This is a genomic window from Legionella longbeachae (assembly GCF_004283175.1).
In the GTDB taxonomy this organism is placed as follows: domain Bacteria; phylum Pseudomonadota; class Gammaproteobacteria; order Legionellales; family Legionellaceae; genus Legionella; species Legionella longbeachae.
In genome coordinates this window covers 57,672-173,014 of the sequence record NZ_RXNW01000003.1, presented here as the reverse complement: position 1 = coordinate 173,014, position 115,343 = coordinate 57,672, and the positions used below count along the sequence as shown (strand labels likewise).

The following is a 115,343-nucleotide window of genomic DNA, read 5'->3' as shown; positions in this document are numbered from 1 at the left end:
GATCCTTGATACAAATTGGTCTCGTAATATTCTTAAATGAAACAAACGCTATTTAAAACGATAGACTATGTATCGACATTTTGCGAATCTCCTTTAATTTATTCTACGGTTTATAAAGCAGGATTTTTTTGCCCATGATAAGTTAAAAAACGATAGGCTTTTTAATGATTGACCTCAACCCCTACTTTTTTTACAGTACGCTCACAAGCAACAACACAAAGTATGATTAAGAGTGAAGAAACAAAAACTACATGAGCAATTTAGCAAACCATTACTTCTTTGGTTTGATCTTCATGGCCGTAAAAATCTACCCTGGCAACATCCAAGAACTCCTTATAGAGTATGGGTTTCCGAGATCATGCTGCAACAAACCCAAGTCCAAACAGTAATCCCCTATTTTGAGCGTTTTATGCAGCGCTTTCCCAATATTAGTGACCTGGCACATGCTCAAGAAGATGATGTGCTTTCTTTATGGTCAGGGCTAGGATACTACAGCCGGGCAAGGAATCTTCATCAAACAGCAAAACTCATTTTGCAACATCATCAGGGAATATTCCCAAATGATTCTAAATTATTAAATGAATTACCAGGAATTGGCCCTTCTACTTCAGCCGCTATCTTATCGCAAGCATTTAACAAACCAGCAGCTATTTTAGATGGCAATGTAAAAAGAGTTTTAACCCGGTTTTTTAGGATCACAGGCTATCCAGAGCAATCTCAAGTCAAAAAAAAATTATGGGAACTGGCTGACTTATGCATGCCTCAAGAAAACTGTGCTGATTATACCCAAGCAATTATGGATTTGGGAGCTACCTGTTGTATCACTAAAAACCCTCACTGCTCTAGTTGCCCCTTGCACATAAACTGCTTAGCCTTTAAACATAAAGAGCAACATTTATTTCCTACAAAAAAAATTAAAAAATCAATACCGATTCAATATCAGCAATTATTGGTATTACACAATGAGCAAGGATATATCTATTTGGAAAAACGTCCTTCTCCGGGATTATGGGGCGGTTTATGGTGTCTGCCGAACATTAGTACCGATAAATGCCCCTTGGATTTTATTCGAGTAAACTATGATTTATCGGGTGAACACCCCCAGCCATTACTTGCCTTTAAACACCGTTTTAGTCATTTCCATTTAGAAATTAACGCACTAAGTATAAAAACTACCTTTTTTGGTAGACAATTGTCCGAAAATCAAGGCCAATGGTTTGCAAAAGAGCAATTAAACTCCTTAGGGTTAGCTCAACCCACCCGTAAAATACTTTCTTACCACTACGATACATCTCTGAATTTATGAAGCATTATTTTACAGGCAGTTGGCAATTCAAGTTCCGACATCTCGCTCAAGTCGCGGGACGTCGATGTTTGATAAGCTCAATTGTCAACACATCCTGGCGTGACACGAAAAAGAGAAACTTTAAATGTGGGGGACGGAAGCAAATTACCTTCCATTTATTGAAGGTCAAGAAGCTGTCTCAGTTTAACTTAAAGAACCTCCGCGGGCGAGAATTCCAATAGCTTCTTTTGCATCAGGCTGCCCTAAATTTGCTGCTGCATTGATCCAAAACCAAGCTTTTTTACGATCCTCTACAACGCCTTTACCATAATAATACATATAGCCTACTGCATATTGGGCATCAGGTTGGCCTTTTTCAGCCTCTGGTTTTAACCGGATAAATGCTTTGCGGTAATCTTCAACTCTAAAACTATCGATGCCCTCTCGCAAATTAACGGTGCTGGATATAACACAAGCCCCAAGAGAAAAAACAAAAATTACAACAGTTAACAATTCCAATAAACGTCTCATAAATCCTTATCCTCTGTCAAAGGCTTTGCTGCTGGTTCAAAGATTAGTTCATTTTTAGGTAAACTCAAGCTCTCTAAAGTACCACGGCGATCCACTAAAATTCCAGTGGCCATTATACGCTTAATCACCGCCCCTCCAGGTACTGTATCACCAATTTTATAGGTTCTTTCCTCTCCGTTAGCGGAGCGTATAATTACTTGGGAGTCATTTATTTTATTAGCAAATAAGATTCCAACCAATGATACATTCAACATTGATTTTTTAATAGTTGATAAATTATTAGAAACATAAACCCCAAATAAGGAGGTATGTAGAATAGCGTCAAAAGAATTCTGTACCTTTGTGACCGGCACTTCATTTATTGTTTCAGGAGGAGATTTAACCTTTGAAGAAAATAATAAAGTAGACCATTCACTGATGATCAATAGAGAAAAAAGAGAAATTAAAGCAATAATAACCCATTGTGCGTATTTTGCTGTTAACAACGCAAGAAAATCAAATTTCATTGTCAAACGCCCTGATTAATAAAAAAAGCCTAAGTCTAAATAAACCACAACAAAAAACACACCCATTATACCCATGAGACAGGTAAACTTTTCTGTACATATAAGCCTCACTAGAATATCCTACAACAACCAGTCTGAAAAGATCGCCCATCAATACACGAAAAAAATTCAAGTTACCTAAAAAGGATAGATCTCAATGAAAAATAAACATTTTGATACCCGTGCGATACATGCCGGCCAAGAACCCTGTCCAAGTACAGGTGCGGTGATGACTCCTATTTATGCTACATCCACATACAAACAAAGTGCACCAGGTGAACATCTAGGCTATGAATATTCCCGGACCCATAATCCCACCCGAGGAGCTTATGAAGGATGTATTGCCAGTTTGGAGTCAGGTATACGTGGTTTCGCATTTGGATCAGGAATGGCTGCAATTAATACAGTCATTGACTTATTAGATGCAGGAGATCATGTGGTAGCTATGGATGACTTATATGGAGGAACTTTCCGCTTATTCGATAAAGTGAAAACACGCACCTCCCACTTATCTTTTTCGTTCGTCGATATGTCGGACCCCCAAAAAATAGAAGCAGCGATTACCCCAAAAACCCGCATGCTTTGGATTGAAACCCCATCGAATCCTATGTTAAAACTCGCTAATTTACGAGAAATAGCATCAATCGCAAAACGATATAATTTAATCGCTGTTGCAGATAACACCTTTGCAACCCCCTGGATTCAACGCCCTCTAGAACTGGGATTTGATATAGTCCTTCATTCCGCTACCAAGTACCTTAATGGTCATTCTGATGTAGTCAGCGGGGTTGTAGTTGTCGGGGATAATCAAAATTTAGCAGACAAACTTGCTTTTCTCCAAAACTCATGTGGAGGAATTGCTGGTCCATTTGATAGTTTTCTTGTTTTAAGAAGTTTAAAAACTTTATCCTTGCGAATGCAAAAACATTGCGAAAATGCGCATCAGCTGGCAAATTGGCTGGAAAACCAGGCGAAGGTTATTAAAGTCATCTATCCAGGGCTTGAAAGCCACCCCCAACATAACCTGGCGAAAGAACAAATGCATGGCTTTGGGGGTATGATTTCTATGGTCATTGACGGCGGTCTTAATGCCGCTAAACGATTTTTATCACGCTGTGAATTATTTACCCTCGCTGAAAGCCTTGGAGGTGTAGAAAGCTTGATTGAACATCCTGCGATTATGACCCATGCTTCAATCCCTCCAGAGCAACGAAAAGCATTAGGTATTGAAGATGGCTTTATCCGCCTTTCAGTAGGCATAGAGCATATAGATGATTTAAAAGCTGATTTGAAATATGCATTTGAAAATTAAAGCATATACACATAACTGAAATGGGTTTAGAGAGCTTGATATCGTTCTTATGGAAACGGAATCCATAATGGATTCTCGTTTTCGCGAAAATGACGAATTTTTTAAGTAATGGCCGTAAAGCCAACTTCAAATAATACTAAACACAGGAAAATGAAATGCACACGTTACAAACTCTAATTGAACAGGCATTTGAGCAACGCCAAACTTTATCTATTGATACAGCAACGCCTGAACTCATCGCAGCAATTAATGAAGTACTGTCTTGTCTCGACAGTGGCCAACTTCGTGTTGCAGAAAAAATAAATAACGACTGGTTTGTTCATCAGTGGATAAAAAAAGCGGTTCTCCTTTCGTTTAAACTCAATCCAAATCAAATCATTGACTCGGGTTTTTGCCAGTTTTACGATAAAGTACCGCTCAAATACACTAATTATTCTGAAGAACAATTCAAACAAACCGGAGTAAGGGTGGTTCCGCATGCCATAGTCCGCAAAGGTGCCTATATTGCAAAAAACTGTGTATTGATGCCTTCTTATGTGAATATAGGGGCTTATATTGACGAAGGAGTCATGGTAGATACCTGGGCTACTGTGGGTTCATGTGCTCAAATCGGTAAAAATGTCCATCTTTCAGGAGGGGTAGGCATTGGAGGTGTTCTTGAGCCTTTGCAAGCTAATCCTACAATAATTGAAGATAATTGTTTTATCGGAGCACGCTCAGAAGTAGTTGAAGGAGTTATCGTGGAACGCAATTCAGTTTTATCTATGGGGGTATACTTAGGACAAAGCACTAAAATATATAACCGACTCACCGGTGAAATCACTTATGGACGAATACCAGAAGGATCAGTAGTAGTTGCCGGAAGTTTACCAAGTGAAGATAAAAGTTATAGTTTATATTGTGCTGTCATCGTAAAGCAGGTAGATGAAAAAACTAGAGCGAAAGTGAGCATCAATGAATTACTGAGAGCAAATTAATATGATCCAATACTCAGGCATCGTTTCTTCTCATCGTCTCGAAGCGTTACAAAAAATTTTAGACACGCTTATTAGTTTTCCCTCGATTACCCCAGAAGATGCTGGATGTCAGGAGTTTATGATTCAATTTTTAGAACAAGCAGGGTTTACTTGCCAACGAATGAATCAAGGCCCTGTATCTAATTTTTTTGCATCCTATGGCGAAACGGGGCCTCTTTTAGTCTTTGCAGGCCATACAGATGTAGTTCCAATTGGTGAACTCTCAAAATGGTCGACTGATCCTTTTGTGCTCGAGAATCGAGAAGGATTCCTCTATGGACGCGGGGTAGCTGATATGAAGGGCAGTCTCGCGTGTATGCTCTTGATGGCGCAACGTTTTATTAAAGCGTATCCCCAATTTCACGGAAGATTAGGCTTTCTGATAACAAGTGCAGAAGAAGGTGAGGATTATGATATGGGTACACCTTACGTGATGCAGCTTTTAGCAACTCAAGGTATTCATATTGATTACTGTATTGTAGGTGAACCTTCAAGTACTCACACCGTAGGCGATGTCATTAAAATTGGCAGGCGAGGGTCACTGAATGCAAAAATCAATATTCAGGGAAAACAAGGTCATGTCGCCTACCCTCATTTGGCAGATAACCCCATACATAAAATGAGTCCTGTATTAACCAGACTTACTACTACAGTCTGGGATCAAGGCAATACCCATTTTCCACCGACTTCGATGCAAATTACCCACATGCATTCTGGCGGCCATGCTGCAAATATCATCCCGGGTGAACTGGTATTACATCTTAATTTTAGATATTCAACAGAACAGACCCATCATGCATTAAAAGAAAAAGTAGTTTCTGCCTTCCAAGAATTTAACCTTAATCCAGTCATCGAATGGCGTCTGAGCGGTGAACCATTTCTAACAGCCCATGGTTGCTTGCTCGAAAGTTGCAAGGAGGCAATCATCGAGCTCACAGGAAACGCACCCGAATTATCTACAAGTGGAGGTACGTCAGATGGTCGTTTTATAGCCCCCTATGGTGTTGAGGTTATTGAGCTTGGGCCTGTAAATGCAACAATCCATCAAGTTAATGAATGTATTTCCTTAAACCAATTAGATGAATTGGAAACGTTATATTTTTTAATTTGTGAAAAAATATTCATTAAGTAATTCTTTAGCCTATACTTTCTGATAGATGAAGGAGTACAAGACAAACACTGGAGCAACTGCTCTAATTGAAACATTTTAATCCCACTTTGACAGGATAATCATCATTTAGCGCCAATAGTATCTACTTGCCTTTTGATGAAAGGGTGGATTTAAGCTTGGGTTAAACGAAAATGATTCTGACAAATAGGGATACATCCGTATGTAATGTTTATGAAATATAATTTTCAAGAAAAAAACGCCAAATAAAGCAATTAAGTGCATGAAGCGTAGTAAACGTTTTCAAAAAACCATCAATGAGATTAAGTACAGGGAGAGACAAATATGAAAGGTTGCCAAATAAATCCCATAGCTTTGGGGCTCGCATTTGGAGTTCTATGGGGCGTATCCATATTCATTTTAGGATTACTCGCCTATTATTATACATATGGAAATGCTTTTGTCTCGGCTGTCGGGACATTATATCCGGGTTATGCGCCTTCAATCACAGGGGGTATCCTGGGAGGAATTGTAGGTTTTATTGATGCATTTGTAACCGGTTTTCTTATTGCATGGCTTTATAATTTGTTTAATTGTTGCAAATGTATTTGCTGTAATAAAAATAAAGATGAAACAACCAAATAATACTTTTGTAGCCCGAAACATTTCAGGCTACAAAATATTTCAACTGTACTCTTAAGCTTAATTAATTCACAACATGCCATGTGCCATCTGGCTGACGGCATGCACTACCACGTAATGTTTCTGTTTTTCCATCAATAACTGCTTTAGTAATATACTCTCGGCAAGGCAAGCGCTCACGATAGTAGGTACGTGTTGGTTGTACTGAATATCTGTATCCTGTATCTGGATTCGACCAATTTACTGCTTTTCCTGTAGGGGCAGTTTCTAATGCGCGTTGCATTTCCATTCGATCTACTTTATCCATGGTTTTACCAATTTGGCCCCCCAAGTAAGCACCAACAATAGCACCACCTGCTGCTGCAGCCATTCTAGCCGCTGATCCACCACCAAATTGGCTTCCAATTAATCCACCGATAACGCCACCTGAAATAGTACCTACGTCTTCATGAGTTACGGGTCCGCACCCTACCAAAAATAAAGACAATGATGCAACAGCTAGCTTTTTCATAACATATCACCATTTAATAAGGTTACAAAATCGGTTGTCATTCTAACACCACGTTCAGTTATTATCCATAGTTGTAAAGATCATCTCTATTATAAGATCTCATAATCATGGGAAACCCAAATAAGGAACACACATCAATTGACCATGCTACAATCTGCCATGGCGCACCCGCTCAGAAATTTGGCACAACAATTCATAGCCCGAAGTGCCAGCGGCTTTTGCAACTCGTTCAACTAAAATATTTTTTCCCCAGAGCTCAACTGGTGCCCCAGGTTTAACCTCTTGATGCTCTGTTAAATCCACTGCCAGCATATCCATTGATACCCGCCCTACGATAGGCACTTCCTTGCCTTGAACCCATACCGGTGTATTTTCCGCAATATGCCGTGGATAACCATCTCCATAACCCGCAGCAACGATGCCTATAACAGAATGTTTTTCACTTTTCCAAATACCACTATATCCTACTGGAGCAAAAGGTGGATTATGATGCACCGCACTGATTGCCGATACAAAGCGCATTACTGGTAGTAAACCAAGTTCTATCGAAGTCTGATTGGCAAAAGGAGACACACCATAAAGCATAATGCCAGGCCTCACAACATCCGCATGAGTTTGGGGGAAAGAAATAATAGCTGCTGAATTAGCAATACTTCGTTGGCTAAAACCGGTAATAGAAATATTTTCAAATAAAGAAATTTGCTGATAATTTTCTATACGCTCAGGCTCATCCGCACAAGCTAAATGAGTCATTAAACCAATATCTTTATCTACCCAAGTACAAGTTTGTAATGCACTCATTACTTCATGTAATTCTTGGGGTTTAAACCCTAAACGATGCATGCCTGTATTAACTTTGACCCATAATTTAATGGGTGTGTTTAAGGGGGTATTTAAAAGCCATTGCAATTGATGGGGTTGATGTATGACACATCCAAATTGATGTTGAGCAACAATTTTAAATTCATCAGGACTAAATACACCTTGAAACAGAATACAAGGAGTACGACTACCAATCTTATGGAGAATTAACGCCTCCTCAATGCAGGCAACTCCAAAAGCATCAACGTGCCCTTCTAATACCGGAGCCACAATATGCACACCACAACCATAGGCATTTGCCTTGACCATCGCAATTATTTTCTTGCCCGGGGCGAATCTTTTGATTTGTTCTAAATTATGGAGTAAAGCACTTGGCTCTATTACCAATCTAGTAGGTCTTGACACCTCAATCTACCCCTTGATAACCATTGTAAGCTAAATCTTCAAATCGCGTGTATTTACCTATAAAGGCTACACGCACCTTACCAATAGGGCCATTTCTTTGTTTGGCAACAATTATTTCTGCAGTACCCTTATCAGGGCTGTCTTCATAATAGACTTCATCTCTATAAATAAAACAGATTAAATCAGCGTCCTGCTCGATTGCTCCCGACTCTCGCAAGTCAGACATAACGGGTCGTTTATCCGCGCGTTGTTCCAAGCTTCTGTTTAACTGAGATAAAGCAATTACAGGAACCTGTAATTCTTTAGCCAATGACTTAAGACTGCGAGAAATTTCGGAGATCTCTGCAGTTCTATTTTCTGCATTAAATCCGGGCACTTTCATTAATTGTAAATAATCCACTACAATAAGCCCCACTGAACCATGCTCTTTGGCTAGACGTCTGGCACGCGCCCGCATTTCTCCAGGACTTAAGGCTGGAGTATCATCAATAAACAAAGGTGCTTCCGAAAGCATATGCACGGCTGAAGTGACTCGAGGCCAATCATCATCATCCAGTTTTCCAGTCCTTATCTTATGCTGATCGATACGGCCTAATGAAGACATCATCCTCATGACCAAAGAATCCGAAGGCATTTCCATAGAAAAAACAAGTACAGGTTTACCCGACTTAATTGCGGCATGTTCTGCCATATTCATCACTAAAGTAGTTTTACCCATGGAAGGTCGACCCGCAACAATGACTAAGTCAGATGGTTGTAATCCAGAGGTCATTTCATCTAAATCAGATAGTCCTGTGGCCAAGCCAGTAATTGCATCCCCATTGTGGTAAAGTGCATCGATTTTTTCTACTGCACGGACTAAAATGGATTTTATGTTTTCAGGCCCCCCATCCCCTCCTGTTTGTTCACCTATTGCAAATACTTTAGTTTCGGCTAAATCAAGCAACTCAGGAACCTCTCTGCCTGCAGGATTATATGCCGAATCAGCGATTTCTGTTGCTACCGCAATAAGCTGCCTTTGTACTGATTTTTCACGAACAATCTCAGCATAAGCCGATATGTTAGCAACACTTGGTGTATTATTCGCAAGTTCAAATAAATAGGCTTCACCACCAGCGTCATCCAATTCATTGTGTGATGTTAAGGCATCAAGTAAAGTAACTACATCAAAAGGTTGATCTTTTTTTGCTAATGCAGAAATAGCTCGAAATAAAATTCGATGTTCCGTACGATAAAAATCGGTTTCACAAAGCTTATGGCAAATTTTATCCCAAACCTGATTATCCAACATCAATCCACCTATAATGGATTGCTCTGCTTCCACTGAATGAGGCGGGCGCTTTAAGGGATCAACCGTTTTTTTGGAGTTTTGCAGCTCATACATAGCAATGATACAATGAAAATTAGAACAAAATGTATTGTAATGTTCTTTTAAAAAGATGTCATCCCGAATAGTTGTTATTCGGGAGCAATTATCCTTGAAAACCTAGTATTGTTATAACATAACACTATTCTTTATGCCAGACCTGTGTACGCCCTAACAAAGAAATTCCAACATACCCTCTAACCAAAAGTTCATTTCCTTGAGCAGTGAGTTTGGCTCGGTAAACTTTACCTGTTTTGGGATCCAAAATGGAGCCACCACTCCACTCATTATCACCTTCTTTCTTTAATCCCCACATAAACCGAAGCCCAACTATTTTTTTCCCTTTAAAAGCACCAGGACATTTTTCACAAATTCCAGTATCGCCTGGTTGAGGATAAATTTTATCAATTACACCACTTAATACTCCACCAGATTCAGTAATAGTAACAATCGCTCTTTTGGCGCCAGTTTTATCATCTACAGTGACCCAGTTACCGACTGGGGCTTGGGATGCAGCCAGTACAGCGGGAAAATAAAACGTAGCTAAAACAAGACCACAAGCGCGCTTCCATAAGTTCATAATTTTCTCCATGTTTACAATCAGTTAATAGCTTATGCTATGAATACAAACTATGCTAGTTTTTATTTAAATTTAACTGTAACTCTACACTACGTTCATGGTAATACATTCAAAATATTGTAAATAGATATATTTAACTTAATGGCATAAAAAACTGCTCAATATCATTTTCACTTAAAGCAGTCGCTTTTGTAGAATCAGGGGACAGTACGCTTTCTCCCAAAAGCCTCTTTTTCTCCTGCATCGTTAAAATAGCTTCTTCTACAGTACCCGCGGTAATTAATTTATAAACAAATACTGGATTTTCCTGCCCTATGCGGTGAGCTCTATCTGTAGCCTGGGCTTCAACAGCAGGATTCCACCACGGATCATACTGAATCACTGTATCTGCACGCGTTAAATTCAATCCCGTACCACCTGCTTTTAAACTAATCAAAAATACAGGTGTATTTCCTTCTTGAAATTTATCTACCATTGCCTGTCGGTGTTGCGTTTGGCCGGTTAACTTCAAATAATCATAGTGACGTGCGCGTAATTCTTCCTCAATTAATTGCAACATGGAAGTAAATTGTGAGAATACTAAAACGCGACGACCTTCACCAATTAAATTATTCAACAAATCCATTAATGCCTCGAGTTTTGCAGAGGTACCATGGGCTATAGCTGCTTCTGGCAAAGACAATAATCTAGGATCACAACAAACTTGTCTAAGTTTGAGTAACGCATCGAGTAAAAGAATATGGCTTTTACCAAGCCCTTGTTTCGCAATCGCATCACGTACCTTCTTTTCCATACTCATACGTATTGCTTCATAAAGATCTCGCTGTGCGCCAATAAGCTCTATGGTATGAGTCATTTCCGTTTTTGGAGGCAACTCTCTAGCAACCTGGTTTTTTGTTCTTCTTAGAATAAAAGGTTGCACGCGCTTTATGAGAATTTCTCGTCTCTCCCTATCTGCATATTTTTCGATAGGAGTTCTAAACCAAAGTCTAAACTGCTTGGCATCTCCTAATAAACCAGGCATTAAAAAATGGAATAATGACCATAGTTCACCTAAATGATTTTCTAAAGGTGTACCTGTTAGACATAAACGATGTGTAGCATGTAATTGTTGGATAATTTGGGTTGTTTTGGTACGCGCATTCTTAATAAATTGGGCTTCATCCAATATCAGATAATAAAAAGGATAACTTACAAATTTTTCTTTGTCCCGTTGAATGAGTCCATATGTCGAAATTACTAAATCATAGTCATCAAAATTATCCTGATGCCGTTCGGCTCCATGATGGATTAAAACATTTAATTGGGGAGTAAACCGTTTTGCTTCGACTAACCAGTTACCAACAAGGCTTGTTGGAGCAACAATTAATGTAGCTGATTGAGTGCGTCCTTGCTCTTTTTCATAGAGCAAATGAGCTAAAGTCTGTACCGTTTTACCTAAACCCATATCATCTGCGAGAATACCGTTAAAATGACTGATGCGTAAAAACTGCAACCAACTAAATCCATAACGTTGATAATCTCTTAATCGTACCTGTAATCCCAAAGGAGCTTGTATCTCAGGGATATTGGTTAATAGGGTTAGTTGTCTTATTTGTTCCCTTAGTGTCTCTGCTCCTTGCCAACGTGTTTTAAGTGCTGCAATAGCCAATTCGGCCTCACGCATCAAAATTAATTGATATTTACTCAGAGAAACACTTTGATGTGCATCAAAATGACGCAAACCAAATTGCAATAATAATCGAATCAATGGCTTAATTCGTCCCATTTCCAACTGCAGCGCACGACCATCTTGCAAAGGAAGCTTTACCAACTGGTCATCAGAAAGATTATCCAGACTATTGGCACTATAACGTTGAATTAAATCAGCAATTAAAGGCACAATGCTCACTTGTTTGCCTTCAACTAAAATTCCCAATTGATATGAAAAGAAATCAGTAGTACTTTCTTGAAGATCAGAATACCATTCTACTTCATCAGCATTAACAACTTCCTGATACAAAGTACCAACACACTCTACTCGCCAACCTTTTTCCTTCAGATCAGGAATTGATTGACTACGAAGAAACTCTAAATCTGCCAAGACATTAATATTCTGAATAATAAAATCTACTTTCTTTGCTTTGCCCCATTGCTCATATTCCCAGGTTCTAGGCACCCTAAGGTCTAATAAAGACTGGACCTCATCCCATTTTAATTTTTCAAAATCTTTATCTCGCACATATTGAATTAAAACACCTTCCTGCTGGCGAACAACTGTGTCACATTGATCTGAAGCGGTAATTATTAAACCCGCATAATCAAAAACAACATGTACGGTAAATAAAGCATGTAATTCTTCATCAGTATCATAGAGCCAAGAGGATTCTTCATCAAATTCACTGATAGTATCAAGAACCAGCACGGGGACAGGAAGAACCTCACGTACCTCCCGTTGTTTAAAAACTTGCGGTACAGGAAATTCGGGGCAGGTATGAGCCATTTTATTTGCTAACAATTCAGCCTGATCAAGCGGAATTGAGGGAGCCTCCAATAAATAACTCAATTGTTTTATGGGATATGAGGTAAGCAAGCACCCAATTTTGGCTTCCGAATAATTAAAATACCAACTGTTATCCAGTAATAATGGCTTAAATGCGTTATCTTCATGCATTAATACTAAATTTTGACTTCCATTGTGAGATAACACCCATTGGCAAGTGCCTCTGATGGATTCGCCTAATTGAATTGCTTTATTTGGATTTTGTATAAAAAAAGCTCTTCCCGTAGATATAATTCGTTCAAGTAGTTCACTATTACGGATGTTTAAAGAGTCAAACCAACCTGAAACACCACATTTAAACAGCAGTAGAGCCACAAGATCATTATCGTCACCAATAAAATGCTGCTTTTTGGAATCAGATAGACTATTAAACGTGATCATTTTTCCATAGCCGCCACGTTTTAATAATTTAGCCAAGGCTAATTTAATGACAACTCGATGCTCATGACCCTCGAATTTTAGATCAATAAGATAAACTAAATGATGTGTAGCTTCTTGTGTTTTAATGGTTGCAGCTTCTTGAGCGCGTAAATTTTTTAACCAGATGTCTAATTTTTTATCTAGCTTATTTGCAGGCAAAGACTTAGAGTTGTTTTTTTCTCTATCTCGTAATGCTAATAGACAGGCTGCGGCATGTTTGCAATTAGATTGATATGCACAAGTACAATGAGCTGATTTCTTGGGCCAAGCTTTTAAATCCATGTGTACATCATAAATCTGGCTTGCGCTGCCCTTAACTCGTCCCTTAAGTAAACCATCACTGAACCGGATATTCAGCACATGCCCCTTTTCAAAATATTCCTGCCCACGCAATAATATTTTGGCCTCAAAAACATCTGGCATTGTTGAAAGTGCTTCATTTAACATAAAATGTATTTATTATCAGCCCAAGGATCTATTTTAATGTGTATTTCTTATAAAAATAAGTGCTTTTTATAATGAATTGCTTTTATTTAGGATATTATTACGTAAAATGAGTAGCATTTATACAGTATTATGTGCGTTTAAGGTCATAAAAAGACATTTATTTTAGCCATTTTTTAAATTAAATAATAATTTAATCTTTTAATTAATAATACTTTGTATTAATTTATCGCACTTTGATTCCATTAGAGTATATATCATGCAAAATAAGCTTACAGTTTTAATGGCACAAATTAATCCTACTGTAGGGGCATTAACATCCAATAGAGATAAAATTATTGAGATTATCAAAAGCCAACAACTAAATCATGATATCATCATCTTTCCTGAACTCGCATTAACAGGTTACCCTCCTGAAGATTTACTCTTTCGCAAAGAATTTCAACAAAAAGTTAATGAGAACTTACATCTAATTCAAACTATAACCGAAGATTGCCATGTACTGATAGGACATCCATCTCAAGAGAAACAACACCGATATAACAGTGTGAGCATTTTTTATCAAGGACAGAAAGCTGCTGAGTACCACAAACAAATTTTACCAAACTATGCAATCTTTGATGAAGTGCGTTATTTTAATCCAGGTAAAAAGAATCCTTGCATCCTGGAAATCAATCATTACAAAGTAGGAGTGATCATCTGTGAAGATTTATGGCAACCAGGCCCAGCAGAAGATTTAATTGAACATGGCATTTCGGTTTTACTTGTTTTAAACGCATCACCATTTGATTACTCTAAATATCCAAAAAGGGAAGCGCTATTAAGATCGTATGCAAAACGAGGCATATCAATTATATATGTGAATCAAGTGGGTGGCCAGGACGAACTTCTTTTCGATGGACAATCAATAGCTATTGATTCTCAAGGAAGAATTAGTGCCCGCGGAACAGCATTTCAAGAAAATTTATCTACTGTTGAAATACAAGGAAATCAAATCAAAGGACTTGTATCACCTTTGCTTGAAAACGAAGCGTTGCTCTATGAAGCATTAGTTTGTGGTACTCGCGACTATGTTAATAAAAATCAATTCCCGGGTGTTTTAGTTGGACTTTCGGGGGGAATTGACTCTGCATTAACATTAGCTATTGCCGTAGATGCCCTGGGCGCAGATCGGGCTCATGCCGTGCTTATGCCTTCGAGGTATACTGCACAAATGAGTAATGAAGATGCTCTAATACAAATTAAACACTTACAAGTATCTCACTCCATACTTTCGATTGAGTCAGCATTTGAAGCTTTAATAGCTACCTTAGAGCCACTATTTAGAGGATTGACCCCTGATACTACAGAAGAAAATATACAGGCAAGAATTCGCGGTTTATTGATCATGGCACTTTCGAATAAAACGGGTAAAATGGTGCTTAGTACTTCTAATAAAAGTGAATCTGCTGTCGGCTATGCAACTTTATATGGAGATATGGCAGGCGGATTTGCTGTGCTAAAAGATGTGCTTAAAACCCAAGTTTATGCCTTGGCACGCTATCGCAATTCTATTTCTACTGTCATCCCCGAGCGTGTTTTAACCCGAGCGCCTTCTGCGGAACTAAGGCCTGATCAAACCGATCAAGACAGCTTGCCTGAATACGCAGAACTTGATGCAATCATTGTTGGATATATGGAGCAAAATTTAAGTCCAGAGGAAATAATTCAACAAGGATTTGCGCCTGAAACAGTAGCAAAAGTAATTCAACTGATTAAACATAATGAATACAAACGCCGTCAATCGCCACCTGGAATTAAAATAAGCCCAAGAGCATTTGGCAAAGACTGGCGTTATCCAATAACCAATGGCTTTAAAAATCAATAAACAACACTAGTAGTCCATACAATTCTCATTAATGAGCGTGCTATTGCACGCAAATTTATTCCAGTTTTAGAGGATTTTATTCTGATTTTATTTCAATGTGTGATCATGAGATTGAGTTAGCTCTTCAACATCCCCCACCATTTCGCGTTGTTTTTGCCAAAAAGTTGGTAACTGGGAAAGCACTGCGTATCGTTCTGGTTGCAACTTTTTAGGAAGATTCTGAATAGCAAGTGATGCATCATCAATAGCCCCAGAAACAGAAGGTGCCTTTTCAGATATTTTTTTTACCCTGTCCTCCAGATGATGCCTTACTTTATCAAATAAGTCTAAATCTAGCCTGCCAATATGCTTGTCCTCTGTATTCTCTTTTTTCGGGTCTTGCTTCTTTAGCACCTTCTCCAACATTTCATTCATACTTTTTAGTTTAGAGGTAGAAAATTGTTGTGTCGTTTTGATATGAAGCAAATTAGCTTTTAATTGTAGCGCATCAGTTTCATTCAAGGGCGTCTTATGATCGGCCAGCCAAGAATCCAATTTAGGATAATCAGTCAAAGCAATTTCATTTGGAACCCCTATACTATTAATCCAGTAAAGATTAGTTTCCTTTTCTGTATGACGCAAAACAAAAGTCGAGCTAATTCCATTAGTTATAAGGTTTTCATTGGTCAAAGGGGCGTGTGAGCTTTTATCTTCTGGATTAACAATCACTTGAATTTTAGAAAGATATTTATCTCGCGCCTTAATGCATTCTTTTTTGATTTGTTTTAAAGCAACCGCGCTGAGCTTTTCAATATCAGGATTATCCAATGTCCCAAGTTTTAGAGTTAACTCATTGCTTGGGGAAAGGGGATAAATCTCACCATGTTCATCAACCCAAGATAAATGCCATAAATTATTATTAAAACTTAAAGAAAAAACAGTTTTTTCAGGCTGTTTAAGTAAAGTTTCTTTTGCAATAGTTAATTCATTGCAAATTAATATATTTTCTATTGATTGCCGCTCATTTTGACGCATTGTTTCTCGCTCAATCTCTCGAGCCTTGATTGTTTCTAACGTAGATTTATATTGAAACATAAAGCTATCAATTTGTTTAATAACTAAATCTTTAAGTTCGAGAATGAATGTATGAACAAAGGACTCGTCTATTGAAGCATAATCAGGAACAGCATCAATTAACTCTAAAAAGAGCAGGTAATTGTATGAACCTATGTTCCACTCTCCATCGCTGATTATCAATTTAAATTCTTGTAGCCGGGTAAAAGCATCTGGAAAGTTCTGCATTACATTGATTGATTGATCTACTTTTTCACCGCGAGTGCGGGTATATTGATAAAACCACCCTGTTAACCAGGATTTTATAGGACGTTCATATTTTTCTTCTGCTCTTTTTGCGATAGCAACAATTTTTTTACGTCCTTCTTCTGATTCGTTTGCAATTATAGCCAACACTTGATCAACAAATTCTTTAGATATCTCTAATGGTTTTTTTTTTGGCATTTTTTGAAACTCCTTTTCATGATGCAAAATCATCATTACATTAATGTTTATTTTATACAAGTAGAAAACTATTATGCTAAATTGTTCGCATAAATCTAGAGCCGTCAATTTTTCTTCATTATGCATTTTTAAGATTTAACAATTATCTTTTTCTCTCAATTGCCCTCTTCCACGAGCTTTTTGTCTAGATTTTTATCTTTCAAAGATGAAGCCATCATCAAGGTTGGAGCAAAATATTATGCATCTTTTTATCTACTAAAAATTTATTAAAATTTAAAAAAGACAAATTTTAGTATAGACAGGGTTTTAGATCTTGCCACTACAAATACAACACTCTTTAAAAAAATATATGCTTCTGATATTGCAAATTTAAAGTAACGCGTTAACATGATTCGACAAAAAATAATAACGAAGGGATGTTATGAAATTAGCATTATTTTCTACCGCATTATTAGCTAGCGGTCTTGTTTCAGCTGCAACTCCAGTGAATGGGTGGTATTCCAGCGTCTTTGGTGGTTATGCATATATACCTGGATATACTTCTAAGTTTGATTCTGGATTTTTCTTTTCGGACACAGCTTATCGAAATGGTTATAACGTGGGTGGTCGTTTAGGGTATCAAAGTAACCCCCTCCGCTATGAAATTGAATACACCTATCTCCAAGCGGACACCAAAAAATTTGATGTTTTTTATATTCCTCAAGTTGGTGTTTCTGGAAACACTCATGCAAATATTGGGATGGCAAATATTTATTATGATTTCGCAGATGTTATTCTACCTACGATTTCTCCCTTTCTTGGCGTAGGTATTGGCTATGCCTATATCCAAAATTCCTTAGACAGTACTGGACCCTTTGGTGCTATCTTTTTCAATCAAAATAATGGTGTTTTTGCCTATCAAGGCACTGCTGGATTGACTTATAACTTTGCTGAAAATTGGGCATTAAATGCTTCATACCGTTATTTAGCAACAAGCTCTTCAGATACATTTGGAAGGACATTCCAATCTCAAATGGGTGATGTGGGTATCGTTTATCGTTTTGCTCAATGCGATTATAAGTAGTTATCTTTGCAAATTTTTATCCTGCTTTAGAGATAAATTAATAATCCTTCTCTTTTAGAGTAGGCATCTAACTTCACTGATTAAATTTCGAGAGAGCAACACCCTCTGCAACAGCAGGGGGTCTATTGAATCCCATGCGCCAAGATAAAATTTCAATCATGTTGAAAACTTTTAAACCCCCGCTTTCGCTAAAAAGACATAGCTTAAGTCAGCAACTGTAGAAGTTATGAGGGATGATAAAGCTTTGATGAACGTATAGCGCTTTATAACGCCTTCATATGCTGCTCATTCAATTGATTACAATCCGTGCGAATTTGTGGCTCTTGCCATAAAGTTACAAATAAAACCATAACTAATGGTCCTACAAACAACCCCAGTAAACCCAAGGTTTCAACCCCCCCTAATATACCAAATAAAACAGCTAAAAAGGGTAATTCGATTGCGCCACCTATTAATGCAGGTTTAATAAAATGATCAGCTACAAACATAACCAAGGTGCCCCAAACAAGAACAGCGATTGCACCAAACATACTGCCAAATGCAAATAAAATCATAGCGACTGTAATAAAAACGATAGGGACAACAAAGGGAATCATTGCTGCAAGTGCAGTAATAAACCCTACCAAGGTAGGTGCGGGAAAACCAACTAAACCATAACAAACTCCCATTAAAAAACCCACTCCAAGCCCTACAACTATCGTGCCATTCACTGTCGCTCGCAAAGCTTTAGGGAGCCTATCTGCATAGCGGAACCATCTTTTGCCCAAACAGTTTTCACCTACAAGATAAATTTGTGTAATTAATCGATCGCCATCACGATAGAAGAAAAATAAACTTAATAAAGTAAAACCTACTTGAACACTTCGATGAGCCAAATTAGAACCAATTTGTTTTACATAGTAACTGGTTGGAGTTAAAGATAAATGAATATTGGATAACAATCCTTTAATCATCCCTGGTTTGCCGATATTATTATCCCAGTAAACAACCAGGTCACTTCCTATCCAAGGAAAATTTTTCAAGAATTCAGGCGCCATGCCTCCTTTTTCATTTAAGCTTTGTAAAAAATTGATGAATATTTGTAACTCCTTTATGAGAAGCCCTACTAACCAACTTAGAGGAAGTAGAAGCAATAATCCAATTAAGGTGGTGAAAAGTAAAGCCGATAAATCGTCCTTGCTCCCAAAAAATCGACGCCATCTTTCGTATAAAGGATAAGTAGCAATAACAATTATAGAGGCCCATATCATAGATGGGATAAAGCGATGAATAATAAACAAGCTAAGAGCTATAATTCCTACAGTTAGGCCCATACTAATGAGCTCTTTGTGATTCTCATTCATCAAGCAAAACCCCATGCGAAAATTTGCATAATTATCCAAGCAGGAATCGCTGCGAGTACATCATCAAGCATAATTCCTAACCCACCATGTACTTTTTGATCCACATATTGTATAGGATATGGCTTCCATATATCGAAAATTCGAAACAAAATAAAACCGAAGATCATCCAGGATAATCCTTTGGGAGCCATAAACATAGTCAGTAAATAACCCACGACCTCATCCCAAACAATCCCTTTATAATCGTGTACACCTAACTCTTGAGATACTTTTTCACAAACCCAAATACCTATAATAAATGCGACCAATGTAAAAAAAAGATAAACCGTCCAGGGAGTTCCTATAACTAACAAATAAAGAGGTACAGCAGCTAATGTCCCCCAAGTACCAGGAGCTGTAGGCATTAATCCAGTACCAAATCCAAAAGCGATAAAATAAACAGGGTTTTGAAATACACATCTAGCTAAATTAGTTTGTTTCATTATTTTTCTCAACGTCACTTATCGTCCATGTAGATGATTAAAAATTATCTACCTAACGAAAAAAATTTAAAAATGTGTATAGCCTACTGGTTTTAACGCAATACACTGATTATCAGCATTTTTTATCCTTATCCCAGGAGCAGTCTCTATCACACCTATAGGATAGCAAACCAAGTTCGCTCTCTTAAATTCATTCATTAATGAAGATAATTTATTTTCTGGTACCGTAAAACATAATTCGTAATCATCGCCGCCTGTTAAGGCTAAGTCAACTGCTTTACCGGGCAAATATTTTTTAAGTAACAAATGTGTTGGAATTGCATCTGCATTTAGGCAAGCCCCTACACCACTGGCAACACAAATATGATTTAAGTCAGCTCCAAGTCCGTCAGAAATGTCTATAGCTGCAGTCGCATACACTCGTAAAAAACTAATTAAATCAATACGAGGATTAGGGTGCAATAATTTCTGCATTAACTCCTTTTTCTCTTCTTGGGGTATTTCCGAATCAAGTAATTTAATAGCTAGTGCTGCAGCACCCAACTCTCCAGAAACCAAAATAATGTCTCCAGGTTTCGCCCCACTTCGTGATATCGCTTGTCCTTCGGGTGTTATACCCAAAACAGTAATTGTAATCGATAAAGGACCTCGAGTTGTATCCCCACCAATTAAAGACATATTTAACTGATTTAGAGAGTCCTTTAATCCGTGTGCAAAGGAAGCCAGCCACTGTGAATTTAATTCAGGCAAAGTCAAGGCAAGGGTAATCCAACATGGTTTTGCAGCCATAGCGGCCATATCACTTACATTAACCATAATGGATCGACATGCAATATCATAAGCACTCCATTCAGGTAAAAAATGTACCCCTGATACTAAAGTATCAGTACTGACCAGTATATTCACTCCATCAGAGACGTGTAAACAAGCCGCATCATCACCAATACCTAATAATACTTCATCCCTTTTTAAATCAAGTGGTTTAAAAAATTGAGTAATGAGTGAAAACTCATCCATTGCTATGACTGATTTCAATTGAGCGAACTTGACGCGCCAGGTTGTTTAGTACGCCATTGACATAACGATATCCATCTTGAGAACCAAACTCTTTGGTCAATGAAATAGCCTCGTCAAGTACAACTTTATAGGGGATTTCAGGACAATAGAGTAATTCAAAAGAACCCAAACGTAAGACTGTAAGCTCAATTGGATTAAGCGCAGAGATTTCTCGATCGAGAAATGGTGTAATACTTGTCTCTAGTGACGCAACATGCTCAGGGACGCCATGTAATAAACGGCAAAAATAATCGACATCTACTTTATCCATTTTATTAATGACACGAAATTGTGCTTCTATTTCACACACTTCTGTTCCTGCCATTAACCATTGATAAAGAGCCTGAAGTGCTAATTTTCTGGCTTTTCTTTTACCACTTATTGACTGCTTTTCCACCTTAACCTCATAAACGTTCTAAATAAATAACAATACCAATTGTTCAATTTGCTAATTGTAAACAAATCCTAGTACTCTAAGTGAAAATCTTGATGAACGTCCTTATTTGACATATCTTGATACAGAGTGAGTGGTTATTCTAATCTTTATTCATCTGATCAATAGTTAGCCTGAAATCACTCACATCTTTAAAGCGTTTATACACCGAAGCAAATCGCACATAAGCTACATGATCCAGACTAAATAATGCCTTCATCACGAGCTCACCTACAATTTGGGAATCAATTTCTCGCTCCCCTCTTCGACGTATTTCTTGCGTTATTGAAATAATTGCAGCTTCCAATGCATCGACACTCACCGGTCTTTTTTCCAAAGCACGCAACATACCCGAACGCAAATTTTCCATATTAAAAAGCTCACGTCGACCATCCCGCTTTACAATTAATGGCATGATTAACTCAGCTGTTTCAAAAGTAGTAAAACGCTCATGACACACAAGGCATTCCCTTCTCCTGCGTACTTGAGCCCCTTCCGCAACTAAACGTGAATCAACTACCTTTGTTTCTTCTGCATGACAAAATGGACAATACATGATTATTTATAAACCGGAAACTCACGACACAAAAGCAAGACCTGCTCCTTCACTTTAATTATAGTCGCTTCATTATTAATATCATCAAGAATATCTGCTATCCAATTTGATAAAAGAATAATTTCTTTTTCTTTAAATCCTCGAGTAGTTACAGCTGGAGTTCCCAAACGCAAACCACTGGTGACAAACGGGGAGCGCGGATCGTTAGGAACAGTATTTTTATTCACAGTAATATTTGCTTTATCTAAAGCGGTGTCCGCATCCTTTCCTGTTATATTCTTATCAATCAAGTCGACCAATAATAAATGATTGTCTGTACCGCCAGAAACAATTTTATAGCCCCTATTCATTAATACAGATGCCATTGTTTTTGCATTTAATAAAATTTGTTCTTGATACACCTTAAATTCAGGAAGTAATGCTTCTGCAAAAGAAACTGCTTTAGCCGCAATGACGTGCATTAATGGTCCTCCTTGAGAACCAGGAAATACAGAAGAATTCAGCTTTTTCTCAATTTCTTCGTTAGCACGACATAAAATCATTCCGCCTCTTGGGCCTCTTAATGTTTTATGCGTCGTAGTTGTCACAACATCGGCATAAGGTATAGGTGAAGGATACAGGCCTACAGCGATTAAACCAGCCACATGCGCCATATCAGCCATTAAATAGGCGCCTACTTTATCTGCTATTTCCCTAAATCTTTGCCAATCAACTACGCGTGAATAAGCTGAAAATCCGGCAATAATCAATTTAGGTTTATGCTCTAAAGCCAAGCTCTCTACAGCATCGTAATCAATTAAACCAGTCTGAGCATCTACGCCATAAGATACGGATTCATATAACTTGCCTGAGAAATTGACCTTGGATCCATGGGTTAAATGCCCTCCATGAGGCAAGGCCATTCCCAAAACCACATCACGGGGGGCTATTAATGCCATCATTACTGCTGCATTGGCCTGGGAGCCAGAATGCGGTTGAACATTAACGTAATCAGCACCAAAGAGTTTCTTTGCCCGGGCAATAGCTAATTGCTCCGCAATATCAACATACTCACATCCACCATAATAACGCTTGCCTGGATAGCCTTCAGCATATTTATTGGTCAATACAGATCCTTGGGCTTGAAGTACACGAGGGCTGACATAATTTTCTGACGCAATAAGCTCAATATGCTCTTCCTGTCGCTGTTGCTCATTAACAATCGCTAGAAAAAGTTCATCATCAAAATTTTTTATGGTATAGCTGTCATCAAACATAAGTCATCCTAAAGAAAAAAGTTAAGATCGAACAATGATGTCATTGCGCACCCTTCTCACACCATCTACATTTGCTGCAATTGCTCCTGCGCGTTGTTTTAATCGTTCAGTAGCCACAAAACCACTAAGTTGTACTTCATCTTTAAAGGTTTTTACTTGTACTGCTAAACCAGTAGATCCTAATTGATTCACCAAAGTAGCTTTAACCTTAGTCGTTGTGGTGGAACTATCAAGAAATTCTCCTGTGCTTTCTCTGCCTGGTGAAGCGACGCATGCTATAATTAGTATAGATAAAAGCAACAGAAACATTATTTTAAGTGAGTTACGCATCTTCAACCCCCTAAAGAAAAACCCCATTAGACTACCACAAAATTTGATGGTATACGAACTGTGAATACAAATTAGAACGAATTCTACTCAAGAAGACTGCGATTACTCCTATGTTTGCGAATTTTTTGAATCAACATTTTCTTTTTTTTGGGGAGTTGGGCGATGACCATGACTAGGATGTCGGTAATCATGAAGACGTTCATCAAAACCATATATTTCAGCACGGGGGGGAACAGAATGAAAATAACCGGCATCATAATATTCAGGCTGCTTCATTTGGCAAGAGGCCAATAATGGAAGCACTAAAAAAGAAGGTATTAGATATTTCATAAGCTATTCCTCTCATACAAAATAGGGAAGTTGCATCAAAATGCAACTTCCCTATCTGTTACTAAATAACCTTAACGATTATTTATTTTGTAGTTACTTCTACTTTAATTTTTTTATCATTGTCACTCTTATTAAGACCATTTGCTAAATAAGGTACGATATGAACTGTAGAGCCCACTCTAGTCCATTGGTCATAAATGAAATAGTAAGGTGAACTTACAGGAGCAACTCTGAGTTGCATGCTGTAATGACAGCTACCACGATAATACAAGCTAATAAAATGAGAATCATCGTTAACAGGAATTACAAAAGGCTGTAAATAAGCGCGATCATCGAAAAAACCATCTACAAAAACAGCTTCATACGAGCTATTTCTCACTTCAATTTCACAATAACCTGGAAGCATAGAAGGTTTACTGGTTACATTCTTATTATTAACTTCATTAGCATTAGGATGCATATGTTGGTTTGCTGCAACAGCGTGACCAAACAATCCAAAACAAACAGCAAACAAAAAGGACTTCAACTTCATGGTTTCTCCTTCGATTGATGAAAGCCGCATAGTAGCAAAGTGTTGAATTTAGTCAATAGGATATTTTTGTAACCATGAAATATATTTTATAAATCCAAAATCGATAAAATTGAATCAGATAAAGACAATTAAAGATAATAAAATTAATCTTTCGTGTTATATTTGGCAGACTTAAAATTTGCCCTTTTCTAAAAATTCCGGAGAGCATTGATGAAGTTAGTAAAAAAACGAATGACCATTATGGGAATAGTCTTACTGATTGTTTTCGGTGGGATCATTGCGTTTAACTTGATAAAAGCATTCATGATTAAGCGTTTTTTTGCAAACTATCAACCGCCGGCTGTTTCTGTAGCTTCAGCTGTTGCAAAAGCAGTAGATTGGCAACCAACAATCAATGCCGTAGGTAATTTTGTAGCTATTAATGGGGTAGACGTAAATTCACAAGCCTCGGGAAATGTCATTAAAATTGATTTTGAATCTGGGCAGTATGTTGATAAAGATGCCCCCTTAATTACGATTGATGACAGTGTTGATCAAGCAGTACTAAAATTTAATCAAGCTGAATTAGCAATTAAAAATTTAAATTATCAACGCCAAAGTGATTTATATAAACGTGGTGCATCCCCTATATCAAACGTCGACGAAGCTAAAGCAAATCGCGATCAAGCTCAAGCTAAATTGGAGCAAACAGAAGCACAAATAAAACAAAAACATATTACTGCTCCTTTTGCAGGAAAATTAGGCATACGGCAGATCAATTTAGGGCAATTTATCAGCCCAGGACAAACATCGATTGTTTCCTTGCAATCACTTGATCCGCTGTATTTACAATTTTACCTTCCAGAACAACTTTATAAAAAGATAAAACCAAATCAAACCATTACTTTTTCTGTAGAAGCATTTCCTAATGCTCTTTTTGAAGCAAAAGTTACTGCAATCAACTCCAAAGTCGATCAAAACACTCATAATGTTCTCGTGCAAGGGACTCTTGCCAATTGCCCTACTTCAGCAATTAAAGATCCTGCAAAATCAACCCTGGTGAAAATTCGAAAAGAACACTTGGGAAGGAAATTGATTGTTTCCTGTAACTCTGAACTTAACGCTCAAAATAAAGTCCATAGTTTTACGTTTGTTCCAGGAATGTTTGCTTCGATTGAGATAAGCCAACCACCAATACCAGACACAGTTATAGTTCCATCCACCGCAATTTCTTACAGCTTATACGGCAATGCAGTCTACATTATCGAAAAAAATGCGGAGGGTAAGAAAAATAAAGATGGATCTGATCTCCTCACTGTGAAACGTGTCTTTGTAAGTATAGGTGAACAGCAAGGGAATTATACAGTCATTAAAAAAGGGATTAAAGCTGGACAATTAGTCGTAAGCGCAGGGGAAATAAAATTACAAAATGGTACCCCTGTAGCTATCAATAATGAAGTCAAACTCGATGAAGTGAGTAATCCAGATATGTTAAGTCAATAGACTTTATGAGTGCATCGCCTATTACAGTATTTTTTAATCAGGAAAAGTTATGAAATTTACCGATCTCTTTATCAAAAGGCCTGTGCTTGCCATGGTAATTAGTCTGCTTATTTTTCTTTTTGGTATCAACGCCATTTACAATATGCAAATTCGACAATATCCCCGTATGGATAATACAGTAATTACCATTATGACTGGTTATCCAGGGGCAGATGCGGATCTCATAGCGGGCTTTATTACTTCCCCTATAGAAAAAGCGGTAGCCAGTGCTGAAGGGATCGATTACATGACCTCTTCAAGCACCCAGGGTTTAAGTACAATTACATTAAATATTAAGCTAAATTTCGATCCACAAATTGCCTTTACGGATGTAATGAGCAAAGTGCAACAAACAATCAACCAACTTCCCAAAGAATCGCAACAACCCGTTATATTAAAAACATCCGATGCTTCCACGGCCTTGATGTATATCAGTTTGGACAGTACTCAAATGTCACCTCAGCAAATCACTGATTATGCAACCCGGGTGGTGCAACCGCAACTGCAAACAGTAGATGGGGTTGCCAAAGCCGATATTCTAGGAGGGTCTACTTACTCGATGCGTATTTTCCTTGATCCCCAAAAAATGGCTGCATTGGGTGTTGCACCTTCTGATGTATCAGCGGTACTTGCTAAAAACAATTTCTTAACCGCAGCGGGGAATACAAAAGGAGAATATGTTGCTCTAAGCATTACGGCAAAAACAGATCTCAATAATGCGGATCAATTCAGTAATCTTATTGTCAAAAGTGATAAAGGCTCTATAGTACGCTTACGGGATATTGGAAAAATCGAGTTAGGCTCACAAAGTTATGACTCATCTGTAACCTTTAACGGAAAAAAAGCCGTATTCATTTCTATAACACCCACTCCAACAGCGAATCCTCTAACTGTGATTAGTGCTGTAAGGAAGATGTTACCTTCTGTGATCAAAGAATTTCCGCCCTCTTTAACAGGGACAATAGTCTATGATGCAACAGCCTTTATCAGGGCCTCTCTGGACGAAGTAACACATACCATTATTGAGGCTGCATTAATTGTTATTGTGGTCATTTTTTTATTCTTAGGTTCAATTCGTTCTGTGTTTATTCCTATAGTAACTATTCCTTTATCGTTAGTAGGCGTTTGTACCCTCATGCTCATACTGGGATACAGTATTAATTTATTGACTTTGCTGGCTTTTGTTTTAGCAATTGGTTTAGTTGTGGATGATGCAATTGTAGTAGTTGAAAACGTACATCGTCACATAGAAGAAGGAAAAACTCCTTTTGATGCTGCGATAATAGGTGCGCGAGAGATTGCTACACCTGTTATTGCGATGACGATAACACTTGCGGCAGTTTATGCACCTATTGGTTTTATGGGGGGACTGACTGGCGCTTTGTTTAAAGAGTTTGCCTTTACCTTAGCAAGCGCAGTAATTATTTCGGGGGTCATTGCATTAACATTATCGCCAATGATGTGTTCTAAAGTTTTATCCAAAGACATCACGAGCGGCAAGTTCGTACATTTTCTTGATACTTTTTTTAATAAACTTAAATCAAAATATCAAAAAGCACTACATAGTTTACTCGATACTCGCGTGATTATGCTCTATTTTGCAGCGGTTGTGATTCTGATGCTTCCCTACCTGTATACTCATACTTCAGCAGAAACAGCACCCGATGAAGATCAAGGCTTCTTTTTTGTCATGGCCATGATCCCCCAATACGCAACGCTTAATTACATAGAAGCATTTACCAAACCATTTGACGAAATTTATAAAAGTTTCCCTGAAACAGAAAATTATTTTACCGTAAATAATAATCAACCTATTTCAGGTATGGTACTTAAGCCCTGGAATGAACGTAAAAAAAGCCAATTTGCCTTGAAACAACCTTTACAAGACAAGTTATCCAATGTCGCTGGATTAAATGCTTTTGCTATCGTTCCTCCTCCACTTCCTGGTGGGGGTGGAGGAACACCAATACAATTTGTTATCAAAACAACAAATGATTTTCAGAGTTTACTTGATGTATCGAACAAGCTTACAGAAAAGGCCAAGAAAAGTGGCTTATTTATCTATGTAGATAATTCACTTAAATTCAATCAACCGCAAATTGAAATGAACATTAATCGCTCCAAAGCTTCAGAAATGGGATTAGACATGCAAGCGGTTGGAAGTAGTTTAACAAGTGCGCTATCAGGAAATTATGTCAATTATTTTAACCTGGAAGGTCGTAGTTATCAGGTGATACCGCAATTAAGTCGCTCCTTTCGCATGAGTCCAGAAGAATTGGGACAAATTTATGTAAGAACCATTAATGGCACTATGGTTCCGCTCTCAACAGTAGTAACCTTGGTAGAAAAAACCGTACCGAATGCGGCTTCGCATTTTCAACAAATGAACTCGGCAACCATTCAAGCAGTAATGATGCCAGGAAAAACTTTAGGTGAAGGATTACAATTTTTACAAAAAGAAGCAGATCAAGTATTGCCAAAAGGATTTTCTTACGATTATGGTGGTGAATCAAGACAGTTTATGCAAGAGGGTAACGCATTGCTCTTTGCTTTTGTTTTTGCAATCATAATTATATTTCTGGTACTTTCTGCTCAATATGAAAGCTTTCGCGATCCCCTTATTGTCTTAATTAGTGTCCCTATGTCGATTTGTGGTGCCCTCATTCCTTTAAATTTAGGACTAGCAAGCATTAACATTTATACCCAAGTCGGCTTAATCACACTTATTGGCTTAATCTCAAAGCATGGAATTTTAATTGTAGATTTTGCTAACCATTTACAACGGGAGAAAAATCTTGATAAAAGAGCTGCTGTAGAAGAGGCTGCAGGAATTAGATTAAGACCAATTCTCATGACTACTGCAGCAATGGTATTTGGTGTTTTGCCTCTTTTAATTGCCAGTGGTGCTGGTGCTGTGAGTCGTTTTGACATTGGGCTGGTTATCGCAACAGGGCTACTCATTGGAACTGGATTCACCTTATTTGTGGTTCCTACTTTATATACGTATATTGCCGAGGACCATCGCTCCAAAACATCCGAACCTCAATTTGACGAAGCAAAAATTCCTGATGTGCACTTACCTAACCAGCATCATTAAATAATACGAATTTGGGATAAGGGTTTTGTGGGATATGGTGTCTACCTAAGTCGCAAAGCTTGAATCGAAGTATACTAAGCCTTAACGACGGTATAGACACAAACCTTCGCATGAAACCATTTATTATTTGTTTTCTTATCCCATAAACCAATTGTGAAGCGTTCGTTTCACTCCGTGAAACGCTGATATCCCCCCCTAACTTCACACACATCCTTGCTCAACTTATTATGTATTTTGTGATACCATTCCTGCTTTTATCAGTACAGGTTTAATTATGGATAAAATCTATTCCCCAGAAGCAATTGAAAAAGCACGCTACAAGCATTGGGAAAATCATCATTATTTTCAACCCAATGGTGACGGCTCCAAATTTTGTATTATGCTCCCGCCTCCTAATGTCACTGGCAGCTTACATATGGGACATGGTTTTCAGCACACAATTATGGATGCATTAACTCGTTATCACCGAATGTTAGGTGATAAAACGTTGTGGCAACCTGGAACTGATCATGCGGGAATATCAACCCAACTGGTGGTTGAACGACAACTTGAAGCATCAGGTATTTCTCGAAAAGAACTCACTCGCGATGAATTTCTACAACGTGTATGGCAATGGAAAAATGAGTCAGGCAACACCATAACCCAACAAATGCGACGTTTAGGTGCATCAGTTGACTGGAGTCGCGAACGATTCACTATGGATGAAGGATTGTCTGCTGCTGTTCAAAAAGTATTTGTACAACTTTATGATGAAGGGCTGATTTATAGAGGTACACGTTTGGTGAACTGGGATCCTAAATTAGGTACTGCTGTATCAGATCTTGAGGTAATCTCAGAAGAAGAGGATGGATTTCTTTGGCATATTCGTTATCCAATTGTTAATTCAACAGAATTTTTGATTGTTGCCACCACTAGACCTGAAACAATGTTGGGAGATACAGCAGTTGCAGTGCATCCCGAAGATTCAAGATTCAAACATCTCATTGGACAAGAGGTACATCTGCCTCTTTGCGACCGAACTATTCCCATTATTGCTGATGAGTATGTTGATAAAGAATTCGGAAGTGGCTGTGTTAAAATTACACCAGCGCATGATTTTAATGATCATGAGGTAGGTAAACGTCATCAACTACCCCTAATCAATATATTAACCAAAAAGGGCTCTATAAATAAAAATGCGCCAATAAAATACCAAGGCATGGATCGATTTGTAGCAAGAGAACAAATCATTAAAGATTTAGCTGCTGCTGATTTATTAGTTAAAACCGAACCGCATAAACTCAAAGTCCCCCGCGGCGAGAAATCAAATGTCATCATCGAACCCCTCTTAACCGATCAATGGTATGTTAAAACACAACCTTTGGCTGAACCAGCTATTGCTGCGGTACAAAACGGCGATATTCGTTTTATACCTGAAACATGGACGAAAACCTATTTTCAATGGATGAATAATATTGAAGATTGGTGCATTAGCCGCCAATTATGGTGGGGACACCGAATACCAGCCTGGTATGACAGTAATGGTAATGTCTACGTAGGCTATAGTGAAAATGATGTGCGTTTTAAGTATAAAATTAAAGACTCTACGGTGCTGAAACAAGATGAAGATGTCCTGGATACTTGGTTTTCCTCGGCGCTTTGGCCTTTTTCAACTCTAGGTTGGCCTGAGCGTACTCCCGAATTGGAACAGTTCTATCCAACTTCTGTTCTGGTTACCGGTTTCGATATTATCTTTTTTTGGGTAGCCCGTATGATTATGATGGGCTTAAAATTTACCGGAAAAATTCCTTTTAAAGAAGTATTCATTACAGGTCTCATCCGCGATAGTGAAGGGCATAAAATGTCCAAATCCAAAGGAAATGTGCTTGATCCTTTAGATATTGTTGACGGCATTGATCTTGAATCATTAATTGCAAAACGAACCTCTAATTTAATGCTTGAATCAGTTCGCGATAAAATCGTCAAGGCTACACGTAAAGAATTTCCAGAGGGTATTAGCGCCTATGGGACAGATGCACTTCGCTTTACATATTGCTCGCTTGCATCAACAGGACGGAATGTACGTTTTGATATAGGTCGTGTTGAAGGATATCGAAACTTCTGCAATAAACTATGGAATGCTGCACGGTATGTCTTGATGAATACCGATGAAGAACAAATTGATTTTGGGGATGGCGCATTTCAGTACACACCGGCTGATCAATGGATTTTATCTCGCTTACAACGCACTATAAGCAAAGTTCATCATTACTTTGAAACTTATCGATTTGATTTATTATCAAATACTATATATGAATTTGTCTGGCATGAATATTGTGATTGGTACTTGGAATTATCTAAGCCAATATTACAGGATGAACATGCACTGAGCGCCCTAAAAAGAGGTACACGCAAGACACTCATTCATGTCTTGGATCAAATACTAAAAATGTTACATCCACTAATGCCATTTATTACCGAAGAAATTTGGCAGCGCACCACAAAATTAACCAGTGAGAATGGTGCAAGTATCATGGTCAGCGCCTACCCTCAGGTCAATGAAGAGTTTATTGATATTACTATTGAAGAGGAATTAGAATGGTTAAAATCAGCTATTCAAGCAGTACGTACCATACGCAGTGAAATGTCTATTTCACCAGCCAAGTATATCCCTCTTTATATTCGCAATATTACACCAATACTCAAAGAGCGTTTAGAAAAATACCAAGATACGTTCAAAGCATTGGGTAAATTAAGCCATATTCATTGCCTTAATATAGATGAAAAAGCCCCTGTGTCAGCAACTGCAGTATTGAACGAAATTGAATTACTCATACCTATGGCTGATTTAATTGATAAGGAGGCGGAGTTAACTCGACTCGCAAAGGAATTAGCAAAATTGGAGAAGGACATTAGCCTTGCCGAAGGTAAATTAAATAATCCTAAATTCACAGACAAGGCACCTGCAGAAATTATTGCCAAGGAACAAGAAAAATTCACCCAGGCACAGCAAGCTAAAGAAAAATTATTAGAGCATAAGGCAAGGATAGAATCGCTGTAAACTGGAGCATTATTGATAGTTATAAACGAATCAAACTATCAATATCACCATATGGGCATACCGACTTCTATCCCTATGCCCATTGAAAAATACAGCCCAAAATCTAAAATGTAAGCAACTGATGCTAAGAGTGCTTTCCGGATCCAAGGGCATCTTTTTGAGGAGAGCTGCTCATTGAATCCGATTTTTCAATTGATCCAATATGTGGCATTTAAATAAGAATACATAGATGCAGCTATTGCTGCAAGAACTGTCTTACTTGATCCTGATTATCCTTTCGATGGATTTCGCGATGCAATGGTATAAAATAAATGGGTCTCTCACGTAGAGTTTATCGAAACAACGCCTAAGATTTTCACTTTCCTCGGCATACTCTATGATTAATCCACCATGCCAATAATAAAGTAGATAATATTCCCAGATAAACACCAATATTTTTCCATTCATTGCCAACCAATTGTAATGCATCTGGACTATGCCAAATTGAAAAGGGTATCGCGAGCAAAACATCCATAATTGCAGAGCCCGCAACAAGCCCACAAGCAATAAGAGTACCTTTTTGCTTGCGAACCACTATTTCATCTTTTACGAGATCATTTTTATTCAAGCGCTTATTGACCCAAAAAGCGATCATACCGCCAATAAATAATGGAAAAGAAGAAGAAATAGGTAGATACATCCCTATCGCGACTCCTAAAATGGACAAGTTTAAATAACGTCTTAATTGAAAAAAATGATTTAAGAAAACAATAATTAATATAATGCTTGAACCAATTAACATCATTGCCCATGGCAATGAATTTCTAAATACTGCTTCAGTAATCGCAGCCATTAGTGCTGCTGTAGGTGCTGGTAAAGATTGATTAATATCCATATTAGGAAGAGGCATCACCCCTGCTATACCATATACTTCAAACAACAATTGCATTACTGGAGGAATAACCAAAGAAGAGATAACTACTCCAAGCAATAACATGAGTTGCTGTTTCCATGGTGTTGCCCCAACTAACTGCCCCACTTTCAAATCTTGGGTATTATCATTAGCAATGGCCGCAATTCCTGTGACTACAGAACCAATCATAATCGTAATCGCTTCTGCTGCCTGAATTTGTTCTGTACTTAATGGGAGAGGTAACAAATGATCAATCGCAACCAATAAAAGCCACGCAGCAAAAAGCATACCTGAAATAACAACAGAACTTCCGGGACTTGCCGTTACACCGACCATACCCGAAAAATAGGCAGTAATAACCGAAAAAATAAATCCTATAAATAAAACATAAAGTACTGCTAAAAAAATTAAAGTAGGTGAGTATTGATTGTCTAATCCTGCTTGCCCGAGTGGTAAAACAAGTTGAAAAAATAAAAATAATATTGCCGCGAATGAACCAATGCCTATTAAGATATAGGGTAAAGGAATATCCTTATCGATACGAGGAAGCTGCTCCATTTTTCCTTTAGAGCTAAAACTATTGAACGAAGCCCGAATATTTTTAGACAAAGGTTTAATTAACTTTAAAAAAGTCCATACTCCGGCAAACAACATAGCCCCTATCCCCATATAACGCATCTGACTGTTCCACAAAAATGATGCTGCTTGTTCAGGAGGATATTGATTGATAAAGTCGGGATAAATGTGGCTGACCACAGGTAATGCAATTAACCAGGAAATTACTGCCCCTAAAAATATACTAATTGCCATATCATGGCCAACAAGATAGCCTGCGCCTATCATTGTTGCGGAAAATCCGGCACCAAGACCAAACAAAGAACGCTTTACAACAAACCAGTGCCCCCAGCTATTGGCAATTATCTTGAATCCAGTTTGTAATAATTCAATAAAACCACCAATTGCACCGCCAATTAATATGTCATTAATGCCTGATTTTTCTACGGATGATTTTAATACCTCTGCAATGGCCCTACCTTCCGGGAATTTTAAAGACTGGTCATGAACCAGAATACGACGTAATGGAATGGAAAATAATACGCCCAAAATACCACCACAAACCGCAATAAAAAAATTGGTTAGGTAATCAAAATGATTCCAAAAACCAATAATAATTAATGCAGGAATAGTATATACAATTCCACCAGCAACCGCCTCCCCGGCTGAAGCGGCTGTTTGCACTGCATTATTTTCAAGAATAGTAGAATTTTTAAAAAAACGTAAAATTCCCATGGAAATAATTGCTGCTGGAATTGAAGCGGAGGTCAGAATTCCTAATTTCAATGCAAGATAGGCATTAGACATTGCTAACAAAACCGTGAGTATTATAGCAAGTAGTATCACTCGAACAGTAAGTTCCGGTACTTTTTTCTCTGTAGCTATAAAAGGTGTATCTGCCATTAACGACCCCAAACTTTATGTGCTACTTCAGGCTTTAATAAAGAAGCGATTTGAGATAAAGGAACGCTCACTGTCTGCGGGCCATAGACATAAGCCGCGACTTGATACGTATCGAATATTACATCTATACCTTCTGACGAAAAAGACCAGATTTTATAGTTTTTATCTGTAGGCTTGGTACCCTCTCCAATCCATTTTTTATCAGAGATATTTTTTGCAATTATTTTCTTATAACAAAAATCAGCCATAGGCTTTAAATAATCTACTTCAGGACGAAATAGCTCGGATAATTGAACTTGAGATCCATTGATAAAATTTAGCGTACTTACTGTGTTCGCGGGATGTGCCGCACCCTTATGATAAATAGAAATCATAAAACGCACACTTAAAACATTTTTTGTTTTGTAGGGTAATGAATAAGTAATATTTAAACCTGATTTACCTGGCGCATCAGCAGAAACATCAGCATCTGCTCCAACTTCTTTAAAAAAACGTTGTTTTGTATTTTCGATAAATCCCTGCAAGTCTGCATCAATACGAGGGTCTTTAAAACCCTGGGGGTACTTGATATCCAAAATATAAGTGGAGGTTTCTTTTTGAACTGAGGCTGGGTAAACGGCGTAAACAACATAAGAACATGCTGTAAGATATAAAGATAAAACTATTTTTACTAATTTTAGCATAATTTTATTCCCAATCATTTTTCTTAGAAGAAACCCACTCCCCTGCTATCATCATTTGATGTGGCAAAGGATAGGCAAAATAATAACAAAGGGCGGCACTGTCATCCGTAGACCAAAGCACTAAATCCGCAGTCATACCAGAAGCAATTACACCTACTTCATTTTGTATACCTAAAGCTTTTGCTGCCTGGCTCGTAACAGCAGCCAAAACCTCAGGAACAGTTAACGAAAAAAATTGACAGGCCATACTCATCATTAAACGTAATGAAGCAGTGGGTGATGAACCAGGGTTACAATCAGAAGCAACAGCGATGCCTACAGCAGCATGCCGCAATAAATCAACTGGAGGTTTGTGTTTTTCACGCAGAAAATAATAGGCGCCCGGAAGCAAAACAGCAACGGTGTTTGCTTCTGCCATAGCAAATGCTCCCTGAGCATCAAGAAACTCCAAATGATCACAAGACAAAGCTCCAAATTCTGCTGCAAGCTTACTTGCACCAAGATTGGATAGCTGCTCGGCATGGCATTTTACAGGAAGGTTTAATTCGTGGGCGGCATTAAAAATTTGCTCTGTTTGAGCAAGCGAAAAGGCAATAGATTCACAAAAAACATCCACAGCATCCGCTAATTTTTCCTCAGCGATGAAAGGTAGCATTTCTTGGCAAATCGTATCTACGTATGCCTGGCTGTTTCCTTTAAATTCCGGTCCAATTGCATGCGCCCCAAGAAAGGTTGTTCTAACTCTTAAACCCGTTAACTCACCTAAGCGTTTGGCAACTCGCAACATTTTTACTTCATTGGCTAAATCCAGGCCATAACCTGATTTAATCTCAACAGTGGTCACTCCATCATCTCGTAGAGCTAAAATTCTTGGTAAAGATTGCTTGAGTAATTCCGCTTCAGATGCTTCTCGGGTCTGTTTGACTGTTGATAATATCCCCCCCCCTTTTTTAGCAATTTCAGTATAACTTACTCCAGCAAGTTTCATTTGAAATTCAGCTGAACGATCGCCTGCATAAACTAAATGAGTATGACAATCAATGAGGCCAGGTGTAAGTAACTTGCCATAACAATCTTCTTTTTGCATTGTGTGATAAAACTGTGGGGGTAGTTGTTCTTGTGCACCACACCATACTATGAGGCCATTTTTAATCGCTATGGCTTGTTGCAACAATTGGTTTCCCTGGGCATCAATAGTCGATGCATTCAATAATAATTTATCGCAAGCAAACATTAAAAATCCCAATGAAGAACTTGATGAGGGGGCTTAAGCCAAGCAGGATGATGTTCTGTATCATATATGTCCCATTCCTTAGAGGCATAAGTATTCTTATCTATATCTAATAAAAGCCAAGTCAAAAATTCAGCCACTGTTTCTGGTGAAATCAAGCAATTTTTATCTTTCAAACGCTGATAAAAGTGTATGCGTTCATAATCTGGATTAGCGCTACTTCGGGCTACCACCTGCATATGAGTATCAATTATTCCGGGCATAACACTCGCAAAAGCAATATCTTCGGATTCTAATTGCCAACATTGAGTAAGCATTGATAAAGCAGCTTTAGAGACACAATAAGCAGCCCAACCTCTAATAGGAAAATAGGCAGCCCCTGAACCAATATTAAGAACTCTTCCATTAATTAATTTATTATAGAGTTTTTGCGTAAGAAAAAGAGCGGCATTCAAATTAGTATTTAAAGTATGCTGCCAATCTTCCAGTTCAACTTCTCTTAAAGGAACTAAAGGATTTAAAGTACCTGCATTGTTGATCAGAGCATCAATGCGAGGAACTTCAAGCAAATAATTTCTAATAGACTCGAGTCCTTCAGAAGTTGAGATATCAGCACACATATATTGAATTTTTGCTGACGTTGCCGCTGTTTCTTGCAACAACTTTTCTCTACGACCAACAATTAAAACAGATTGATCACGTTTTGCCAAAGAAAAAGCTAGGAACTTCCCAATCCCGCTTCCACCGCCAGTGATTACAAACATGATATCCTCTGTACATTTATTCATGTGAGCAAATGATACCAGACATTGAATAAACTTGGCATAATTTTATGCGCGCTTGCTGCAGAAAAGAACCCCTGATCAAGATGGAATTAATCCAAAGGTTCCCTTATAGGACTAAAAAGTATACCCTCATGTATAATACATGACTTTTCTCAGGTTCTTGCTATCGATCGTGTGTCAAATTGAGATTGGCGTGAGCATCATCTATCAAAACATAGGAGGAATTTAATGTTTGGACATCTTTCCAATTATCACCAACCCAACTCTGCACTTTGGCAAGGTAGAAAAGATACTATAAATGCAGAACGTTTTTTCCAAAAAATTATTTTTCCCAAACAACAAACTGATCTAATTACTAAAGAGAAAAAGACAATCTTCTTAGGATTTGCCAGCGATGCTGGAGTTAAGCGAAACCTGGGGCGACCAGGAGCAAAATTAGGTCCTGACCACATCAAATCTCAACTGGCAAAATTACCCTGCTCTCTGGATAAGTCGTTTTGGGATTTAGGAAACATCGTTTGCGAAGAGGATGAATTAGAAACAGCCCAATCCCAATTTGCGCATTTGATCAGTTTTTGTCATCAACAAGGTCACCAAACCATTGCATTAGGCGGAGGCCATGAAATTGCGTGGGCACATTATCAAGGATTAGCACCTCATTACAGTAAAATGGGTATTATTAATTTTGATGCCCATTTTGATTTAAGGCCCCATCAGAAAAATCAACCCGGAACATCGGGTACCCCTTTTTCACAAATTGCTGCTTATTGCGCAGAAAACAATCAAAGCTTTAATTATTGCTGTCTTGGAATCCAAAAAATGGGGAATACGGATTCTTTATTTCAACAAGCTCAAGCACTCAATGTCCATTATCTTACCGCCGAAGAAATCTATGGCAATAGTTTAGCCTGGCATTTAGCTTTTCTTGATGATTTCATGCTTAATCTGGATCATATATACCTAACAATATGCCTGGATGTTTTAGCAGAAGCTTTCGCTCCTGGAGTAAGTGCCCCTCAACCATTAGGGCTTACTCCCTGGCAAGTTCTACCTCTCTTGAAATACATAATTCAAAGTGGCAAAGTAGTGAGTTTTGATATTGCTGAATTGTCGCCGCCGCTGGATCAAGAACAAAAAACTGTTAGACTAGCGGCTCTTATTATTGCAGAATTGATACATTCAATTTAAGGAGTCAGTTTCATGAAGAATACGATACTCTGGGGTGCTCTTATTACTTTAATTGGAACCCAAGTTCAAGTACATGCCGATGCTACTCAACCAGCATCCACATCAACACAAACCTCTAATACTCTTGCTAGTCCTCAGGCACAAACACCTCCCGCACAGAGCGTGCCATCAATTAATTCAGCCCAATCTACACCCCCTGCTGTTATCAATTGTGACTACAAGATTCCGCCAGAAACAAAACAAATAGACCAGTCACTTGTCATAACCTGGTCAGAAAAAGCTGTGACTCAAGCCTTTGACTTTGATCCCAATAAATTAGATGAGCAATTACAAAAACTACAAGCTTGTTTTACAGAACAAGGATGGACAGGTTTTAATACAGCACTGCAAAAATCAGGGAATCTAGAGGCCATCAAATCACAAAAACTTACTGTAAGCAGTCAGGTAATGGGACAAGCTATTGTTACCGAAGCAAAAGAAAATCAATGGAAACTTAATTTACCGTTACAAGTTGTTTATCAAAATGATAAGGAAAAAGTAACCCAACTACTCAATATTGATGTGACTGTTGGCCGAAAAATCACTGGGGATTTGGGAATTGTACAAATGATTGCTGCACCAAAAGATACCGAAAAGTCATCAAACTCAAATACAACAAATACCACCCCCAATACTGATAATGGAGCAACTTCAACAACAACCCCAGCTACAACAACACCGACTACAACTACTCCAGCCGCATCTACTCCTGGAGAGCAAACTTTACCAGCAAAAAATAAATGACTCTTTTGACATAATCCCGAGTTAAATGATGTCTCTAGAGCATGTCCTTGTTTACGACGCGGCTCGCCCCTGAGAGATGGTCACAAAATGTGGCCATCTCTCAGGGGCAAACCCTAGAACTTCAAAAAGTAGAACCAGGTGCAGTTTCGAGATATCTAAAAGATTCAGCCGCTTCGCTCAGGATGACCGTTTTAAGGACATACTGAACTTAATGCAAGTGTTGAGCGAACTTTGCCAGAGCTCGTTAATTATAGCTCTGTCTCGAAGCTTGTTGAAGAAGCCTGCGAGACGGAACATATAGGTCAGTAAAGTTGAGTCAAATCCTAAAAACGATTATGACGCTTGTGTTTTATGTACACCGTTTTCATCAGGATAAGCCAAAACGATTACTTTAGTGCCTATTTGGAAAAAGTTTTCACTTAGCCATTTAGCTGCGCTAGGGAAAATGCGTACACAACCATGGCTTGATGGATGTTCAGGGACTTCATATGCCGCATGGATAGTATATCCTTGATAAAAATAGGTACAGTAAGGCATTTTTGCGCCACCTTTTGTATCTACCGGATATTCCCCTGAACGACACTCAGGACCTCTTCTGTTATATACCTTAAAAGTCCCAGTCACTGTTCTACAAGATTGGCTTGTATTTTCCTCGCAAGTATCTATCCCAGCAGATCCCCCTCCAGTTAGTAACCGATTACCTTCTTCATCATAGGCAGCCCAAGCAGAGACTTTTGGATCAAAAATAAATCGCTTTTCTCCCGATGCCCTAATTTTCTTAGGAAAATAGTCACGCCCACGTTTATCTTTTGTATAATGAACCGTTCTGTGCACATAACCTGCATCATCAGTAATCAAAGTGGATTCATCATATTCAACACATGCTGTTAATCCCAAGCATAGTAACAATGCCCCAAACAACTTATTCATCTAAATTTTATCTCCAATTAATTTTAATTATGATTCCAATTTTCTGTATTTAATGCGTGAGGGCCTATCCGCGGCGTCACCCAAACGACGCTTTCTATCCGCTTCATAATCACTGTAATTTCCTTCAATAAAGGTTATTTGTGAATCTCCTTCAAAAGCCATTAAATGGGTGCAAATCCTATCCAAAAACCAGCGATCGTGGGAAATGACAATAACACAACCAGGAAAATTGAGAATCGCGTCTTCCAAAGCACGCAAAGTTTCAACATCTAAATCATTGCTCGGCTCGTCAAGAAGCAATACATTTCCACCACTTTTCAGTAACTTAGCCAAATGCACACGATTTCGCTCTCCTCCTGAAAGTTGAGACATCTTCTTTTGCTGATCTGAGCCTTTAAAATTAAAACGTCCTACATAGGCACGTGAGGGCATTTGAAAACTACCTACTTGCATAATATCATGCCCATCAGATATTTCTTGCCATACTGTTTTGTTGGGATCTAATTCATCACGTAACTGATCTACGTATGCTAATTGCACCGTTTCACCGATACGGATAACACCACTATCAGGTTCCTCTTGACCTGTGACCATTTTTAAGAACGTCGATTTACCTGCACCATTCGGACCAATAATGCCTAAGACTCCCCCTTTCGGAAGTTTGAAATCGAAATTATCAATTAAAATGCGATCACCAAATGATTTAGTAATTTGTTCTCCTTCAAGTACAAGATCTCCTAATCGTTCGCCTGGAGGAATATAAATTTCATTGGTCTCATTACGTTTTTGGAATTCCTTAGAGTTCATTTCCTCAAAACGGGCAAGACGTGCTTTATTTTTAGCATGCCGTCCTTTAGGTGAAGTACGTACCCATTCGAGCTCTGCTTTAAGAGAGCGCTGGTGCGCATCTTCTTGTTTTTGTTCCATCTCTAAACGTGCTTCTTTTTGCTCCAGCCAAGAAGTATAATTGCCTTTATACGGTATCCCTTCACCCCGGTCTAACTCTAAAATCCACTCAGCAGCATTATCCAGAAAGTATCTATCATGAGTAATTGCTACTACTGTGCCAGGAAAGCCTTCAAGATAATGCTCCAGCCAAGCTACAGATTCAGCATCCAAATGGTTTGTCGGTTCATCAAGCAATAACATATCAGGATTAGAAAGCAATAGACGACATAACGCAACGCGACGTCGCTCACCACCTGATAAATTTCTAACCGCCGCATCCCAATCGGGTAATCTAAGTGCATCAGCAGCAACATCAAGCTTTCTATCCAAATCCCAACCGCCACCAGCTTCAATTTCATTCTGCAATTCACCTTGCTCCCCAAGCAAAGTGTTCATCTCATCATCACTCATTGGCTCAGCAAAACGCATACTGATCTCATCAAAACGCGCAAGTTTATCTTTCATATCTTTTACGCCTTCTTCAACGACCTCACGTACCGTTTTATCCAAATGAAGTTGCGGTTCTTGTTCAAGATAACCAATTTTAATCCCTGGTTGGGGCCTGGCTTCTCCTTCAAATTGTGTGTCAACACCTGCCATAATGCGCAATAGAGTTGACTTACCAGATCCATTTAAACCTAAAACGCCGATCTTGGCACCCGGGAAAAAACTTAATGATATATCTTTTAAAATAAATCGTTGATTTTCAACAATCTTGCTAACACGATTCATGGTAAAAATATATTGTGACATAACTACTCCGTCTTTTTTTAATTTTGTCTGTATAAACAGGATGTTGACTCAACAAATCTACCATTCAAGAATTACTTTACCTGACTGGCCTGAAGCCATAATTTGAAACGCATGCTGGTACTCATCAATTGGAAAATGATGCGTTATTACTGGTGAAATATTTAATCCGCTTTGCAACATAGCAATCATTTTATACCAGGTTTCAAACATTTCACGACCATAAATTCCTTTAATGACCAATCCTTTAAAAATAACCTGATTCCAGTCAATAGGTGTTTCTTGAGGAGGAATACCTAACATAGCAACATGCCCACCATGATTCATTACTTTCATCATGTCATTTAAAGCCATAGGATTTCCTGACATTTCAAGCCCTACATCAAATCCCTCAATCATTCCTAACTCAGCAGCAACATCGGAAAGTTTTTCATATTTGATGTTTACTGCACGTGTAACACCCATTTTTTTTGCCAGTTCCAAACGGTAATCATTCACATCGGTAATTACTACATGGCGTGCGCCTATATGTCTTACTATGGCTGCAGCCATAATACCGATAGGCCCTGCACCAGTGATCAATACATCCTCACCAACAACATCAAAAGCTAAAGCACAGTGCGTTGCATTACCAAAAGGATCCAAAATTGAAGCCTGCTCGCCAGTAATGTTATCGGGAAGCACGATAACATTAGTAGCAGGTAAGGATAAATACTCAGCAAAACAACCTGGTCTATTTACGCCAACACCTAAAGTATTGCGACAAAGATGTCGTTTTCCTGCGCGACAGTTTCTACAAACGCCACAAGTGATATGACCTTCCCCTGAAACTCTTTGACCAACATTTAAGCCTCGTACTTCCTGGCCTATAGCAACGATTTCTCCATAAAATTCATGCCCTACAGTCATAGGCACAGGAATAGTTGCTTGTGCCCATTCATCCCAGGAATAAATATGGATGTCAGTGCCACAAATTGCCGTTTTTTTCACTTTAATTAATACATCGTTAACGCCATATTCCGGCATAGCAACTTCTTCCATCCAAATTCCAGGTTCCTTTTTCGCTTTGACTAATGATTTCATGAAGTACCTCAAAATATGATCCTCTCTACCCTATGAGAGAAGAAAACTTTACTTAATGTCGCCCAATATAAAAATAAGGTAATTTTATATCGAACTGCTTTTTAGAAACTAAATCTATATAAAAGCAATGCATTTTTGCTCAACAAGCTTCAAACATATCGAACTTAGGCTACTTAAATAACAGAGAACTCCTTACCTACAGTCTCAAATGCAGCAATTGCTTTATCCAAATGATGTAACTCATGAGCAGCTGACATTTGCGTGCGAATTCGAGCCAACCCTTTTGGAACTACTGGATATGAAAAACCAACAACATAAATACCCAACTCTAATAAACGATTCGCCATACGCCCTGCCAAACTGGCGTCGCCCAGCATTACAGGAATAATTGGGTGTTCTCCAGGAATGAGTTTAAAACCTAAGCGGGTCATACCTTCACGGAAATATTTGCTGTTACGTTTCAATTTTTCAGCCCAATGGTTATTTTTCATTAAATTATCTAAAACGATACAAGAAGTATGTGCGATTACAGGAGCCAGGGTATTTGAAAATAAATAAGGTCTGGAACGCTGGCGCAACCATTCCACAATAGTCTTATTAGCTGCCGTATAACCTCCTGAGGCTCCCCCTAAAGCTTTACCGAGAGTGCCCGTAATGATATCCACTCGATCACTTACTCCAAAATGCTCTGGAGTTCCACGACCCGTTTTTCCCATAAAACCAACAGCATGAGAGTCATCAACCATAACCATGGCGTTATATTTATCCGCTAACTCGCAGATTGCCGGGAGATTTGCCAGGATTCCATCCATAGAAAAAACGCCATCTGTTGCAATTAATCGAAACCGTGCATTTTGGGCGGCGATTAACTGTTCTTCCAATGCCTTCATATCATTATTTGCGTATCGATAACGCGCGGCTTTACATAAGCGTACACCGTCAATAATACTGGCATGATTCAATGCATCACTAATAATTGCATCATCCTCCCCTAACAAAGTCTCAAAAAGACCTGTATTTGCATCAAAGCATGAAGAATAGAGTATCGTATCCTCTTGATTTAAAAATTGACTAACTTTCTGCTCCAGCTGTTTGTGAGGAGTTTGTGTTCCACAAATAAAACGCACGGATGCCATGCCATAACCATACTGAGCTAATGCTTTTTGTCCTTCGGAAATTAACTCGGGATCATTAGCCAAACCTAAATAGTTATTAGCGCAAAGATTTATTACTTCTTTGTGATTTACTGTGACCGCAGCCTGTTGTTGACTGGAAATAACTCGTTCTGACTTATACAAGCCTTCACTCTTAAGTGTTTCTATTTCTTTTTGCAAAAAGTCAATAAATTGCTCACGCACAGTATTCTCCTAATATTGAATTTTCGTATATTATAGCTTGGGTGCGATGAAGAGAAACAGGAACCCGTTTCGCTGTACTCAAGCTTCAAAACATGAGGAAACAACCCGCTTTCAAAAAAGGTTGCCCCATTAAAAGATGCAGATCATAACAAACTTTAAACAGAGTAACCATGAAATTTAGGATTCAAACATTATTTCTTAGCACATGAGTTGATTTTTTGCTAAGATTGAGTCCAAGTTTTGAAATTGCATTGGCCATTCGTTTCTGCCGCATTGTTTCGCAGCAAATCTGCGGAATCCAAAATCAATTAAAATATGGATCTCATGCAGGCATGTTAATTGAAACAAAACTCTAGGAAATAAACTGGCCAATTATACAATCTAAATAATCAACACGGTAGAACAAATGAGTTATCAAAGCGCACGCGTTAATATGGTTAAGCAACAACTTCGAACTGGCGATGTTTTAAACGAATCCATACTTAATTTGTATGAAATAATACTCAGACATGAGTTTGTTCCTGAGCAATTTACCCATTTTGCCTACTCTGATATGCAAATTCCACTCAATCATGGGCAACGAATGCTTACTCCTTTAGAAGAAGGGCTAATTTTGCAAGCACTAAATCTTCAAGGCCATGAAACAGTATTGGAAGTAGGTACAGGAAGTGGTTTCTTTACCGCCCTACTGAGTAAATTGTCTAAGAAAGTGATCAGTATAGACTATTACGCTGATTTTACAGTTCAAGCGGAAAAAAAATTAAAAGCACATCATTGCAATAATGTAGAATTAATTACAGGTGATGCATGTAGAGGTTGGTTAGAGAAAGCTCCTTATGATGTTGTTATCTTCACTGGTGGATTAGAAAAAATAACTGAAACGGAAAAACTCCAAATTCTACCTGGCGGTAAGCTGTTTGCTATATTAGGCAAATCCCCTGTATTGCAAGGCAGGTTATATGAACTAGACCATAATGAAAATTGGCATGAGTCGCTACTTTTTGAAACAAATATTCCTTTATTGATTGACAAGTCAAAACCAAAAGAGTTTGTATTTTAGGAATTAGTTCAAATGAAAAAATTTTTGTTCTGCACCCTCATGACTTTAGGTCTATTGCAGCAAGCATTTGCAACAGATCTGATGGATATCTATCATCAAGCCCTTGAAAATGATCCTTTGTTCAAGAATGCCTATGATACTTACATGGCTAATGCAGAAGTTCTTCCACAGGCACGTTCTGCACTACGCCCTCAAGTTGGGATTACAGGTCAAGCGAGTCGTAATTTTTTTCATGTGAATGATGGTTTTTTTACCATTCAAGATACCTATTATAACTCTAGAACGTGGCAAATTTCGGCATCCCAGGCAATTTTCAATTTTCAAGCATGGGCGAAAGTACAACAAGCCAAAGCATCTGTAAAAGCAGCCCAAGCTGTTTTTAATGATGCAGCACAAGATTTGATTCTCAGAACTGCAAAGGCATATTTTGATGCGCTCTATGCTCAGGACACGCTCAATTTTGCTGAGGCGAAAAAAAGAGCAAACAAACGTCAATACGATCAAGCCCAACAACGTTTTCAAGTTGGGCTTGATCCTATTACTTCTGTTTATGAAGCAAAAGCAGCCTATGATCAATCTGTAGCTACCGTAATTGCTTCACGAAATAACCTAATCAATCAAAATGAGAACTTAAGAAAATTAACCAATCATGTTTATGATTCGATGGCACCTTTACGTAACGGTGAAATTCCATTAATCAAACCAGAACCTAATTATGCCGATCAATGGGTCGATACAGGATTGAAACAAAACTATAAGTTACTGTCAGCCAAATACAACCTCGAGGTAGCACGTGAAAACGTAAAAGCTCTATCCGCAGGAAATTGGCCTGTAATTTCACTTCAAGGAAATACAGCAGAAACATCAAATAGTTTAAATACTACAACCGACAATAATCCCTTATTGCCTGTAAATCAAAAACAATCGACCGTTGGACTTGCCTTGAATTTTCCAGTATATCAAGGAGGACTGGTCCGCTCTCAAACACGCCAAGCAAAACACAATTTTCAAGCCGCAAGTGAGCAAGTCGAGCAGGCCTATCGAAATGTAGTTGTAAATAGCCGGATTGCGTTTAATACAATCATCGATGGTATTAGTAAAGTTAAAGCGGACAGGCAGTCGGTTATTTCCCAGAAAAATTCATTAGACAGCACGGAGGCACAGTTTGAAATAGGTACACGTACAATGGTAGATGTAGTTAATGCCCAACAACGCTTATTTGAAGCTCAAAATTTACTGGCTAATGACCAATACAATTTAATTAATGCTGTTTTAACGTTAAAATATCAGGCTGGAACATTAAATGCTAATGATCTGGAACTAATAAATTCTTGGTTACAAACAACAAGGGTTAAGGGATTCCCCCAAACTGGAAATACCAAATAACGATTTTAATATAACCCCACTAAATGAGTTTTCAATAATGTCGAATCCTTCCCAAATTGAAAAAAAATTGCTTCATTACACAGGTAAAGCCATTGCAGATTTTAATATGATTCAGCGTGGTGATCGAGTTATGGTTTGTCTATCAGGGGGCAAAGACTCTTTTACATTACTTACCATTCTCAATCAATTGCGTCGTCGTTCGGGTAATAAGTTTGAACTTTTTTCATTTACACTGGATCAAGCACAACCTGGTTGGAATGATTCTGCTTTACGTCAATGGCTTAAAGAGCGTTCGATTCCCCATGAAATCTTGACGCGTGATACCTACAGCATCGTTAAAGAAAAAATCCCCGAAGGCAAAACCTATTGTTCATTGTGTTCTCGACTGCGACGAGGCATTATTTATCGTTACGCTGAGGAAAATGGTTTTAACAAGATTGCTCTGGGTCATCATCGAGATGATCTGGTTCGAACCTTAATGATGTCCATTTTCTATAATGGGGATATTCGCTCTATGCCGCCGAAATTACTCAGTGACAACAAAAAACACATTGTGATTCGCCCATTATGCTACGTTCAAGAAAATGACATCATCACTTATGCACAAGAGCAAGCATATCCAATTATTCCATGCAATCTTTGTGGTTCTCAAGAAAATTTAATGCGTAAAAAAGTAGCTCGCTTAATTGATCAACTTGCAGAAGAAAACCCTAAGGTACCCAGTAATATCCTTCATGCCCTGCAAAGCATCAAACCCAGCCAGCTTATGGATCAAAATATGTGGAACTTTAGAAATCTGGAACATGAGTTAATCAATAATCAGGTAAATACTGCAAATGAGATTTTTAGCCCCGAAGAATTTGACACTGTAGATGAATAAAATTCTGTGATAATTTGAACAAAAATAAAGGATCCAATGCATTTGGAGTTCTATATAAATAAAGAAATTTCTTTATATAGAACTCCTCCTCTTATTCTCTCCATATTTACATATATTTTTTATACTAAAATAAGCAAATAGATTTTTTTCTACACGGAAAGTTGGAATTAATCACACAATCTTAACTAAAAAGCAACATTTTTGTAACATTTTTGTAACATTTTTGTTTTATTAAATATCACTTTAGTCTAAAATTAGAAAAAATTTTTTAATGATATATTAAATTGCTATTATAGGAATTTCTCCATGCTTACAAATACAACGGTTGACTCTCGTATATTTCGAATTTATACAAAGCGTTTCCTTAAATTTGATTTTGTCGCAGCCATAGTCGTATTTCTCGTGGCTATTCCTTTGTGTTTAGGGATTGCATTAGCCTCTGGCGCCCCTTTGTTTTCAGGAATTTTAAGCGGGGTAATCGGTGGAGTTGTTGTTGGTTGCCTAAGTGGCTCCCATGTCAGTGTCAGTGGCCCGGCAGCAGGGATGGCCGCTGTGGTTGTCGCAGCAATTGCTCATATTGGTGATTTTAATTCATTCTTACTGGCGTTGGTACTTGCCGGTTTGCTGCAAATAATCATAGGCAGCTTTAGAGCCGGATTTATAGCAGACTATGTACCTTCAAACGTGGTACAAGGTTTACTTTGTGCGATAGGAATTTTATTAATTATCAAACAACTACCACTTGCCTTTACGCTGTCTGCAGATTTTAATGAACTTAAAACCCATTTATTAGAAACAACAGAAGAAATTACTTTAAGCCCTATTCTCGCACTCTATCATCACATCAATTCGGGAGCCTTGCTGATTACCACCATTTCTTTAGTCACATTAATATTTTTTGATTTAACAAAAAATAAAGTACTTAAAGAAATACCCGCACCGATTATTGTGGTGATTTTAGGCGTACTGCTCAACGAGCTATTCCAATGGACTGACTCAAATCTTGCTCAAAACTCACCACAGTTAGTTAATATTCCCCAAACAAACGATTTTCATGAGCTGTTTAGCAAATTTGAATATCCTAACTGGTCCTCCTGGACTAATCCTAAAGTTTATCTTTATGCGTTTATTATTGGTATTGTCGCTTCCCTTGAGACCTTACTAAACTTTAAAGCTGGTGAAAAACTTGACAAAAAACGTCGTCATCCTTCATCGAACCGTGAATTAGTGGCACAAGGCGTAGGCAACGTAACCGCAGGATTAATTGGTGGAATTCCAATTACATCCGTAATTGTTAGAACCTCCATTAATATTCAAGCAGGCTCTAAAACTAAAGTATCTAGCATTCTACATGGTATCTTTATCTTATTTGCAGTGATGTTAATTCCTGGCACACTCAATAAAATACCATTGTCGTCATTAGCGGCTATCCTGATGTACACTGGTTATAAACTGAATAAACCCTCCATTTATAGCTCGATTTATGCTCAAGGTTATGATCGCTTTATTCCCTTTATAGCTACTGTCATTGGGATCATTGTATTTAATCTTTTGATGGGTATTTTAATCGGACTAGCAGTAAGTCTGTTCTATATTTTAAAATCAAACAGCCAAGCACGCATCAATATTATTAAGGAAATTCACACTACTGGGGTCATCTATCGTTTAGTACTCCCACAACAAATGACTTTTTTAAATAAAGCGGCTTTAATTGCGGAACTTAATTCTATACCTAAAGAATCACAATTAATTATTGATGCGCGTTATTCCCAGTACATCGATAAGGAAATTTTAGAGTTATTAAAAGAGTTTCAGGAGCAACAAGCCCCTAATAAGAAAATATCCCTAAATCTTATTGGGTTTAAAACACACTATAAAATTCATAACCACATCGATTTTATTAATGTAACTACATATGACGTACAGTCACACTTATCCCCTGCTGAGGTATTAAATATTTTAAATGAAGGAAATCATCGGTTTTTGAATGGTAATTTAATTCATCGCTCTAATTTGTTGGATATTAAACACACTGCAAAAGAGCAACATCCTATCGCTATAGTTCTTGGCTGTATTGATTCCAGAGTACCCGTTGAAACTATTTTTGATATGAGTTTTGGCGATATTTTTTGTGTACGTGTTGCAGGTAATGTGGTCAATAATGATGTGCTTGCCAGTATTGAATATGCCTGCAGCGTGGTTGGTGTAAAATTGATCATCGTTCTTGGCCACACTCGTTGTGGCGCGATTCAGTCCGCATGTGATGGAATTGAAAAAGGACATATTACCGAGTTGTTGGAAAAAATAAAACCAGCCATTAATGCCGAAAATCAAACAGCACATGATCGCCATAGTAAAAATGATACGTTTGTTCATCATGTCACAGACTTAAACGTAGCAAATACCATGCAAAATATTTATAAACGCAGTTCCATTTTACATGACATGATAGAAAAAAATGAAATTGCCATGGTTGGTGCCGTCTACGATGTACAAACAGGCAAAGTCCATTATAAAGACTATGTTTATGAATTAAATCAGCTTGATGGCAATGAGAATAACCACTTGGCTTCCAAATTAAACGCTTTATTAAAAGAAGCCAAGATTCATATTTGAACTTATAGTGTATGCGCAAAGTAAAAAACCTTTTTGCTTTGCCGCACCCAAGATTTTTCACATTAAATAGCAGTCCCATGTAGTTCTTCTACTTCATCTGTTTTTGCACAAAAACTTCTGTATAATGCCTGAAATCAAAGAATTAAATCAGGAGCTGAAATGCGTGCATCTCAATGGTTTTTAGCAACCCTTAAAGAAACTCCCAACGATGCTGAAATTGTATCTCATCAATTAATGGTGAGAACAGGAATGATCCGTAAACTGGGTTCCGGGCTTTATACCTGGATGCCTCTAGGTTTAAAAGTATTACGTAAAATAGAACAAATAGTTCGCGAAGAAATGAATAACATTAATTCAATGGAAGTACTTATGCCTGCAGTCCAGCCCGCTGAGTTATGGCAAGAAACAGGACGATGGGATACTTTTGGCGGCCAACTGCTAACCATGAAGGACTCCAATGATAGAGAATACTGCTTTGGACCTACGCATGAAGAAGTTATTACGGATATTATGCGCCATGAGTTGCAATCTTATAAACAACTTCCTGCGAGTTTTTATCAAATCCAAACTAAATTTCGTGATGAAATTAGACCTCGTTTTGGCGTCATGCGCGCACGTGAATTCATTATGAAAGATGCTTATTCTTTCCATTTAAACCTGGAAAGTCTGCAAGATACTTATAAAGATATGTATCAAGCATATTGCCGTATTTTTGATCGTTTGGGACTAAAATATCGTGCCGTAGAAGCAGATACTGGAGCGATTGGCGGTTCTGCCTCTCATGAATTTCAGGTATTAGCTGATTCAGGTGAAGATTTAATTTTTTACAGCGATCAGGGTGATTATGCAGCGAACATTGAACAGGCAACAAGCTTAAAACCCGCTAAAGCGACTCCAACGAGTCAAAAAATAACTCTGGTAGATACACCAAACAAAAAAACTATAACAGAGGTTGCTGAATTCCTACAAGTTTCAAGTAATCAAACCGTCAAGACATTAATTGTCAAAGGAAAAGAACATCCGATGGTTGGGTTAATTTTACGTGGTGATGATGAGCTCAATGAGGTTAAAGCTACAAAGCATCCCTTAATTGATACCCCTTTACAATTCATCGATGAAGAAACGATTTTAAAAAATTTAAATACACCAATTGGATCACTTGGACCAATTAACTTAACAATACCTATAATCGCTGATTACCATGCCCTTGCCATGGACTCCTTTATCTGTGGCGCAAATCAAGCAGATAAGCATTATCAACATGCAGCATGGGACAAAGATGTCAAAGAATATCTTGCCTTCGATTTACGCAATGTGAAAGATGGAGATATTAGTCCTGATGGCAAAGGAACGCTTTATTCGTGTCGTGGTATCGAAGTTGGCCATGTTTTTCAGCTGGGTGATAAATATGCTAAGGCGATGAATGCTGTTGTTATCAATGAGCAAGGCCAATTAGAAACCATGTTAATGGGATGCTATGGCTTAGGCATTACTCGGGTCGTTGCTGCTGCCATAGAACAACATCATGACGAAAAGGGTATTATATGGCCGCAAAATATCGCTCCATTTCAGTTAGTGATTATTCCTTTAAATGCCCATCGCTCACCTGAAGTTAAAAAACAGGCAGATAGATTATATGAACAATTCAAAAATTTAAGCATTGACGTTTTAATCGATGACCGTAACGAACGAGCTGGCGTGTTGTTTGCCGATCATGATCTTATTGGCATTCCTCACCGCTTAGTAGTCAGTGATAGAAATATTGAACAAAACTGTGTGGAATATAAAAGCAGGGCTACTGGCGAAATGCAACAATTCAACTTAGATACAGCAGTTGATTCAGTACTGAAATTAATCTCAAAAAGTTGAGGTATTGAGTTTCAAACATAAGTATGATGCGGCTTGTTAATTCAATGTTAATAAGCCCTCATATTTTTTCTTGTGTAAATGCAGTTGCTCCGCGCAGAGTCCCATGACTTTTTCATAATAAAATAAGGCAAGATCCTTTTGAATATCGCATTCTATTCGCGTCATCTCCAGCAAATTTGCTACAGCTTGACAACACTCGTCTACCGAGCAATGTCTGGCAAGCATCTCTTTGATGCGCACTGCTTGCTGAAAAAATTGATTATCCAGTTGGGTTGTTCCTTCAATAAGCGTCACCGTAGCATACAATAATTTTTCCAATTCTTTTAACGGGAGTGATTGGTTGTATCCACCTAAATCTTGATGAATGCCATCTACGGATAATCCGATACCAGGGATTAATTCGTCATTAAATTCATAGCCTGATTCACAAGGATAAAGTAGATATTGCTGCATTCTAATCTCTGATTCAGCCATATTAGCGTAATCAGGTGTCATCCAAAATTGAGTTTGCAATACATGAGATTCAATTTTTGCACGTTGACTTAATAACTTGAGGGCTTTGGGTTGAGGCATTTCTGTGATTAAACTCACTGCTGCAGCACAACTATCAAACATTAATACCCCTAGTTGATGCCAAACCTCTTTTTTTGCTCTACAATCATCCATTTTTCTTGTCACCTTATCTCCATAAGTACCCAGTGTTAGTTGCAGCACTAACAAATACTCCGCAATGGTATTAAGGTACAAATAATTACCAAATATTTGTCGTTTTCCAGTATAAATAGAGCTGGCTGTACCTGTAGAAGAATCTAAAAAGGTTTGATGATATCCACCCGTCAATATTTCTGGAAAATTTTCACGAGTAAACTTTTCAGGAGTAAATAAGCTGCTTAGAGGTAAATTGTCACCAAGATCTGCCAAACCACTTGCACGCAGATTTACAAATTCAACCGATTTTTGCCATTGATCAATTCGTCCTAAATGAGGCTGAAACACTTTTAGAAGTTGGACCAAGGCATAATATCTACCCTTGTCTTCGCGTAGCTCCTTATTAACTTGAGTATGAAAGATGTCTGCTAATTGGGTAAATACAATTCCCTCTTTTAAAAGTACAAAAAGGTCATGCATATTTTTCTTTACTGATGAAGCTAATTCAGAAATTGTTTGTTGCTCATCATGCAAGTAAGTAAAATACGAAAGTGGAGCATTGTAGACATAAACTTCAAGCTCCTCTGAATCACTAATAAGCTCTATAAACTGCTCATAATGGGGTGATTGACAACACTGCTGCAAAATTTCTGTTCTCTTAACTGGATACACCCCAAGTGGTTTTGGTAAGTCACTTTGTAAATTCAACCGATGCTGATGTTTTATTAGATAATTCGTCATTTGATACTCTTTGGATAAACACGATTTAACTTCCCCTTTTTTAAGTACTTTTACAGCAAACACATTGTTTGAATCATCGGAAAAAAGCATCGTTCGTCCCTGAATACGCAAGAAATGTTCTTTACTCATCTGGTAACGAAAATCAGAATTAATCGCCTCATCCTCTTTGAGATAATCATGTTCTGGATAAAATTTTACATGCTTGGGCTGCGTTCGTAACAGCAAATTATCGGTAATGTCCGCGTAATAATATTTTGTACAGACTGAGGAATGCATTGCTCTTTCACTTGAATTTGCTGCAAAAGATTGAATTACCCATAACATGTATATCAGATCGGGAAAGAAAAATGCAGGAGACTCTTTAAATTGGCGGATAAATCCAATTTGATTACGGGTTAGTGCTTTATTATTAAATTCAACAATAACAGAAGCGATAAAATTGGAAGAAGGTGATTGGTGTATTAACCAGCTAATAATTGGAAATTGGCTTTCTTGAAGGTAAGAACCAACCCTGCTCCATAGACCAGATTCTATTCTTTTAAGAATATCACTAAAATTTATTGCTTTATGAAGCAATTGCTTTTTCTTAGTTTTATCCAACTCTACTGCTGCGAGCGATTTAAGAAAAAGAAAATGGCTCACCAAATCCTCGACTGATTTTTTTTTAAATTGACTTTCTTGGATGTATGTTTCCAATGATAATAAATAAGCATCTATTAATTCTTGCCTTGTTTTTTCAAATGGAATTTCTATTAACGGAATTGAAACTCCACGATGAACTGCAACAGGCGGTGGCAAAAAGGTTTGTTCCATGATGCTCTCCACAGTAAATTTGAGTTTTTTGCAAAACAATCTGATTTAGTAAGTCAATACAACAGCTTAAAATGGATTTTTTTGCTTAATTGACCTATTTATGAGTTTATCAACGTGGAGTGAACGGAAGCTTAGATGAAAACGAATATGTGGAATACTCTAGTCTTTTGTAGAATGAAAAAATAATACTGGAATTATATTAATTCAACATCATGCAAAAAATGACAATCAGTAATAAGAAAAAATAAATCTTGCCATAAACTTGATCAGGAATAAGATTGCTGAAATTTATACCTATTTTCGCGCCTATAATACTACCTAGGAATATGTTAATTAAAGCCGGCCAATATAAATAACCGGTGCTGTACGGCGGTAAATGAGGTATATGAAACCCCGCCGCTATAAAAATAATACTGCCTATCAAACCACTTGGTGCAGCAAGTCCATTTGCAAGTGCAGAAGCCTTGGTCATTGTCAATCCATAATGCCTAAGGAATGGAACAATAATCACGCTCCCTCCTATTCCCAATAAAGCGGCAATTGTTCCTGTAAAATAACTGACACAATACAAAAGTGCATGAGTCGGCATTTTGTGGGCAGTGAGTTTATCTGTAAAAAATTCCTGCTTCAAATTTCTTAGTAAAACCACAAAAATCAAAATTAAAAATGCGTATTTGAGCTCCTTGGCACTTAAAATTGTAGCGATTAACGCACCACTTACAGCACCCAAAGCAACAAGTGGTAACATTTTTCTTAATAAGATCATGTCCATATTTTGTTTCAGATAATGCAACCATGCGGCATAAATCATATTTATAAACATCAGCATTAAAGATGTTCCTACAGCCAAATGCATGGCTAATTCTTGTGGAATACCATCAAATGGTAATAACCAGAATAACAATGGAACCACAACAATTCCCCCGCCGAAACCAAACAAGGTTGCCAGTAGTCCGGTTACTATTCCAGCAAATAAATAAATGCTTATCATATATTTTGATCTTCCTTGCCTGCAATTTCATAAGAATTAAGCTGGATTACAAAATCCTCCGCAACTTTAAAATGCAGACAATTATTTTTTAATTTTTTAATATAACCCAAAGCTTCCAATCTATTGAGTACTGCGAGTATTTCTGTAGATAGCTCATAACGTAATCTTGGAATCGATGAATTCAATATCGCCTCTTTATCAACCACAAAAAATTCTCTTACATCTCTGTAATTAGCGCTAGCAAGATCAGCTTTAATGGTATTCATAAAAACAGGATGGTCATTAAAAAGACGCTCTAAGTCAAACTTTTTAGAATCAATCTGTTTAGAATATCTACGTGGATTGATGAATTTTTGCAAAAAATACTGGCCAATTATGGTTACAAAACACCCAGTAAAAAAACCATAAATAAATGAAATACTCATAGATACTATTTTAAAGTTAGATTTATTAATTCTTCTAGATGAATCTCTTAAGGATTCATCATTATGGCAAATTATATAACAAAACCTTTATAAAAGTTAATTGATAAACAATCAGGTAACAAATAACAACATATCCTTAAAATCATTACCCTTCGTTACGATAAATGAGAAAAAAGTGACCTTGATTTTTCTCCCAGGCATTAATACACTGGAGCAAATTACCTGACCAGTTACTTATCATGCGGTATACTAACAGTATCTAAATTACCACTTATAATTCAGCAGAGGACATATGCTTAAATATTACTCAATTTTTTCTCTTGCAGCCATAGTTGTTTTGTTAACCTCCTGTGGTCCCATCTATAATACCGAATATAGTTATATTCCACCTAAATCAGATGTAGCAAAAATGTGTACCGCTCAATGTGTTCAGGGAAGAAATGACTGCGAACAAAGTTGCCGGGTCGACAATGAAAATTGCAGACTAAGAGCACAACAAAGCGCTTTGTTTGAATATAAGCATTATAAAGAAGAACAAACGCGAATGGGTTTACCAATCAATAAAACCATTAAAGATTTTGATAGAAGCAGCAGCTGCAATAACTCATGTCATTGTGAATCTACCTATAGGGAATGTTACTCCACTTGTGGTGGAGAAGTCAGAGAGCATCAAGTTTGTGTCGCATTTTGTGACAAAAAGGCATAGAGTCTATTGCCAATTGGTTCCCCTTGTTACCCTCACGAGGTTTAAACAAGGGGCTTAATGGAGCAGATTGAATTCTCAACACGCCCTAATGGTTTTGCTTTAAATTTGAAAAATTCGCAAGGAATGATGGAATCCAGTTGCGATGCAATATTTTACAATTTGATAAATATTTGCCAAACTTTACGTTACTCCAGGGTATTACGTGAATTAATATGAAAAAAGCAATCCTCTATTTCTTTGCATTCATTGGCGCCTTTGCATTATTAATTTTTCTCTATCTTTGGCTTGGCAGAGTATCGGAACAAACGATGTATGGAGCAGCTGGCCCTGTTTCCATGCCTGCAGGAGAAGCAATTCCCACTACTATAGCCATGCAAAGAAATCAATATCCTCAAACTACGAACCCACCTTCAGAAAATACTATGAGAGGAATGATAATTCGTAATGCAAATATATCCTTACAAGTAAACAATATTAGGGCTGCGATGCAAAAAATTACTCAACTCGCAGAAAGTTCTGGTGGCTATATAGTGAATTCAAATATAACCCAAGACAGCAACAATGTCGGAAATACCTCTGCCAATATTAAAATAAGAGTACCAGCTCAAGGATTAAATGATGCATTAAGTGCCCTAAAATCACTTGCAACCCAAGTCATCCAAGAATCTATAAGCGGTGAAGATATTACGCAACAATATGTTGATCTACAAAGCCAACTTACAAATTTACAAACCGCCAAAGAACAACTCGTAAAAATTATGGCAAATGCCACTAAAACATCTGATGTTTTGAGTGTATTCAAACAATTAACTGAAATTCAAGGTCAAATTGATGTTATTCAAGGACAAATTAAATATTACAAAAACTCTGTGGCTTATTCATTAATTAATATTGATTTGAGCATGAATCCAATGATTCAAACAGCGCAGCAAAAACAATGGAAAATAACGGAAGTATCCATTAACTCCTATCATGCATTAATTGATAAATTACACCAGTTCATTTATGGTTTAATTGAATTTTTTATCTATTTTTTACCATTGATTGTATTATGGATTTGTATTTGCTTAATTGTTTACTGGATAGGAAAAAAAATTTGGAGAATCCTTTAATAAAGGTAAATCCAACTACTTAACTCTACATTACCCAGATTAGGTATAGCATCATCCACTAAGCTCCTGACATAGCGCAAGTAAAATGAGGTTAAAAAGTGTAAAGATGGCAGAGCCTAAGAAACTTGCAACGCTGTGTAGTGCTTGGTGTGTGGTGCCATAAACCTAATCCAGAAGTACACAAAACCTATATTTTATAAGAAATGGGTTCATTTAAATCAGGACCGACCTTAGTATAAGATAGATTATGTTTATTAATACCTGTCTTATCTTTAAAATAAATGATATTTAAATTTCTTTGATCAATTTTGTTACCATCAAAATTAACTAAATATGCTTCCATATTATATATATGTAAAGTAACACTAATTGATACATTCAAACCTGTTCTACATTTGAGCTGATGCACAAAAGTGCTTGTTAAATCATCGCCATTGCTATGAAATCTGTAGCGATCAATGCGATTGACAAGCCGCGCTGATTTCTCTCCAGTTGGTTGATAAAATTTCTCGGATATAGGGCCTTCCAGAACAGTTACAGTACCTTTATATTTATGGTCATGAATTGTTGTTTTCTGCCTGGGTGCAAATGCAAATATCCATATCGAAAAGGGATCAGATGAATCATGATCATAGAGTAGGTATCGCCCTACGCCTCTGGGCAGATTCGTTGAGGGATCAGCTGGGGTATAGACACTATGATCTAACTTTAATGAACCCTCAGCAAGTAACCTGGGGAGGCATTTTGAAACCGTATCATAATCTACAACCTCCAATTCATTCATTACCTTTTCTATTTTTTTTCTATTTGCTTCCCTTACAAGCTCGATATTATCTTGCATATCTATTCCTTAAATGATCTTTTTGTATTGAGGTCAATAGCCTTTAAATATGTCATTTTTCATTTACGTATATAGCCAATAATAAGCATAGAAATCAATGAATTAATTTCAATTTTTAAAGTTTTTCATCACATTCTCAATTTCTCTTAAATGGAAATGAGTTTAGGAAAAGCTTTTCATGAAGGTTTAGCACTTCCTAATTAGGGGCTAGATGATGAGGAGTTATCGTGAACAGGATTGTTTACTTGTGCTCTCGATAATGTACTTGATCCATGCCAACTAAAAAAAAGCATTCTGCTTATAGCATTTAACTTCATTTCTCTTTTTTTATCATATAATTCGTCAATTATTTTGATTGCCTCCATTAACAAATCTGGCTGGGACAATAAGCCAAAGGATTCATGAGCACTTTTAAGAAGTAGAGAAGCTTGTTTTGTTATCGGAATATCTGAGAGACGCACTCGTAAAGCCTCTCTGTAATAATTTTTCAACGCGCGACGGCAAGTATCGGTATATAGAATTCTTTTTTTATCATAAAACTCTTTTAAAATTAGCAAATCCTCAAGGGGCAGCTCTTCTTTTTGAGATCTTGCAATTGATTCCCAAAGAATTTTATCAGCAGCAATTTTTTCATGAAGCTCCTTAACCACTTGTTCATGATCTTTTGTTTGCTCCATCATAGAATGAATCGTAACCAGGTTATTAATGTTCTGCCCAGGAGAAAACCCCTCTTTTGCGTTCAATTTTTCCTGTTCATCCAATTCGATGCTGTACCGGCGTTGGCATTTTCTAAACTCATCCTGAATTTGATTCAAGGTGGTTACAAGGTTCACCTGTAGAAATTGAGGAAGTCCCTCAAAAATCCGGGTAAGCTCATTAACAATGACTCCCTTTGTAACAATTTGAGTGACCGACGGAAACTCACTGGCTAAAATTATAAATTGGGTGAAATCTTTTTGAAATTGCTGAAGCTTCATTATGTCATTAGCAGTTTTCTCTGGATAAGGTATCTCTTGAGTTTCGGTTAAAGCCCAATTCATACGCTCCCACAGATTGGGATTTTTTAGTACCATTCCAATGAGTACACTTGAATTTATAAAATCCATTTCATGAAGGCAAACATGAGCAAGTTGTGAATCAGACATAATACACAGAGCATTCTCCAACTCATTTAATAACACTTGATAGAGTAAACTGAAATCATGTAGATATTTTTTTAAAGCATCAAATAAAAAATGAATGGCAGAAGACTTGGCAAGCATAACTGAGTTTTGGGTATCTTGTAATATACGAAGGGTTACAAGAATATTAAAACTCGTAGTTAACACGGTTTCTGTAAATTGCCAATAAACTTCTGAGGGAGAAACTTCTATTTTCGTATGAGAAGAAAAAAAGGGTTTTAAATCTGCATCAAAAGTGAATAAATTGCGATAAAAGGAACTTATTGAATGAGACTGTAGCATTTTACCAGACAAGCCCATATCACCCAGATCATGAGAAAATGAAAATATCTTTTCAGCTTGACGCAACAAACTGTCAATAAAGAAATTAAATTTTTGGGCTAACTTAGCTCGATCAATACTATTAAAATCAAAAATGCTCCGTTCATCGGATAAAGAAAGTATATTTAGCCAAATATTCATTTGCTCTGCAAAAAGAGTAACCTGATTCACAGGTAACACTATTGCTGTAGGTATGCTTTCAAGATACATCATTTGAGGTTGTTCTGTATCAGTTATAGCAGTTGGAAAATCTTGTAGTACAGTCATTTTTCTTAATCTATTTGACAAGATCGCTGCTAAATCATGTGCGAATTGTTGATATTGACCATTTTCGCCAAAACTGATGCCATTAAAGGACTCCATACATAAATATTTTGTAAGTTCTGTTTTAGTCTTGCTATCTAGTAAATCAGGGGGAATTTGTTTTAAAACGGTGCTGACCATATCGACAAAGAGATCTTCATTTACCATGTTTTGTAGCAGTCTTGCCTGTTCTGCAAGAGCAGGAAACAAGCCTTTAATTTTTCTATAATTTAGAAAATAGCCTTTAGTATATCCTTTAGGATTAAACCATCCTTGATATTCAAAGGGATAAAATAGATCTTCATTGTTTTTTTTGTGACCATAATAACGAAACGCCGCCCCCCAATCGATACGTGCAAATTGAATAAATATCATTTCAACTGAAGACATCACATCTAAACAGACCACATTGCCGCTATGTACACTATGATCCCCCAAGAGCAAAGAAAACATTAATGCCACAGCAAGACCGTAATATTGTTTTAATTGGGTGAGTAATAAATAGGATTGAGGTCCATAAAACATCTCCACCAATGGATCTCGATCAGAGCCATCTCGATAACCAGTACCAATGATTTTGTATAACTCTTTGAATTCGACTTTAGGTTGAATAAGTCCATAACTACCATCATCAAATTGAATCAATTGAGCACAAATTAAGGATGAGTGATATATTTTGTCAATCAAACCACGGTGCTTAAACTCTTGTAACAATAAACCAGCAAACAATTCTGTGAATAATTCTCGAGGATCCTCTGGTTTTTTTACAAAATACTCCATGCCATCTGAATCACGATAAAATCCGTCTACTTTATTTTGATTTTTTCCACCTTTTTTATTTTTAAACTTAGTGAGTATCTTGCCGTTGTAAGTAAACATCCCTGACTCAAACACGCTTAATTTACAGATAGTTTTATCATTTTTTAATCTTGTGGGAAAGATTTATACCACTATGATATTAAATAAGGAAAGTAGAATCCTTGCATCAACGATATTTGCAAAAATCTAATACTTCCTCAGGCTTAGATAAAAAGAAATAATTATTGGTAATGTTTACAGTTTTGCAAAATAAGTTGACGACAATGAAATAATATCTTAATTTGTAACTATGATTTGTGCATGAATATAAACTACATCTACCGCATGAAAAGGGAGCACTCATGTTAATTAAGTTAATGCTTGGAGTACGTCAGTTTCAAGGTGAGTCATTTAAACAACTGCAGGGGATTTTTGAACATTTAAGTATGGGACAAAATCCAGAAATTTTGTTCATTACTTGTTCTGACTCACGCCTTATGCCAAGTCTTTTAACTCAAACAAAACCTGGTGAATTATTTGTTATACGCAATGTAGGCAATATCATTCCCCCTTCTGATGTGTCTTCGAGTGAAGCAGCAGGCATTGTATTTGCGCTAAATGAGCTCGATAGCATTAGAGATATTATTATTTGTGGTCATTCACATTGCGGTGCCATGAAAGGACTATTAACACCAGACTTAAAAGATCGCCTCCCTGAAGTAAGTTCGTGGCTACAACATTCACATTCAGTTATAAAAAAAATGCAGGAGACAAATACTCCTCACACCCAAAACTTTGATTTAAAGGTTCGTCAAGCAACCAAGCTCAACATTTTAACACAAATTGAACATTTAAAATCATATCCTGTTGTAGCTGAAAAGCTCGCCCGCGGAGAGTTAAATCTACACGGGTGGCTCTATGAGTTTGAAAAGGGAGAAGTACTTGTTTATGAACCCCAAACTCAGGAATTTATTCCTTTTGAGAATGCATTAGCATTAGCTGTTTCTGGCCGTAGAGACAAAATTATCGAACAAGTAGCAATGAATTACCTGGAATCCCTTACTCACCCACGAACAACCAAGGAGTATGAAATATTAGTCCAGCTATTTTCTCTTCTTGAAAAGAAAAATTTACTTACTATTTGGCCTGCAATAAAAACAGCAGCAAAACAAAAATTATGGGCGGAGTTAGGAGGGTTATACCCTGGCATTGAAGACGTACAATTCAACACCTTACTGGATCAAGGATGCCAGTTAAAACTAAAAAATCTCCAAAGTTTCCAGAAAAATGTTATGGAATCTCAAGGGTATCATCAATACATGGGAGAAATGATGCGTTACTCAATCTTTACTCCACCCCCGCTTCCCTCAAGTTCAAATACGCCTCATGAATTGATCAATATCCCTGGTTAAATATTGATTTGGACCCCCGTCTTAAAATTAATGTTTTATTGATGGATAGTCATACACTATTTTAGCTAATCACATATAGAAATGAGAAACATTAAATTTTATATGGTACTTTTGTTTGCAATGTATTTGTTTGACCTATAATTATACTTAATTTAATAAAGAACAAATTACCTGGAATTTAAAAATGCAAAACTCATGGAAAGAACAGTTATATCAACAGGTGATCAACAAGCTTGGTAGTAAAAAAGGCAAAAAATTTGCTGAAAAATACCTCTCTATTTTACCGTTAAGTTATTGTGAGCAACATAATGCTGATGAAACATTAAGAGATCTCTTAGAAATTGATACATTATCAGCGCAAAATCCATTAACTATCGAATTCGTAGAATCACCACGTACCGAATTTCCCTTACACATTATGCTCTATCGCTATGGTAGCCCTATACCTTTATCAGATATTTTACCCATACTTGAAAACCTGGGGCTGCGCACTTATACGGAACGACCCTATAGAATTGAGATTGATCGGAATGAAGTGATTTGGATTGGTGATTTTAATGTCACGTACACTCGAAGTAATTTACTGCCCCTCGACAAAGTAAAAGCCATTTTTAATGAAGCGTTGATAAAAATTAGCGCGGGAGTTTGTGAGAATGATGGCTTCAATAAACTGATTTTAGGTGCAGGATTATCCTGGCGTGAGATTATTATTATTCGCGCTTATGCTAAATACATGCAACAAACCGGGTTTCGTTTTAGTAAACAATATATTGAAAAAACGGTAGATACCCATGCCGTAATTGCCAAAAAACTCATTCAACTTTTTTATTTAAAATTTAGTTCAAAACAAAATTCCACCATACAAAAAGAAAAAATTGCCCTGGAACATGAAATTCAAACGGATATCGATGCAATCAACAGCCTGGATGAAGATCATATTATTCGCTATTTTTGGTCTTTAATAAAAGCCACATTACGTACGAATTATTTTCAGCTTAATGCCCAAGGACAATTCAAAGAATACCTATCGTTTAAGCTTGACTCAACAAAAGTCCCTGACTTGCCCCCAGGGCAACCTATCTATGAAATTTTTGTGTATTCTGCGCGCTTTGAGGGCATTCATTTACGTAGCGCCAAAGTAGCTCGTGGCGGTATTCGATGGTCAGATCGTCCTGAAGATTTTCGTACTGAAGTCCTAGGGTTAATGAAAGCTCAAAAAGTAAAAAATGCAGTGATTGTACCTTCAGGAGCAAAAGGTGGTTTTGTCCTAAAAAAACCACTGCTTGTACTTGATCGCGAACAAATAAAACATGAAGTAATTTATTGTTATCAATCATTTATTCGAGGTTTACTTGATCTTACCGATAATCTTATTGACGATCGTGTTATCTCTCCCTCAAATACCATCTGTTATGATGATGCAGATCCTTATCTTGTCGTTGCTGCTGATAAAGGGACGGCAACATTTTCTGATATTGCTAATGGAATTGCCAAAGAATACAACTTCTGGCTTGGAGATGCTTTTGCATCGGGCGGATCTGCAGGATACGATCATAAAAAAATAGGCATTACCGCTCGTGGTGCATGGGAATCAATCAAGCGGCACTTTCGTGAACTGGACATCAACATTCAACAACAAGACTTTACTGTGGTTGGTATAGGAGATATGAGTGGTGATGTATTTGGCAATGGGCTAACCTATACCAACCATTGTCTTTTAATCGCAGCATTTGATCATCGCCATATTTTTCTTGACCCTACTCCAAACCCACATCAGTCCTTTGAAGAGCGTATGCGCTTGTTTCAATTACCTGTTTCTTCATGGGAAGACTACAATCCAAAGCTTATTTCAAAAGGTGGTGGTATTTACAAACGAACAGTCAAATCAATCTTGATTACCCCAGAAGTAAAAAAAGCACTTGGAATTACCGATGATTCGCTCACTCCCAATGAATTGATTCGAGCCATATTAAAAGCACCCGTTGATTTATTATTCAATGGAGGTATTGGTACTTATGTAAAAGCATCAACCGAATCACATGCTGATGTAGGAGACAAAACCAATGAATTTTGTCGCGTTAATGGAAATGAATTACGTTGCAAAATTGCCGGTGAAGGAGGAAATCTTGGTTTTACGCAACTAGGGAGGGTAGAATTTGCACTTAATGGTGGTTTAATCAACACCGATTCCATTGATAATTCAGCCGGAGTCAGCTGTTCTGACCATGAAGTCAATATTAAAATTCTACTCAATAAAGAAATGAATCTAGGACAACTTACCGAAAAAAAACGTAATCAACTTCTTACAAAAATGACCGAGGAAGTCGCTCAACTCGTTTTGCAGGACAATTACAATCAAGCCCTGGTCTTAAGTTTTTCTGCGATGAATACCGTATCTTATAGTGGTTTATACCAAACATACCTTAAAGAACTGGAAGGAGTAGTGAATTTAGACAGAAATGTTGAGTTTCTTCCCGATGATAAACGACTTTTGGAACGTAAAGCATCTGGACAAGGGTTAACACGTCCGGAACTATCTATTATTATGGCGTATACAAAAATTTATATTACAAGTGAATTATTAAAATCTAATTTACCTGATGATCCTTATTTTACGACCATACTTGAAACCGGTTTTCCTTCATTGCTTAAGAAAAATTATGCAGAACCAATGGCAAAACATCGATTACGTCGTGAAATTATTGCAACTCAATTAAGCAATCAAATTGTAAATACTGTAGGCATTACATTTATGTACCGTTTACACATTGAAACAGGCCAATCAATAGCGGATATTGCCCGTGCTTATACTGTTGCCGCCAAAGCCTATCAAGTAGATGACTTGCACCGCTTGGTTGACTCATTGAATTATAAGTTACCTGTACAAACTCAATATGAATTACTTCATCATGTCAGACAATTAATGAATTTAGCAACCCGATGGTTTTTACACCATAGGCGTCTTGATGGTGAAATAGCTCGTAATATAGCTCATTACAGTCAATCAATTAGCAAACTTGAGTTATTGATCCCCGATCTAATGGCTGGGGTTACTCGAGAATATCTGGATAAAATAGTGACACAGTTTGTAGGTATAGGTTTACCTGAAGACGCTGCGCGAAAAATTGCAACTACTCGGGCAATGTATACATTACTCAATATCATAGAAGTTGCGACACAAAATAAATTCGATTTAAGAAGAACTGCAGAAATTTATTTTAAGGTTGGCAGTAAATTTAGCCTGGTTTGGTTTCGTGATCAAATAGGAAATGATTCTCGTGAAGGTCATTGGAATAATCTTGCACGTTTATCCTTACGCGATGAATTAGATAATCTTCAACGTCGTTTAACCATTGTCATTTTAATTCATGATCAAAAAAAGCTTAATGCTGAAGAATTGATCTCTTACTGGTTTACTAGAAACAGCTTCATTCGACAACGCTGGGAACAATTGCTGGAAATGCTATTAGATAGCCCTAGTATTGACTATACTATATTCTTCATAGCCCTGCGTGAATTAACTACATTAATTAGTGCAGAGAAATGAATAGGGTATGTTGACAACTCGCTCCAAGAACCTACGAGCCACCACTTGTTCACAATCCATGAATTAGTTAAATTAGAAATATGACTTGCGTAGGAAGCAAGCTTTCTTGCCCATTTTAACTTTGTAAGATCGCATACCAACTGGACTGCTCTCTGTTATTAGAATCTTGTCCGGGCCACTGTTTGGTAGTCTAACGATTCCGAGATCTCCATTCGAGTCAAAACGTTGTCAAGGTTCGACTCAGAGTTTTCTAAAAAATCTGTAATCACCGAACCACTAAAAGTATTGTACTCATTCTCCAGGTTAAACTTATCTAAAATTTGATTTGCTTTCATTACCTCACCCATTATTTTTTGGCGATCCTTTTTAATCTGGTTACCATGTTCATCCGCCACCATGCAGTGAGTGTGGTTCTTACATATCAGTTTCCCGTTCGCAAAATGGCCTTTAATAGAACCAATAACATGACTATCGCTAAATGTAATCTCGCCCCAACCCCATAACTGGCCATTTAGAGTTGGCCCTTTATACTTGAATATTTCATTTTCTATATTAACTTCTCTACTCAGAACTATACGATTGATCAGGTTAAGTTGCCCATTGCTAAATTGGCCGTTAATACTAGTTTTGTCTTTATATTCAATGGTTCCACTACCATCTTTTTCACCATTTTTAAACCATCCAGTGTATATATTGCCCTTGCTATCTTTATATCTACCTTTACCATGAGGCATGCCATTTACAATATTGCCCTCATAGAAATCACCATTAGAGAACTCAATTGAACCAGGATCTGGTAACTTGCCATTGTTAAATATGCCTTTAATGGTATGAGTTTGATATTTTAGGATGCCTCTGCCATTAGGAAGATTATTGGAAATCGGACCGGTATAGGTACCACCATCTGGATATGTATATTCACTTTGTTTTGAAGGAATACTACGAAATGATCTTGTATCTACATATGTGGTTGACTGTTCATCATCGGGCGGTGCAAAAAAGAAGCAGCCTAATAATTTAGAAAACCAGCTTACTTTTTTGCGAGCAAGATTGGGACTTGATGAGGTTTGGTTTGTGGAATTAAAGAATTTCATATTAAATACTCCTCATAGAGTACAGAAGAAGCTACTTTTTATTTTAATAAAATCTCCTTATAGGATAATTAACTTCATATGCGCCGTTGTAATCTTGTATTCCTAATTTTCTCGAGCATAATCGAGTTATCACTGGCCTTGAAGCGTGCGTGCCTGATGACAGGTGTGTCACATAGCAACCTAGATAATTTTAACAGGCGATCTTATGATAAATGGTGTAGACAAACTAGACACAGTCAATCACAAAAGGCTTTATTTTTTAAGGAAGATTGGCTAATTGAACCGATCTAATGGGGTACGCCTGGTAAATCTTTGCCTGGAGCCATTGCCTTAAGAGATGATAAGTTGAAGCGAAATTATGCGTCAAAGAGTGCAAGTGCATGCTCCAATATCTGGCTTCCCATCTAATCAGTACCGCTTAAGTAATAGTATCACATTGAGTTCAATATACACCTTAAATCAGGCAAGCGCGATGACGTCATTTGACGTCTGTATTATGGCAAATAGGCAGAATGGGACATGGTATGCCGGTTCAATATCAGCTTTAATGAAACGAGTCTGGGCGCATAAAAATAACATAGTTCTAGGATTTACAGCGAAGTACAAAATACATAAATTGGTTTATTACCAAGAGCGTGAAACCTATGTAGAGGCGGCTCGATGCCGCCGCACGTAGGCGGGGGATAAATTGTCAACACGCCCTACTTGTTTCTTTTGAAATCAAACCATAAAACAATGCTCTAGAAATATTGTTTTCTTTTTGGCGTATATGGTACTTTGGGTTCTCAAATTTAATAGTTAATGGAGTACATAATGGATGAAGAAAAGAGAAAAAATGCGAAGCAGAAAATCGCCAATGCTAAAAATCTAGAACGATATTTTTCTCAAAAGGAAGCAATAACCGAGTACCAAAATGGAATTAATTTATTTCTGCAAATTTCCAATAAAAGCGTTGCAGATATTAAAGCCATTGTTAGTGCTTACTATAATCTTGCCACTCTCTTTTTTAATTCAAAAGATTATGCAAATGCGGGCGAGTGTTATGTAGCAGCGATAAACCAACTCGTACAGACGTCATTAGATGATGATTCATATCGAAACTTAACTGAATTATATATTGATTTGGCTGATGCTTGTTATGAAATGATGAATCAAGTTGCCGGAGATGAGGCAATGGCTAATGCAATAAAAGCATTTGGATTAATTCGGTATAAAACACCTGAAGAACAAAAAATTGGTGATCCGGTGACTCATTTCAAAGAGTTTCATGCTTATTATGAAAAAAAATTATCCACAAAATCATACTTAAAATCCGCTAAATTTATGAATCATGAACATTTACTGGGTGAAAGACAAGTTGAAAGACAACAAGAGCAAGCACTTTTCAATCAATTTGAAAGCATATCTCTTAGTGAAATACAGCAATTTGATCGCAGTCTAGAAAATATGTTATCCCAATTGTCCTTGACCGCAGAACCACCAACTTTTAGTCCGATTTCATTAAATGAAACGCCCAGTGATAGTGCTTATCGCGGAATGGCAATGCAGTTTTTAAATTTAGCCAAATCCCAAATCCAGAATAAACAAATTTCGAATGCGATTACCACCTATCAACAGGCAATTAAAACGCTCAATGCAATCAAATTACCCAAAGAAAGCGACCTGCAAATTATTCAAAGTCTGACGCAACAAATAGAATACTTACAAAATAAGCCTGGCTCTTCGCACTCTCATTCATTCTCATCCTCACATCAAGTCGAACAGCCATCTGTAACGACAACTAGTCAAAGAATGGGATTTTTTGATCATAGATTTAGAGAAAGCACCTATGACGCCACACCACAGTTTGGTTCTTTTAATGAAACAAACGAGGAAGAAGAGAATGACTATAGTATGTCTCTATAAAGCCTAAGTCATACCCCGGCCTGTTAGCCGGGGATTATAATTACCATTAATAAACTTATTAAGATTTGCTCGCTAATGCTTTAATTTCAGGGATTCTACCTCAATGAGCAACGTATTTATCAATTCACTCGCACTTAGGTTTCTGCATAATTGTGCTGATTGTCCGGACCACATGGACATAAAATCAATGTGTTGCTCTTCCTTTGCTTTTTTTCGCATTGTTGTGGTTAGAGCATTTTGAATAGGATAGCTAAGAATATTAGTTTTCTTCTCATCCATACGTTCGATAAATTTATTACGTATTCCTCGTGCTAATTTCCCAGAAAAAGCGCGTGTTAATACAGTGTTGTCTTGAAATTGAGCTAATAAAGTATGTTTGTATGAATCAGGTATTCCTGATTCAGGGCATGTAAGAAATGCAGTACCCATTTGAACTCCGTCTGCACCTAAATCAGTAGCAGCAATAATACCCCTTCCATCCATAATACCACCTGCCGCAATAACAGGAATTTTAAGTTTATCAACCAATTGAGGTAATAGACTGAATAAACCAATTAATGAATCTTCAGCCTTACCTAAAAAAGTTCCTCGGTGTCCACCAGCTTCACATCCTTGAGCAACAAGGGCGTCAATACCACTTTTTTCAAGCTCATAAGCTTCTTCGAGATTGGTAGCAGTACCCATTAAAATTGTATGATTTTTTTTAAATTGTGAAATCCATGCTAAATCCAATAAACCGAACGCGTAACTAAAAACTGGAATCTTTTCTTCGATAAGCACTTTTAATTGTTCTGAAAAGGAAGGTGCGTAAGGCTGTACAACGGGTTTAATTTCTAAATTGAGCTCGATGCAAGATTGTTGAATATCGCAACACGCCTTATGCATTTGACTTGGCGTAACTTGATTGTGTTCCGGGATAAACAGATTGACTGCGAAAGGATTGGCCGTTAATTCACGAATTTTTCTTATCGCAGACCTAATATCCGTCGGCGACATATATCCTGCTCCCAACGAACCTAAACCACCTGCGTTACTTACTCCGGCAACTAACTCTGGGGTAGTCGCACCACCCGCCATAGGCGCTTGGATAATTGGATATTTTATACCTATTTTCTCAGCTAATTTCGCACGCCACATCGCTATTCCTTAACTTGAGACACATAAAATATTTTACTCTATAAACACACAAGTGATAATCTCTAATCTTGCTGTAATTTATTCGATGAATTTTTTAAAATGCATCAATGACTAGTGCATTGAGTTAGGAGAACACTATGAAAGCACAAGCAATATCCTCTTTTGGTGATTGTTCCGTTTTTGAAACAATTGAACTTCCCAAACCCACCGTTAAACCTGGCTATGTTCTAATTCGTGTAGAAGCGACTAGTGTTAATCCTGTCGATTGCAAGGTACGTTCCGGAAAATACAGTCAAATTTCTCCTCCATTCCCAGCAATTTTGCATAGTGATGTATCCGGCATTATTGAAGAGGTTGGCCCCAATGTTACTGAATTTTCAGTAGGTGATGAAGTTTATGGATGCGCCGGGGGGTTTAAAGATGAAAGTGGCGCATTAGCCGAATATATGCTTGTTGATGCACGATTAATCGCTAAAAAACCTAAGACACTGAGCATGGTAGAAGCAGCTGCATTACCTTTAGTGACGATCACCGCTTGGGAAGCATTGTTTGAAAAAATAAAAATTAAACCAGGACAAAAAGTATTAATCCATGCCGGGATAGGTGGTGTAGGACATATTGCTATTCAGTTAGCAAAATGGGCTGGGGCTGAAGTATACACTACGGTATCTTCGCAGAATAAAGCAGAAATTGCAAAATCGCTGGGGGCCAAAGAAGCAATTAATTATCGAGATGAATCGGTTCAAGAATACGTAGGGCGATTGACTAGTGGAGTAGGATTTGATGTGGTTTTTGACACTGTGGGAGGCGACAACCTGAATCAATCATTAGCTGCAGTCGCTCTCTATGGGAATGTCATCAGTATTCAATCTGCTGCTCTATATGATCTTTCACCTTTGCATGCAAAATCTGCCAGTCTGCATGCTGTTTTTATGTTAATTCCTTTACTTCATAATGTACAACGTGAACGCCATGGGATGATACTAAAACAAATTGCAAGCCTTGTGGATGAGGGTTATTTGAAGCCACTGATAGACCCGCATCTTTTTTATTTTGAAAATATAGATAAAGCACATGCTTTACTTGAGTCAGGAAAAGCAATGGGCAAAGTTGTTGTCCAGGCATACTAAATAACGTGGGTTCGATATAAACACATGGTAATTATTTATATCGAACTTACTTGAGGGCTGGAATCTTTATCAAGACTACTAAGGCGAGTTCACCATTGATTAATCTCGCCTGGATGCTGCGAACAAGTCGGTACGTAGGTGGTGGAGATAAATTGTCAACACGCCTTAATCTTAAAAGATAAGGTTCGTGTTTCGCAGAAAAGAATAGTACTCGCAATCACTGCAGCAGGCATGACTAAAATATTAATGACAGGTATGAGACTGGCCAGATTAATAGAACATCCTAATCCTAATGAACGCATTTTATTACGCTTAATTTCCTGCCGCATTTCTTTAAAGTCCACTAAATTATTATCCATCGCAAAGTCCTGATATTGGATGCTCAACATCCATGCATTAAAAATAAACCATATAAAAGGATAAATCGGTTGTAAGAAAGGGACAAAAAATAAAATACCAACCCCACAAAATCGAGGGATAAAATAGCGAAGAAATTCCATTTGCCTTTGCAGACTACGAAGAGCCATTTGATAAAATGATATGTCAGGAATAGAACTAGCATAAAGGATGTTTTGTGTTTTCTCAGCTAATAAGCCATTTAAAGGAGCTGCTACCACATTAAAAACTACTGTAAACAGTGATAGAAACATTAAGAAAAAACCCAGGATAAAAATTATAAAGAACAAAGTACTTAGAAAACTTAGCCACGAGGGCAATTGATTTAGATAATAATATGCGTAAGGAAGTAAATAATGAGAAATTAAATAGAACAACCCGGCAAACATTAAAAAATTTACTACTAAAGGCAATATAATAAAACGTTTTAACCCTTTGGTAAAAAGATGACGAATTCCACGTAACAAATAAAATGTACCCCACCAGAAACTCTTCATTTTTACCCTTATTTTTACAATGCACGTTTTAGAGTAGCTTATATCACTGAGCCAGGACTTCAAACTCACTTTGTAACATTCTTGTTACAATTTAAGAGCATCTTGTTATAATTCTGTTACATTCCTTATTTAGACTGGGTATCGGATAACAATCTAAGAGGTATAAGAAATGATTATAAAAAGAATATTGCTGCTGGGAATCATATGCGCTGCTGCGTTTTCCACTTCAGCGTTTGCAAATCATCATTCTCACCGCCATCATCCACGATTTAAATTTTTCCCTCACCATCACCACCACCACTCAAACTCCTGGAGAAACGCTCACCGATGGTCTCCCCCTGGAAATTATATTGTAGTGCCAAATAGAACGCCATATTCACAATATCATCATCATGACTAATCAATGGCTTCGACATAAGAGATACAACAATATCTTTTATGTCGAGCATGAGCACTATGTTTTCCAGATTGCTGACAATCTCTATTTGTGTGTCATAAATATTAAATTTTCTTGTATTTTAGTTAGGATGTGTTAGTTATTTATTATCAGTTTCCTGCTTCTCGGACTGGCTGGATAGGGTATAACCCCTATTATAATAAATTATTAGAGATCTTGATGAAAACTTTGATGCAAGTATTTATTTTTTTTCTTATTTTATCTGCGGGTATTTATTTTTCTCTAGCCTTATATATCATAAGAAACGCAGAAAAAGATGAAAAAAAGCATGCCGATGTCATTATAGTTCTTGGCACAAAGAGTTATCATGGCGATAAATACAATCCTTGTCTTGTAGCTCGAGTACAACATGCGGTTGATTTGTATAAAGCAAACTATGCACCAAAGCTTCTTTTCTCCGGAGGAAAAGATACCAAAAATGGGCCGAGTGAAGCACAAGTAATGAAAGAAATTGCCTTACATCTAGGCGTTTCAGAACAGGACATCCTGCTTGAATCCGCATCGGCATCTACATACGAAAATCTTTTGTTTTCTGAAAAAATAGTTTCAGCAAAGAAATTTAATTCCATTCTTTTAGTTACTGAACCTTTCCATTTACCTAGAGCAATCCTTGTAGCGCAAAAACTGGGACTTAAAGTTTCCGGTTCCCCTGCGATACAAAGTCTTTGTTGGCAAAAAAACAGCTATTTTTCCCGACACTTTCTTAGAGAGCCGCTTGCTATTATTTACTATAAAATTAAAAATCAATTATAAATTAATCAAGTAATAGCCAATGAGATATTTAAAAAATCAAAATGATTTTATAATTGATCTTAAATTGGTGTATAGGTATAGTTCAAGAACGCTAAGCCAGCAATCTTGGTTATAATGCCATCGTTTTCTGCTACTAAAAAAACAACCAAAAACTCACATCAATGGAGTTACCTTTATGCCCTGTATCTGGGCATAGAGAATGGCAAACTTTCTCTGAATATGATCAAATACAGTTTTGACATAGCCCTGGCCAATAGTGATTTAGCCACAAAAGCAATGCAAGAATGGATAAAGTCACCTATTGGCGCATCAATTTCCACCTTAATTATTTTTAGTACAATAAGCTCTTCTTTAATAACACACTATAGTATTCGAGAAGATAAAAAACCTTTTAAAATAGTCATCATGCTTTGGCCTTACGTCCGCGACTGTATGAAAAGCTTAAGTAACGCATTGCGAGGAATAAGCAGTACTCTAAACTTAATCTATATTCTTGAATTTCAAGATATAAGACACCTAGTTATTCCAATGGGGCTTTTTGTAGGTGGGCTATCTGTTGTCAATCGTATCTGGATACGTTGTAAATCGCATCAATATCATGAGATGTTAGAAGTAAATGCACAATTGCTTGTCGATCTTGAAAAATTAAACTTCTTATCCCCACAGCAAATTGAAAGTATGCGTCGAAAAATAGCAAAGCAATCTACTGCATCTAAAACATGCTCCTTATTAGCAGCGGTTTTATCGGGTCTGATTGACGGACTCAATCCCTATTTGGGGTCGTTAACTTTAATGACATGCTCACCTTCCATGCTCCTATTAATTACCAGTTTTTGTGGTGTTTATTTTTTGGTAACCTTAGCAATACGGGTTCATGAAGAAATAAACTTACAGCAGGAGTTCTTAATTACTCAAAAAAAAGTTGAATTAACCATATTGGAAAAAGAAATTGATCTTTTGAATCACTCCATCACCCAGTTAAGTGATTATTTGATTCTTCAACCGCATCATAAAGAGCCATTTTTAGACGAATACACTACCCTCTCAGTTTATCTTAACGCTAAGCTTGAAGAACAAGAAAAGGAAAGGAAAGCATTATCAAAAATAATGCACAGAACACCAACATGTATACAAGGAGCCCAACTAGGATTAAATGCCTATAAGTATGTGATGCTTGCCTTTAGCACGTGTATTTTTTTATCCCCTATCAAACTTCCTTCCTTGTCTTCGGAACATCGTGCTCTGTTGGGAATGGGATCACTAGGTGCTGGAATTGGCTATGCTTTTTCGTCTTCTTTTTTACGGCAGTGGTTAGTATCCTTGAATTCTTATTTTAAACCAAATAATTCACAGAAAAATTGCGGTTTAATGTTTAGCAAAAAAATATCTTCCTCATTTCAAAATTCAAAACAGTTTTTTTTCGTATTCCAAACATCAGCAGACATCTTGCTTAACTTCCGAAGTATGCAGATTCAGGTACTAAATATTTCATTGATGAAATACCCAGGAACTTATACTTTAGAAACATAGCAAGAGCCCAAAATTTTAGGCTTCTGCTAGTTTCTCTGGGCTAAAAAACATAATGTCTTAAATTATTTACTTCGTCTTGGTACACGTTTCAGAGCCGAGCTTATTGTCTGATTGTAATGTCCAATTACCTTGTATTGAACCATCCGACTTTAACTCAAACACTTCAATTCCAATTGCATCAGGTTTTTTAGGATCCCAAAATGAGACTGAAATAGCATTGGGTAAACTTCCTACCATAACACCAGTGCCATAAAGAACAGGATCCCCATTATTATCATCCCATTCAAAAGTATACGTATCATTTCCTTTAGTTATTGAGAGAGTAGAAGTACTCGTATTACTGGAAGCATCTGCCCGCTGACATTGGTAATCCCCTTGGGGGTTAGGAGTTGCATTATTACTTGTATTCGTTGGGGGGCTAGTGCTATTAGTTGATGTATTAGTATTAGCCGGAGTGCTCGTAGTATCTGCATAGGTTGTTACAGTAGATAGCGATAATGCGGTAACTAAATAAACACTCTTAATTACAGTTTTCATAATAAATTCCTTTTTTCATATCTTATCTATATGAGTATCTTCGTTACTTGGCCTTAGTGCACGTCTCGGTGCCCCCTTTATCTTTGTTACTTTCTGAAAAATAACCATCTAAAGTACCATCAGGTTTAATATTAAAAATTTGAACTGTAGTAACAGTTGGGGACTTAGGTTGCCAAAATATATAACCAATAGCATTGTTTATGTTTTTATTCATTACTCCCTTGCCAATATAATATGGAAATACGTTACCGGTGGGAATTCCTGAAATTTTGTATACATCTCCATTTTTTTTGAAAACTATAGTTTCTGTACCGTCATTAGGGGTAGAAAACGGATCATGGTAGGAACATTGGTATGATCCTGAAATGTCAGGTGTATCGGAATATACACTCGTTGAGACTGTCAAGATCCCCACTAGTGTTGCGAGCGAAATCTTACTAATAACTCTCATAAGAACTCCTTTTTCTTATCGTCATTCAAATCCATAAAGCTATAGTAAATATATGTTAGGCTATAGAGAAAAGCAAATTTATCCACCCCCATACTATTTTAAATCTGATAAAAGCCCTACCCCCTTCCCCTGTTCATCTAATGACTCAATAAGTTGTTTTAGTCGTCCCTGGTTTAAAGCCATCCTTTCAAAAAATCCTATTTGCACCGGCATACCACGAATAGAATTTTTCCATTTTTCTGCTGCCTGACACTTTGTCTGCCCGGAAAGGGACAAAAAAGAATGTTTGGGACGAGTATCTTCTTGACGCTGTCTAATATATTTATCCAAAGAAAATAGATTAATTGCCGTATGAACCAGTTTTGCTTCTCTGCTGGTTAGAGTACGCATCTGTTTTTGAGCTGCCGCGGTAAAATCTAAAGCCGCTGTATAGGATTTATCCTTTTGGGTATCAAAATCAAGCTCTAACAACTGAAGTGTCTCATCTAATAAAACGTCATCGTCCGTAATTAAATCCACTCTACTTTTCTGAATAAAAGGGTAAATCCAGCGACACTGGTTAGTGACCTGAAGAAAATCCCCACGACGATTTGGAATCAAATGAGCAACTTGCGATAAAGCATTTACCATCTTTATGGATCGAGCATCTATATAATCTTCCTGATCATGAAAAAATTTAAGGCAATCTGCCGTTTTTTCAGTGAGCGTTTTAAAAATTGCGAGCTCGGAACGTCGTTCTTCGTCTGTAGTATGATGGCGAAAATAAATCAGATAAGGAATCAAATGGAGTTGTTCAACAGTACAATGTTTATAAAGTAAATAAAAACTGGATTGCAGTAGAAAGAGAATGTCTTTTAATTTATGTATTTCTTGTGACCGCCTTGCAGAAAACCCCTCATTCAAACGCAACAATGGATAGCTATTATCAAGCTCATCCAGCCCTGCGTAACCTGACATACGGCTTGTAGATGCCAATAAAGAGAGAAGCTCCGTACTTTGTAATTTATTGTCGGGAATGCTGTCATAGCGATTTTTTATTTCTTGAAATAAAAGAGGATGATGAAAATCCCTCTCTAACAAACCTGCTTTATATAATTTTTTTTGAAACGTAAGCCAAGGGATAACAAGCGTATCATCCTGCCATTGATCATAGGATAAATTATGGGCACCCCAACTCCAAAACTCATGAATGTTTTTTTGAACAGAAATCATCATCTCAGATGGAACAGCATTTTCCTCATCATATATTTCGGCGATTTTTTTGAAACATGAGACTAATTTAATGACTTCCTCAGCGCTTTTTTCCAAGAGAATTTTTTCTTCTAATTCATTAATTAGCCTTTTAAATTCACCGACCTTCATCCTTTTACTCCATGTCTGATATTATAGTTAAGAGAAAAACATATGAATTAAAACCCAAGCATTCAGTATTATTTGTTCAACAAAAAAATCAATTAATCAACATTCTATACAAACATATATCAGAATATTTGTTTTAAATCTAGTGTGCTCAAATTTGTCATTTCAATGAATTGAGAGCTGTTCTTCGAATGAAGAAAAACAATAAATCCGCCATCAATAACTAAAGAATGTAGGGAACGTCACTCTGGACGAAGTGTATTACAACAACTATCATGGCAGCATCACTCTATTTTTTAAACATGATTATTTCGTTTAGAAGGATATTTACATCAATGTTTGATTTTACTGGAAGTTACACTGACAAATATCAGCTCACCATGGCTCAAGTTTATTTTTTAAAAGGCCATGAAAACTCAACTGCAATTTTTGATTATTTTTTCAGAAAACTTCCATTTAGTTCCGGATATGCCATTTTTGCTGGCCTTTCTGATTTACTTAAGATATTAGAAAGCTATCATTTTAATGAGCAAGATATTCATTTTTTAAAAAGCACAGGAATGGATCCTAAGTTTCTTGATTATTTAAAAAACTTTCGTTTTCGGGGTACTGTTTATGCCTCTTTTGAAGGGGATTTAGTTTTTCCTACCCGCCCTGTGGTTTCTATAGAGGCCAACATTATCGAAGCCCAGCTTATTGAAACAATTCTATTAAATTTATTAAATTTTCAAACGCTCATCGCAACAAAAGCCAGCCGTATCCGACAAACAGCAGGTCATTCTGAGTTAATTGATTTTGGTTTGCGCAGAGCCCAAGGCCCAGGGGGGTATTATGCGAGTCGGGCGGCAATTATTGGCGGCTTTGATTCTACGAGCAATGTGTGTGTAGGACGTGACTATGATATCCCTATTTCAGGAACTATGGCACATTCATATATACAAAGTTATGACAGTGAACTGGCTGCATTTCGTGATTTTGCGGAAATCTGGCCAGATAATTGCTCATTGCTTGTTGATACCTATAGCACTTTAGAAAGTGGTGTTCCCAACGCGATTCAAGTAGCCAAAGAAATGGAGCAACGTGGACACCGTTTACAAGGAATACGATTAGATAGTGGTGACTTGGGAGAATTAGCAAAAAAATCACGTCAAATGCTTGATGAGGCAGAACTAAATTATGTAAAAATTATCGCATCCAATCAGCTTGATGAAGAAAGGATAAAAGAACTGCGTGAACAAAATGCGCCTATCGATGCTTTTGGTGTCGGAACAAAGTTGGTTATTGGAGCACCAGACGCTGCTTTAGACGGAGTATACAAATTAGCTTTTATGGATGAAAAACCACGAATAAAGCTCTCAGAGACTATAGGTAAAATTACTTTGCCTTACAAAAAACAAGTGTATCGGCTGTTGAATGATGATGCTTTCCTGGGAGGGGATGTTGTTGCGCTTATGAATGAAACGGATCTGGGAAAGATTCACTCTCCTTTTGGAGATAAAAAATTCGCTTTTAAACATTATGCGCAGGAGCCTTTACTTCATAAGGTCATGGAAAATGGTAAGTGCATATTGCCCTCACAAACACTCCAGCAAATCGCAAAATACAGCAAACAACGTTTACAAAAGCTCCCTGAAAAATTCAAGCGATTTGAGAAACCAGATATTTATCAAATAGGCTTAAGCCATCAACTGAATGAAAAACGAAATCAACTAATAAAAGAATATCAAAAATATTCCAATGAAAAAAATAAATAAGACCTTAATCATCATTGATGTGCAAAATGATTTTATGCCTGGTGGTGCACTTGCGGTATCACATGGGGATGACATTATTCCAATTATTAATGGATTACTTCCTAAATTTGATTTAATTGTAGCTACTCAAGATTGGCATCCTCAAAATCACAAAAATTTCGCATCTAATTATCCAGGTAAAAAACCTCTCGATAAAATAATAGTACACGGAATAGAACAAATACTTTGGCCTAATCACTGTATTCAGGGAACTTTTGGCGCAGAATTTCATCCCATGCTCGAAATAAAACCTATAGAAACTATTTTTCGCAAAGGTATGAATCCTGAGGTAGATAGTTACAGTGGTTTCTACGATAACCAACATCAAATAAACACAGGATTATCAGGTTATCTCAATGCAAAAGGGGCTAAGAAACTTTATTTTTGTGGTTTATGTGCTGATGTTTGTGTTTATTTTTCAATAAAGGATGCACTGAAGGAAGGGTTCGAATGTTATTTAATTGAAGATGCGACTATGCCTCTTAATCAAGAACACTTTAACGAGATCAAAGCAAAACTCGTTCATAGTAATGTTAGATTATTAAAGAGCAATGACATTTGATAAGTGATTGTTGACAATTCGCTTATCCCATAACTAAATTCCATAGATTGTTGCAAGCTCATTCTGCTCAGCCCTGTATTTTTGTACTCTTCGCAAGCTCACTTTGGTTGCACGCCCGGCCTGGAATCAAGTGGATGATGCTCTATCCTTTTTGCATAAATCATGTGGTGATTAAATCCTAAATCAGCCAAAATAGGATTTCTGTCAATTAAAGTGATATAACCTTGTTTTTGCAAATAGGAATTAAGCTTTTCAACCCGATTTTCTATATTATGAACCTCTATGCTTATCTGTTTGATTATAGAAAACTGCTTGGGTTGAATACTTTTTATAACATCGATTTCTGCACCCTCAACATCTACCTTTAAAAAATCGATATGCTTGATTTGATTTTGTTCAATAAAACGTCCAAGTGAGGTCAGTTTACATGTGACTTGGGTCGTTTGTGTTTGTTTTGTATAATTTTTCTTAATAAAATAGTCCCGAAAAAAAGGTAGCCATTTTAACTGATAATAAAGAAATTTATTTTGCCAAGGAAGTAGCTTTAAGAGCGTATTATAATCCAATAAAGGTTGAAAATTGGAAATTAGCTTATCTTGGGGCTTATAAGTTGCAGTCCCGGCACTTTTTCCAAATAAAGTAAATGCAACCTCACAATCTTGGGCAACGTTACTGATGCCTGTATTATATAGATGTATCCTACCCTTAAAGTGTTCTAAATTTTTTTGCAAACAAAAAAAAGTCATTGGAATTGGCTCAAAACAGTGGATTTCAGCAGTATAATTACAATGCTGCAGGGCAAATAACGAAAAAATGCCAATATTTGCTCCTACATCAACAATAATTGCCCCGGGATTTAAACTAAGAAAATCAAGCAAATACGTTTTTTGTGAAAAAATTTCATAGATTAATCCGTGTGTTTCAAGTTCATTTACAAAATAAAGATCTCCAATTCCAAATTTTTTTTGTACGATCTTAGGAAACATAATTTTCGCCCTCACCATAAGGATAATGGGTCATTCCTGCCAAAATTAACCTGTCGCCAATATGAGGTGTTTTTCCATGCAGGCAGGAATAATTATCAATAATCATAAGATCCCCTGGTTGCCAGGAAACTAAAAGCGTATTTTTTTCTACCGCTTCGCTGATCAACAAAGATTCTTGCTTTGAAAAAGACGTACCATCCCCGTAAAAAGCCAAATAAGGATGAATGCTGTTTTGCAATAAGATAAAGGCCAGAACAGGATTTTTAACACTTGAATTAATATAATCGCTAATACCATTGCAATGCTGAGAAAGCTGATTACATTGATTGAACCATACTAATTTACCTGTTATAGGATGCTTTCTGCTGGCAGGAAGAAATACCTCTGTCACTAAATCATTACCTTTCCATTTAAATTGTTGTTGTGTTTGATGAAGTATGTTTTCAACCTGTTCTTTTTCATATGTATTAAATTCTTCCATCCAAGTCTTAAATACAGGTGCAACCCCCATTAACTGAATGAGTTTATATTTTATTCCATAACTGTAATAATGCCGGCGATATAAAACGCCTTTTAGTTGTAATTTTTGTTGTAAGGATTCTGGAAGGGAGAGCCAAATTTGATGGCCATCAGCAAGCGAAGTACAGCCTCCCTGTTCAGCTGCTTTAATGCAGTTAAAAAAGACATGTGTTGGAAATTCAGCGCTGTACGATTTTTCATTATGTAACGCAATAGGATAACTCGCAGGATAATTGGATGAAGTAAATACACCTTCTTGAATTTTTGTTCTTGGAACAGGACAAAAATCGTAATTATAATTTGCGCCCAAGTTACTGGCTTGAATTACTTTTCTAAATTGCTCTGGAGTATTAATGTTAAATCCACGAAAGATAATTGCATGATATTGAAGCAAATACTCTTTAAATAAAATATTTTCTTCTTTGAGATATCGCACTAAATCGTTACTATCTGCTCTATCTTCAGCTGGAGCTTGTATCAGCAAAGGTAATTTTTGTTTATTTAAAAAAGCATAATGGAGCTGCTTATGCATCATCCCCCCCTGATTCCCTCTTTATTTTCTGTAGCTAAAACTCTGCCTGCAACAAACCTGATTTCTGCTTTTGATGTTGCAGATACACGTTCACCAGGCAACAGAATCCCAATTAAATTTAACGGATCCACCGACGAAATAATTCGTGGAATTTTATCAATATCATCATTCCGTACAGCACGTAAAGAATCTACTGCGTAAGGGAGTGCAAATTGCTCACCTAAAAATCCATCAATAAACCGTCCTCCACGTACCTCGCCACGTAATTCAAGGCGTCTCAAGAAAATCAGCAAATCTCGCCAGCGAGGGATATTTTTTTCACGCACGAGCAAATCACGAAAAATTACTCCATAACGGCCTAACAACATCCAGCATGCCGCTTCTACACGCTTTTCATGATCCTTTTGTACATGAACATGCAATAAAGACCAACGTCCCGTACTGAGTGGAAACATGGGGGCTCGTCTACGCCGACTACTTTGTTTGCGTTTTATTCTCATCAAACTCCGCACATTATCAAAACTATCGGCAGTTACCATTCCTGCCACAACTAATTCCCATAAACCATTTTCCACTTCAATTTTCAAATTTCCCGTACCACGTACAATATCAGCATAAAATGAAGCACCATATTTTTGCAAAAACCGATAAATATTGCGGGCTGGATAACTAAGGCTAGTCACTTCCTCAACGTTATCTATAGGTAGGTGTGGTGGAATCCAATCAACCTCTTCTCGAACAAAAAAAGTAATTGGGGCATTTCGGGCTGGTGATAAGCGTCGAGATTTTTTTGTTTCTTCATCTGCAAGCAGTACAGAAGGGTGTGGTGATACACGCCCCCATCCTACTGTGCCGTTCATGCATAATTTATCGAGCATTAACGCGTCATAATCATGTACTCGCATAGGAAAAATATCGGTTTCCCATGCATTTGCAGCTAATTCAAAACCTTGTAATTGCCTTATCACGGCAAGCAATCCTCTTTCGCCATTCATCTGATGGCCTGTTCCTATGTGTTGCCATTTCAACAACCAAGCCATAAATTGAGATTGACTAACAGGTTTGATCTGTTGACGTAAAGATTCCGTTGTAGCACGATGGATGCGAGCGAGTAATCGACGCTCACACCATTCTCTTTCACCTGCAAACTCTGCACGAAAATGTCCACGTAGCACATATCCACTTGCTTCTAATTTCAATAAAGCATGCGCTACATCTAACGGGGCAAGATGCAAACAATCGCTCAATTTTTTTTGAGTAATTGGCCCTGTATGTAACAACCACCCTTGTAGCGTTTTAAGTATAGCTTCTTCCGATGAGATGGGTTCTTCCTTGATATTTGCCACTTCATTGCTAAAGGAGGCACTCGGAAAAATACAATGAAAAGTCTTCTTTTTTTCTGTAGATACATAATAATTTATACCTGCAACCACAGCCAGTACAGCCCGTCCTTCAGCTTGTAATTCAATAAAATATTGTTTCCACTGCGGTAAGGAAGATTGTAATTCAGTCAGTTGAATTATTTCTGGAAAAACAATAACAGTGTGCAGCACATCTTGTAACTCATCTGCAGAGCGAATATCAGGCCAAGCCTGTTCCTGAACCTCAAATATAGCTTTAGGATCAAGCTTCCCCACCTCCTCCAGCATTGACTCCGGTAAAACGCGACGCATTTCAACGGCACGTGAACGCCGCTCTTCCAAGGGAGCATCATCTAAAAATGCGTATGGATTGGTATTTAAAATTTCATGAGCAAAAACCGAAGGAACTGGAGTATCTACGGCAATGCACGTGATGTGCTTAGTTTCAATATCATGGATTACTTTTGTTACCCCATCGATATCTAAAGCATCCCTTAAGATATCTTTCATAGTCTCTTCAATAAGCGGGTGCTCAGGCAATGCTACATCTCGTCCTCCTAAATTATCCTGACAAGCAGCAGCATCTGGAAACACAGCAGCCAATAAATCGTCAGCAAGCATTCGTTGAATATTAGGCGGGATTTTTTTACCACCCCGAAAACGTAATAATGATAATGAGCGTGAAGCTACTGCACGAAAACGCATACCCAATAAGGGCGATTGTAATACTGCCTGGGTGACAACCTCTTTTAATGTGTTTGTATGCAAAAAACGAAACACATCAGATAATGGAAAGCTATGTTGCTCCGTTAAGGAAATATTCAAACCATTATCTGTAGCAGCAGCCTGTAATTCAAAATTAAAAGATCGGCAAAATTTCTTACGTAAAGCCAATCCCCAGGCTTTGTTAATCCGTGCACCAAATGGTGCATGAATAATCAGTTGCATGCCACCACTTTCATCAAAAAATCGTTCAGCAATTATAGTTTTCTGAGTAGGGACTGCACCTAAAATTTGTCGACCTAAACGTACATACTCAAGTAACTGCTCTGAAGCAGAAGCATCAAGGCCACAATAGTTCATTAACCATTGGATGGCTCTTTGTGTCTGAGGAATATGCCTCGCATCAACAATTTTGGGTATTTTTTCGGGCAACAAAAAATTTATTTTTTCCCGAAGTTGCGATACTTGCAATGATAACTCAACGCTGCGTGCAGGGGCTTCTCCCAACCAAAAAGGAACACTGGGCGGTGCACCATATGCGTCTTCCACTAACACCCTCCCATTTTCGATGCGTATCACCCTCCAAGAATTTGTCCCTAGCAAAAAAATGTCGTCGCGATTACTTTCTACAGCAAAATCTTCATCTAGAGTACCAACCACGGCATTATCTGGCATCGAAATCACTGAAAACAAACCATTGTCTGGAATTGCACCACCACTAGTGATTGCGGCCAAACGACATCCTCGTCGCCCTTTAAGGATATGATTGACTCGATCCCTATGGATAAAGGCACCGTATCGCCCACGTGATCCAGCAATGCCATCTGAGAGCATAGTCAGAATTTCATCAAATTTTTCATGGGTCAAATGATGATAAGGATAAGCCTTTTTAAAATGACGAAAAAGTAAATCCTCATCCCAATCTTGTGTAGCGCAAGCAGCAACAATTTGTTGTGCTAAAATATCTAATGGTTCCTCTGGAATAATTAGTTGATCTAAATCTCCCTGACGGATGGCATAAACTAATGCTGCACACTCTAACAATTCATCCCGCGTAGTTGCGAAAATGCGTCCTCTAGAGATCGCTGCATGCCAGTGCCCTGCTCTACCAATACGTTGTAATGCAGTAGCAATAGCTCGTGGGGAACCGATTTGGCAAACCAAGTCAACATGACCAATATCAATTCCCAACTCTAATGAGGCGGTAGCAACCAGAACTTTCAGCGAACCATTCTTAAGTTGATTTTCTGCTTCAAGGCGTAATTTTCGTGATAAACTGCCATGATGGGCTAATACCTTATTTTCACCTAAGCGGTGTCCCAGATGATGAGCAACACGTTCCGCTAATTTTCGTGTATTGACGAATACTAATGTAGCGCGATTTTCTTGGGCTAAACCTGTGATTTTTTCATAAATCTCATCCCACATTTCATTGGAAGCAACAGCAGTTAATTCACTTTCTGGTATTACGACCTGCAAATCTAATTGCCGAGAATGACCAATATTTACCAATTTCACTTGAGTCTTTTTAGATCCAACTAGAAAATTTGCCACTTTTTCCAAAGGTTTTTGGGTAGCAGAAAGGCCTATGCGAATAAATGATTTTGGGGTAAGTGCTTCTAAACGCTCTAAAGATAATGCAAGATGGGTGCCACGCTTGTTATTCACTAAAGCATGGATTTCATCAACAATAACTGTATGAATAGCTGACATATTCATTCGACTTTTTTCAGCAGTTAACAGAATGTAAAAAGACTCAGGGGTAGTAATCAAAATATGTGGTGGTTTTTTGAGCATTTTTTGTCGCTCATTCGTTGGCGTATCTCCTGTTCTTACTGCCACACGAATTTCGGGTAAATCAATGCCTTGCTCTTTAGCTAATTCACTAATTTCTTGCAGGGGTAACAACAAATTCTTTTGTACGTCATTACTTAATGCCTTAAGTGGTGAAACATACAATACTTCAGTGGTATCCTGTAAATTACCTGTTACCGCTTTATGTACTAAACCATTTAAACAGGCTAAAAATGCAGCTAACGTTTTACCTGAACCTGTAGGTGATGAAATGAGTGTATCACGACCAGCCAAAATAAATGGCCATCCTTGTTTTTGTGGTTCAGTAGGCTTACCTACATTTTGGACAAACCAATCTTGCACCAACTGATGGGCCCATGAAATGCTTTGATAATTTGATGAGTTCATGAGATTAATGATAAATAAGCAAGTTACATTACATAGTATAGGCAAGCTCGCTAAGGTATCTGCCAATATATGCTTATTTTAAGTGTACTACTTATTTCTCAATTTAATTATATAAACTAATTTTTAAATTTTTATCCTGAATAATCAATGCTAATATTTATCCTAATAAATAATAAAATCAATAAAGGAATTGTCTTATGAGTCGAATGCTTCTTTTTACTTCAGGACTCATTGTAATATGGATTACTGGTTATTTCCTTATTGTAGGAAGCCATGTATTAATTCCTTTAGTCATCGCCATTTTTATTTGGCATCTTCTTAATACCATCAGTAATATTATCCAAGCAATACCAAGGGTAGGTAGTCGACTACCTGGTTGGTTAAGTATGATTTTTGCTTTTGTGATTGTTGCCGTTTTTATTTTTATCTTCATCAATATCATTACAAATAACGTCAATAATGTCATAGCAGCATCAAATCGCTACCAAGAAAATTTATTAGCCATTTTCAGCAATATTGACAAAACACTACATATTGAAATTTTATCGAGCTTGAACCAAATGATAAAATCGCTCAATTTACAAACAATTTTAGTCAACGTCTATGGAGTATTCTCAACTCTTGCGAGTTCTACTGTACTTATTATGCTTTATGTCGCATTTTTATTTGCAGAACAATATTTCTTCCTCAGTAAAATTGATGCGCTGTTTCCCTCTTTAGAAAATCGCATACTCGTAAACAATATTTTGAATCATATTGTGATGAATACTCAAACGTATCTTGGCTTAAAGTCCATTTTAAGTATTGTCACCGCCCTTTCCAGTTGGATTATTATGAAATGGGTAAAACTCGATTTTGCAGAGTTCTGGGCACTTCTTATTTTTTTTCTCAACTTTATACCCAACATTGGGGCAATCATTGCGATTGCTTTTCCTGCTTCTTTAGCCATAGTACAATTTACCAGCTGGATTCCGTTCACAAAGATTATTTTGGGTTTAGGGACAGTACAATTTATTGTGGGGAATATAATTGAACCTCGTTACTTGAGTAATTCATTAAATTTAAGCCCGCTTGTAATCTTATTTACCTTGGCGGTCTGGGGTGATATATGGGGACTACTGGGAATGTTTCTGGCCGTACCAATCACCGTAATGATGATGATTATCTTTGCCCATTTTGAAAAGACAAGGTCGATTGCTATTCTTTTATCTCGGGATGGAAATGTTTTTAGAACTTATGAATTATTGCCTGTGGAAAATCCTCCTGCTCAAAATTGGTCTCAATATTAAGAAGTGTTGATATTATTTATTATTTAATGTGGGTTCGATATAAAAAGAAAAGTTATTTTCATATCGAACAGATTTTATTTGGAACTGGCTCCAGTAATAAATGGGATAACGTTCGTTTAGCTACATAAAGGTATAGAAATGCCTTGACGTCGAACTCCCATTATTTAGACTCCCAGAATGCAATATGCGCGCCAGTAGGATCTTTAATAATTGCAAAAAGTCCCATATCTCCTACATGGGTAACCCCTTTTATTTCCTCAGCTCCATGCTGTTTTGCCTGTTCTAAAGTTTCTGCAACATTCCTTACCAATATATAAGCCATCCAATGAGGAGGGATTAGGTTCTGTTGATCCGTAGGAATTTCCCATATCCCTGCAATATCTTTATCACCCGCTTGGATAATGGTATACGTCATTTCTTCAGAATGAATTTCCTTATAGTGCCAACCTAATAAGTTACTGTAAAATTCTTTAGATTTTTTTAAATCAGTAGTAGCTAATTCATTCCAACAAAATTGACCTGTTGTATGTTGCGACATAATTAATTTCCTTATCTAATTTTAACGTGAATTTAACCCTTTTGAATAATAGCTCATAATTTTATAATTGGTTAAAAAAATTCGACACTCTATAAACTCAAAAATATCCTTAGTGAAAAATCGAATTAAAATGATGAATAACAAATTGTAAAATAATAAGTGCAATAATCACTATTGGAATCACTAAAGGAAACGTACCCTGATTAATAGGTTTGGAGCCGCTGTTAACATTTACATTCATACTGTTTAAATTTGTTGAATCATAAAATGTATCTTTATCAACGACAATCGCCTGGGGTGGTAGTTGTTCTGATTCAGTTTTTATGCGATTATTTTTCTTTACGGCTGTGCCTATAGCTAAAAACTCGATTAAGCCATTACCTAATTGATAGACATACGTTTTCACCCCTACTACATCATCAGCGCCTAGAGCTTGTGCTTCCTCATTAATTATGGCCAGGGCATTTTCACGTGCATGATAAATCATTCGTGTGAGCTCATTAATTTCTCCACGAACAAATGCTTTAATAGTTGACGTAATTCCGCCGATTATTCCTAAAGAATAGACGGAGGTACCTAACAATAACTTCATGGGTGTATACCCCATACGCGCCATATTCCACATTTCAATATTAGTCATGTCACTTGTTACTATCTCATTGCCTGGATCACCCATTAATTGAGGGTTATAAGAACCTGTTCCTATCATAAGCATTTCATTAACGCCCCCAAAAGGTAAAACCGTTGTTTTAATACCAAGAACAGCATTTGCTTTATACTGTCTGGCATGTGCCGTGATGCGGTTTAAGGCTAAGTGTCTGGTTTTATTAAAAATATCAGAATATTCCTTAATTTCACCACGTCCCAAGGTCTTCAAGCTTCCAAGAATACCGCGTCCCAAACCCATAGAATAAGCAACATTACCAAAAGAAAAACAAATCGGTTTGTAGCCAGCATCAAGTTGGGCATATAATTCCTGGCCATCGGCCGAGGTTGAAAACTTCTCCTTATTAGCCCCTTCCTCCCCGTAAATCACTGATCCTATAGATAAAAACTCCACATTTGCTCCATGAAGAATCAGCTGACTGGTCACTCCAGTAATGCCTGTCGCATTCATACTGACAGCTTCTTCTAACATGCGTTTGTAGGCCGTTTCCCTACCCTCTTCTATAAGCGACGTAATTTGCGTTAATTCACCGCCAAGAATCACTTTAAAACTTGAACCTACGCTTCCAATAATGCCTAAAGAATGGACACTATTTCCAACCACTATAGGACCAGGTGCGTAGTTTTTAAGTTGGAGACAAAAAATTTCATTACCTGATAATCCTGTAGTAACTGTCATTATTTATTTCCTTAAAAATATTCTTATATACATAGTGTAGCTGTTATTTGTAATATAAAGATGAGGATAATACTCGTATGTTGGGGATAACAGTCACCCTGTTGGGAAGCAAAATATGCAGCGAAAATTACTTAATTTCTTAATTTTTATTTTTTACGCTCATACTCTTTATGCAGACTCTAACAATCCTTGTAACGACATACTGAATGTTGTAAACAGTCCAAGTAATCTCGACAGCTCATGTTCCGTGCCTTTTAAAAAAGTTTTAATTGAATTAAACGCCATTGATCTACAATTAAATGGCCATCAAGGCGTCCAACAGAATGTTCCAAATGCAGAAATTCGCTTTGGATTACCCTCTAATAGTGAGTTCTTGGTAAATCCCCCTAATTACATTCATCAAAAAAGTTTCCCCAAATCAGGTATAACTACCGCCTCATTTGCCCTCAAACACTCTATTTATTACAACCAACAATGGATGTTTGCATTAGAAGAAATTGTTAATATACCAGGGGGAAGTACTGCTTATGGAAGTCATGGCTGGGGATCTACACTTAATGGTACCGCGAACTATATAATTAATGAGCGTCTTAGTATTGATGGAATGCTTGGTATAAGCAGGCTTAGTGATTCATCACTCAATGGTGGCAAACACTATAATAGTATTAACCCTGATATTGTTGTCACTTACTCAGTGAACGAAAAAATTGATATCTATGGTGAAGTATATGGACAAAGTAGAATTAGTGCTAACGAAACCGCAGGATATAACTTTGATGGTGGCATTTTATTTCTTATTTATGCTAATACTGTATTGAGTATCAGTGGCGGGCAACAGCTTTATAATTATTTAGGTGGCTTTACACATTATATTAATTTGGGAATGTACGTGATGCTGTAGCCTCCTCTAATTTATAAGAAAATCCTGAAATTGGATCATTTGAATTCAAAAGCCTGTAAACATCATGTGGAGATTCATTTTTACTCATTCGTTGTTTTTGATAAGCATCATTGACGCAATAAATCATATAAGCAAGTGTTAATCCGAGTGCAATTGGCCATGAAGCGGCAGCTGCCGTGATAATAAATGCAATTCCACCAACATTAAAGACCAAGGCTTTCCAGAACTGTTGATAACTTTGAACGCATTCTTCATTTAAGATCTTGGCGAGCTGTTGATGATGTTCATCATTTTGGATCGTTCCATTAGATAATTCACGTTGTAGCGTTAGTTTTGCTTTTTGGTATTTCTTATAATTCTCAGAAGTATTATACAATGCATTGCCAAGCATACTAAAAAACGCAAGACCCGCTAGAGCAAGTGGGCCAGTACATAGCATACTAATTGCAAAACTGGCTGCAATTATATTCGCAGCGAAAATATTGATCGCAAAATAGGAGCATTGAGACTCCCATTCATCATTTAATACATCAATCTGGCGTTGAATAACAGCATACTCAAAAGTTGTTGCATCTTTTTGCTGTGCTTGCAATTCTTGCAGGCGTTCATTATGTTGATTCGCTTCAAAAATCCACTGTGCCAAAAGCAACAGACTATCGAAAATCAGAAAAGTAGCAACCATTGGTGAAATAAGAGCTTGCGCAATGTGAAAAAACTGATTGTAGGTAGTCAATAAACTCACCGTGGCCCATACCAAGTCACTAGCCATGACAAATCCACGCTTCTCCATTTCTTGCCTGAGAACTTTATTGGCTGATAACTCATCCCTCATTGCTGCCTGAATAAAATGTTTGATCGTCAAAATCAGATTTAGAAGAAAGCGAAACGTAAAAAGTGCGATACCTAAGTCAGTTATTCGCTTGCTCGATTTATTTAAAAAGTCCATTCCCTCAGCGAAACTATACGGATTGCCAATTATTTGATTTATTTGTTGAATGGATTCAGCGATAGAGCTCTTTTGCAAATAAGTAATAAAATATTTGGCTAAACCTCGACTATAAGTAAATCGAGATCGGTTGGTATTAAGATCACCAACACATTTTCTTAATTCAGAAATGCTCCTAAAAATAGACAAAGAATTTTGAAAATTTATTCTTAATTCGTTTAATACAAAATTGGGGAACTTATGGATTACTTTTTGTTTCTTAACACGATCTTCGTGAAAAAATGTTTCTATTTCTTTTCTAAATTGCTTTAATTTTTGCAGCTCAGAATTTACGTAATCAGATTGATAATATAAAATCAAAAAATCACACAAGTATATTAAATAAAATACAGCTTCATTATCTTTGAACCAAAACGATTTATTTGATAAAACAACCTGCTGTAGTAAAAAAAATTCCTTACGTAATTGTTCTAAATTAAACTCATCTTCTTTAAATGAAAATTCCTGTTTTTTATAGGAATTATTGAAAAAAGCATGCTTTATGAGGCTTATTTGGGATTTTCTCATAAAAGAGCCCTAAAAAAGAGTGGTGAAATTGTACTATGACTCGTTGAAATATGATTAAACAATAGCGTTAATTTTTTGCAAAAAAACTGTTAAAAGCCGACAAAATTAGATTTATAAAGATAGATAAATGGTAAAAGCCAACAAAAACCCTCTTTTTTTTATAAAAACTAATTGGTACACTCATTGCAAAATATCCCCCTAATAATTCGAGATATAAGTTGATTCTTGATGCAGATAAGCCTTTTAATTCTAATGAAAAAAATCAATCAGGAGAGAAGGTTGTTATTATCATTCCAACATATAATGAAGCGTCAGTCATTCAAACAACAATAGAGCAAGTATTTGCATCAGTACAATTAGCCGTTAATTACGACATTCATATCTTAATTTTTGATAGTGCATCTGCAGATAGCACCCAACAAATTATTTCTTCCCTGCAAAAAGAGTACCCTAAATTACATTTAAAGCAGGAACCGACAAAATCAGGCCTGGGTTCTGCTTATTTGCAAGCAATGAATTATGCATTAACCTCTCTTAATGCAGACATTGTTTTTGAATTTGATGCAGATCTTTCGCACCAGCCCAAATATATTCTTCCTATGCTGGACATGCTCAAAACCCATGATTGTGTCATTGGGAGCCGGTACGTCAAGGGAGGGAGCATTCCCAAGAACTGGGAATTACACCGCAAGCTATTTTCTGTATTAGGTAATTATGTTGCAAGAGCGGTTCTTACCCCCAAATATAAAGATTTCACGAGTGGATTTCGAGCCACACGCCGTGAGCAATTAATGAAAGTGCTTCCTAAGCAATTTCTTACAAATCATTATGCGTATAAAATTCAGTTATTGTGGCTTCTGTACAAAAACAACGCAAATATTTGTGAATATCCAATTACCTTTATTGATCGAAACATGGGTTATAGTAAATTACCGAAAAACAGTATTGCTGACTCCCTGCGAGTTGTTTTTATTTTGCGTTATTATGAAATTAAGCGCTATATAGCCATGTGTCTCGTTGGCTCTTTGGGAGTCATCGTGCAGTTTGCTACATACAATATTCTACGTAGCCATTTTTCTTTTCCTCCTTTTGAAGCATCAAGAATCGCCATTGCTGCAGCCATTATCAATAACTTTATTTTGAATAATAAATTCACCTTTAGAATGAAAAGCAAAATACCCCGGTCAATGAAAATAAAGAGCTTAAGTATTTTTGTTCTTTATTCTATATTTATAATCTATTTGCAAAGTTATTGGTTACACTTTAGTGTTCTTTTCTTTGGTAGGGGACCTTTTCGAGAAAATATCATCATGGGTTTGGGCATAAGTTTAATATCGCTTTTAAATTATTACATTTATTCTCGCCATGTTTGGCCAGATAAACACGTCCACTGGAATAATACTGATGATACGCACACCACGTAACATTTATCTATGGCTTATTCTTTATTTTGCTTTGATGTTAGCAATAGCCCCCATTAATATTTTATCTCTTGACACTTATTATTATTGGGATTGGAGCCGCCATCTTGCTTTATCTTACTATGATGGCTCCCCCATGATTGCCTATTTTATTAGATGTGCAACCTTATTATTCGGCAATAATCTTTTTGCTTTAAATTTTGTAGGCATTGTAGTGGCAGCGGCCTGCTGTGTAATTATCTACAAAACCGCTCGATTTTTTTTGTCCCCAGAAGCAAGCTGGATTGCTGTATTTTCGTGGCTATTCTCACCACTCGTCACGATGGATATTTTAAAACAGACAACTTACGATACCCCTCTTACTTTATTTTGGGCTTTAACCCTTTATTACACAGTAAAATTGATACAAACCAATAAAAACAGAGAGTTATATTATATTGGTATCAGTGCGGGTTTGATGATGCTCTCAAAGTATACAGGCATTGTCTTAATTCTATCCTTACTCATTTTTGTAATTTTTAGTACTTACCGGTCTATTTTTAAGACAATTCATTTTTATCTTGCTACAATTCTAGCGATCCTAATTTTTAGCCCCGTAATCCTATGGAATTACCAAAATCATTGGGAATCTTTTATCTATCAATTAACCTCTCATCAATTAAATCACACGGTTAATCCTTTTTATAATGCAATCAAAACTTTTTTTACATCTTTTATTCCTGCACTCAACATTATGCTTCTGCCTCCTTTTTTGGTAAACAGCAAAAATCTGGATGAAAAAAATGCTTTAATAGTTCGGTTATGTCGTATTATCTGTTTTACTTTTTTATGTTTTTACATCTATACAGCGAGTAAAGCAGAGGTTAGGATTTTTTGGCTTACGCCGTACCTTATCAGTAGCTCGATTTTATTTGGATACAGCTATACCATTTTGCCTTTTCGTAAGTTAGCTGTTTCATTAATTGTCATTTATAGCTTAATTAGCCTCTTTATCCTGATTGATAATACTTCTAAATTTAATCTCATTAAATCTAAAAAACTTGCGTTTTATCACTTAATACAACAATTTAACGCCACCTATCCGCAGCTCCCCAATACAATTCTTACCTCTGGTTGGTTTCAAGCGCGCATGATGTTTTTTCTTCAAAACAAGCCAACTATTTATACTTTAGGTTGTGGCACTGCACAAAATCAATATGCGTTATGGAGTACAGAAGTTAATAAAAAAATTAGAGACAAAACATTAAAAGAAGCGATCTACATCGATAGATATGATAGACAAAGCTGTTTGCAAAAATACTTTGATCGCTGTGAGAAAATACCAACGCAGAAATATCCCTTTAGACGTAAAGAATATGCATTGAACGTTTATCGATGCCAAAATTTATAAACACCATATAAATTAATAGCGTGCAAAGTTGCTTTTTTAAATTTAAATTAGGATGATAAGAGTTTACAGTTTCCGATTCTTCTTTTAATGTATTGCCTTGATTAACTACAATCGATTTAGTTTATAGTAGTTTGATTTTAAATGGCTTGTCCAAAACGGAATTTATCTTCTGGATACCGCAGGCAAACAGCGATATGTTGAAATAAGACCTAAAAATCAAACCACCATAAGAAACACCAAGAATTAATAAGGACCATTGATGCTCAAAACATTCTTTCTTTTTACCGCATTATTTTCTTCAATTTGTTTTGCTGAGGAACGAGAAATCGCCATTACGATAGATGATTTACCCCTTGTAGCCTCTAGAATGAATACCCCAGGAAATAAACAACGCTCTACTGAGCGCTTTACTCAAATTGTACAAACCTTTCAAAAATATAAAGTCCCTGTGATAGGTTTTGTCATCGCAGGAGCAATAGAAAAAGGGCAATGGTCGTTTCTAGAACAATTTCGCCAAGCAGGATTCATGCTAGGTAACCACACTTATTCTCATTATAACTTAAATCAGATGAGCGCTGAAAAGTATATCGCAGATGTTGACCGTGCCGATAAAATTCTTGAGCCAATCATGACTCATCCTAAATATTTTCGTTATCCCTATCTTGCGGAGGGTACTAATGGAAAAAAACAGAAAGTGCATGAATATCTTAAGGAACATAATTACACTATTGCACCAGTAACGATTGATAGTAAAGATTTTGAATTTAATGAAATGCTCTATAAAGTTCCCTATCGTTCAAGAGAAAATTATATTCAGAAGCTCAAACCACGTTATCTCGCTTATATATGGAAACAAACATTAAACGCCGAAAAAAGATCTGGTAAAAATAGCAAACAAATATTATTAATTCATGCTAATCTTCTCAATAGTTATGTATTAGGTGATATTCTGGAAATGTACCAAAAAAATGGTTATAAATTTATCAGTATCACTGATGCACTGAAAAATCCTGCCCCTGTTCTTAATTTGTCATCGCCCCAAAAAGGGATCAACAAAACATTAGAAGAAGAATTATTAGGAATTTCTCTGGATGCGCCCAAACAAAATTATGTGACCCCCAGTAAAATTGAATGAGAGTGCAACTATAATCTGGTTTTGCAAAAACCACTGGAACAATCTGTTCAAATGCAGAGTATAGTTTTAGTTTTCACAAGCTATAATGTTATATAGGTCATTGACTAAAACAGGAGGTTTTGTGTTACTACTCGCAATTGCTTTATTCATTGCAGCTGCTGTATGCGGTTTGATCTTGTTAACTGCAATATTGCAAGATAAACCTGTGAATAAAGCCGCTAAAAATCTGCATGGAATTTTTGCGGTAGTAGGGATTATCCTCGTTTTAGTGTACGTATTTATCTTGATGCCGAACTGGTCTCCCCTCCTGGTTACAAGCTCAATTTTGCTTATTCTTGCAGCATTAGGGGGGTTAACTTTATTTATCCTAGGCATGAAAAAGAAAAAGATTCCTAAACTAGCAGCAGTCATACACCCACTTATTGCTTTTGCAGGTTTACTTGCTTTGATTATCTATGTTTTACCCTAATTAACATGGGTGGGACGTCAAGGCATAGAAATGCCTTGTGACGTTTTATTGCCTGTTACTTTTATTCCGGCTCAAACCGATCTTTCAAACGCTGACGAACAAATTTAACCATATCTTGTGGCGCTTTATCCGGTGAGCCCGTATCAAAAGGAGGTGCTGGATCATACTCCAAACCAAGTTGTAAGCATTGAGCGATAAGCTCATTAGTCAATTTTGAAGCCAAATAGAAGGCCATATCAATACCAGCAGAAACCCCTGCAGCAGTAACAATTTTACCATCGACGACAAATCGGTTGGAGGTAGGTAAAGCCCCCCAATGCGCCAATCGGTTCATCACGGCCCAGTGTGTCGTTGCTTTAACACCTGACAATAGACCTGCTGCGCCCAAAATTAAACTTCCAGTACAAACCGAAGTGGTCCACAATGTATGCTCGTGAATTTTTCTAATCCACTCTAAAATTTCAGGATATTCACGTAATGCAGTCGCAGTGCCACCTCCTGGAATTAATAAAACATCTGTTTTTGAGATATCGGCTAACGCATGTTCAGCCATTAAAGTAAGTCCCGAAGCATGTACTGGTCCAGAATTTAAACTCGCCCTTTGTACTGTAACACCAGGAAGTCTATTTAGTACTTCATAAGGTCCAATAGCATCCAGAGCAGTCATACCCTCATAAAATAAAAATGTAATTTGCATGAATACTTATCTCCTGTCTTAGCATCTCTTAGTCAATTGAAATTGTTTAGGGCATTAATTTCTTCAATGAAATAACCAATAACATATCATTATTTATTAGCAAATATATCGATCTAACATAAATTTTTCTTTTGACATCTTAATAAAAATTTTAACTTCACATAAGTTTCGCTAAAAAGTCCATTTAGTCCGGTCTTGGTTTCGTTCAGCCTGATGAGAGGCAAAATGCCCCGTCGCTAAGAACTGGTATAGGGCTTAACAACAGGGCTATGCTATTCTTTTGCCAGAACGGTTCGTGTGATAAATTCAAATGGCTGATATATGAAGCTAATGTTTTTAGAATTCTCGTGAATATTATGCTTTGCGAAAACAAAAATATCTGTTCAAAACAAAACATTTGGATCTACCAAGGAGTTCTTTACTAAAAGCACCTTGTGCCTGGATTTATCACCACGCTTTAAAACAACTTGACTGGGTGGCACTTTAAATAGTTGAGCAACATATTTTAATAATTCTTTATTAGCTCGGCCTTCAATTGGCGGGGCATTTAAGCGAATTTTAAGCACCCCTTCGTGCATCCCAACAATTTCTGATTTTTTGGCTCCAGGCTGAACATATAAATACAAAATTAAATGTTCAGCTTCTCGCTTATACCACACAAATTAATACCCATTGACGTTTTTAACTCATTAAATAATGTATCATAAAGTTACAAATCATGAACAGCACAATTAATGACGAAGATTTTTAGGCAGGTAATCCATAACACAATAGCTCAAACATTTTGTATTGATAATTTCAAGATGACGAAAATAAGTAATTTCTTTTAAATAAAAATCGAAATGTTCTTGCATCGCTTCAAAATATCCCTTGATAACAACAGAATACCGCATTTTAGCTGCATGATGTATTTCAAGTAATTTAGAATATAAGGAGATTATTTCCTGAGCAAATTCTGCATGCGCAATTAGGGCTCTATCAAAACAATTCACTTCTAAAAGTTGATATTTAAATTTATTGATTCGGACTATCATATTAAAAATATAATAGCTGATTCTATCTGTTTTATTTTTATAATCTAAGCCTAAAAGATTAGGAATAGAATAAATCGTATCGCGTATATTATTTAAATCAGCAATATAATTTCCCAATACCTTATTTTTATCTATGTCAATAAATTTTGCCTGCAACTCCACTAAACTCAAAACAATGCGTTTATAAGATTGAAAGTCTTTTTGAGCATGCTCCGAAATAGTGAAATTGGTGCTGGCTTTTAAATGCTCTATATGCCCTATCACCATAAAGCACACATTTTTGATATCTTCAAAAGTTAAAAATTCAAGGGCATTAGTCTCGATTTTTTCACCAATTTGATCAATTACTTTTACCACATCATGAGATAACATTGCAGTCCAAAATTTGATATCTCTTGATGTTAATTATAGTTTAATATTTATACGATTTGTGCGTTAATAAAGATCTGAGATTACTGGAAATGAAAGGCCAACACTGATTTGATGCCACTTGGCCGCAATTAAAAATCTTAAAGAAAATCAGAGTCTTTTTTGATATTTTTAAAGGCTACCCTATGTAGCCTTTATTTTTGTCTTTATGCCAGATAGGTGAGATTAAATAAAACACCATTGGTGTAAAAATGATTGAGAGATAGACCTGAGTTTAACGTTTGATCTTCAGCTCGACCTAACCTGCTTTTACCCCAGTCAGCAAACTCATATCCAACGCCTACCTGCCAATGGTCATTCAGCGCTTTTTGCAAGCCCACTCCAACTGTGTATGTAAAGCTGGTCTCAGTATGTGACGCAAAATTAGGGGTAGGCAGGGCTTCAAAAATGATAGGTGTATTATTAAACCCATGGGCATCATTAAAACCAACCCCTATGCTACCACTTACCCAAGGCATAGCAACAAGTCCCAATTCTGCCAATAATTTAGCCTTTACAGCTACATGAGTATGTTGCAATTTATAGCTATAGATAAAATTATCAAATTCTGGATCAGCATCATCCCAGATACTTCCATGCAATGATGTATTATTAGTAAAGCCAACGGCAACACCAAGTTGACCTTGTAATGTTGGAGACAGTATTTTTTGGATGCCTAAAAAAACCTCACCATCAAAAATTGCATCATTTGATTCTTCCATTGTATAGGTTTTAACAATATCTGGGGTTAACTCAATGGTCTGTGTCTCGGCACTTGCTGCCCATACAGGACCAGCACTAAAGGTACCTACCCAAGTCCAATCGGGTTTCGTTGGTCCCATTGTTCCCGCATGGACGCTACCTATTAAAAAGCCCGTTGATAAGGACAACAAGCCCACCATTTTTTTCATGAAAAAACTCCTGTTAAATATCATATTCGCCTCATCTTAACAGACTCTACTAAAAAAAACCTTAATAATTGGCGGCCAATTTAAAAAATTTTGCGAGTTTAAATTCACTCTAATTTTTTATGTTTTCCAATTATACCCACCCATGCAAAAATAGAAAAATTTATTAATTATCATATATATAAAATCAAAAAACATTTAACACCGCATTTAAAAGTTGCCGTGTATATGCTTCTTTAGGATGTTGTAAAATACTTTCACAAGTACCAAATTCTATCCCTATCCCATCTTTCATAACCAATACTTCATCGGCAATATAAGACACGACACCCATGTTATGAGTGATAAACAAATAGGAGATTCCTGTTTCTTGCTGTAATTCTTTTAATAAATTAAGGATTTGAGCCTGAACTGAAACATCTAAAGCACTAGTGGGTTCATCGCAGATTAAGATCTCAGGCTCGGTAGCCAAAGCCCTGGCTATACAAATTCTTTGTCTTTGCCCACCTGAGAATTGATGGGGATACCGCTGTAAGCTAGTGCTTGGCAAGTTAACATGATTTAGTAGTTCCTTTTGTCTTTTGCTAATGAGTGAATGTGTCATACCTTGAGCATGCATCCCTTCAGCAAGAATTTCCCCAACCGTCATACGCGGGTTCATCGAAGAATAAGGATCCTGGAAAATAATTTGAACTTTTTTTCTATAATCCCTTAACGCTCGCCCCCTTAACGTCAATACATCCTGATCTTTGTAATGTATTTCCCCACCAACAATAGGTAATAGACGCAATAGAGCGCGGCTGGTTGTTGTTTTACCACAACCTGATTCCCCAACTAAAGCTAAGGTTTTTCCCTGGTGCAAACGAAATGAAAGGCCATCAACTGCTTTTAAGAAGGTTTTATGACGACTAAATATCCTTTTTTTCTGAACAAAAGCTATGGACAAATTCGTGACACGTAAAATACTCTTTGTTTCACTATGGGTTCGATTCCATGCTACTTTATTTTTCTCTAAAGGTGGTAATTCACTCATATCGGGATATAAATGACAACGCACAAGTTGTCCATTCAGTTCTTGTAATTGCGGCTCCTCCTGTTGACATCGTGAAAAAGCATAAATACAACGAGGGTGAAAACGACAACCCAAAGGCATTTCATCCAATGGAGGAACACATCCATAAATGACGGACAGGCGCTCCTGTCGTTTTGCAAAAGAAGGCACGGAATCTAACAGCTGCTGGACATAAGGGTGCTGCGTTTGTCGTGAAAAAAATTCTTCTATGGACAACTGGGCAACTATTTGTCCTGCATACATAACACCCACATGAGTAGCCATTGCTTTTACCACACCTAAATCATGCGTTATCAATAACATACTCATCTTGCGAGTATTTTGTACTTTTTTTAACAGGTTAAGTATTTGTGCTTGCACTGTTACGTCCAAAGCAGTTGTTGGTTCATCTGCAATTAAAATATCCGGCCTACATGCTAAAGCCATTGCAATGACTACGCGTTGCTTCTGCCCCCCTGATAATTGATGCGGATATTGATGAATTTTGACTTTAGGGTGCGGCATTTCTACTTCATTAAGTAGTGATAATAAAGATTTTTCTAATTCCTGAGAGGTAATTGACTGATATTTCAATAAAACTTCTGCTAACTGCTCCCCTATAGTCATTACTGGATTTAGTGCCGTCATTGGTTCTTGAAAAATCATTGCAATCTTGCGGCCTCTTAATTGCCGCATCATGTGTTCCGATAAATCAAGAATATCTTGTCCATCCACCCGGATTTGACTGTCAATTCCATAAACACCTGATTTAGGTAACAAACGCATTAATGCCAAGGAAGTCAAAGACTTGCCACAACCTGATTCACCTAATAAGACCAGGGTTTCACCTGGATGTAAATTAAAATTGAGTTGATCTAACGCGGGTACTATCTTACGATGATCTTGAAATACTACCGATAGTTGATGAATTTCAACACTCTTTTTTTGCATATGTCTTCTGATAATGCCTCTTTTTTTACTTGCCAAAAAAAGCTTCTTTAATATAGATTTACAAAGGAATATACAACTACTGTATCATAATATGTGGTAAAATAAACATTAACTATTCTCCTCAATTTTAATTATATTTTCATTGAAACTGTGCTGAATTGTTACAATAGACTTAACTTATATTTTGAGATATGCCCATGTCAGAAAACTACACTGCCCAAGCAATTGAAGTCTTAAGTGGACTTGAGCCCGTTCAACGACGTCCCGGCATGTATACCGATACGACTCGTCCAAATCATTTGGCTCAGGAAGTTATTGATAACAGCGTGGATGAGGTGTTAGCCGGTTTTGCCAGCCATATTCGCGTCACACTTCATGAAGATGGCTCTATTGAAGTCGAAGATGATGGCCGGGGTATGCCTGTTGATTTACATCCACAATTAGGATTAAGTGGTGTCGAAGTAATTATGACTCGCCTGCATGCTGGAGGTAAATTTTCCGATAAAAACTATAGCTTTTCTGGTGGATTGCATGGGGTTGGGGTCTCTGTTGTTAACGCGCTTTCTGAACGTCTCGATGTCACCATCAAACGCAATGGGCTTATATATCAAATGTCGTTTGCTAATGGCGATAAATTATGTGAATTAAATGAGGCTGGCCTAACTAAAAAAAGGGATACAGGAACTACTATTCGTTTTTGGCCTAATTCCAAGTATTTTGATACTACCCGTATTTCAATCAAGCATTTAATGCATGTGCTCAGAGCAAAGGCAGTACTTTGTACTGGCTTATCCATGACTTTTATCAATAAAGTAAACAATGAAGAAATGCATTGGTGCTATGAAAAAGGACTTATTGATTATTTAAATCAATCATTACCTGATGGAGATTACTTACCTGAAGAGCCATTTATTGGTGAATTTAAAAGCGATGAGGCAACCGTTGACTGGGCCTTGGTCTGGTCAAATACTGCGAATACTGGCTTTAGTGAAAGTTATGTGAATTTAATTCCAACTGTCCAGGGCGGTACCCATGTAAATGGTTTACGTTCCGGTTTGTTTGATGCGATGGCTGAGTTTTGTGAGTTAAGAAATTTACTACCCCGTGGCGTAAAACTCACCGCGGATGATCTATGGGAACCTTGTCAATATGTGTTATCTGTTAAAATGAAAGAACCACAGTTTGCAGGTCAAACTAAAGAGCGTTTGAGTTCGCGTCAAATTTCAGCTTTTGTCAGTAATGTTGTTAAAGATGCATTTGCACTATGGTTAAATCAACATCGTAACCAAGGCGAAGCAATTGCTGCATTAACAATAGAGAGGGCGCAAAAACGTTTAAAGCAAGCGAAACAGGTTGCTCGAAAACGGGTAAGCCAAGGACCTGCCCTACCTGGTAAATTGGCTGACTGTTTACAAACCGATCTTAGCCAAGCCGAACTGTTTCTAGTCGAAGGAGATTCTGCAGGTGGTTCAGCCAAGCAAGCACGTAATAAAGATTTCCAAGCAATTTTACCTTTGCGGGGAAAAATTCTTAATACCTGGGAAGTAGATTCTTCTCAAGTTTTAGCCTCCCAAGAAATTCATGACATTTCCGTCGCTATAGGAGTAGATCCTGGTTCTGATGATCTCAGTGGGCTTCGTTACGGCAAATTATGTATTCTTGCTGATGCCGACTCAGATGGAGCACATATCGCCACCTTAATTTGTGCTTTATTTTTACGTCATTTTAAACCCCTTGTTCAAGCAGGACATGTGTTTGTTGCAATGCCTCCCCTTTATCGAATTGATGCAGGAAAGGAGGTTTATTACGCGCTGGATGATGAAGAAAAAAATCGTATTCTTAACCACCTAACACAAACCACCCGCGCTAAAGCTAATGTGCAACGTTTTAAAGGGTTAGGAGAGATGAATCCAATACAATTACGTGAAACGACCATGGATCCGAATACACGGCGATTGGTGCAACTCACCCTTGGTGATCAAGGTGATGCCGAAGCGATTATGGACATGATGCTCAATAAAAAAAGAGCGAGTGATCGAAAAGTCTGGTTAGAGACAAAAGGGAATTTAGCAGAAATTTAGTTCTTCGATTTTGTAATTTTCATATTCAGCCCAGAATATTTCTGGGCTGAATAGACCCGTCATTTAAATAACATGTCCTATTAAACTGTCAACACGTCTTAGTTTAATTTTTTTCAAGAAATTAATTACAAAAAAATAATACCCAGTGTGCGACAAGCAGAATTTACTTTTATAGTTTAACTTTTGGTTATATCTTATTAAGTTCTATCCTAAAGAAATTTTCATCTAACTCATCTGAGATCAATCTATGACCATAAAATGGATACCGGATAACCAAATTGGTGAAGTACAAAAAGATGGCTCCTTTACCCGCGCAGCTTCCTATGGGGTAAGCATGATTAATGCTTATTTTTTTGATGAATTATCAAGACTTGACACTACCAACCAAGAAAAAAATCTTTTGGAAATTATTGAGGTGGAATCCAAACTGGTACCTTCATTGAAAGCCTTGGACATCATCGGTTTCTTCTCTCCTATGGAGTGGCTACAATGTGATAATCAAGGGCGAATAATGATTATTTTACTTTATTTTACACAACAACCAGAGGCTGTTACTCCAGAAATTGTGCAACAATTAAAAGAAAAATATACTACTTTGATACCAATTTTACAAAAAATGGTTGATCAAATTTTAGACAGGTCTACAACATGAAAAATCCGACCATTGCAATAGATCCCGACAAATTAATTCCTGACAACAAACAAGGAGTGATTACTGAAAACGGAACATTTTATCGTAAAGGTACATCACTTGCGACATTTGCCAATGCAAAAAAATATCAGGAATTAATTGATAGCGGCGTGAATGATATCCACCATCCAGAAATTCAAACCGCTATCAATGATCAACGATTTATTACCAATATGATGGCGGTAGGATTATATTTTTCTTTTTTCCCAGAAGCAGATTGGTTGGCTGATGAACAACAAGAAGGTAAGATGTTGCCTGCTTTGTTGATGCTACAACAATATCCCAATAAACTATCCCAACAATTACACCAACGCTTACTCTACTTAAAAAATAGGCTTAATCCCATAACTCAAGCTTTAATCGAAGAAACATTGGATCATCATAAAAATTATATGGAGCAACTCGAGGAAACAAAAAAATATTTATCTCATTTATTGTTACAATACATGCGCAGCCTGCAAAATCAAAATATTAATGATATCGATGCACTTTGGCTCGATAAACCAGAAAGTTGTTTCATTAATCCCTGCGCTGATAAACCTATCAAAGGCAAAAGCAGCATTATAAATTTCATTAAAAACCATGTTGATCAATTAATCTACCAAGTTTCCGATATAGATATTGAGATAGACTTAATCAAAGGAATTGCACATTTATACGCACTAAAGACTTTAAAAACAGAAGCAACAGCAAATCCTATACTTAAAAAAAGGCTTTTGCCGACTAAGGCTTTAATCAATGTAGAATTTGTTCGTTTAAATATCCCCTCCTGTCAACCCATTTTAAAAGGGTTTAAAGATTGGCGATTAGGGAATTGGAAAATTTACAATTGGACTGAAGTTTTTCCCTACAGCCAAATTTAAGGATTTGATTCATGCTGAAAAATTCATTTAAAATTCTTGGTCTTATTTTGCTCATATCGACTAGATACTCCTTTGCTGCTTTATATTTAGAGACACCCATTCAAAAAAAACTATTGTCTGATAGTAAGATGCATCTTTATCTCTGTGGAACTGGTGATCCAGAAGTAACGATGCAAAATATCCGTAGACCTGCTTGTCTTGCTATGATTGCAGATAAACACTTTATGCTATTTGATGCGGGTGAGGGAGCATCACAAACTTTAGCATCGATGGGTTTACCTTACGCCGCAATTCATAATGTGTTTATTACTCATTGGCATTCAGATCATTTCAGTGGCTTAGGGCAAGTTATTAATGCATCTTGGAATAATGGACGTAATCAACCTATCAATGTTTATGGGCCATATGGAGTGCAGCAAGTGCTAAAAGGATTAGCAAAAGCCTACCAATTGGATGTAATTTTCCGTGCATCTAATAGTCAAGGAAGATTAGATCCACAGTTGGGATTCGGGATCCCCAAATTAGTGGATGCGGTTAACCACGATCAAACTGTTTATAAAGTACCAAACATTAAAATTACTGCGTTTCCTGTTTCTCATGAACCTGTCTATCCGGCGCTGGGATATGTTATAAATTACAAAGGATGCAAAATAGTCATTAGCGGCGATACCAAAGTTAATTCTACACTCACAGCCCACGCTAAAAATGCTGATCTTTTAATTAATGAAGTGCTTAGTAATCCGCTAAACCAAGAAACATATCAACAATCAATGGCAAAAGGCAATAAATTGGATGCTGCATTTTCTTTGGAAACCAAGAATTACCATTCTGATTCATTAGAACTTGCAAAAATGGCGCAACAAGCTAAAGTTAAACATTTGGTCTTGACCCATTTTGTGCCTGCCATTCCAACCACATTAGATGCACAACAAGCCTTTGTCAAAGGAATGAGTAAGTATTACACGGGACACATGGTAATTAGCGCAGATAAAGATGAAATCATCATTGAATCCACAGGAGCTGGCCATTGTCAAATTCAATATAAATCGGCCCAACAACCTGTGATTCCGGTGTTTAAAATTAATTAACTTTTTTAAGGGTCATGCTCATCGTACTAAACTTAATTAAGAGGAGTAACCATGGACGGTTTTTCCCAACAAACATTTCCTAATGTAAACACAAATAATTATAGTCAAATAAGAGATACAATAAAAACGGGCGATCTTTTATTTGCTTCAGGAAATTCTTTGATGTCTTCGATGATTAAAAGAGCAACAAATAGTGTTTGGAGTCATATTGCATTTATTGTTCGCCTGGAAGCAATTGACCGAATCATGATCATGGAAAGTGTTGAAACCGTTGGTGTCCGTACTGTTGCATTAAGCAATTATGTGCATAATTACAATGGTAGCGGGCAAGGATATCCTGGAAAAATAATGCTTGCTCGCTATCAAGATTTTCCAATTCATTCCTTTTCAAATCTTTCAAAACAGGCAGTTGATCTGCTCGGATACCCCTATAATACAGAAGAGATTCTCAGAATTGCTGCCCGCATAGGAATGAATGCATTTGGTTTTGATAATACAAGTCCTGAAGTCATTTCTTCCCATTCATTTATCTGTTCTGAGTATGTATATACTTGCTATAAGTCTGTTGGAATTACTATAGATTATAACCAAGAAGGATTTATTGCTCCTGCTGACTTCGCCCGCTCCCCTAAAATTAATCCACTGTGTTTTATTGCAACAGAATGATACAAACAAGCTGAGGAAATTGGGATAATAGATTTTTTACTCCTTATGCCCTGAGGATTCCCCGATTTTTTTGTAATCTTGTTCACCAAAAATAGCAGATGAAAATACATAATATTTAAACTCCAGCAAATTGTTGCTAGGGTCTTTCAAGAAAAAGGATTGATGTTCTATTCGGGTATCTTTGAATCGTGTTTTAGGGGGAATTTCAAAAGGAATGTGCTGCATTTTAATTTTTGCCGTAAAAGCATCAAAATCATCTCGCTCCAGAAAAATTAAACCAAAATGCCTGGGATAGATTCCTTCTTGAGAAGGAGGAATTAAATCTACTTTATGAGCCACAATTTGATGGCTACCAAATTCCAGAATCAATGCATTATCGGATTCTCGTCCTAAAAAAAATCCCAATTTATGATGATAAAACTCTTTAGCTAATGCTAAATCATGGACTGGAAATGCAAGATGAAATAATGTATTCATGAATTTGATTTCTTAGTCACTTTTTTAACTTTAGCATTTTTTTCCATTTCCCTGGGTAGACGATTCCTCTTAATATACATATTTCCTGGATTTCCTGAGTCACTTTGTCTATGTTTAGGATTAATGGAACTATGAGATGAATTGTTCTTTTGCGTCATTTCATGCTCCTTACATTGGATATTGTATAAGGATAGCAAAAGAAGAGCAAACTCGTGTAAAAATATATGTTTTAAATTAACAAACAAGTATGTAAAAATACTTATTACATTACTGTTTCAATTGTAACTAAAATGCATTTAAATATTTTGGATTATATAATTCATATTGATGTTTATCTAAACACCATTGTTTCAAATTATGGTTTTTGGACCTACTTGGCTTTATTCGCTGTTATTTTTTGTGAAACAGGTTTAGTAGTAACTCCTTTTTTACCTGGAGACTCCTTGCTTTTTGCTGCTGGAAGTATTGCTGCGCAACCAGGAAATCCATTACATATTTTGATTTTGTTTTTATTACTTTTCTGTGCTTCAGTGTTCGGAAATCAAATCAATTTCTTAATAGGGCGTTTGCTGGGACCTCGTATTTTTTCGGCTGAAAAATCTTGGCTCCTTAATAAAAAACACTTACAAGAAACGCATACATTTTATGAAAAACATGGTGGAAAAACGATTATTTTCGCGCGTTTTTTACCTATTATACGTACCTTTGCTCCTTTTGTGGCGGGAATCGGGACAATGAGTTTTATGCGTTTTACCCTGTATAATTTAATGAGTGCATTGATATGGATTGCCAGTCTCTTAAGTCTTGGTTATTTTTTGGGGTCAATTCCATTAATTAAAGAAAATTTCGCACTAGTCATTTATGGAATTATCTTTATTTCGATATTACCCCCAATTGTTGCATTGTTAAATCGAAAACAAACGTAATCAAGGGACAATAACATGAGTAACCGTTCACGACACTTAACTGCACCTTTTGAGCATATCTTGGGTACAATGATAACTTAAAGCCCTGTCTAAAACATGTATACTGCCTTAGAGAGATATTAGGCGCATACTTGAACAGTACCCCACAAAAAATCTGTCATACTCAGAGAGATGTAAACATTCTGAAAGATTTTGCTCCCTTATTTTTGAAGACATTTAACCAAGAAGCCCTACTTTACCCGTAGAACTATTAAATTTATTCCGGGAGCAGCAGCTGCGATATCATGCCGTTTTGAATCCAGCCTTTTAAGTAGGAGGCGGCCTGCATTCCTACTTCCTCAGGGTTTATCCAATGACATAAACCTTCACACAAAGTACCAAAAGAGATGCCTTGTAATAAATTATCTAAAGCCCAAGCCTCTTCACAAGACAAACTGTAAAACTGGATAAGGTATTCAGGTTTACGCCACAACACCCACGCAGTAGGCTCCGAACTTTGCTGTAGTTCAGGCAGTTTTTGTTCATGGGTCAAGGCTTGCCAAAGAGGAATTGAATTACAAACATAATTGATGCGTTGCAAAGAGGGATGCAGAATAAATTGTAATCCTCCCCATGCTTCTGGAGCAACTGAAGCCATATCTTCAACCCGCACCACGTGTGCATCCACAGCATCAAAAGCCAAACTCATTTTCCATTCAAAATCAGCGAGTTCTGCTAAATTGGGGTATTGAGGATATTGGCTTTTAATGAAGTCAGGAAGCAAATCGCCATACCAACGAATAGAACGATAAGATGAAGGATGTGCATTAATATAAAGTGTAGCAAGTTCATTAAATTGCTCTGTACCCAAATAAGTATGTAACGCAGGAAAATTAGACGACAAGCATTCGATCAATCGAAGTCGATAAGCATCACGATATATACCTAAGCGGGTATCAGCTGAAACCAATTCGGTTTGAATAATTGAATCAACAATATTGGATTGACCTGATAATAAAAACTTTTGAAATTGCTCTTGTAAATTCAGAAGCTCTGTCATAGAAGCACCTCTTCAATGGTTAGAGATTCTGCAATTTCCTGAGCATGCTTTATTTCTGCAAGCAAATCAATTAAAGGAGGCATATTGTCATCTCGTTCTATCATGGTTGAGACAGGCCCCAATCGTTGTAACGTTGCTGCATAAAGATCCCAAACAGGCTGGATAACAGGGGCATCATGGGTATCGATGATGTAATGGCCCTGATTGGAATGGCCAGCCAAATGGATTTGGGCCACCCGCTCTGCAGGCATAGAAAAAATATAATCCATGGGGTTAAACTGGTGATTGATAGAACTCACGTATACATTATTTACATCGAGCAAAATATAACAATCTGCTTTTTTGACAATTTCTAGAATAAATTCCCATTCTGTCATTTCAGATTGTTTATAAGTAAGGTAGCTGGATACATTTTCAATTAAAATGGGGCGACCTAAAAATTCCTGGACCTGATGGATGCGAGAAACAATATGATTTACTGCTTGATGCGTGTAAGGAATAGGTAACAAATCATGGGCATTAACACCATTAACTCCAGTCCAACACAAATGGTCAGAAATCCAAACTGGTTCAACACGAGAAGCTAAATTCTTTAATTGCTGTAGATAATCACGATCTAAAGGATCAGAGCTTCCTAAAGAAAGAGAAACACCATGCATCACTATAGGATAATGGGCGCGAATTTGATCAAGGTAATATAGTGGTTTGCCACCCGGAACAAGATAATTTTCAGTTAAAATCTCAAACCAGTCTAATTTGGGTTTTTGCGTCAAGATTTCTTCATAATAATCAGGTCGTAATCCCAGACCAAAACCAAGAAAAGGCATGCGTGGAACAATTTTATTTTGTGGGGTATTCATAATTAAACCTGATAAAAATCCAGGCATGAAATATACATGCCTGGTTTATACTATTATTTATCTAATTATTGAACAACAGTACCACCAGCCTTTTCACAATCTTCTTTGCTCATTTCAGATATTCCTTTTCCTTTACAAGAATTTTGGCCTTTGCATGCATTATCAGCAGTTTTACATGAGCTTTGTCCTTTGCATGCATTACCACCTTGGCATTTCACTGTGCCAGTAGACGCGTCATTAGCAAAAGCAGGAGCTAGAGCAAACATAGAAGCAGCACCAATAGCAAGAGCAACGCCTGTTAATTGTATCTTGTTCATTATAATTAATTCCTTTTAGAGTTAGTTAATAAAGGCAAAAATATGATTTACCCGTTAGCATTTTAGGAAGTAATATTTAATTTTGTCAAGTTTGCCTCCTTGAAAAATAAGGAATAAACATTAATTGACATGATTGTTTTTTAATCATTGACAGTGTCGCTAACATAACCTATAGACTATATAACATTTATAAAGTTTTTGATTTATTTCGAAAAGAGCTTTTTATGCATAATGAAAAAAATAACATCCTGTATGTTGACGATGAAGTGAATAATCTTACCGCGTTTGTCGCAACATTTCGCCGCCACTTCAACGTGTTCACTGCCACCTCGGGGCGCGAAGGTATCGAAATTATGCGTCATAATAATATTCAAATTGTTATTACTGATCAGAGAATGCCAGAAATGACTGGAGTACAATTTTTAGAGTCTATTATTCCTGAGTATCCTAATACTATCCGTATGATCTTAACAGGATTTACTGATATCGAGGCGATTATAAAAGCCATAAACACAGGTCGGGTATTTCGTTATATTACAAAACCTTGGGATCCCATCGAGTTAAAGATGGATATTGATACCGGTCTAAAAATGTGGAATCTTGAAAAAGAGCGATTGTCTTTGGTTGAAAAACTTAACTATGAATTATCCTATCAAAAACGAGTTATGGAACTATTTCAAAGATATGTCCCTAAAAATGTAGTCGATGAAATACTCCATGATCAAGACGGAGGCTCTTTGATTCATGGTGAATATCGCATTATTTCTGTAATGTTTATGGACATTCGCCAATTTACCACGATATCAGGCAAGTTGGGGCCTGTTAAAACAGTAGAAATTCTTAATGCTTATTTTGAATTAATGACCCAAATAATACGAAACCATCATGGGAGCGTTAATAAATTAATTGGGGATGGAGTCCTCGCTTTATTTGGAGCGCCTGTATCTCATATTGATAACCAATTAAACTCTGTCTTTGCTGGCTTGGCGATGATAGAGGCATTAAAAGAATTTAACAATAAATTCCGTCATGAACTTGGCAGAGACATCACTATAGGAATTGGGATAAATACGGGAGAAGTCATTGTTGGTAATATAGGAACCAGTGACCACATGGAATATACTGCGATTGGTGACACTGTAAATACTGCCTCACGAATCGAAGAACTTACCAAAGATAAACCCAATACTTTATTGATTAGCGAAACAACTTATAAACCAATCGCTCATGAAATTATAATTGAAGAATTAGAACCTCAAGTGATTAGAGGTAAAGAAGATAAAATCAAACTCTATAGGGTCATCGGAAAAAAACATGGGGCATGATAAAAAAAAACTGTGGGTGATGTTCAAGCAAAATATAATTACGGCTTTTTTTTATACGATAATGGGTTTAATAAGTAATATTTGGGTTATTCCTGAAGCGATGGTATCCCCTCTTTGGCTTCCAGGAGGCTTTGCTTTAGCGATGGTACTCTGGTGTGGCAATCACGTTTTTTGGGGTATTGCGTTCTCTTCAGCAGTTCTCACCATCGAAATTGGTGACCTAATATCCTGGCAAAACTTAACTGCTTATTCAATTGTAGGCCTTGGTGCTGGATTACAAGCCACTTGGGCTGCCAAGTTTATTCAATATTATACCCATACAAAAACGCCTTTCTATACTGTCAGGGATATCTTAATTTTTATATTTGGAGGTGATTTTCTCTTATCACTCACAAGCTGTACTATAGGTACTATTGTATTAGTCCTATTTGGGTTGATTGCCCCGGACTCAATGATTAAAAATTGGTTCATTTGGTGGATTAGCGACTCCATTGGAATTCTTGTAGTAACTCCTCTCATTATGACGTGGTATCACACTAAATTTTCTTTTAACTGGAGATTCTTTATAGAGTTTAGTGTTCTAGTTATTTTATTAGTGTGTACAATAAGTATACTCAATAAGTTGGGGCATCCTCGCCTTGCTTTCACTTTGCTTCCATTCTGTGTTTTAGCTGCTGTACGTTTCGATACACGAGTCGCAATAATCGTGGCGTTGTTAACTTCCCTTTCTGGAATTTGGCTCGATATATTTGTTTATCAGTTTGGTGTCATTGATCTCTCAACACGAATATTATTGTTGCAATCGTTTGTTGCGATTATATTTTTTACCACATTGATATTGTCTGCAGTGATTACCGAACATAGAAAAGCCCAACAAGAACTTCAGGAAGTGAATATCGAATTGGAGTCTCGTGTAAAACAACGTACTCAAGATTTGAATGAAAAAAACCGCCAGCTCAATAATACCTTGGATACCTTAAAACAAGCACAGGCTCAATTAATTCAGGCCGAAAAAATGTCTTCTCTGGGGATACTCACTGCAGGAATTGCCCATGAAATCAATAACCCTATTAATTTTATTTCTGCAAACATTGGCCCATTAAAAAATGACATTCAAGACATCATTCAGCTATTAAATAAATATAGAGAAATTACATCAGAGGTTCCTATAAAAGATAAATTATTAGAAATCTCAAAATATTGTGAGGGAATTGACCTGGCTTTTACTTTGCAAGAAACTCATGATCTGCTTAATGGCATTGAAGAAGGTGCCAGACGAACAGCAAATATAGTAAAAGATCTTCGTACTTTTTCGCGACTTGATGAAGGTGAATTAAAGTGGGTTAATATCCATGAAAACATAGATTCTACGTTAACCTTATTAAACAATCTGGTTCGTGATCGTATTACTATCAATAAAAACTATGGCAATATTCCTGAGGTAGAATGTTTTCCAGGAAAAATTAATCAAGTGTTCATGAATCTTATTACCAATGCAGCGCAAGCCATCTCTGAACATGGTGAAATTACCATCAGCACTCAAAAGGATAATAACCAAATTCTAATAAGTGTGCGCGATACAGGTGCGGGAATGAATAAAGAGACAATGACTCGGATTTTTGAACCTTTTTTTACCACGAAACCTATAGGAAAAGGAACAGGCTTGGGATTATCTATTTCATACAGCATCATTCAAGATCATCACGGAAGCATTTCAGTAAACAGCGCTCCAGGAAATGGAAGTGAATTCATCATCGCCCTTCCAATAAAACATAACGCTTAATTTAACAAATTACCGAAATTTGGTATGGATAGTATTCAATTAAGTGTTAAATAACATTCAGATCCTGTTTAGGCTATCCGAGCATAGGTTTCATTCATTAAGCCAACCATAAAAAGTATGCCTACTTCAAAAACAAAGACTATAATAAAATAATAGTTGAGATGAGTAACAATTATAAAAATGAATCATTCCCTATTCACAGAAAAAGAAATATATGACTTCATAAAATTGTATGAGCCTTTTAGCGATCTAAGTGACTCGTGCCTTAAAAAACTCTCTCATATACTGGAAATTGAATCTCATTCTGGCGATGCTTTACTTATAAAAAAAGGGGAGCACACAAATGATCTCTACATTCTCATCAAAGGCAGACTTTTCTACCAAGTCACAGATGCGGAAGATAATGTGACTTATCAAGGTGAAATGAATGAAGGTTCTATTATTGGTGAAATGTCTCTTTTATCTGATCTGCCTCGTTCCGCTCATGTATATACATTACGGGATAGTATTATTTTGAAATTATCAAAAAATAATTTTTTAAAATTAAGCAAATCATACCCTGAATTATTGAATAAGATTACTCAATTTACAATCAAAAGGCTAACTAACTCCCTGCAAGGAGTCCCTCCTCCTACCTCTCGCAATAAATCAATCGCCATAATTCCCATTAGACCAATCCCTGATTTTGAATTTCAATTACAAGATATCATTTTTCGCCACTCCTATGGAGAAAAAATTCTTTTATTAACCAGTCGCTGCCTGGAAATTCAAAAAAATTTCCTGGATGCAAATGGCAACATGAGCAATGAGGGGATTTTATGGATTAATCAACAAGAAAAAGAATTTTCTTTTATATTTTATCTAGCAGATGAAACGCTAACCAATTGGACTAAATTTTGTATTCGTCAAGCTGATTCACTTGCCTTTTTAGCGATTGCAGAAGAACATGATTATGATTTATCTGAAGTAGAAAATTATATCATAGAGAGCCAGCACCATTTTGCAAAACGAAGTATTCTATTAATTATGCATAATACCCCAACTCGTCCAAGCAATACTCAAAATTGGCTTCAGAAAAGGTCAGTAAATGCTCATTATCATCTTCGAAAAAATACCACTGCAGGCATTTCACGTATGATGCGTATTTTCACAGATAATACAATTTCATTGGTTTTAAGTGGCGGAGGAGCACGGGGATTAGCTCATATTGGTGTCTATCGCCTGTTAGAAGAACGTGGGATCCCTGTCGATTATATTGCCGGAACAAGTATGGGGGCCATGCTCGCCGCTACCTTTGCCATGGGATATAATTCCAGTGAAATTTTCGACTTGGTTGAGGAGTATTTAATTAAAGGGGCAAAAATCGATTTTACTTTTCCCTATATTGCAATTGCTGCAGGCAAAAGAGCTGCTGACAATCTTAGGCGACTTTACGGTGAAAAAAATCAAATTGAAGATTTATGGCTTAACTATTTTTGTGTATCTACCGATTTAATTAGTCAAAACTCATATGTACATTATAGAGGATTATTATGGGAATCGATAAGGTCGAGTATTTCATTACCTTTTATTTACCCTCCTGTAGCTTTTAATGACAAACTCCTTATCGATGGTGGGGTACTCAATAATATACCAATCGATGTGATGAGACGTTATTCAAATAGCAGTAAAATCATCGCATCCAACATTAGTAGTAAGCACTCGTTTAAACCAACACCATTACCCTATTCTCTCTCTGGCTGGAAATTGCTTTATAATAAATTTCTGGGGAAAAAAACATTACCTATAAGTTTAGGTGAATTGGTTTTACAACTGTTAACAATTAGTTCCCAACAAAACACAGAACGAGTAATGTCTATGGCAGATTATGGCATTTCTTTAAAAGTAGAACAGTTTGGTATATTAGATTTTAAAAAATATAAAGAAATTACAGATGCTGGCTACCAACAGGCAAAAACTCACTTTACCGTACAAAGCGTCGCAGAGTTATTAAAAAAGTAACCCCTATTTTTTCATTTTTTTCGCCATAATCTGATCAAAAAGAGCTCGCTTTTCTGGTGACAAGGAAACACGCCGTAAAGTCATCATTTCCTCTACGGAACCTTGCACACAATCAGGAGTTAAACGATCAATAATTAAAAAACCATTTAAATGATCTATTTCATGCTGCAAAACCCTGGAATAAAATCCTTCTTCTGTTTGCCGATGAAATTGGCCCAATTCATCATAATAACTCACATTAATTTGTTCATAACGCGGTACTTTTCCAGACTTACTGGCAACAGAATAACACCCTTCAAAGTCATGTTGAATTGCAGAACCTTCAACAGGTGTGTAGCTTGGATTTATCATAATATGCATGGGGTAAAAGCTTTTAATATTATCACGCAATAAAGCAGCTTCTTCTGGAATATAAATAGCAATGATCCGTCTCGGAAAATTAACTTGGGGCGCTGCAAGGCCTACCCCACCAAGTTTTTGTAATTTGCTACTCATTGCAGCAATCAAGTCTTTATCAGCCTGACTCAATGGAAACCGAACTTCTTGCGCCTGATGCTTAAGAACCCGATGATATTCAGGTT

Annotated in this window: 97 protein-coding genes and 1 pseudogene (1 of these 98 only partly in view); 44 read left to right on the top strand and 54 right to left on the bottom strand. The window is 37.0% G+C overall.

Annotated features, from left to right (window positions below):
* Window positions 1-232: 232 nt before the first annotated feature.
* Window positions 233-1,306 carry an A/G-specific adenine glycosylase gene (gene mutY / locus EKG34_RS04180; RefSeq protein WP_012978902.1) on the top strand — a complete coding sequence of 358 codons (1,074 nt, stop codon included), beginning with the start codon at window positions 233-235 and terminating at the stop codon, window positions 1,304-1,306.
* A gap of 183 nt (window positions 1,307-1,489) precedes the next feature.
* Here mutY and EKG34_RS04175 read toward each other — a convergent pair whose 3' ends face one another.
* Window positions 1,490-1,816 carry a tetratricopeptide repeat protein gene (locus EKG34_RS04175; protein ID WP_003632514.1) on the bottom strand — a complete coding sequence of 109 codons (327 nt, stop codon included), beginning with the start codon at window positions 1,814-1,816 and terminating at the stop codon, window positions 1,490-1,492.
* Window positions 1,813-2,322: a type II secretion system protein N gene (locus tag EKG34_RS04170; RefSeq protein WP_003632515.1), complete on the bottom strand. Its 510-nt coding sequence runs from the start codon at window positions 2,320-2,322 to the stop codon at window positions 1,813-1,815. Before EKG34_RS04170 ends, EKG34_RS04175 begins: the two co-directional genes overlap by 4 nt.
* 196 nt (window positions 2,323-2,518) lie before the next feature.
* Here EKG34_RS04170 and EKG34_RS04165 point away from each other — a divergent pair, with 196 nt between their 5' ends.
* The 4 genes from EKG34_RS04165 to EKG34_RS04150 all read left to right on the top strand — a co-directional run bounded on the left by EKG34_RS04165 (window position 2,519) and on the right by EKG34_RS04150 (window position 6,442).
* Complete coding sequence (locus tag EKG34_RS04165) at window positions 2,519-3,673, top strand: trans-sulfuration enzyme family protein (protein WP_003632516.1); 1,155 nt, start codon at window positions 2,519-2,521, stop codon at window positions 3,671-3,673.
* A gap of 155 nt (window positions 3,674-3,828) precedes the next feature.
* Complete coding sequence (gene dapD, locus EKG34_RS04160) at window positions 3,829-4,650, top strand: 2,3,4,5-tetrahydropyridine-2,6-dicarboxylate N-succinyltransferase (RefSeq protein WP_003632517.1); 822 nt, start codon at window positions 3,829-3,831, stop codon at window positions 4,648-4,650.
* A gap of 1 nt (window position 4,651) precedes the next feature.
* Window positions 4,652-5,821, top strand: a complete 1,170-nt coding sequence (gene dapE / locus EKG34_RS04155; RefSeq protein ID WP_080619814.1) for a succinyl-diaminopimelate desuccinylase — start codon at window positions 4,652-4,654, stop codon at window positions 5,819-5,821.
* Between the two features lie 321 nt (window positions 5,822-6,142).
* Entirely contained in the window at window positions 6,143-6,442 is a 300-nt protein-coding gene (locus EKG34_RS04150) for a bacteriophage holin (protein WP_003632520.1), read from the top strand.
* Window positions 6,443-6,503: 61 nt separating this feature from the next.
* Here EKG34_RS04150 and EKG34_RS04145 read toward each other — a convergent pair whose 3' ends face one another.
* The 5 genes from EKG34_RS04145 to EKG34_RS04125 all read right to left on the bottom strand — a co-directional run bounded on the left by EKG34_RS04145 (window position 6,504) and on the right by EKG34_RS04125 (window position 13,532).
* Window positions 6,504-6,950: an RT0821/Lpp0805 family surface protein gene (locus EKG34_RS04145; RefSeq protein ID WP_003632521.1), complete on the bottom strand. Its 447-nt coding sequence runs from the start codon at window positions 6,948-6,950 to the stop codon at window positions 6,504-6,506.
* Between the two features lie 147 nt (window positions 6,951-7,097).
* Window positions 7,098-8,177, bottom strand: a complete 1,080-nt coding sequence (alr, locus tag EKG34_RS04140) for an alanine racemase (protein ID WP_012978899.1) — start codon at window positions 8,175-8,177, stop codon at window positions 7,098-7,100.
* 1 nt (window position 8,178) lies between these two features.
* Window positions 8,179-9,561, bottom strand: a complete 1,383-nt coding sequence (gene dnaB / locus EKG34_RS04135; protein WP_080619815.1) for a replicative DNA helicase — start codon at window positions 9,559-9,561, stop codon at window positions 8,179-8,181.
* A gap of 124 nt (window positions 9,562-9,685) precedes the next feature.
* Window positions 9,686-10,123: a DUF2147 domain-containing protein gene (locus EKG34_RS04130; RefSeq protein ID WP_003632524.1), complete on the bottom strand. Its 438-nt coding sequence runs from the start codon at window positions 10,121-10,123 to the stop codon at window positions 9,686-9,688.
* A 133-nt stretch (window positions 10,124-10,256) separates the two neighbouring features.
* Window positions 10,257-13,532: a DEAD/DEAH box helicase gene (locus tag EKG34_RS04125; RefSeq protein WP_003632525.1), complete on the bottom strand. Its 3,276-nt coding sequence runs from the start codon at window positions 13,530-13,532 to the stop codon at window positions 10,257-10,259.
* 256 nt (window positions 13,533-13,788) lie between these two features.
* On the opposite strand from EKG34_RS04125, the gene EKG34_RS04120 reads away from it, so the two are divergent.
* Window positions 13,789-15,396 carry an NAD+ synthase gene (locus tag EKG34_RS04120; RefSeq protein ID WP_003632526.1) on the top strand — a complete coding sequence of 536 codons (1,608 nt, stop codon included), beginning with the start codon at window positions 13,789-13,791 and terminating at the stop codon, window positions 15,394-15,396.
* An 87-nt stretch (window positions 15,397-15,483) separates the two neighbouring features.
* Here the strand turns inward: EKG34_RS04120 and EKG34_RS04115 are convergent, their stop codons facing one another.
* The gene (locus EKG34_RS04115) at window positions 15,484-16,893 is read right to left on the bottom strand and encodes a hypothetical protein (protein ID WP_080619977.1); all 1,410 of its coding nucleotides are present in this window, start codon (window positions 16,891-16,893) and stop codon (window positions 15,484-15,486) included.
* A gap of 421 nt (window positions 16,894-17,314) precedes the next feature.
* On the opposite strand from EKG34_RS04115, the gene EKG34_RS04110 reads away from it, so the two are divergent.
* Window positions 17,315-17,956: an outer membrane protein gene (locus EKG34_RS04110; protein WP_003632528.1), complete on the top strand. Its 642-nt coding sequence runs from the start codon at window positions 17,315-17,317 to the stop codon at window positions 17,954-17,956.
* Between the two features lie 263 nt (window positions 17,957-18,219).
* On the opposite strand, the gene EKG34_RS04105 is transcribed toward EKG34_RS04110, so the two are convergent.
* The 9 genes from EKG34_RS04105 to EKG34_RS04065 form a co-directional block, all read right to left on the bottom strand.
* Window positions 18,220-19,299, bottom strand: a complete 1,080-nt coding sequence (locus EKG34_RS04105) for an AI-2E family transporter (RefSeq protein ID WP_012978897.1) — start codon at window positions 19,297-19,299, stop codon at window positions 18,220-18,222.
* The gene (locus EKG34_RS04100; RefSeq protein WP_003632531.1) at window positions 19,299-19,781 is read right to left on the bottom strand and encodes a phosphatidylglycerophosphatase A family protein; all 483 of its coding nucleotides are present in this window, start codon (window positions 19,779-19,781) and stop codon (window positions 19,299-19,301) included. The genes EKG34_RS04105 and EKG34_RS04100 overlap by 1 nt, the downstream gene beginning before the upstream one ends.
* Window positions 19,782-19,847: 66 nt before the next feature.
* Complete coding sequence (gene thiL, locus EKG34_RS04095; RefSeq protein ID WP_003632533.1) at window positions 19,848-20,798, bottom strand: thiamine-phosphate kinase; 951 nt, start codon at window positions 20,796-20,798, stop codon at window positions 19,848-19,850.
* Window positions 20,791-21,234, bottom strand: a complete 444-nt coding sequence (gene nusB, locus EKG34_RS04090) for a transcription antitermination factor NusB (protein WP_003632534.1) — start codon at window positions 21,232-21,234, stop codon at window positions 20,791-20,793. Before nusB ends, thiL begins: the two co-directional genes overlap by 8 nt.
* Before the next feature lie 139 nt (window positions 21,235-21,373).
* Window positions 21,374-21,826, bottom strand: coding sequence for a transcriptional regulator NrdR (gene nrdR / locus EKG34_RS04085; RefSeq protein WP_003632535.1), 453 nt, complete (start codon window positions 21,824-21,826; stop codon window positions 21,374-21,376).
* A gap of 2 nt (window positions 21,827-21,828) precedes the next feature.
* A complete protein-coding gene (glyA, locus tag EKG34_RS04080) occupies window positions 21,829-23,082 on the bottom strand; it encodes a serine hydroxymethyltransferase (RefSeq protein WP_012978896.1) in 1,254 nt (417 codons plus the stop codon).
* A 21-nt stretch (window positions 23,083-23,103) separates the two neighbouring features.
* Entirely contained in the window at window positions 23,104-23,412 is a 309-nt protein-coding gene (locus tag EKG34_RS04075) for a BON domain-containing protein (RefSeq protein ID WP_012978895.1), read from the bottom strand.
* A gap of 108 nt (window positions 23,413-23,520) precedes the next feature.
* Entirely contained in the window at window positions 23,521-23,742 is a 222-nt protein-coding gene (locus EKG34_RS04070; protein ID WP_003632538.1) for a hypothetical protein, read from the bottom strand.
* 82 nt (window positions 23,743-23,824) lie between these two features.
* Window positions 23,825-24,274 (bottom strand): hypothetical protein, encoded by a 450-nt coding sequence (locus tag EKG34_RS04065; RefSeq protein ID WP_003632539.1) that lies wholly within the window; start codon window positions 24,272-24,274, stop codon window positions 23,825-23,827.
* A 210-nt stretch (window positions 24,275-24,484) separates the two neighbouring features.
* Between EKG34_RS04065 and EKG34_RS04060 the strand changes: the two genes are divergently transcribed.
* The 3 genes from EKG34_RS04060 to EKG34_RS04050 all read left to right on the top strand — a co-directional run bounded on the left by EKG34_RS04060 (window position 24,485) and on the right by EKG34_RS04050 (window position 31,932).
* Window positions 24,485-25,756 (top strand): efflux RND transporter periplasmic adaptor subunit, encoded by a 1,272-nt coding sequence (locus EKG34_RS04060; RefSeq protein ID WP_003632540.1) that lies wholly within the window; start codon window positions 24,485-24,487, stop codon window positions 25,754-25,756.
* Between the two features lie 49 nt (window positions 25,757-25,805).
* A complete protein-coding gene (locus EKG34_RS04055; protein WP_003632541.1) occupies window positions 25,806-28,892 on the top strand; it encodes an efflux RND transporter permease subunit in 3,087 nt (1,028 codons plus the stop codon).
* Window positions 28,893-29,166: 274 nt separating this feature from the next.
* Window positions 29,167-31,932 (top strand): valine--tRNA ligase, encoded by a 2,766-nt coding sequence (locus tag EKG34_RS04050; protein WP_080619816.1) that lies wholly within the window; start codon window positions 29,167-29,169, stop codon window positions 31,930-31,932.
* A gap of 355 nt (window positions 31,933-32,287) precedes the next feature.
* Here the strand turns inward: EKG34_RS04050 and EKG34_RS04045 are convergent, their stop codons facing one another.
* From EKG34_RS04045 to EKG34_RS04030, 4 genes are read right to left on the bottom strand one after another with little or no spacing between them, the layout of a single operon-like run.
* Window positions 32,288-34,282, bottom strand: coding sequence for an OPT family oligopeptide transporter (locus EKG34_RS04045; protein ID WP_080619817.1), 1,995 nt, complete (start codon window positions 34,280-34,282; stop codon window positions 32,288-32,290).
* On the bottom strand, window positions 34,282-34,965 hold the full coding sequence (locus EKG34_RS04040; protein ID WP_003632545.1) for a DUF3298 and DUF4163 domain-containing protein: 684 nt from the start codon (window positions 34,963-34,965) through the stop codon (window positions 34,282-34,284). The genes EKG34_RS04045 and EKG34_RS04040 overlap by 1 nt, the downstream gene beginning before the upstream one ends.
* A 4-nt stretch (window positions 34,966-34,969) precedes the next feature.
* A complete protein-coding gene (gene hutI, locus EKG34_RS04035) occupies window positions 34,970-36,199 on the bottom strand; it encodes an imidazolonepropionase (RefSeq protein ID WP_080619818.1) in 1,230 nt (409 codons plus the stop codon).
* A complete protein-coding gene (locus EKG34_RS04030) occupies window positions 36,199-36,960 on the bottom strand; it encodes an SDR family NAD(P)-dependent oxidoreductase (protein WP_012978893.1) in 762 nt (253 codons plus the stop codon). The genes hutI and EKG34_RS04030 overlap by 1 nt, the downstream gene beginning before the upstream one ends.
* Before the next feature lie 249 nt (window positions 36,961-37,209).
* On the opposite strand from EKG34_RS04030, the gene hutG reads away from it, so the two are divergent.
* Both hutG and EKG34_RS04020 read left to right on the top strand, forming a co-directional pair.
* Window positions 37,210-38,169 carry a formimidoylglutamase gene (gene hutG / locus EKG34_RS04025; protein ID WP_003632548.1) on the top strand — a complete coding sequence of 320 codons (960 nt, stop codon included), beginning with the start codon at window positions 37,210-37,212 and terminating at the stop codon, window positions 38,167-38,169.
* 12 nt (window positions 38,170-38,181) lie between these two features.
* Window positions 38,182-38,952: a DotI/IcmL family type IV secretion protein gene (locus tag EKG34_RS04020; RefSeq protein ID WP_003632549.1), complete on the top strand. Its 771-nt coding sequence runs from the start codon at window positions 38,182-38,184 to the stop codon at window positions 38,950-38,952.
* Window positions 38,953-39,285: 333 nt separating this feature from the next.
* Here the strand turns inward: EKG34_RS04020 and EKG34_RS04015 are convergent, their stop codons facing one another.
* From EKG34_RS04015 to EKG34_RS04000, 4 genes are all read right to left on the bottom strand, one after another.
* The gene (locus EKG34_RS04015; RefSeq protein WP_003632550.1) at window positions 39,286-39,882 is read right to left on the bottom strand and encodes a L,D-transpeptidase; all 597 of its coding nucleotides are present in this window, start codon (window positions 39,880-39,882) and stop codon (window positions 39,286-39,288) included.
* 27 nt (window positions 39,883-39,909) lie between these two features.
* Window positions 39,910-41,583: an energy-dependent translational throttle protein EttA gene (ettA, locus tag EKG34_RS04010; RefSeq protein WP_012978891.1), complete on the bottom strand. Its 1,674-nt coding sequence runs from the start codon at window positions 41,581-41,583 to the stop codon at window positions 39,910-39,912.
* A 57-nt stretch (window positions 41,584-41,640) separates the two neighbouring features.
* On the bottom strand, window positions 41,641-42,663 hold the full coding sequence (tdh, locus tag EKG34_RS04005) for an L-threonine 3-dehydrogenase (RefSeq protein WP_003632552.1): 1,023 nt from the start codon (window positions 42,661-42,663) through the stop codon (window positions 41,641-41,643).
* A gap of 173 nt (window positions 42,664-42,836) precedes the next feature.
* Entirely contained in the window at window positions 42,837-44,021 is a 1,185-nt protein-coding gene (locus EKG34_RS04000) for a glycine C-acetyltransferase (protein WP_003632554.1), read from the bottom strand.
* A 406-nt stretch (window positions 44,022-44,427) separates the two neighbouring features.
* Here EKG34_RS04000 and EKG34_RS03995 point away from each other — a divergent pair, with 406 nt between their 5' ends.
* From EKG34_RS03995 to EKG34_RS03975, 5 genes are all read left to right on the top strand, one after another.
* Window positions 44,428-45,081 (top strand): protein-L-isoaspartate O-methyltransferase family protein, encoded by a 654-nt coding sequence (locus tag EKG34_RS03995; protein ID WP_003632556.1) that lies wholly within the window; start codon window positions 44,428-44,430, stop codon window positions 45,079-45,081.
* A gap of 12 nt (window positions 45,082-45,093) precedes the next feature.
* Window positions 45,094-46,467, top strand: a complete 1,374-nt coding sequence (locus EKG34_RS03990) for a TolC family outer membrane protein (RefSeq protein WP_012978890.1) — start codon at window positions 45,094-45,096, stop codon at window positions 46,465-46,467.
* Window positions 46,468-46,504: 37 nt separating this feature from the next.
* Window positions 46,505-47,347, top strand: a complete 843-nt coding sequence (ttcA, locus tag EKG34_RS03985; protein ID WP_003632558.1) for a tRNA 2-thiocytidine(32) synthetase TtcA — start codon at window positions 46,505-46,507, stop codon at window positions 47,345-47,347.
* Between the two features lie 306 nt (window positions 47,348-47,653).
* Window positions 47,654-49,963, top strand: a complete 2,310-nt coding sequence (locus tag EKG34_RS03980; RefSeq protein WP_003632559.1) for a bifunctional SulP family inorganic anion transporter/carbonic anhydrase — start codon at window positions 47,654-47,656, stop codon at window positions 49,961-49,963.
* A gap of 159 nt (window positions 49,964-50,122) precedes the next feature.
* On the top strand, window positions 50,123-51,832 hold the full coding sequence (locus tag EKG34_RS03975; protein ID WP_003632560.1) for a proline--tRNA ligase: 1,710 nt from the start codon (window positions 50,123-50,125) through the stop codon (window positions 51,830-51,832).
* A 36-nt stretch (window positions 51,833-51,868) separates the two neighbouring features.
* On the opposite strand, the gene EKG34_RS03970 is transcribed toward EKG34_RS03975, so the two are convergent.
* From EKG34_RS03970 to EKG34_RS03960, 3 genes are all read right to left on the bottom strand, one after another.
* Entirely contained in the window at window positions 51,869-54,034 is a 2,166-nt protein-coding gene (locus tag EKG34_RS03970) for a SidJ family T4SS effector polyglutamylation protein (RefSeq protein WP_003632561.1), read from the bottom strand.
* 199 nt (window positions 54,035-54,233) lie between these two features.
* Window positions 54,234-55,025 carry a sulfite exporter TauE/SafE family protein gene (locus tag EKG34_RS03965; protein WP_012978889.1) on the bottom strand — a complete coding sequence of 264 codons (792 nt, stop codon included), beginning with the start codon at window positions 55,023-55,025 and terminating at the stop codon, window positions 54,234-54,236.
* Window positions 55,022-55,450 carry a hypothetical protein gene (locus EKG34_RS03960; RefSeq protein WP_012978888.1) on the bottom strand — a complete coding sequence of 143 codons (429 nt, stop codon included), beginning with the start codon at window positions 55,448-55,450 and terminating at the stop codon, window positions 55,022-55,024. The genes EKG34_RS03965 and EKG34_RS03960 overlap by 4 nt, the downstream gene beginning before the upstream one ends.
* A gap of 292 nt (window positions 55,451-55,742) precedes the next feature.
* On the opposite strand from EKG34_RS03960, the gene EKG34_RS03955 reads away from it, so the two are divergent.
* Window positions 55,743-56,156: a hypothetical protein gene (locus EKG34_RS03955; RefSeq protein WP_003632566.1), complete on the top strand. Its 414-nt coding sequence runs from the start codon at window positions 55,743-55,745 to the stop codon at window positions 56,154-56,156.
* Window positions 56,157-56,368: 212 nt separating this feature from the next.
* Window positions 56,369-57,268 (top strand): DUF4349 domain-containing protein, encoded by a 900-nt coding sequence (locus tag EKG34_RS03950; protein WP_003632568.1) that lies wholly within the window; start codon window positions 56,369-56,371, stop codon window positions 57,266-57,268.
* Window positions 57,269-57,455: 187 nt separating this feature from the next.
* Here EKG34_RS03950 and EKG34_RS03945 read toward each other — a convergent pair whose 3' ends face one another.
* Both EKG34_RS03945 and EKG34_RS03940 read right to left on the bottom strand, forming a co-directional pair.
* Window positions 57,456-58,109, bottom strand: coding sequence for a cupin domain-containing protein (locus EKG34_RS03945; RefSeq protein ID WP_003632569.1), 654 nt, complete (start codon window positions 58,107-58,109; stop codon window positions 57,456-57,458).
* Between the two features lie 200 nt (window positions 58,110-58,309).
* Window positions 58,310-60,793: a LepB GTPase-activating domain-containing protein gene (locus EKG34_RS03940; protein ID WP_003632570.1), complete on the bottom strand. Its 2,484-nt coding sequence runs from the start codon at window positions 60,791-60,793 to the stop codon at window positions 58,310-58,312.
* Between the two features lie 281 nt (window positions 60,794-61,074).
* Between EKG34_RS03940 and EKG34_RS03935 the strand changes: the two genes are divergently transcribed.
* A complete protein-coding gene (locus EKG34_RS03935; RefSeq protein ID WP_003632571.1) occupies window positions 61,075-62,124 on the top strand; it encodes a carbonic anhydrase in 1,050 nt (349 codons plus the stop codon).
* A gap of 184 nt (window positions 62,125-62,308) precedes the next feature.
* A complete protein-coding gene (locus EKG34_RS03930) occupies window positions 62,309-65,671 on the top strand; it encodes an NAD-glutamate dehydrogenase (protein WP_003632572.1) in 3,363 nt (1,120 codons plus the stop codon).
* Window positions 65,672-65,829: 158 nt separating this feature from the next.
* On the opposite strand, the gene EKG34_RS03925 is transcribed toward EKG34_RS03930, so the two are convergent.
* Window positions 65,830-66,765, bottom strand: coding sequence for an MORN repeat-containing protein (locus EKG34_RS03925; protein ID WP_003632574.1), 936 nt, complete (start codon window positions 66,763-66,765; stop codon window positions 65,830-65,832).
* Window positions 66,766-67,086: 321 nt separating this feature from the next.
* Here EKG34_RS03925 and EKG34_RS18380 point away from each other — a divergent pair.
* The 3 genes and pseudogenes from EKG34_RS18380 to EKG34_RS03910 form a co-directional block, all read left to right on the top strand.
* A pseudogene (locus EKG34_RS18380) lies at window positions 67,087-67,173 on the top strand (IS5/IS1182 family transposase); the annotation flags it as partial.
* Between the two features lie 64 nt (window positions 67,174-67,237).
* On the top strand, window positions 67,238-67,441 hold the full coding sequence (locus EKG34_RS03915; protein ID WP_012978887.1) for a GIY-YIG nuclease family protein: 204 nt from the start codon (window positions 67,238-67,240) through the stop codon (window positions 67,439-67,441).
* Between the two features lie 137 nt (window positions 67,442-67,578).
* Window positions 67,579-68,670, top strand: coding sequence for a hypothetical protein (locus EKG34_RS03910; RefSeq protein WP_003632576.1), 1,092 nt, complete (start codon window positions 67,579-67,581; stop codon window positions 68,668-68,670).
* A gap of 72 nt (window positions 68,671-68,742) precedes the next feature.
* Here EKG34_RS03910 and EKG34_RS03905 read toward each other — a convergent pair whose 3' ends face one another.
* Window positions 68,743-69,807, bottom strand: coding sequence for an NAD(P)H-dependent flavin oxidoreductase (locus EKG34_RS03905; protein WP_003632577.1), 1,065 nt, complete (start codon window positions 69,805-69,807; stop codon window positions 68,743-68,745).
* Between the two features lie 137 nt (window positions 69,808-69,944).
* Here EKG34_RS03905 and EKG34_RS03900 point away from each other — a divergent pair, with 137 nt between their 5' ends.
* Entirely contained in the window at window positions 69,945-70,937 is a 993-nt protein-coding gene (locus EKG34_RS03900; protein WP_003632578.1) for a zinc-dependent alcohol dehydrogenase family protein, read from the top strand.
* A 155-nt stretch (window positions 70,938-71,092) separates the two neighbouring features.
* On the opposite strand, the gene cysZ is transcribed toward EKG34_RS03900, so the two are convergent.
* Entirely contained in the window at window positions 71,093-71,830 is a 738-nt protein-coding gene (cysZ, locus tag EKG34_RS03895; RefSeq protein WP_003632579.1) for a sulfate transporter CysZ, read from the bottom strand.
* Between the two features lie 269 nt (window positions 71,831-72,099).
* The gene (locus EKG34_RS18150) at window positions 72,100-72,246 is read right to left on the bottom strand and encodes a hypothetical protein (protein WP_155808093.1); all 147 of its coding nucleotides are present in this window, start codon (window positions 72,244-72,246) and stop codon (window positions 72,100-72,102) included.
* 200 nt (window positions 72,247-72,446) lie between these two features.
* Here EKG34_RS18150 and EKG34_RS03885 point away from each other — a divergent pair, with 200 nt between their 5' ends.
* Together EKG34_RS03885 and EKG34_RS03880 are read left to right on the top strand one after the other, a co-directional pair.
* The gene (locus tag EKG34_RS03885; RefSeq protein ID WP_003632581.1) at window positions 72,447-73,040 is read left to right on the top strand and encodes a YdcF family protein; all 594 of its coding nucleotides are present in this window, start codon (window positions 72,447-72,449) and stop codon (window positions 73,038-73,040) included.
* Between the two features lie 114 nt (window positions 73,041-73,154).
* Window positions 73,155-74,570 (top strand): hypothetical protein, encoded by a 1,416-nt coding sequence (locus EKG34_RS03880; RefSeq protein ID WP_003632582.1) that lies wholly within the window; start codon window positions 73,155-73,157, stop codon window positions 74,568-74,570.
* A gap of 66 nt (window positions 74,571-74,636) precedes the next feature.
* Here EKG34_RS03880 and EKG34_RS03875 read toward each other — a convergent pair whose 3' ends face one another.
* The 3 genes from EKG34_RS03875 to EKG34_RS03865 form a co-directional block, all read right to left on the bottom strand.
* Window positions 74,637-75,107 carry a hypothetical protein gene (locus tag EKG34_RS03875; RefSeq protein ID WP_003632583.1) on the bottom strand — a complete coding sequence of 157 codons (471 nt, stop codon included), beginning with the start codon at window positions 75,105-75,107 and terminating at the stop codon, window positions 74,637-74,639.
* Between the two features lie 43 nt (window positions 75,108-75,150).
* Window positions 75,151-75,558 carry a hypothetical protein gene (locus tag EKG34_RS03870; RefSeq protein ID WP_012978886.1) on the bottom strand — a complete coding sequence of 136 codons (408 nt, stop codon included), beginning with the start codon at window positions 75,556-75,558 and terminating at the stop codon, window positions 75,151-75,153.
* A 93-nt stretch (window positions 75,559-75,651) separates the two neighbouring features.
* On the bottom strand, window positions 75,652-76,920 hold the full coding sequence (locus EKG34_RS03865) for a hypothetical protein (protein WP_003632585.1): 1,269 nt from the start codon (window positions 76,918-76,920) through the stop codon (window positions 75,652-75,654).
* A gap of 332 nt (window positions 76,921-77,252) precedes the next feature.
* Here EKG34_RS03865 and EKG34_RS03860 point away from each other — a divergent pair, with 332 nt between their 5' ends.
* Both EKG34_RS03860 and pncA read left to right on the top strand, forming a co-directional pair.
* Window positions 77,253-78,671, top strand: a complete 1,419-nt coding sequence (locus EKG34_RS03860) for a nicotinate phosphoribosyltransferase (protein WP_012978885.1) — start codon at window positions 77,253-77,255, stop codon at window positions 78,669-78,671.
* On the top strand, window positions 78,655-79,272 hold the full coding sequence (pncA, locus tag EKG34_RS03855; RefSeq protein WP_003632588.1) for a bifunctional nicotinamidase/pyrazinamidase: 618 nt from the start codon (window positions 78,655-78,657) through the stop codon (window positions 79,270-79,272). The genes EKG34_RS03860 and pncA overlap by 17 nt, the downstream gene beginning before the upstream one ends.
* Window positions 79,273-79,370: 98 nt before the next feature.
* On the opposite strand, the gene EKG34_RS03850 is transcribed toward pncA, so the two are convergent.
* Genes EKG34_RS03850 through EKG34_RS03840 form a run of 3 tightly spaced genes read right to left on the bottom strand, consistent with a single transcriptional unit; the run spans window position 79,371 to window position 85,595 of the window.
* Window positions 79,371-80,258, bottom strand: coding sequence for an FkbM family methyltransferase (locus EKG34_RS03850; protein WP_003632590.1), 888 nt, complete (start codon window positions 80,256-80,258; stop codon window positions 79,371-79,373).
* Entirely contained in the window at window positions 80,248-81,312 is a 1,065-nt protein-coding gene (locus EKG34_RS03845) for a TauD/TfdA family dioxygenase (RefSeq protein ID WP_003632591.1), read from the bottom strand. The genes EKG34_RS03850 and EKG34_RS03845 overlap by 11 nt, the downstream gene beginning before the upstream one ends.
* The gene (locus EKG34_RS03840; RefSeq protein WP_003632592.1) at window positions 81,309-85,595 is read right to left on the bottom strand and encodes a DEAD/DEAH box helicase; all 4,287 of its coding nucleotides are present in this window, start codon (window positions 85,593-85,595) and stop codon (window positions 81,309-81,311) included. The genes EKG34_RS03845 and EKG34_RS03840 overlap by 4 nt, the downstream gene beginning before the upstream one ends.
* Window positions 85,596-85,792: 197 nt before the next feature.
* On the opposite strand from EKG34_RS03840, the gene EKG34_RS03835 reads away from it, so the two are divergent.
* Window positions 85,793-86,884 (top strand): AI-2E family transporter, encoded by a 1,092-nt coding sequence (locus EKG34_RS03835; protein WP_003632593.1) that lies wholly within the window; start codon window positions 85,793-85,795, stop codon window positions 86,882-86,884.
* Between the two features lie 160 nt (window positions 86,885-87,044).
* On the opposite strand, the gene EKG34_RS03830 is transcribed toward EKG34_RS03835, so the two are convergent.
* Together EKG34_RS03830 and EKG34_RS03825 are read right to left on the bottom strand one after the other, a co-directional pair.
* Window positions 87,045-87,422, bottom strand: a complete 378-nt coding sequence (locus EKG34_RS03830) for a VOC family protein (protein ID WP_003632595.1) — start codon at window positions 87,420-87,422, stop codon at window positions 87,045-87,047.
* A gap of 109 nt (window positions 87,423-87,531) precedes the next feature.
* Window positions 87,532-88,767: a heavy metal-binding domain-containing protein gene (locus EKG34_RS03825; RefSeq protein ID WP_003632596.1), complete on the bottom strand. Its 1,236-nt coding sequence runs from the start codon at window positions 88,765-88,767 to the stop codon at window positions 87,532-87,534.
* Window positions 88,768-88,882: 115 nt separating this feature from the next.
* Here EKG34_RS03825 and EKG34_RS03820 point away from each other — a divergent pair, with 115 nt between their 5' ends.
* Window positions 88,883-89,668, top strand: a complete 786-nt coding sequence (locus EKG34_RS03820) for a transporter (RefSeq protein ID WP_003632597.1) — start codon at window positions 88,883-88,885, stop codon at window positions 89,666-89,668.
* Here the strand turns inward: EKG34_RS03820 and EKG34_RS03815 are convergent.
* Complete coding sequence (locus tag EKG34_RS03815) at window positions 89,640-91,181, bottom strand: hypothetical protein (protein ID WP_003632598.1); 1,542 nt, start codon at window positions 91,179-91,181, stop codon at window positions 89,640-89,642. The genes EKG34_RS03820 and EKG34_RS03815 overlap by 29 nt on opposite strands.
* A gap of 218 nt (window positions 91,182-91,399) precedes the next feature.
* On the opposite strand from EKG34_RS03815, the gene EKG34_RS03810 reads away from it, so the two are divergent.
* From EKG34_RS03810 to EKG34_RS03795, 4 genes are all read left to right on the top strand, one after another.
* Window positions 91,400-92,605: a glycosyltransferase family 2 protein gene (locus tag EKG34_RS03810; protein WP_003632600.1), complete on the top strand. Its 1,206-nt coding sequence runs from the start codon at window positions 91,400-91,402 to the stop codon at window positions 92,603-92,605.
* On the top strand, window positions 92,586-93,992 hold the full coding sequence (locus EKG34_RS03805; RefSeq protein WP_003632601.1) for a glycosyltransferase family 39 protein: 1,407 nt from the start codon (window positions 92,586-92,588) through the stop codon (window positions 93,990-93,992). The genes EKG34_RS03810 and EKG34_RS03805 overlap by 20 nt, the downstream gene beginning before the upstream one ends.
* A 259-nt stretch (window positions 93,993-94,251) precedes the next feature.
* Complete coding sequence (locus EKG34_RS03800) at window positions 94,252-95,127, top strand: polysaccharide deacetylase family protein (protein ID WP_003632603.1); 876 nt, start codon at window positions 94,252-94,254, stop codon at window positions 95,125-95,127.
* Between the two features lie 121 nt (window positions 95,128-95,248).
* A complete protein-coding gene (locus EKG34_RS03795; RefSeq protein ID WP_003632605.1) occupies window positions 95,249-95,596 on the top strand; it encodes a hypothetical protein in 348 nt (115 codons plus the stop codon).
* Window positions 95,597-95,657: 61 nt separating this feature from the next.
* Here EKG34_RS03795 and EKG34_RS03790 read toward each other — a convergent pair whose 3' ends face one another.
* The 5 genes from EKG34_RS03790 to EKG34_RS03770 form a co-directional block, all read right to left on the bottom strand.
* Window positions 95,658-96,293, bottom strand: a complete 636-nt coding sequence (locus EKG34_RS03790; RefSeq protein ID WP_003632606.1) for a DJ-1/PfpI family protein — start codon at window positions 96,291-96,293, stop codon at window positions 95,658-95,660.
* A gap of 383 nt (window positions 96,294-96,676) precedes the next feature.
* The gene (locus EKG34_RS03785) at window positions 96,677-96,952 is read right to left on the bottom strand and encodes a DUF167 domain-containing protein (protein WP_012978884.1); all 276 of its coding nucleotides are present in this window, start codon (window positions 96,950-96,952) and stop codon (window positions 96,677-96,679) included.
* 72 nt (window positions 96,953-97,024) lie between these two features.
* Window positions 97,025-97,699: a hypothetical protein gene (locus EKG34_RS03780; protein WP_012978883.1), complete on the bottom strand. Its 675-nt coding sequence runs from the start codon at window positions 97,697-97,699 to the stop codon at window positions 97,025-97,027.
* Between the two features lie 203 nt (window positions 97,700-97,902).
* Window positions 97,903-98,646, bottom strand: a complete 744-nt coding sequence (locus EKG34_RS03775; protein ID WP_003632610.1) for an outer membrane protein — start codon at window positions 98,644-98,646, stop codon at window positions 97,903-97,905.
* Window positions 98,647-98,830: 184 nt separating this feature from the next.
* Complete coding sequence (locus EKG34_RS03770; RefSeq protein WP_003632611.1) at window positions 98,831-100,645, bottom strand: ABC transporter ATP-binding protein; 1,815 nt, start codon at window positions 100,643-100,645, stop codon at window positions 98,831-98,833.
* Window positions 100,646-100,842: 197 nt separating this feature from the next.
* On the opposite strand from EKG34_RS03770, the gene parE reads away from it, so the two are divergent.
* The 5 genes from parE (at window position 100,843) to EKG34_RS03745 (ending at window position 106,034) form a co-directional block, all read left to right on the top strand.
* A complete protein-coding gene (parE, locus tag EKG34_RS03765) occupies window positions 100,843-102,726 on the top strand; it encodes a DNA topoisomerase IV subunit B (protein WP_003632612.1) in 1,884 nt (627 codons plus the stop codon).
* Between the two features lie 247 nt (window positions 102,727-102,973).
* A complete protein-coding gene (locus EKG34_RS03760) occupies window positions 102,974-103,378 on the top strand; it encodes a hypothetical protein (RefSeq protein ID WP_003632613.1) in 405 nt (134 codons plus the stop codon).
* Window positions 103,375-104,280 (top strand): hypothetical protein, encoded by a 906-nt coding sequence (locus EKG34_RS03755; protein WP_003632614.1) that lies wholly within the window; start codon window positions 103,375-103,377, stop codon window positions 104,278-104,280. Before EKG34_RS03760 ends, EKG34_RS03755 begins: the two co-directional genes overlap by 4 nt.
* A gap of 11 nt (window positions 104,281-104,291) precedes the next feature.
* Window positions 104,292-105,368, top strand: coding sequence for an MBL fold metallo-hydrolase (locus EKG34_RS03750; RefSeq protein WP_003632615.1), 1,077 nt, complete (start codon window positions 104,292-104,294; stop codon window positions 105,366-105,368).
* A 51-nt stretch (window positions 105,369-105,419) separates the two neighbouring features.
* The gene (locus EKG34_RS03745; protein WP_003632616.1) at window positions 105,420-106,034 is read left to right on the top strand and encodes a YiiX/YebB-like N1pC/P60 family cysteine hydrolase; all 615 of its coding nucleotides are present in this window, start codon (window positions 105,420-105,422) and stop codon (window positions 106,032-106,034) included.
* Between the two features lie 36 nt (window positions 106,035-106,070).
* On the opposite strand, the gene EKG34_RS03740 is transcribed toward EKG34_RS03745, so the two are convergent.
* Entirely contained in the window at window positions 106,071-106,511 is a 441-nt protein-coding gene (locus tag EKG34_RS03740) for a VOC family protein (RefSeq protein WP_003632618.1), read from the bottom strand.
* Complete coding sequence (locus EKG34_RS18145) at window positions 106,508-106,669, bottom strand: hypothetical protein (RefSeq protein WP_003632619.1); 162 nt, start codon at window positions 106,667-106,669, stop codon at window positions 106,508-106,510. Before EKG34_RS18145 ends, EKG34_RS03740 begins: the two co-directional genes overlap by 4 nt.
* Window positions 106,670-106,801: 132 nt before the next feature.
* Here EKG34_RS18145 and EKG34_RS03735 point away from each other — a divergent pair, with 132 nt between their 5' ends.
* A complete protein-coding gene (locus EKG34_RS03735) occupies window positions 106,802-107,437 on the top strand; it encodes a DedA family protein (RefSeq protein WP_003632620.1) in 636 nt (211 codons plus the stop codon).
* Window positions 107,438-107,693: 256 nt separating this feature from the next.
* On the opposite strand, the gene EKG34_RS03730 is transcribed toward EKG34_RS03735, so the two are convergent.
* The 3 genes from EKG34_RS03730 to bufA2 all read right to left on the bottom strand — a co-directional run bounded on the left by EKG34_RS03730 (window position 107,694) and on the right by bufA2 (window position 109,653).
* Entirely contained in the window at window positions 107,694-108,476 is a 783-nt protein-coding gene (locus EKG34_RS03730; protein ID WP_003632621.1) for an HvfC/BufC N-terminal domain-containing protein, read from the bottom strand.
* A complete protein-coding gene (bufB, locus tag EKG34_RS03725) occupies window positions 108,473-109,336 on the bottom strand; it encodes an MNIO family bufferin maturase (RefSeq protein WP_012978882.1) in 864 nt (287 codons plus the stop codon). Before bufB ends, EKG34_RS03730 begins: the two co-directional genes overlap by 4 nt.
* A 65-nt stretch (window positions 109,337-109,401) precedes the next feature.
* Window positions 109,402-109,653, bottom strand: a complete 252-nt coding sequence (bufA2, locus tag EKG34_RS03720) for a BufA2 family periplasmic bufferin-type metallophore (protein WP_003632623.1) — start codon at window positions 109,651-109,653, stop codon at window positions 109,402-109,404.
* Between the two features lie 224 nt (window positions 109,654-109,877).
* Between bufA2 and EKG34_RS03715 the strand changes: the two genes are divergently transcribed.
* The 3 genes from EKG34_RS03715 (at window position 109,878) to EKG34_RS18815 (ending at window position 114,762) form a co-directional block, all read left to right on the top strand.
* Entirely contained in the window at window positions 109,878-110,978 is a 1,101-nt protein-coding gene (locus EKG34_RS03715) for an adenylate/guanylate cyclase domain-containing protein (RefSeq protein ID WP_003632625.1), read from the top strand.
* A complete protein-coding gene (locus EKG34_RS03710) occupies window positions 110,968-112,761 on the top strand; it encodes an ATP-binding protein (protein WP_003632626.1) in 1,794 nt (597 codons plus the stop codon). Before EKG34_RS03715 ends, EKG34_RS03710 begins: the two co-directional genes overlap by 11 nt.
* Window positions 112,762-112,941: 180 nt before the next feature.
* Window positions 112,942-114,762, top strand: coding sequence for a cyclic nucleotide-binding and patatin-like phospholipase domain-containing protein (locus tag EKG34_RS18815; protein WP_003632627.1), 1,821 nt, complete (start codon window positions 112,942-112,944; stop codon window positions 114,760-114,762).
* A 3-nt stretch (window positions 114,763-114,765) separates the two neighbouring features.
* Here the strand turns inward: EKG34_RS18815 and def are convergent, their stop codons facing one another.
* Window positions 114,766-115,343: the 3' portion of a peptide deformylase gene (gene def, locus EKG34_RS03700; RefSeq protein WP_035904749.1), read on the bottom strand. It continues 28 nt past the right edge of the window; 578 of the gene's 606 nt are visible here — the last part of the coding sequence; its start codon lies beyond the right edge, outside the window — the gene reads right to left on this strand; it ends in the stop codon at window positions 114,766-114,768.

Excerpts from the sequence above, each read along its gene's own strand:
- EKG34_RS04175 (WP_003632514.1), bottom strand. The coding sequence starts at position 1,816 with ATGAGACGTTTATTGGAATTGTTAACTGTTGTAATTTTTGTTTTTTCT.
- EKG34_RS04170 (WP_003632515.1), bottom strand. The coding sequence starts at position 2,322 with ATGAAATTTGATTTTCTTGCGTTGTTAACAGCAAAATACGCACAATGG.
- EKG34_RS04165 (WP_003632516.1), top strand. The coding sequence starts at position 2,519 with ATGAAAAATAAACATTTTGATACCCGTGCGATACATGCCGGCCAAGAA.
- dapD (WP_003632517.1), top strand. The coding sequence starts at position 3,829 with ATGCACACGTTACAAACTCTAATTGAACAGGCATTTGAGCAACGCCAA.
- dapE (WP_080619814.1), top strand. The coding sequence starts at position 4,652 with ATGATCCAATACTCAGGCATCGTTTCTTCTCATCGTCTCGAAGCGTTA.
- EKG34_RS04150 (WP_003632520.1), top strand. The coding sequence starts at position 6,143 with ATGAAAGGTTGCCAAATAAATCCCATAGCTTTGGGGCTCGCATTTGGA.
- EKG34_RS04145 (WP_003632521.1), bottom strand. The coding sequence starts at position 6,950 with ATGAAAAAGCTAGCTGTTGCATCATTGTCTTTATTTTTGGTAGGGTGC.
- dnaB (WP_080619815.1), bottom strand. The coding sequence starts at position 9,561 with ATGTATGAGCTGCAAAACTCCAAAAAAACGGTTGATCCCTTAAAGCGC.
- EKG34_RS04130 (WP_003632524.1), bottom strand. The coding sequence starts at position 10,123 with ATGAACTTATGGAAGCGCGCTTGTGGTCTTGTTTTAGCTACGTTTTAT.
- EKG34_RS04125 (WP_003632525.1), bottom strand. The coding sequence starts at position 13,532 with ATGTTAAATGAAGCACTTTCAACAATGCCAGATGTTTTTGAGGCCAAA.
- EKG34_RS04120 (WP_003632526.1), top strand. The coding sequence starts at position 13,789 with ATGCAAAATAAGCTTACAGTTTTAATGGCACAAATTAATCCTACTGTA.
- EKG34_RS04115 (WP_080619977.1), bottom strand. The coding sequence starts at position 16,893 with ATGCCAAAAAAAAAACCATTAGAGATATCTAAAGAATTTGTTGATCAA.
- EKG34_RS04110 (WP_003632528.1), top strand. The coding sequence starts at position 17,315 with ATGAAATTAGCATTATTTTCTACCGCATTATTAGCTAGCGGTCTTGTT.
- EKG34_RS04105 (WP_012978897.1), bottom strand. The coding sequence starts at position 19,299 with ATGAATGAGAATCACAAAGAGCTCATTAGTATGGGCCTAACTGTAGGA.
- EKG34_RS04100 (WP_003632531.1), bottom strand. The coding sequence starts at position 19,781 with ATGAAACAAACTAATTTAGCTAGATGTGTATTTCAAAACCCTGTTTAT.
- thiL (WP_003632533.1), bottom strand. The coding sequence starts at position 20,798 with ATGGATGAGTTTTCACTCATTACTCAATTTTTTAAACCACTTGATTTA.
- nrdR (WP_003632535.1), bottom strand. The coding sequence starts at position 21,826 with ATGTATTGTCCATTTTGTCATGCAGAAGAAACAAAGGTAGTTGATTCA.
- glyA (WP_012978896.1), bottom strand. The coding sequence starts at position 23,082 with ATGTTTGATGACAGCTATACCATAAAAAATTTTGATGATGAACTTTTT.
- EKG34_RS04075 (WP_012978895.1), bottom strand. The coding sequence starts at position 23,412 with ATGCGTAACTCACTTAAAATAATGTTTCTGTTGCTTTTATCTATACTA.
- EKG34_RS04070 (WP_003632538.1), bottom strand. The coding sequence starts at position 23,742 with ATGAAATATCTAATACCTTCTTTTTTAGTGCTTCCATTATTGGCCTCT.
- EKG34_RS04065 (WP_003632539.1), bottom strand. The coding sequence starts at position 24,274 with ATGAAGTTGAAGTCCTTTTTGTTTGCTGTTTGTTTTGGATTGTTTGGT.
- EKG34_RS04060 (WP_003632540.1), top strand. The coding sequence starts at position 24,485 with ATGAAGTTAGTAAAAAAACGAATGACCATTATGGGAATAGTCTTACTG.
- EKG34_RS04055 (WP_003632541.1), top strand. The coding sequence starts at position 25,806 with ATGAAATTTACCGATCTCTTTATCAAAAGGCCTGTGCTTGCCATGGTA.
- EKG34_RS04050 (WP_080619816.1), top strand. The coding sequence starts at position 29,167 with ATGGATAAAATCTATTCCCCAGAAGCAATTGAAAAAGCACGCTACAAG.
- EKG34_RS04045 (WP_080619817.1), bottom strand. The coding sequence starts at position 34,282 with ATGGCAGATACACCTTTTATAGCTACAGAGAAAAAAGTACCGGAACTT.
- EKG34_RS04040 (WP_003632545.1), bottom strand. The coding sequence starts at position 34,965 with ATGCTAAAATTAGTAAAAATAGTTTTATCTTTATATCTTACAGCATGT.
- hutI (WP_080619818.1), bottom strand. The coding sequence starts at position 36,199 with ATGTTTGCTTGCGATAAATTATTATTGAATGCATCGACTATTGATGCC.
- EKG34_RS04030 (WP_012978893.1), bottom strand. The coding sequence starts at position 36,960 with ATGTTTGTAATCACTGGCGGTGGAAGCGGGATTGGGAAGTTCCTAGCT.
- hutG (WP_003632548.1), top strand. The coding sequence starts at position 37,210 with ATGTTTGGACATCTTTCCAATTATCACCAACCCAACTCTGCACTTTGG.
- EKG34_RS04020 (WP_003632549.1), top strand. The coding sequence starts at position 38,182 with ATGAAGAATACGATACTCTGGGGTGCTCTTATTACTTTAATTGGAACC.
- EKG34_RS04015 (WP_003632550.1), bottom strand. The coding sequence starts at position 39,882 with ATGAATAAGTTGTTTGGGGCATTGTTACTATGCTTGGGATTAACAGCA.
- ettA (WP_012978891.1), bottom strand. The coding sequence starts at position 41,583 with ATGTCACAATATATTTTTACCATGAATCGTGTTAGCAAGATTGTTGAA.
- tdh (WP_003632552.1), bottom strand. The coding sequence starts at position 42,663 with ATGAAATCATTAGTCAAAGCGAAAAAGGAACCTGGAATTTGGATGGAA.
- EKG34_RS03995 (WP_003632556.1), top strand. The coding sequence starts at position 44,428 with ATGAGTTATCAAAGCGCACGCGTTAATATGGTTAAGCAACAACTTCGA.
- EKG34_RS03990 (WP_012978890.1), top strand. The coding sequence starts at position 45,094 with ATGAAAAAATTTTTGTTCTGCACCCTCATGACTTTAGGTCTATTGCAG.
- ttcA (WP_003632558.1), top strand. The coding sequence starts at position 46,505 with ATGTCGAATCCTTCCCAAATTGAAAAAAAATTGCTTCATTACACAGGT.
- EKG34_RS03980 (WP_003632559.1), top strand. The coding sequence starts at position 47,654 with ATGCTTACAAATACAACGGTTGACTCTCGTATATTTCGAATTTATACA.
- EKG34_RS03975 (WP_003632560.1), top strand. The coding sequence starts at position 50,123 with ATGCGTGCATCTCAATGGTTTTTAGCAACCCTTAAAGAAACTCCCAAC.
- EKG34_RS03970 (WP_003632561.1), bottom strand. The coding sequence starts at position 54,034 with ATGGAACAAACCTTTTTGCCACCGCCTGTTGCAGTTCATCGTGGAGTT.
- EKG34_RS03965 (WP_012978889.1), bottom strand. The coding sequence starts at position 55,025 with ATGATAAGCATTTATTTATTTGCTGGAATAGTAACCGGACTACTGGCA.
- EKG34_RS03960 (WP_012978888.1), bottom strand. The coding sequence starts at position 55,450 with ATGAGTATTTCATTTATTTATGGTTTTTTTACTGGGTGTTTTGTAACC.
- EKG34_RS03955 (WP_003632566.1), top strand. The coding sequence starts at position 55,743 with ATGCTTAAATATTACTCAATTTTTTCTCTTGCAGCCATAGTTGTTTTG.
- EKG34_RS03950 (WP_003632568.1), top strand. The coding sequence starts at position 56,369 with ATGAAAAAAGCAATCCTCTATTTCTTTGCATTCATTGGCGCCTTTGCA.
- EKG34_RS03945 (WP_003632569.1), bottom strand. The coding sequence starts at position 58,109 with ATGCAAGATAATATCGAGCTTGTAAGGGAAGCAAATAGAAAAAAAATA.
- EKG34_RS03940 (WP_003632570.1), bottom strand. The coding sequence starts at position 60,793 with ATGTTTACTTACAACGGCAAGATACTCACTAAGTTTAAAAATAAAAAA.
- EKG34_RS03935 (WP_003632571.1), top strand. The coding sequence starts at position 61,075 with ATGTTAATTAAGTTAATGCTTGGAGTACGTCAGTTTCAAGGTGAGTCA.
- EKG34_RS03930 (WP_003632572.1), top strand. The coding sequence starts at position 62,309 with ATGCAAAACTCATGGAAAGAACAGTTATATCAACAGGTGATCAACAAG.
- EKG34_RS03925 (WP_003632574.1), bottom strand. The coding sequence starts at position 66,765 with ATGAAATTCTTTAATTCCACAAACCAAACCTCATCAAGTCCCAATCTT.
- EKG34_RS03915 (WP_012978887.1), top strand. The coding sequence starts at position 67,238 with ATGACGTCATTTGACGTCTGTATTATGGCAAATAGGCAGAATGGGACA.
- EKG34_RS03910 (WP_003632576.1), top strand. The coding sequence starts at position 67,579 with ATGGATGAAGAAAAGAGAAAAAATGCGAAGCAGAAAATCGCCAATGCT.
- EKG34_RS03905 (WP_003632577.1), bottom strand. The coding sequence starts at position 69,807 with ATGTGGCGTGCGAAATTAGCTGAGAAAATAGGTATAAAATATCCAATT.
- EKG34_RS03900 (WP_003632578.1), top strand. The coding sequence starts at position 69,945 with ATGAAAGCACAAGCAATATCCTCTTTTGGTGATTGTTCCGTTTTTGAA.
- cysZ (WP_003632579.1), bottom strand. The coding sequence starts at position 71,830 with ATGAAGAGTTTCTGGTGGGGTACATTTTATTTGTTACGTGGAATTCGT.
- EKG34_RS18150 (WP_155808093.1), bottom strand. The coding sequence starts at position 72,246 with ATGTCGAAGCCATTGATTAGTCATGATGATGATATTGTGAATATGGCG.
- EKG34_RS03885 (WP_003632581.1), top strand. The coding sequence starts at position 72,447 with ATGAAAACTTTGATGCAAGTATTTATTTTTTTTCTTATTTTATCTGCG.
- EKG34_RS03880 (WP_003632582.1), top strand. The coding sequence starts at position 73,155 with ATGCCATCGTTTTCTGCTACTAAAAAAACAACCAAAAACTCACATCAA.
- EKG34_RS03875 (WP_003632583.1), bottom strand. The coding sequence starts at position 75,107 with ATGAAAACTGTAATTAAGAGTGTTTATTTAGTTACCGCATTATCGCTA.
- EKG34_RS03870 (WP_012978886.1), bottom strand. The coding sequence starts at position 75,558 with ATGAGAGTTATTAGTAAGATTTCGCTCGCAACACTAGTGGGGATCTTG.
- EKG34_RS03865 (WP_003632585.1), bottom strand. The coding sequence starts at position 76,920 with ATGAAGGTCGGTGAATTTAAAAGGCTAATTAATGAATTAGAAGAAAAA.
- EKG34_RS03860 (WP_012978885.1), top strand. The coding sequence starts at position 77,253 with ATGTTTGATTTTACTGGAAGTTACACTGACAAATATCAGCTCACCATG.
- pncA (WP_003632588.1), top strand. The coding sequence starts at position 78,655 with ATGAAAAAAATAAATAAGACCTTAATCATCATTGATGTGCAAAATGAT.
- EKG34_RS03850 (WP_003632590.1), bottom strand. The coding sequence starts at position 80,258 with ATGTTTCCTAAGATCGTACAAAAAAAATTTGGAATTGGAGATCTTTAT.
- EKG34_RS03845 (WP_003632591.1), bottom strand. The coding sequence starts at position 81,312 with ATGATGCATAAGCAGCTCCATTATGCTTTTTTAAATAAACAAAAATTA.
- EKG34_RS03840 (WP_003632592.1), bottom strand. The coding sequence starts at position 85,595 with ATGAACTCATCAAATTATCAAAGCATTTCATGGGCCCATCAGTTGGTG.
- EKG34_RS03835 (WP_003632593.1), top strand. The coding sequence starts at position 85,793 with ATGAGTCGAATGCTTCTTTTTACTTCAGGACTCATTGTAATATGGATT.
- EKG34_RS03830 (WP_003632595.1), bottom strand. The coding sequence starts at position 87,422 with ATGTCGCAACATACAACAGGTCAATTTTGTTGGAATGAATTAGCTACT.
- EKG34_RS03825 (WP_003632596.1), bottom strand. The coding sequence starts at position 88,767 with ATGACAGTTACTACAGGATTATCAGGTAATGAAATTTTTTGTCTCCAA.
- EKG34_RS03820 (WP_003632597.1), top strand. The coding sequence starts at position 88,883 with ATGCAGCGAAAATTACTTAATTTCTTAATTTTTATTTTTTACGCTCAT.
- EKG34_RS03815 (WP_003632598.1), bottom strand. The coding sequence starts at position 91,181 with ATGAGAAAATCCCAAATAAGCCTCATAAAGCATGCTTTTTTCAATAAT.
- EKG34_RS03805 (WP_003632601.1), top strand. The coding sequence starts at position 92,586 with ATGATACGCACACCACGTAACATTTATCTATGGCTTATTCTTTATTTT.
- EKG34_RS03800 (WP_003632603.1), top strand. The coding sequence starts at position 94,252 with ATGCTCAAAACATTCTTTCTTTTTACCGCATTATTTTCTTCAATTTGT.
- EKG34_RS03790 (WP_003632606.1), bottom strand. The coding sequence starts at position 96,293 with ATGCAAATTACATTTTTATTTTATGAGGGTATGACTGCTCTGGATGCT.
- EKG34_RS03780 (WP_012978883.1), bottom strand. The coding sequence starts at position 97,699 with ATGTTATCTCATGATGTGGTAAAAGTAATTGATCAAATTGGTGAAAAA.
- EKG34_RS03775 (WP_003632610.1), bottom strand. The coding sequence starts at position 98,646 with ATGAAAAAAATGGTGGGCTTGTTGTCCTTATCAACGGGCTTTTTAATA.
- EKG34_RS03770 (WP_003632611.1), bottom strand. The coding sequence starts at position 100,645 with ATGCAAAAAAAGAGTGTTGAAATTCATCAACTATCGGTAGTATTTCAA.
- parE (WP_003632612.1), top strand. The coding sequence starts at position 100,843 with ATGTCAGAAAACTACACTGCCCAAGCAATTGAAGTCTTAAGTGGACTT.
- EKG34_RS03760 (WP_003632613.1), top strand. The coding sequence starts at position 102,974 with ATGACCATAAAATGGATACCGGATAACCAAATTGGTGAAGTACAAAAA.
- EKG34_RS03755 (WP_003632614.1), top strand. The coding sequence starts at position 103,375 with ATGAAAAATCCGACCATTGCAATAGATCCCGACAAATTAATTCCTGAC.
- EKG34_RS03750 (WP_003632615.1), top strand. The coding sequence starts at position 104,292 with ATGCTGAAAAATTCATTTAAAATTCTTGGTCTTATTTTGCTCATATCG.
- EKG34_RS03745 (WP_003632616.1), top strand. The coding sequence starts at position 105,420 with ATGGACGGTTTTTCCCAACAAACATTTCCTAATGTAAACACAAATAAT.
- EKG34_RS03740 (WP_003632618.1), bottom strand. The coding sequence starts at position 106,511 with ATGAATACATTATTTCATCTTGCATTTCCAGTCCATGATTTAGCATTA.
- EKG34_RS18145 (WP_003632619.1), bottom strand. The coding sequence starts at position 106,669 with ATGACGCAAAAGAACAATTCATCTCATAGTTCCATTAATCCTAAACAT.
- EKG34_RS03735 (WP_003632620.1), top strand. The coding sequence starts at position 106,802 with ATGCATTTAAATATTTTGGATTATATAATTCATATTGATGTTTATCTA.
- EKG34_RS03730 (WP_003632621.1), bottom strand. The coding sequence starts at position 108,476 with ATGACAGAGCTTCTGAATTTACAAGAGCAATTTCAAAAGTTTTTATTA.
- bufB (WP_012978882.1), bottom strand. The coding sequence starts at position 109,336 with ATGAATACCCCACAAAATAAAATTGTTCCACGCATGCCTTTTCTTGGT.
- bufA2 (WP_003632623.1), bottom strand. The coding sequence starts at position 109,653 with ATGAACAAGATACAATTAACAGGCGTTGCTCTTGCTATTGGTGCTGCT.
- EKG34_RS03715 (WP_003632625.1), top strand. The coding sequence starts at position 109,878 with ATGCATAATGAAAAAAATAACATCCTGTATGTTGACGATGAAGTGAAT.
- EKG34_RS03710 (WP_003632626.1), top strand. The coding sequence starts at position 110,968 with ATGGGGCATGATAAAAAAAAACTGTGGGTGATGTTCAAGCAAAATATA.
- EKG34_RS18815 (WP_003632627.1), top strand. The coding sequence starts at position 112,942 with ATGAATCATTCCCTATTCACAGAAAAAGAAATATATGACTTCATAAAA.